The following is a 114,119-nucleotide window of genomic DNA, read 5'->3' as shown; positions in this document are numbered from 1 at the left end:
TTGCTGCCCTACTCGACCAACTGGGGCTCGGCCCATCCACCTGCGGTGGAGGCCGCCTCGCTCATCGCCGAACTCGCTCCCGGCGACCTCACCACGACGTTCTTCGTCAACTCCGGCTCCGAGGCCGTTGAAAGCGCCCTCAAGCTCGCCCGCCAGTACCACGGCAGCAACGGGCAGCCCCAGCGAACCAAGATCATCAGCCGGAACATGGCCTACCACGGCACCACCATGGGGGCGCTGTCGGTCACCGGTATCCCGAAGATCCGAGCACCGTTCGAGCCGCTGCTGGAGGGCGTCCGGCATGTGCCCAACACCCTGGGGCTGACCGGTGACTGCGGCCCGGCCGCGGATTTGGACTGCGTGCGCAGCATCGAGCGGGTCATCGCCGAAGAAGGCGCGGAGACCATCGCTGCGATCTTCGCCGAACCCGTCCAGAACGGGCGAGGCGCACTCGTCCCGCCGGAGGGCTACTGGCCCGAACTGCGCCGCATCTGCGACGAGCACGGCATCCTGTTGGTCTCCGACGAGGTCATCTGCTCCTTCGGACGCCTCGGCTCGTGGTTCGGCAGCGCCCGCTACGGAGTCACCCCGGACCTGATCACGTTCGCGAAGGGGTCGACCGCCGGCTACGCCCCCCTCGGCGGTGTCGTCGTCCGCGAGCCGGTGATCGAGCGGCTTTTCGACCAAGGCAACCGAGCGGGGTTCACCCACGGCGCCACGTGGGGTGGCCATCCGGTGGCCACCGCCGTCGCCGCCGCCACGATCAACGCGATGCGCGAGGAGTCGATCCTCCCCAACGTCGAGCAACGCGGACCCCAGCTCCGCTCCGGGCTCGAATCCCTTCAACGCGCGCACCGGTGCGTCAAGGACGTTCGCGGAACCGGGCTCTTCTACGCGGTCGAGCTGACGGCCGACAGCAGCACGGGCCGCGAACTCACCGACGAGCAGTCCACGCGAGTTCTTCGCGAAGTCCTGCCGAATGCCTTCGATCGCACCGGCGTGATCCTGCGCGGGGATGACCGCGGCGCCACCATGCTCATGGTCTCGCCGCCGCTGATCTCGGACGAGGAAGTCCTCGGCGAACTGCTGGCGGGCATCGACGGGATGCTCTCCGACGTCGAGGCCGCGGTGCCTGCCTGATCCCGGCCGGGGTGGGTACGTCCGGGCGGACGTACCCACCCCCGCCCGCCTCGATCGACTCCGTTGCATCTGGCCGAGAAGCGCGGTCCCGCCCGTGACCGGAAGAACGACCGCACGGGGCTGAGCACGCGAGATCACAAGTAGCCCCATCGACGGTGGCGCTGAGCGCGATCTACGCCACCCGAGCAGTGGAATCCCATTTCACCGATCGAACTGCCGCCGAAATTCGGGAGCTGCGATGCCTGCGTACGACCACCCCACCGAATCCGTGTTCACCTGGGCCGCGCCGCCGTTGAAGTTCGGGCCCGGCGCAATCACCGAGATCGGCGAGGACCTCCAATCGCTCGGCGTGGGCGAGGTGCTCGTCCTGACCGACCCAGGAGTGCTGGCGACCGGTGTTCCCGACCGGGTCGTGGACTCCGCCAAAGCGGCCGGGGTCTCGGCCGACCTGTTCGACGGCGTCACGATCGAACCCACCGACAGCAGCATCGCGGCGGCGGTGGAGTTCGCCCGCAGCGGGAACTGGGACGGCTACGTCGCGGTCGGCGGCGGGTCGGCCATCGACACCGCCAAGGCCGTCAACCTGCTGACCACGCAGCCCGGCACGCTCATGGACCACATCGCTCCCCCGTCGGAGCCGGCAAGGCTCCCGAGCTCCCGCTCAAGCCGTTGGTGGCGGTGCCTACCACCGCCGGGACCGGCTCCGAATCCACCACGATCTGCGTCGTCGACCTCCTCGAGCACAGCCTCAAGGCAGGGGTCAGCCATCCCCGACTGCGCCCCGATCTGGCGGTGGTCGACCCGATCACCACGGTGAGCATGCCGCCGCAGGTCACGGCTGCCTCCGGGATGGACGTGCTCACGCATGCGCTGGAGAGCTACACGGCGGTGTCCTTCGACGCCCGTCCGCCGTTCCCCGGAGCGAAAGCGCGGGCTGCCTTCTGCGGCGCCAACCCGATCAGCGACACGTGGTGCGAGAAGGCCATGGAATCGATTGGGAAGCACCTTCGCCACGCCGTCCACAACGGCCACGACCTCGACGCTCGTTATGCGATGGCGTTCGCCTCGGCCGTGACCGGAATGGGCTTCGGGAACGCGGGCACTCACATCCCGCACGCCAATTCCTACCCCATTTCCGGAAGCACGCGCGGGTATGAAGCCGACGGTTACCCCTCGATGCCGATGGTCCCGCACGGCCAGGCCGTGGCTTCGACCGCGATGGCGGCCTTCCGCTACACCTTCGCGGCCGACCCGCAACGGCACCTGCGCGCGGCCGCGCTCATCGCCGGACGGCCCGTCGATCCCTCCGAGGGGGCAGAAGCGCTGCCGCGCGTTCTGGCAGATCTGATGCGGGACATCGACATGCCGAACGGTATCGGCGCGTTCGGCTTCACCGAGTCCGATCTCGACGCGCTGGTCGACGGAACGATGAAGCAATCCCGCCAGCTGTCAGTGGCTCCCCGTCGGCTCACCCCCGATGCGGCCGAGGGGATCTTCCGGGAATCGCTTCGAAACTGGTAGCGAGCGCGCACGCTGCGGCCACGCAGATCGCCTGCCGTCCCCCGGCTTTCGACATGGCTCGATCTCCGTCGGCCAGCAGCCGAGCGAAGCGGGCCCCCGACCGCAGCTGCGCACCGGCCACACCACCACCGGCAACGGTGATCGCCATGCAGCGGTATCCACCTCAGCAGACACCTGATCACAGCGCGAGAACTGCGAAAATGCGCGTGCTCGAACGCGTCGGTCTCGTCGATGCGGCTTCGCGTCGGTCGACCACGGGACGCAATCGTGATCAGAGACGCCACCGGCGCCGTCTCAACGATCCCTCCTGCCGTCGCAGCTGGTGCCGCGTCGCGGATGACGCCGGGGCGCTGGTCTCCTCAGCGTGAGTTCTCGGGCAACACCGCGTCCGTCGCGGATCCGCGGGTGGGCTCGCCGGCGAGGTCCTCGTCCTGCAGCAGCGGGTCGCCCGCGGTTTCGCGCAGGGAGAAGGCCGCGATCAGGCCGATCACGGCGGCGACCATGAGGTAGGGGCCGGGGACGAGCGTGCTGCCGGTGAGCGAGATCAGCACCGTCATCAGGTACGGGACCGTCCCGGCGAACAGGGCGGCGGTGAGGTTGTAGGCGATGGACAGGCCGCCCTGGCGGGTGCGGGTCGGGAAGACCTCGGCCGACCACACCGCGTAGGTGCCCAGGATCGCGGCGAGGACGACGCCCAGCGCGAGCCCGCCGACCCAGGTGCCCACCACGCCCGTGCGCATCAGCGCGTAGGCGGGTGTTGCGAGGACGAACAGCGCGATGCCCGCGCCGATCAGGACCGGCCTCCTGCCGAGCCGGTCGGACAGGTGGCCGAACGCCGGGACGAGGGCCAGCCCGAGGAGGGAGATGACCGTGGACAGGGCTGCCGCGCTGCCGGAGGAGTGGCCGAGGTGGTCGGTCTCGTAGGTGACCAGGTAGGTGAGCACGGCGTAGAACGGCACGTGCATCATCGTCATCAGGCCGGCGGCCTGGAGCAGCTGCTTGCTGTTGTTGCGGAGGAGCTCGCGCACCGGGCTGCGGGGCACGTTGTCGGTCGCCTCGAGAGCGCGGTACTCCGGGGTGTCCTCGATCTTGTTGCGGATGACGAATCCGATGACGCCCAGCGGGGCTGCGATGAGGAAGGGAATCCGCCAGCCCCAGGTGGAGAGCTGCTCCTCCGAGAGGCCCACCGACAGCAGCAGGAAGACGAACGAGCCGGCGAGGAAGCCCAGCAGAGAACCGACTTCGAGCCAGCTGACGCCGAACCCGCGGCGCCGCCGCGGGGCGTACTCGGCGAGGAAGCTCGCGGCGCTGCCGAACTCACCACCAGCGGCGAAGCCCTGCAGCAGGCGCAGGAGGACCAGCAGGAGCGGAGCGGCGATCCCGATGCTCGAGTAGCCGGGCAGCAAGCCGATGGCGAGCGTGGCGCCGGACATCACGAAGATGACGACCGAAAGCGTGCGCTTGCGTCCGATCCGGTCGCCGAGCGGCCCGAAGACCAGTGCTCCGATGGGCCGGATGCCGAACGACACCGCGAAGACCCCGAACACGGCGAGGAGCCCGGCGGTCGCGTCACCGGCGGGGAAGAACACCGCGGCGATCGTGCTCGCGAGGTAGGCGTAGGCGGCCCAGTCGAACCAGTGCACGAACACGCCGACCGCGCCTGCTGCCACGCTCCGGCGCAGCATCGCGGGATCGGCCATCGCGTCGGTCAGCTCCCCGCCCGGGGCGGATTCGTGTGCGGTCATGGGTGGCCTCCTCGGACCGGCTTTCGGATGACGCTAGAAGCGAGCCTCGGCATCTAACAAGAAGAAATAATCAAAGCAATGCATCGATCAGACAGATGCAGAATGGTCGACCTGGGCCGACATGCGGGCCTGATGAGGCTGCAACAGCGACCTCACCGCGCAGCCCGGCATCACCCGGGGCCCCGGGTGAGGGCTTGCGGTGTGGTCAGCGCGCCGAGCTGCTCCTCGGTCAGCAGCTGTTGCTCCCTCACCAGCTCCAGCGCGGGCCGACCCGTTCGGTGGGCCTCCAGCGCGATGGCGCACGCCGCTTCGTGCCCGAGGGCGGGGCTCAGCGCCGTCACCAGGCCGACGGAGGTGGCCACGGCGTCCGCCGGGCTTTCCCGGCGGGCGGTGATGCCGCGAACGCAGTGCCGGGTGAGCACGCCGATCGCGGAGGTGAGGTGATCGAGCCCGGACGTCAGGGCTCGGACGATGATCGGTTCGAAGGCGTTGAGCTGCAACTGCCCGCCTTCCGCGGCGAGGGTGACCGTGACGTCGTTCCCCACGACCTCGAAGGCGACCTGGTTGACCGCCTCGGGGATGACGGGGTTGACCTTGCCGGGCATGATCGACGAACCGGCCTGTCGAGCTGGCAGGGTGATCTCGCCGAGCCCGGCCTGCGGTCCCGAGGACAGCAGCCTCAGGTCGTTGCAGATCTTGGACAGCTTGACCGCGACCCGTTTCAGCACGCCGGAGAGCTGGACGAAGACGCCGACGTCCTGGGTCGCTTCGACGAGATCGGGCGCGGAGACGAGCGTCGGGATGCCGGTCAGGTCGCGCAGGTGCGCGATCGCGCGCTCCCGGTAGCCCGGGCGCGCGTTGAGCTCGGTGCCGATCGCGGTGCCGCCGAGGTTGAGCTCGTGCAGCAACGACCGGGCCTCGGCGAGGCGCTGCTCGTCCTCGCCGAGCGTGGCCGCGAACGCGCCGAACTCCTGGCCCGAGGTCATCGGCACGGCGTCCTGCAGCTGGGTGCGGCCCATCTTGATCACGTCGGCGAACTCGGTCGCCTTGGCGGCCAGCGCCTCGCGCAGTTCGGCGAGAACCGCGAGCAGCTCGCCGAGGTGGCCGTCGAGGGCGATCTTGACCGCCGTGGGGTAGACGTCGTTGGTGCTCTGCCCGAGGTTGACGTGGTCGAGCGGGTGGAGCGCGCGGTGGTCTCCTCGCTCGTGCCCGAGCAGTTCCAGGGCGCGGTTGGCGATGACCTCGTTGGCGTTCATGTTCGTCGAGGTCCCGGCGCCGCCTTGGATCAGGTCGACGACGAACTGGTCGTGCAGCCTGCCGCTCCTGATCTCGGTGCACGCCTCCGCGATGGCTTCGGCCCTGGTGCGATCGAGCGCGCCGAGCTCCGCGTTGGCCGCCGCCGCGGCCTGCTTGACCGTCGCCAGCGCCACCACGAGGTGATGTCGGTCGGCGAGGGTTTCCCGCGTGATGGGGAAGTTGACGAGGGCGCGCGCGGTGTGGGCTCCGTAGTAGGCCTCAGCGGGCACGCTGATCTCGCCGAGCATGTCGTGCTCGGTGCGGGTCGAGGCGAGGGACATCGTCGTCCTCCCGGGAAGGTGGGAACAGGGTGCGGACCGGGCGGCGGATTCGGAGCGGTCAGGAGCCCGTCGCCCGATCCACTCCGGTCCACGCCAGCGCGATCGCGCCGTCCAGCAGTGCCCGTTCGGCGACGCCGCCGACGCAGTGCGCGGCGAACTCGCGCTGGTGGTTGATCGCGGGCAGCGAACCGACGCCGATGTAGGGGTGGATCGCCGGCACCACCTGGGAGACGTTGCCCATGTCAGTGGAGGCGCGATTCATGCGCGATGCCGTGCCGTCCGGGGCGAACTCGCGCCCCAGGCGCGAGGCGTTGGAGCGGTAGGCCGCCAGCGCCGCCTCGTCGGCGCGGAACTCGGCGTAGGGCTTGCTCTCCGGCTCGACGGTCAGCTCGCAACCGGTGGCCAGCGCACCGGCTTCGAAGGCGCGCAGCACTCGCGGTTCCAGCTCGGCGAGCTCCGCGAGGGTCTCGGCGCGCACGTACCAGCGGCCGGTGGCGTGCTCGGGAACCGCGTTCGGCGCCTCGCCCGCGTGCGTCACGATGCCGTGCACCCTCGCCGAGGCGGGGATGTGCTGGCGCAGCAGACCGATCGCGACCTGGGCGACGGTGAACGCGTCGGCGGCGTTGACGCCTGCTTCGGGGTAGGCCGCGGCGTGCGCGGACGTTCCGGTGTAGGAGATCTTCGAGTGGCTGACGGCGAACGGCCGCGCCTCGGCGACGTCCACGGGCGCCGGGTGCACCATCATCGCCAGGTCCACACCGGCGAAGGCCCCGCGGTCGAGCAGCTCGACCTTCCCGCCACCGCCTTCCTCGGCCGGCGTGCCGTAGACCTCCACGGTCGCCCCGATGTCGTCGGCGACGGCGGCCAGCCCTAGCGCAGCGCCCACCGAACCGGCCGCGATGAGGTTGTGGCCGCAGGCGTGGCCGAGGCCGGGCAGCGCGTCGTACTCGGCGCACAGCGCGATGCGCCTGGGCCCGGTGCCGAAGCTCGCGTGGAACGCCGTCTCCAAGCCGAGGTAGGCCGGTGTGACGGCAAATCCGGCGCGGTCGAGCAGCTCCGGGACCGCCGCAGCGGCGCGGTGCTCCTCCCACGCGGTTTCGGGATCGGCGTGCAAGCGCTCCGACAGCAGGACCAGCTCGTCGGCGTGCCGTTCGATCTCGGTGCGAGCTGCGGCTTTCAGCGCCGTCACGACTCGTCTCCCGGCACGCCGTAGGAAGGCGCGGAACCCGGGTGGAGGCCTCGGGTGACGTAGTCGTCGCGCTGCGGAAGCCACACGTCGAGCAGCTCGGCGAGCCGGCCGATCGGGTCCTCGTCCCAGTCCACCCGGAGGTCGGTCACCGGCCAGTCCACATCGGACACCGCGACGAGCCCCGCGGAGCGGACCGGCCCCTCCTCTCCCCCGGCGTCCAGACCCGCTCGCAGCGCGGCGACGAGCCGCTGCTCCAGCTCTCCGGACTCCGAGGTGAACGCCTCGACGATGGACCGCGGGACGTGCTCGCCCGCGAGCATGTTGCCCGCCGCCACGACACCGTCCGCGGTTGCGGAGCCGTGGGTGCCCAACGTGCGGGCACCGCTGTAGGCGACGCCCGGCCCGGTCCGGCCCAGCGCGGTCAGCTGCCGGTACTCGATGTCGTCCGCGGACGTCACCTCGGTGATGGCTCGCGCGGCGTCGCCGTGCTCGGCGAGCCGGTCGAGGAGGCGACCGCCGAGCCGCGGGTCGGTGATGTTCTGCGAAGCCGCGGCTCCGACGCCGGGCCTGAGGTGCGCGACGCGCGCGGCGACGGCGGGGCTCGAGGAGCTGGCCGCGATGCCGAAACGCACTGCGCCGCCGGAGGTATCGCGGGCCACGATCGAGAACGTCACTGCTCCTCCTCCGGGATCACCGCGATGGCGTCGATCTCGCACAGCCACTCCGGCCGCGCGAGCGCGGAGACCACCACGCCGGTCGAGATCGGGTGCACGCCCCTCGTCCAGCGACCGACGGTGCGGTAGACGTCCTCGCGGTATCGGGGGTCGATGAGGTAGATGGTGAGCTTGACCAGGTGCTCCATCCGACTGCCCGCTTCTTCGAGCAGCGTTTTGATGTTGGCCATGGCCTGCTCGGCCTGGGCGGCGGCGTCGCCGATGCCCACCGATTCGCTGGTGTCGAGGTCCTGCCCGATCTGACCGCGGACGTAGACCGTGCCGTTGGCGACGACGGCCTGGCAGAGGTCGTTGTCGAGGTTCTGCTCGGGGTAGGTGTCGCGCGTGTTGAACGGGCGTATGCGGCGATGAACAGTCACGTCGGACCTTTCCTGGCGGGAGTTCTCGGACGGATCGGCGACCTACCGGCCTCACCCTGTCCCCGCCGCCCGCCTTCTGTCCAGTAGATGTTTCAGTACCAATGCATCAAAAATTCTGATGCGACTCCACCCCCGGACCGCTCCGCCTCTGCCCGAGCGAGGATTGGATCGAAAAATCAGATGTCGAGCTCCAAAAACATCTGTTGGACACAGGATCTGACCCGCGGCAAGGATCCGGTGAGACGCAGAGAGGCGCGGCCGGCCCCAACGGTCCGCGCCCCGGAGTGGAGGTCTGGATGTCGATCCAAGAGGTGGAGGCCCTCGTCGTGGGCGGGGGCCAAGCCGGCCTGGCGATGAGCGAACACCTGAGCAACTGCGGCGTGCAGCACCTCGTGCTCGAACGCGACCGCATCGCCGAGCGCTGGCGTTCGGAGCGGTGGGACTCGCTGGTCGCGAACGGCCCCGCGTGGCACGACCGCTTCCCCGGCCTGGAGTTCGTCGACCTGGCTCCCGACGCCTTCGCCTCGAAGGACCAGATCGCGGCCTACTTCGAGGCCTACGCGGAGAAGATCGCCGCGCCGATCCGGACCGGTGTCGAGGTGACGTCCGTCCGGAGGCACGCGGGACGACGCGGCTTTCGCGTGGAAACCTCGGACGGCACCATCGACTCCCGGTTCGTCATCGCGGCGACCGGACCGTTCCAGCGCCCCGTGATCCCGCCGATCGTGCCGCGCGACGCCGGCCCCGCCCAGATCCACTCGAGCGACTACCGCAATCCGGAGCAGCTGCCCGAGGGAGCCGTGCTGGTGGTGGGCGCCGGCTCGTCAGGAGTTCAGATCGCCGAAGAGCTCCGCCGGTCGGGGCGATCGGTGTACCTGTCGGTGGGTCCCCACGACCGACCGCCCCGCCGGTACCGCGGGCACGACTTCTGCTGGTGGCTCGGGGTGCTCGGGAAGTGGAGCGCCGAGACGCCTCCCTCGGGCGCCGAGCACGTCACCATCGCGGTCAGCGGAGCGCGCGGCGGGCGCACCGTCGACTTCCGCGCGCTCGCCCAACTCGGCATCGAACTCGTCGGGATGACCAGCGAGTTCGACCGGGGAACCCTCCGCTTCGCCCCGGACCTCGGGACCAACATCGCGAACGGGGATGCGAACTACCTCGCGCTGCTCGACGAAGCCGACGCCTTCGTCGAGCGCAACGGCCTGGACCTCCCGGAAGAACCCGGCGCCCGCGCCTTGGGGGCGGATCCCGCTCGCGTGACCGACCCGATCCTGGAGCTCGATCTCGCCGCCGCGGGGGTCGGCTCGATCGTCTGGGCCACCGGCTACGCCGTGGACTACGACTGGCTGCAGGTCGACGCGTTCGACGAGAACGGCAAGCCCCAGCACCGCCGCGGCGTGTCCTCCGAGCCCGGCGTCTACTTCCTCGGACTGCCCTGGCTGGCGCACCGCGGATCGAGCTTCATCTGGGGGGTGTGGCACGACGCCAAGTTCGTGGCCGACCAGATCGCGATCCAGCGCGACTACCTCGGCCGCGTGCCCTGACCCGCCGACCGGCTCGCGGCCGGGCAGGCGATTCGCCCTTCCCGGCCGCGACGACGTTCAGCGGGCGTAGAGCCCGCGGCAGAGCTCCCGGAACTCCTGCGCCCGCCGGGTGAGGCGGACCCCGCGCATCGAGGCGACGACGATCTCCAGCGGCCGGACGTCGTCGGTCAGCGCGAGCGCCACGGCGCGCGCGCCCGAGTACGTGGATTCCGACTCCGGGCGCTGGTTGAGGAGCGCGAATCCGTGGCCGCGCGCGACGAACGCGCGGACGGTCTCGAACCCGGACGTCCGGTGCCGAACCCTCGGTTCCACACCCGCGTCGCTGAGGATCGACTGCAAGTACTCCCGGCTGTGCGGCAGGTCGAGCAGCACCATCGGCTCGTCGGCCAGGTCCTGCAGGGACACCTCGCGGCTCTTCCGCTGCGCGAGCCGGTGGTCCCCGCCGACGATGACGTACGGCGGCACCGTGCCCACGACCTCGCGGTCGATGTCGTCGTCCAGGTCGTAGCCGTACAGCAGGGCGAGCTCGGTTTCGCCGGAACGCAGCGCCGACTTGAGCGCGTGGTGCTCGCCTTCGCGCAGCGACAGGTGGACCTGCGGGTGCCGGGCCTCGAACTCCGCGAGCAGACCGGGCAGCCGGAACGGCGCGAGCGTGGCGAAGCAGCCGACCGTCAGCGTCCCCACCAGCTCGGTGCCCGACTGCCGGGCCGTCTCGACCAGCTCGGCACCGTGCGCGAGGAAGTCCAGAACTCGCTTGTAGAACGCCTCGCCCGCCGTGGTCAGGCTGAGCCCTCGGGCGTGGTGGCGCAGCAGGAACTGCACCCCCATCTCCTTCTCCAGCTGCGCGATCGCGGTGGACACGGCCGACTGCGACACCATGAGCTCGTTCGAAGCAGCGGTCATGCTGAGGTGCCGGGCGGCGGCCTCGAAGTAGCGCAGCTGCACGAGGGTGAAGGCTGGCTCGTTCATGGAGCCATCCTGCCTCGCGCGCCGGGGTTTCGGCACGCGGGTCGCCGCGGGCGCCCATCGGGCGCGCGTCGGCTCATGGGATGGTCGCGCAGCCGGTGGCCTGCCGGGCGCACTCGGCGAGCAGGTGCTTGGCGGTGCTGCGCTCGACGGAGGTGTTGTTGCTGATCAGGTGCAACCCGAGCCCGTCCTCCAGCGCGACCAGCGTCGCAGCGATCTCGCGCACCGGCCGGGACAGCGTGAACCGGCCCGTCGCGCGGCCGATCTCCAGCACCGCGGCGTAGAGCGCGACCTCGCGGTCGTACAGCCCGGTCATGAGCGCGGCGTGCTCGGAACTGCGGTCGGCGAGCCCGTGCATCTCGTAGAGCGCGCTGGCGACCTCGTCGTCCTGCCCGGACGGCAGACCGGTCTCGATCGCCGCGGCGAGCTTGAGCTCGGCGCTCTCGGCCGCGTCGACGGTGTCGACCCGGTGGTGGTAGAAGCGGTCGGCCACCGTGCGGTGCACGTCGAACATCAGCTCCGCCAGCTCCGGGTAGTGGTAGAGCACCGATCCCGGCGACACTCCCGCCGCCGCGGCGATGTCGCGGATGCGGACGTTGTCGCGCCCCCGTTCGTTGATCGCCCGCAGCGCGGCGTCGATGAACTGCTCCCGTCGTGCCTGCTGTGTCCTCGTGCGCGTCACGTCCACCATTATTGATCCGTTGTTTCAGATTTTTCAATCGCTATCCATCTATTGACATGCGTCTTCGCTGAATATTTGAATCAGCGTTCAAAGTTGCTCAGCTCAAAGGAGAGCCATGCCAACGTTCACCCACGAGCAGTGGCGCGAGGCGGCTGCGGGTATCACCCCGCGCGACTCCGCGTTCATCGGGGGCCGGTTCACCGCAGCGCTCGACGGCGGCACGTTCCCGACCGTCGACCCCGCTACCGGTCGCACCCTCGCCGAGGTCGCCGAGTGCGGTCCCGCCGACGTCGACGCCGCCGTGGCCGCGGCCCGCGAGCGCTTCGAGTCCGGGACCTGGTCGTGCGCCAGTCCCGCCGAGCGCAAGCGGGTGCTCCTGCGCCTGGCCGACCTGATCGAGCAGCACGGCGCGGAACTCGCGCTGCTCGACTCGCTGGACATGGGCAAGCTCGTCACCGATGCGCACGAGATCGACGTGCCCGGAGCAGCCGGTCTGTTCCGCTGGTACGCCGAGGCGATCGACAAGGACTACGGCGAGATCGCACCGACCGGCGCGGGAGATCTGGCCCTGGTCCGCCGCGTCCCGCTCGGCGTCGTCGGCGCGGTCGTGCCGTGGAACTTCCCGCTCGACATGGCCACCTGGAAGGTGGCGCCCGCCCTGGCCGCCGGTAACTCGGTGGTGCTCAAGCCGGCCGAGCAGTCCCCGCTGTCGGCGCTGCGGCTCGCCGAGCTGGCCGCCGAAGCCGGGCTGCCCGATGGCGCTCTCAACGTGATCCCGGGACGCGGCGAGACCGCGGGCCGCGCGCTCGGCCTGCACCCGGACGTCGACTGCATCGCCTTCACCGGCTCGACCGCGGTGGGCAAGCTGTTCCTGGGCTACGCGGCCGAATCGAACCTCAAGCAGGTGTGGCCGGAGTGCGGCGGCAAGAGCCCCAACCTCGTCTTCGCCGACTGCGCCGACCTGGACGCGGCCGCCGAAGCCGCCTGCGCGGGGATCTTCTTCAACCAGGGCGAGGTCTGCTCGGCCAACTCCCGCCTGCTCGTGGCCCGCGAGATCAAGGACGAGCTCGTGGCCAGGATCGCGAAGCGGGCCGCCGACTACGCGCCCGGCGACCCGCTCGACCCCGCGAGCCCGATGGGCCCGGTGGTCGATGCCGCGCACGCCGAGCGGGTCGCCAGCTTCATCGAGGACGGTGCGCGCGAAGCCGAGCTGGTCACCGGCGGAGGGCGCCGCGACTGCTTCGTGGAACCGACGGTCTTCGACGAGGTGGCGCCCGGCTCGCGCATCGAGCGCGAGGAGATCTTCGGGCCCGTGCTCTGCGTGACCGCCTTCGACGACGAGGCGCACGCGATCCGGTTGGCCAACGACAGCAGCTACGGCCTGGCCGCCTCGGTCTGGACCGCGGACCTCTCCCGCTCCATGCGCGTCTCCGATGCGCTGCGCGCGGGAACCGTCTCGGTCAACAACGTCGACGCGCTGAGCCCGCTGACCCCGTTCGGGGGCTTCGGCCAATCGGGCTTCGGGCGCGATCTGTCCGCGCACGCGATCGAGAAGTTCACCGGCCTGAAGACCACGTGGATCAAGTACTGACGAACGCGCCTTCGGGCCGCAGCGCACCTGACCAGCACCGAGGAGAATTGGGGAGCACCATGTCCGCGGAATCGAGCGCGACCGCCACCGTCGAAGAGCTGGCGAAGCGCCACCTCGTCATGAACTTCACCCCGGCGACGAGGTATCGCGACGAGACCTTGCCGATCTTCGCCCGAGGTGAGGGCTGCTACGTCTACGACGAATCGGGCAAGCGGTACTTCGACGGGCTCGCCGGGCTGTTCTGCACCCAGCTGGGCTACTCGCACGGGGCCGAGGTCGGCGAGGCCGTCGCCCGGCAGATGAGCGAACTGCCCTTCCAGACCACCTGGAGCGTCGCGCACCCGCCCGCGGCGAAGCTGGCCGCGGAGCTCGCCGAGCTCGCCCCCGGCGACCTGAACCGGGTCTTCCTGACCTCCAGCGGCTCGGAGTCCAACGAAGCCGCGATCAAGCTCGCCCGGCAGTACCACATCAGCCGGGGCGAGCACTCCCGGCGGAAGTTCGTCGCCCGCCGGGTCGCGTACCACGGCACCAGCTTCGGAGCCATGTCCCTCAACGGCATGGTGCAGGTCCGCAAGATGTTCGAGCCGCTCATGTCCGGCGTCCGGCACGTGTCGAACACCAAGCGGTACCGGCGGCCCGACCAGGAGACCGAGAAGGAGTTCACCGCGTTCCTCCTGGCCGAGCTCGACGCGCTGATCCAGCAGGAGGGCGCGGACACCATCGCCGCCATCGTCCTGGAGCCGCTGCAGAACGCCGGGGGGAGCCTCGCCCCGCCCGCGGGCTACTTCCAGGGCGTGCGCGAGCTCTGCGACCGGCACGGGATCCTGCTGATCGCCGACGAGGTGATCACCGGCTTCGGCAGGCTCGGCGAGTGGTTCGGTTCGATCCGCTACGGGTTCCAGCCCGACATCATCACCTTCGCCAAGGGGATCGCCTCGGCCTACGTCCCGCTGGGCGGGCTGATCGCCGACGACCGGATCATCGAGACCGTCCTCGATGGACCGGCCGGGATGTACAACCACGCGCTCACCTACGGCGGGCACCCGGTAGCCTGCGCCGCCGCGCTGGCCAACCTGGAGATCATGCGCCGATTGGACGTGCTGGGCAACGTCCGGGCCACCAGCGCGACGTTCGCCACCGAACTCGAACGGCTGCGCGCGAACCCGATCGTCGGCGACATCCGAGGCGACGGCTACCACCGCAGCCTGGAGCTGGTCACCGATCCCGCCGCGAAGTCCTGGGCGGCGGAACAGCTCGACGCGACCGAGTTCGTCAACGGGCACCTGGCCCCGGCCGCTGCCGAAGCGGGGGTGCTGTGCCGCCTCGCCGCGGATTCCGAGGGCAACCCGCTGCTGCAGCTCTCCCCGCCGCTGATCGCCGATGCCGCTGCGATCGGCGAGCTGGTCGGACTGGTCGAGCAGACCCTCACCCGCGCCACCGCATCGGCCGGGCTCCGGTGACCGGGCGCGATCCTCGCGGGTAACCGGACCGCCCCGCGGTCCGACGCGCTCGCGCACCGGACGTGGCGGGCTCGAACCGGTGGGTCCGGCAGCGAGCCCGCCCGAGCACCGCCTCCAGATGTCCTGAGATCCGGCCGCGCGGCCAGGCAGATCGAAAGGTTTCCCATGTCCCAACCACATCTGCAACGCGCCCTGGGCTTCTGGGGCGCCCTCGTCACCGGCATCGGCCTCGTGGTCGCGGCCACCACCCTGACCTCGCTGGGCAACGCCTTCGGGCTCGGCGGTCCGATGTTCGCCGTCGCCGGATTCGCGGCCCTGGTCATCACCACCTTGATCGCGTTCTCGTACTCGGAGCTGGCGACGCTGATCCCCGGTGCCGGGATGATCGGGGACTACACCGCGCCCGCACTCGGGCGCGGTCCGGCCGTCTTCGGGGTGCTCGCCGGCTACATCGTGCTGGTGGCCACGGTCGAACCGGCGGAGCTCGTGGTCTCCGGGCTCGCCGCCGAGCACCTCGTGCCCGGGCTCTCCCCCACCGCGTTCGCGGTCGGGCTCACCCTGGCGTTCACCGCCGTCAACCTGGTCGGCGTCAAATCGTTCGGCCGGGCCCAAGTCGTGGTGACGGGCTCGATGATCGTCGTCCTCATCGGGTTCGGCGCGCTGGGGTTGCTCGGTCTCGGAGGTGGCGACCCGCTGCCGAACCCGGCGCCCGCCAACCCCGCCGGGTGGGCGGGCGTGACGCAGCTCGTGGCGATCGGTGCGTACCTGTTCATCGGCATCGAGTTCATCTGCCCGATGAGCGAGGAGATCCGGAACCCGGGCCGGATCATCCCGCGAGCGATGATCACCGGGCTGGTGATCGTCTACCTGGTGGACATGGCCTTCGGATTCGCCGCGCTGCGCTACGTGGGTCTCGAGGAGCTCGCGAACTCCTCGACCCCGCACCTGCTGGCCGCCGAGGGCATCGCCGGACGCACGGGGCTGGTCGTGCTCACCGCCGCGACCGTCCTGGCGTCGGCGAGCTCGGTGTCGGCGATCCTGGCCGCCGTGCCCCGCATGCTCTACGGGCTGGCCCGCAAGGGGATGCTCCCGCGGGCGTTCGCCTGGGTGCACCCCCGGTTCCGCACGCCGTGGGTGTCGGTCCTGGCCGTCACGGCGATCATCGTCGGATCGCTGGTCACGATCGCCGACAGCGACGCGATCCTCGACCTCGTGCTGGTGGCGACCGTCATGTGGCTGGCCTCGTACATCCTCGCCCAGATCGACGTCATCGTGCTGCGCCGCCGCTACCCGTCGGCCGCGCGCCCGTTCCGGTCCCCGCTGTTCCCGCTCCCGCAGGTGCTCGGCATCGGGGCGTGCGTCTGGATGATCATCGGGATCCACCCCGATCCCGCCACGCGCGCGACGATCTGGGCCGGCGCCGGCATCTGCACGGCGCTGATCGTCGGCTACGCCGTCATCTGGCTCAAGCTGGTCAAGAAGGAGCCGTTCTTCTCCCCGACTCCGCTGGATTCGGGCGAGGACCGGCGGACCGGAGCGGCGCGTTGACCGCCGGGCGCGGGCTGGACGACCTCGCCGCGCGTTCCCTGCAGCAGCAGGCGTCCCCCTTCGACCGGGCCGGTTGCAGCGTCGAGGCCGGAGAACGCGCGCTCGAGGTCCGCGCGCCCGGTGTCACCCTCGCGCTTCAATACCGCACCCAGCGCTACTTCTTCGCGCGCATCCACCAGCTCCGCGCCGTCGCGGAGCTCGTGGCCGACGGACCGGACGAACCGTGCGAGCTCCAGCTGGAGGTGCGCAACCGCAGGCGCGGCTCGTTCCGATGGCGCGGCGCACCCGGTGCGGCGGGACTCGTCGACGCGCTGAACCACGGCTCCTGCGCGCAGGCGACGAGCGATCTCGTGAGCTCGGTCGACCTGGTCGAGTGCAGCCTCCGCTGGTTCCCGCGCGACCGCACCTGGCAGGTTCGCATCGAGCCCTACGCAGGCAGCCAGGTGCGGCTCCTGCTCCCGCCGCTCCGCGACATCAGCACCCTCACCGCAGCGGAGGCCGGGGTGGTCGTGCGCATGGCACGTGCGGTGTCCGCGGCACTGCGCGGCGCACCGGAGCCGGCTACCACCTGACCGAAGGGACGACTGATTTTCAGTCCAACCTGACGCGGTAGCGAGCGCCGAGCGGGCGAGCCCGGCGTCGAAGGGCACGCACCTCGCCGTCGCGGGCACGCGCAGTACCCTCGGCGTCGAAAGCGGCCTCGGGCTGCCGGTACCGATCTCGGCGGGGGCGACCTCGCCCTGGACGAACGGCCGACCACGAGGCGGTCTCCACGAAGGCGCCGCCCGGCTGGCGTGATCTAACCGGAATGGACGGACGCATGCGAGAGCTTCAACTGCCAGACGGTGACCGACTTCCCGTCCTGGGGCAGGGCACCTGGGGCATGGGAGAACGGCGAGCGCAGCGCGCAGCCGAGGTCGCAGCGCTGCGGCACGGGATGGACCGCGGCCTCCAGCTGATCGACACCGCCGAGATGTACGGCAGCGGCGGTGCCGAGGAGGTCGTCGGCGAGGCGATCCGCGGTCGGCGCGACGACGCGTTCCTGGTCAGCAAGGTGTTGCCCAGCAACGCCGGTCGGCGGGCGACGATCCGCGCGTGCGAGGAGAGCCTGCGGCGGCTGGACACCGACCGCCTCGACCTGTACCTGCTGCACTGGCGGGGCGGCACCCCCCTGGCCGAGACCCTCGACGCGTTCGCGGAGCTGCAGGACAGCGGCAAGGTTCGCCACTTCGGGGTCAGCAACTTCGCACCCGATGACATGGCGGAGCTGTTCGAGCACGAGCTCGGGCGGCGGAGCGCCACCGACCAGGTGCTCTACAACCTCACCAGGCGCGGCATCGAACTCGACCTGCTGCCGTGGTGCCAGCAGCGGGATCTCCCCGTCATGGCGTACTCGCCGATCGAGCAAGGTCGGCTGCTGGACCAGCCGGTGCTGCAGCAGATCGCGGAACGCCACGCGGCCACCTCGGCGCAGATCGCGCTCGCGTGGGTGCTCGCCCGCGAGGGCGTGTGCGCGATCCCCAAGGCGGCCACCACCGCGCACATCGACCAGAACCTGCAGGTCCTGGACCTGCAGCTGTCCGAGCACGACCTCGGCGAACTGGAACGGGCGTTCCCGGCGCCGAACCGCCCGGTTCCGCTGGAGATCCTCTGACGAGCGGAAAAGATCGGCCCAGTGCTGCCGATCCGCCGCCGCGCGGCTGGGTGCGCCCGGCCGCGCGGCGGTCCGGCCGCAGCCGCCGGAGCGGCGAACGCGAGCTGGTCGGTCTGGCGTCGTTCAGCGCTGGTCGAGGCGGCGGTAGCGGGTCGGGGTCGTGCCGGTGGTGGCGCGGAACTGCCGGTTGAAGTTCGACAGGTTGGTGAAGCCCACCCGGTAGCAGATGTCCGAGACGGGTAGGCCGGTGGTGCGCAGGAGGCGGGAGGCTTCCGTGACGCGCATGCGGCTGACGGTGCGGCTGAAGCCCACGCCGGTGGCCTTGGAGAACAGTCGGGAGAAGGCGTCGCGGCTCAGGCCGACCTCGGCTGCGACGTCGCGGAGCAGGATCCGGTCCGCGAGGTGGTCGGTGATGTAGTTCAGCGCCTGGTTGAAGCGCTCGGCCTCGTCGACGTCCAGGCGGTACGAGCCGCCGTGGCTGTCGAGGTAGCGGCGGTCGGACTCGGGGGATTCGGCCAGCACGCACAGCAGCTCGGCGACCGCGGCCAGGCGGCGCAGGCCGAAGGTGTCGCGCACCGCTTCCACGGCAGCCGCGCCCTCGACCGCCGTGCGGCCGCTGAACTCGATCCCGCGGGCCGCGTCGTCCAGCAGGGGGCGCAGCGACTCCAGTTCCGGCAGGTTCTCGGCCGCGGCGAAGAACCGGTCCCGGTCGAACTGCAGGACCGCGTCCCGCTGGCGCACGGTGTCGGCGCCGTCGAGGTGGGAGATCCAGTTGTGCGGCAGGAACGACCCGATGAGGCTCAGGTGACCGGGCTCGAACGGGCCGACGTAGTCGCCGACCATCACCGTCCCGGAGGACTCGCGGATGAGGTGGACCTCCACCTCGGGGTGGTAGTGCCAGCGGGCCAGCGGATGCGGCCAGTCGTGCTGGTGCCACCGCACGGAGCTCGACGGATCCGGGACCACGAGCTCCCGCACCGGGGAGGTGGACTCGTTCGCCGAAGCGCTCCGGGCGGTGGCACCCACGGTCAGGCTCCCGCCACCCGGATCTGGATCTTCGTGTCGGTCGGGCGGGACTCGGCGCCGCGCTCGAACGCGGCCACGGCCTCGTCGAGCGGATAGGTGGCGCTGATCAGCGCGCCCAGGTCCACGGCCGGGGAGGCCGCGAGCTCGATGGCTCGCGGGTAGGCGTTGGCGTAGCGGAACACCGTCTCGATGCGCAGCTCCCGAGCTTGCGCCGCGGCGACGTCCAGCGACACCGGGGCGACGGGGATGCCGACCAGCACGACCGCGCCGCCCGGTGCGGGGACCTCCCACAGCGAGCCGAAGGCCTGCGGGCTGCCGCTGGCCTCGAACACCACGTCCGCACCCCAGCCCTCGGTCGAGTCGCGCACCACCCGGGCCAGGTCGTCCCGGGTGGCGTCGACGGCGTGGATGGTCGGGTACGCCGCGAGCTGGGCGAACTTCTCGGGCGCCACGTCGGAGACGTACACGCGGGACGCGCCGCTGGCCGCGGCGGCGATGGCGGTGAGCACGCCGATCGTGCCCGCGCCGACGACGGCGACCACGTCGCCGGGGGTGATCCGCGCCTTGGTCACCGCGTGCACGGCCACGGCGAAGGGCTCGACGAGCGCGCCTTCCTCCAGGGACAGCTCGTCGGGCAGCTTGTAGGTGAAGTCGGCCGGGTGGACGATCTCCGGCTGCAGGCAGCCGTGCACCGGCGGGGTGGCCCAGAACCGCACCTCGGGGTCGACGTTGTACATGCCCAGGCGCGATGCACGGGAGCGGGGGTTGGGGATGCCCGGCTCCATGCACACCCGGTCGCCCACGGCCAGCTCGGTGACGTCGGCGCCGATCTCCAGGACGGTGCCGGAGGCCTCGTGCCCCAGCACCATCGGGTCTTCCACGACGTAGGGGCCGATCCGGCCGTGCGTGTAGTAGTGCACGTCGCTTCCGCAGATGCCGACGGTGTGCACGCCGATGCGCACGTCACCGCGCCCGACCGGTCGCGGCCGGGGGACGGGGCGGACCTGGATCTCGTGCTGGCGTTCGAGGACGACGGCGTCCATCGTCTTCTCCTGCGGGGTCGGAGCGGTCGTGCGGGTCGCGGGGTTCATGGTCGCAGCTCCTCTCAGACGGCGTTGGCGAGGCGTTCGCGGCGCGGGAGCATCCGACCGGTCGCCGTGGTGATGCCGGGTTGGGGCGGGTGGATGAAGAACGTGGTGACGGTGCCCAGCACCATCAGGCCGGCGAAGGCCCAGCAGACGCCGACCGGGCCGAGCACCGGCAGCAGGACCGTGGCGATGCCCGGCCCAGCGAACGTGGTGAGCCCGGACGCGAGGTTGTGGGCGGAGATCGCTGCCCCGCGGTGCGCGGGGGCCAGGGCCGGGAAGATCGCGCCCATCGGCACGAACGCGGTCACCGACAGGGCGAAGAGCGCGGCGGCCACCACCATCAGCGGGAAGCTCGCGCCGAACCACACCGGGACGTAGGCGAAGGCCAGGCTCGCGATCGCCATGCCGCCGAACCCGCACCAGCGCATCTGGCGCATCCAGCCGAATCGGTCGCCGAGGCGGCCCCAGAGGACGTTGGCGCCGATGGTGATGGCGTTCGTGATCGCCCACAGGGTCATCCACTCGGGCAGCGTGAACCAGGCTTCGCCGCCGATGCCCTCGGTGGTCAGGTAGAGCGGCATCATCATCGGGAAGGCGTAGAGGGTCAGGTTGCACAGCACGCGGATCACCACGGACAGGGCGATCTGCCGGTTCTCGACCAGGATGGTCATCCCGCGGAGCAGCTCGCGAGCCTTGCCCGCGCCGTCGAGGTCCCGGGAGCGATCTTCCCCGGGAGGAGCGCCGGGGACTAGGAAGGCGCACATCGCCGTGCCCGCCGCCACGAACAGCAGCGAGGCCCACAAGGTGGCGTACTCGCCGATGACCGGGACCAGCAGGCTGGGCACGTAGGCGCCCATGACACCGATTCCCAGCGAGAACGAGGCCCAGAACCAGCCCATGGCCGAGGCCAAGCGGCTCGGGTGGACCGATTGGGCGATGAGCACCACGAACGAGTACATGAACAGCGGGTAGGCGATCCCGCGCAGGCTGTAGATCAGGATCGTGCCGATCACGCTCTGCAGCCCGACGGTGAGGAACAGGGCGTGCAGGACCATCCACAGGACACCGCCGAGCAGCATCAGGCGCTGCGCACCGACGACCTCGGCCAGCACTCCGGTGGTCCACGCGGAGAAGGCGACCACCAGCCCGTAGACGGTGAAGACCAGACCGGCCTGGGTGGGCGAGAAGCCGTGCTCGACGAGGAAACGCGACAGGAACGTCAGCTCGAAACCATCACCGGTCATGAACACGGCGAGAGCGATGTAGCCGTAGAGCAGCCGGCTCGGCAGGCCGAACATGCGGGTTCACTCCTTTGTGGACACCAATGGGGACAGTCCCCGACGAGCGGCGGAGCGCAGGCCGGGGGTGACTGGTGAGCACAAAGGTAGGTCGGCGCGATGACGCGAACTAGGCACTTGAACCGGCTCCGGCTGATACTTTCGTGCACCGGCTCGATCAGCTGGCGCTCGGTGCTCGTTGGCCGGGCGGGAGGAATCGCGCCGGGGCGCTGTCGGCCGCGATGCGTTCCAGGGCCCAGGTGGGCACCGACCGCGGAAGCGGATAGCCCTCCCCTGGTTCGCCGATCGCGACCGGCTCGGGAGTCCGGAACCGCGTGCGGCCGAAGAGTCCTCGGACCGCGGCCGCCTCGGACTCCAGCCGTCGCCGGACCGGCGAGCAGCCACGAAGGTCCGATGCGCTGCGAATCCCGCCGAGCAGAGGGCTTCCGGCGGGGCCGTTCTCGTTACCCGCCGTTCCCGAGGGCTGCCTTCTCGGTGGCGGCCAGCATGTCGGTGAAGGTCGCCGTCAGCATCTTGTCGATCAACGGGCCGGTGATCCGGCCGAACGGGCCGCCCTTGGGCACGTACCGGTAGTCGAACGTGGCCAGCGTCCCGTCGCCGTCGGGCACGAGCGTGAGCGTCGACTCGGCCCGCTTGATCGGCACCGACGCGCTCGGCTGGTTCCGCGTGTCGATCCTGCGCCCCTCCTCCCAGGCGGTGACGGTTTCATCCATGCTGCCGACCGGCTTCAGGTGGACGCGGCGGCGAGCGCCCACACCGCTGGTCCGGTCGCCGATGGCTCTGGTCGCCCGAAGACCGCCCCAGTGGCTCGCGAGGTTCGGGAAGTCGGCGTACAGAGCCCACACCGACTCGGGGGACGCGGACATCCGCCGTCGCATCGTGATCTGCCGTTCGGGCATGAGGACCACTCCTAGAACCAACATCGACCGGCCGACCGCTCCCCCGATCCGCTTTCCTCGCGGGTACGTCCCAGGCCGACCGTCGCACAGATGCGGGCGAGGTGCTCCCCGACCGCTGGCTACGACCGGCTTCGACACGAGCTCACCCGCGCGCGATTACGATGGGTGAGCGCTTGGCCCGGAGTCGTGAGGAGCGAGCCATGAAGGCGTTGCAGTACCGCGAGATCGGTGCCGCCCCGGAGGTCGTCGCGGTTCCCGATCCGGTTCCGGGACCGGGTCAGGTGCTGCTGGAGGTCACCGCCGCCGGGGCGTGCCACTCCGACATCGCCGTGATGAGCTGGCCCGCCGACGGTTTCCCCTACCAGCTGCCGCTGACGCTGGGCCACGAGGGCATCGGCACGGTGGCCGCGCTGGGCGCCGGCGTCACCGGCGTGACCGAGGGCGACGCGGTCGCCGTCTACGGCCCGTGGGGCTGCGGCACCTGCCTCAACTGCGCCGCGGGCAAGGAGAACTACTGCCTGCGGGCCGCCGAGCTGGGCATCCGCCCTCCCGGGCTCGGCGCCCCCGGCTCGATGGCCGAGTACATGATCGTCGACGACCCGCGCCACCTCGCACCGCTGGCGGGCCTGGACCCGGTGGCCGCGGCTCCCCTGACCGATGCGGGACTGACGCCGTACCACGCGATCAAGCCCTCGCTGCCCAAGCTCGTTCCCGGGGCGACCGCGGTGGTCATCGGCGTCGGCGGGCTCGGGCACGTCGCCGTCCAAGTCCTCCGAGCGATGACCACCGCCCGCGTCGTCGCCCTAGACGTCAACGAGGAGAAGCTCTCGCTCGCCCGCGCCGTCGGCGCGCACGAGGCGGTGCTGTCCGACGAGCAGGCCATCTCGAAGGTCCGCGAGCTGACCGACGGCCGCGGCGCGCAGGCCGTCTTCGACTTCGTCGGGGCGCAACCCACCGTGGAGATCGCCGGTGCCGTCTCCTCGGTCGAAGCCGACATCTCGATCGTCGGTCTCGGAGGCGGCGGCCTCCCGGTCGGTTTCGGCCTGCTTCCGTTCGAGGCCTCGGTCAGCGCGCCCTACTGGGGCAGCCGCGGCGAGTTCCACGAAGTCCTCGAACTCGGCCGGGCGGGCGCCATCTCGGTGCACACCGAGACCTACTCCCTCGACGAAGCACCGCTGGCCTACCAGCGGCTCCACGACGGCCAGGTCAACGGCCGAGCCGTCATCCTCCCGAACGGTTGACACCGTCGGCACCGGGCTCGACGCCATCGAGTGGACGGCCCCGCGCGGAGTTGCCGGTCCGCGGGGCTCCGGACGGGGTCAGCCGTGCAGGGCGACGACGCGCCACGGCAGGCCCGCGCACTCCACCGCGCTGGCGAGCCGCACCGGGAAATCGGGCCACTGCGCGTCGAGTTCGCGCTCGGCCACCAGCGAACCTGCGATCTTGTGGGGCGTGTTCGAGGCGACGATCCGGCCGGTCGCGTTCAGCAGGGCGACCGGCTGCGCGACCCCTCCCAGCGAGTTGAGCAGCAGCGACTCGAAGGTCTTGGCGCGGATGTCCATCGCGGCGACGCCCAGGAACCGCGTGCCCGAGCGCACCGGGTCGGCGAGCGTGAGCATGTACTCGTCGGTGCCCGCGTAGTCGACGTACGGCCCGACGACGACCCGTTCGCCGGTCCGCTCGGGCCGCGCGAACCACGCAGCGGTCGCGTAGTCGTAGTACCCGACGCTGGTCGGGTCGTGATCGACCTCCAGGAACACCGGCGCGCCACCGGCGCTGTCGTTCTGCCACCACTCCAGCCAGTGCTCCCGATCGGCCAGCACGTCGGGAGCCAGGATGACGCCCGTTCCCGCGATCAGGCGGGGCTGCTCGCTCAGCCGCGCGAAGATCGCCTCCCGCAACGCCGCGAGGTCCTCCGATCGCAGCACCTCACCCGCCCGGGTCACGCCGGCGTGCAGCTGGTGCAGCTGGGTCGCGAGCTGGCCCAACCAACCGAACGCGTCGTCGAGCACCTCCACGACCTCGTCGGCCGCCGTGCTCAGGTATCTCTCTCGCACGTCTGTCACGGTCGCCTCGCTTCGTCGTCCAGCCGCCACGTCGTGCAGAGACCTTCTCATGCGCTCGCAAGCCGAAGATGGAACTCGATGAGGCGTTCGATCCCGCCGACCACGTGCCGCTCGGCGAGCGTGCGCGCGAGGACGGCGTCCCCGTCCTCGATCGCGCGCAGGATCTCCCGGTGCTGCGCGACGGCGTCCTGGTGCGGGATGGCCTCGCCCGAGGGCATCCAGAGCAGCTTGCCCACCTCGGCCTGCAGCTCGATCTCCTGCCTCGTCAGCCGCGAGGACTGAGCCGCTGCCGCGATCTCGATGTGGAAGCGCGCGTCGGCCCGCTGCCGGTCGCCGGGCGCGCTCGCCGCTTCCAGCTGCTCGACGAGGCCGCGCAGGGTCGAGAGGTCTCCCTCGTCGGCGCGTTCGACCGCCAGCATCGCCGCAGCTCCGCTCACGGCGAGGTGCTGGTCGGAGATCTCCCTCAGCTCGTGCACGCTCAGCTCCCGCAGCGTGGTGCGCAGGAGTTCGAGCGACGGGTCCGCGGGGGCGCGCGCGAAGCTCCCCCCTCCCCAGCCGCGACGGGTCTCCACGAGCCCTTCGTGCCGGAGGTTGGCGAGGGCCTCCCGCAACGTCACCGTGGCGACCTTGAGCTGCGCCGCGAGCTCGGACTCGCGCGGCAGCTGCTCGCCGTCGGCAAGCAAGCCCAGTGCGATGGCCTCGCCCAACCTGCGTGCGACGACTTCGGCGCGCCCCTCGTCGTCGAGCGGCGCGAATACCGCGTGCCGTGCCGCACCGGAAACCGCGTTGTCCACGCCCACCTCCGTCTCGATGCGGCCATGTTGCCGGTGTTGAGTTTGCGTCACGCACCCGCTCCGGCCACGCGAGGGGCTTGCACTTTGAAATATGGTCTCATACTTTAATCTGCAGAGGGTGATGCACGCCACGTCCGGCCGATCAGCACCCCGTTCCCACCTCCGGTCGTCCCAGGAGGGATCCCATGACCGACGTCTCCCACCACGACCCCGGAGCCCCGTCGTCCGACGGGGACGACAACACCGGCGAGTTCGTCAACCAATGGCGCAACGCGGCGTACAACTGCTTCTCCTCCGGCCACAAGTTCTGCCGCGAGGTCTGTCCGGTCATGCAGGTGACCCGCAACGAGTCGTGGACGCCGACCGCGTTCCACGCCAACGTCGTCGCGATGGAGAAGGGCGAGCTCGAGATCGCCGACATCGCCGAGGACTACGTCAACTGCACGCAGTGCGGCGCCTGCGAGCTGCGGTGCCCGAACACCTTGTTCACCGGGGACTTCTACCGCTTCCGCACCCGCACGGTCGACCTCGTCAAGGCGGTCCGCGCGCTCGCCGTCGACGAGGGCGTGCACCAATCCGGTTGGCAGCGCTGGAACCTGCTCACCGACGAGCGCACCCACGAACCCGTTCTCGGCGACACCCCCGTCAGCCAGGACCACGTCCGGGACTGGGCCGCGGGTCTGGACATCCCGATCGGTGGCGAGTCGATCCTGTTCGTCGACTGCGAAGCGGCCTTCTACCGGACGTCCGTTCCCCGTGCCGTCGCGCAGCTCCTGCAGCGCGGCGGGTACGAGTTCGGCCTGATGAACGAGCAGTGGTGCTGCGGCGGTCCCGCGGCCGAGATGGGCTACGTCGAGCAGTCCGAGCGCTTCGCGCGGCACAACCTGGAGGACTGGCGGGCCAACGGCGTCAAGCGGGTCCTGGTCCTCGACCCGCACGACTACATCACCTTCACCGAGGACTACCCCAAGTACTTCGGCGAGGACTACGACATCGAAGTCGCGCTCGTCATCGACGTGCTGGCCGAGATGATCGCCGACGGGAGGCTCGAACCCGCGGTTCCGATCGAGCGCACGATCACCTACCACGACCCCTGCCGGCTGAACAAGCGCAAGGGGATCTGGAAGGCACCGCGGGAGATCCTCTCCGCCATCCCGGGGCTGACGTTCCACGACGTCGACCGGGTGACGCAGTGGTCCTACTGCTCCGGCGGCGGTGGCGGGCTGCCCATCGAGAAGCCCGAGCTCACCGCCAAGATCAGCGAATCGCGCATCGACAAGGCCGCGCAGCTCGGCGTGGACACCCTGGTGTCGGCCTGCCCGTGGTCGGAGCGCCCGCTGTCCGAGGCCGGGGACGCCCGGAGCATCGACGTCATCGACATCCACGAGCTGCTGGCCGAGTCGGTCGGCATCGACGTCGGGGGGAGGCGAGGAGCATGACCGCGGCCCCCGCGCTCGCCGACGCCGTGCTCGACGAGCTCCGGCAGTTGGTCGGCGAGGAGCACGTGCTGACCGACAAGCCCGCCCGCTACAGCCGCGCGCGGGTCCCCGCGCCGTTCCCCGTGCACCGGTGGTCCGAGCGGGTCCCCGACCTCGCGGTGCTGCCCGGCTCCACCGAGGAGGTCGCCGAGGTCCTGCGCATCGCCGACGCGCACGGGATCCCGGTCGTGCCCAGGGACGGCGGCACGGGACTGACCGATGGCGCGGTGCCCTTCCGCAAGGGCATCGTCGTCGACGTCAAGCGGATGAACCAGATCAAGGAGATCGACGAGGTCAACCGCACCTGCACGGTCGGCGCGGGCATCAGCATGCTCAAGCTCAACGAGGTCCTCGCCGAGCACGGGCTGATCTACCCGGACGATCCCGCGTCCTACCCGTGCTCGCTGGTCGGCGGGCGGATCGGCACGAGCGGCTGGTCGTTGATCGGGAGCCGGTACGGGCATTCCCGCGACCTCGTGCTCAGCTTCGACTTCGTGCTGCCGAGCGGCGAGGTGATCCACATCGGCGACGGCGCGGGGCGCAAGCTGTCGAAGAGCTCGAGCGGGTACCAGCTCAAGCACCTGTTCATGGGCCACCAGGGCACGCTGGGCATCGCCACCGAGGCCACGCTCAAACTGTTCCCGAAGCCGGAGGCCGAGCTCTCGCCGTTCTTCGCCTTCCCCGACTACGACAGCGCGTACCGCACGGTCGGCGAACTCGCGCGCGCCGGGATCGCCACCTTCTCCGGTGCCGTGCTCTTCGACGAGTGGAAGGTCGACTACCTGCGCCGCGACGACGAGGCCTACATCCCGCAGCCCGCGGACGTGCGCGCCCTGGTGTGCGCGGTCGCGTACGGCTACGAGGACGAGGTGGTCGCCGGCGGACGGCGCCTGATGCGCATCGCCAAGGACAACGGCGCCCGCTACCTCGGTGACGAGGTCTCCGAGGGCGATTGGGCCGCCAGGCACGACCGCTACGCCACGCCGCTGCACGGTCGCACCCGGGACGGCCAGGTCGTGCCGATGAGCTGGCACTGCGAGGACGCGGCGATCAACTACAGCGAGCTGCCCAAGGTCCGGCTGGAGTGGCACGAGATCGTCCGGAAGCTCCGCGAGCGCTTCGACATGTTCGACGACTGGGGCATGTTCACCTACACCAGCGCGAGCACCGGGGTGGACTACCTGACCGAGATCGACGTCGGCATCTGGGAGCAGCGCCTGGACGACGAGTCCTGGGCGGCGTGGGTCCAGGCCAAGAAGGACATCGCGGCCGTGGCGCTGCGCTACGGCGGGTCGATCAGCGCCTGCCACGGCTCCTGCCGGGAGGGCGAGGTCGACCTGGTCCCCGAGGAGCTGGGCGGCGGGTACGACGTGATGCTCGCGGTCAAGCGCGCGATCGATCCGAACAACATCATGAACCCCGGCAAGTACGGGCTCGACCGCGCTTACCAGCGAGGGGAAGGCGATCTGGGATGAGCACCTACCGCTACTCCGAGCAGCACCGCCCTCCGGAGGCCAGGCAGGTCACCGAGGTGGCGGTCGAACGGTTCGAGGACGTCTTCGAAGTCGATCCGAGCCTGATGACCGCGCACGTCGTGCAGCAGGTGTTCCCGAACTGGGACACGCTGCGCATCGTGGCGAGCCGGCACGACCACCTGGAGTGGATGCACCGGCACTGGGCCGCGAAGGTCGTTTCCGGGCAACGGCTCCTCGACGAGCTGGACGACTGACCCCGCCGCGGGTCGCACGCGCCTGCGCGAACAGAGAGGACGGTTCATGGTTGACCGCGTCCCCACCCGCGGCGCCGCGGCCGGAGACCGCCACTCCGCCTCGGACGCCGCTCAGCTCGAATCTCTCGGTTACCGGTCGGACTTCCGCCGGGACATGAGCCTCTGGGCGAACTTCTCGCTCGGGTTCACCTACCTCTCCCCCGTGGTCGGCATCTACACGCTGTTCGGGTTCGCGCTGGCGACCGCGGGCCCGGCGATGGTGTGGTCGCTGCTGATCGTGGGGGTCGGCCAGCTCCTCGTCGCGCTGGTGTTCGGCGAGGTCGTCTCCCAGTACCCGCTGGCGGGCGGCGTGTACCCGTGGGCCCGCAGGCTGTGGGGCCGGCGGTGGGCCTGGCTCACCGGATGGGTGTACATGATCGCGCTGCTGGTCACGATCGCCAGCGTCGCCTACGGTTCGGGCCCCTACGTGTCGATGCTGTTCGGCCTGGAGCCGAGCACCGGCACCACGATCGCGTGCGCGCTGCTGGTGCTGCTGGTGGCCACGGCGATCAACCTCGGCGGCACCCGGGCGCTCGGGATCGCGGCGATCATCGGGTTCAGCACCGAGATCCTCGGGGCGCTCGCCGTCGGCGGGTGGCTGCTGCTCACCGAGCGCCACCACGGCCTGGGCGTCCTGCTCGACGGCGCGGGGACCGGGAGCGGAGGTTCTTACCTCGGGGCGTTCCTGGCCGCCGGGCTGATCGGGATCTTCCAGTACTACGGCTTCGAGGCCTGCGGCGACGTCGCCGAAGAAGTTCCGAACCCGGGCAAGCGGATCCCGAAGGCCATGCGGATGACCATCTACGTCGGCGGCTTCGCGGCCACCTTCGTGTGCCTGTCGCTGGTGCTCGCCGTGCCCGACTTCGGCGCCGTGATCTCCGGCGCCGACACCGATCCGGTCTCGACGGTGCTCAGCACCGCGTTCGGACCGCTCGGGTCGAAGGTCGTGCTGCTCGTGGTGCTCGTGTCGTTCCTGTCCTGCGCGTTGAGCTTGCAGGCCGCGGCCAGCCGGCTGATCTACTCGTACGCCCGCGACCGCATGCTCCCGGCGAGCCGGCTGTTCTCGCGGTTCTCCGCGCGGCTGCACGTCCCGCCGTACGCGCTGGTGGTCGCCACCGTCGTACCGGCGCTGGTGGTGCTGGCCTCCCGGATCTCCGAGGACGCCACCGAGCGGATCGTCTCGTTCGCCGTGCTCGGCATCTACCTCGGGTTCCAGATGGTCGTGCTCGCCGCGCTGCGGGCGAGGTTGAAGGGGTGGACGCCCGCCGGGCAGTTCACGCTCGGGCGTTGGGGGCTGCCGGTCAACGCGCTGGCCCTGGTCTACGGAGTCGCGGCGATCGTGAACATGGCGTGGCCCCGCTCTCCCGATGCCCCTTGGTACGACAACTACCTCACGCTGCTGTCGGGCTGCCTCGTGGTCGGGGCGGGGCTGATCGTGATGATCACCGCCCGGCCCTACGGCAGGAGCCAGGCACCTGCGGGAGACGCGGTGCCGGAAAGGACGAAGTGATCCCATGACGCTCACGGTGCGCAATTTCGTCAACGGCGAGCTGGTGGACTCCGCGGACGGGCGGACGTCGAAGGTGATCGACCCGACCACCGGTGAGCCCTACGCCGAGGCGGCGGTGTCCGGTCCCGAAGACGTGCGCAGGGCGACCGCGGCGGCGCGCGCCGCGTTCGAGAACTGGTCGGAGACGACGCCCGCGGAGCGGCAGCTCGCGCTGAACCGGATCGCCGACGCCTTCGAGGCCCGGGCCGACGAGCTGCTCGCGGCGGAGTGCCGCAACACGGGCAAACCGCCGGCGCTGGCGCGGTCCGAGGAGCTGCCGATGATCCTCGACCACGTCCGGTTCTTCGCAGGCGCCGCGCGTTGCCTGGAGGGCCGCGCCAGCGGCGAGTACATGGCCGGGCTCACCTCGTGGATTCGCCGCGAGCCGATCGGCGTGTGCGCCCAGATCACTCCGTGGAACTACCCGATCCTGATGGCGGTGTGGAAGTTCGCACCGGCGCTCGCCGCGGGGAACGCGGTCGTGCTGAAGCCGTCGGACACGACACCGGTGTCCACGGTGCTGCTCGCCGAGATCATGGCCGAGTTCCTGCCGCCGGGCGTGTTCAACGTGGTGTGCGGCGACCGCGACACCGGGCGCGCGCTGGTGTCCGACCCGGAACCGGACATGGTGTCCATCACCGGCAGCGTGCGCGCGGGCATGGAGGTCGCGCGGGGCGCGGCGTCCGACCTCAAGAAGGTCCACCTCGAACTCGGCGGCAAGGCCCCGGTGGTGGTCTTCGACGACGCCGATGTCGAAGCGGCGTCGGCGGCGATCGCCGAAGCCGGGTACTTCAACGCCGGGCAGGACTGCACCGCGGCCACGCGGGTGCTCGCGGGGCCGCGCGTGCACGACGACTTCCTGGCCGCGCTTTCCGAACGGGCGCGCGAGACCACGACGGGCACCGGCGACGACGCGCTCTACGGACCGGTGAACAACGCGAACCAGCTCGACCGCGTGGCCGGATTCGTCGATCACCTCCCCGACCACGCATCGGTGCACGCCGGCGGCTCCCAGGTCGGCGACCGGGGTTACTTCTACGCCCCGACCGTCGTCTCGGGCCTGCGGCAGGACGACGCCGCCGTGCAGCAGGAGATCTTCGGGCCGGTCATCACGGTTCAGCGCTTCACCGCCGAGGACGAGGCGGTGCGCTGGGCGAACGGGGTCGAGTACGGCCTCGCGTCCTCGGTGTGGACGCGGGACCACGGTCGGGCGATGCGCATGTCCAAGCGGCTGGACTTCGGGTGCGTGTGGATCAACACGCACATCCCGCTGGTCGCCGAGATGCCGCACGGCGGCTTCAAGCACTCGGGCTACGGCAAGGACCTGTCCATGTACGGTCTGGAGGACTACACCCGCGTCAAGCACGTGATGTCCAGTTTGGACGGATAGCAGCGCGGCCGGGGCGGACGGGTGGAGCTCGTCCGCCCCGGCCGGGCCGCGGGATCAGGAAGCGAAGGCGGGCATCACCTTGTCGTGCACCAACCGCAGCTGCTCCGAGGTGCTCGCGACCCCCGGCAGCTCCATCCCGGAGAACGCCTTCACCAGCGCCGAGTCGGTGATCGCGAGGATCATGTGGTTCACCCCGGTCGGCGCGATCTCCCGCTCGATCCTCTCGGCGCACTCCTGCGGGGTGCCCGCGATGGACAGCTTCTCGGCGAGCTCCGGCGGCGTCAGCTCGTAGGCGCGGGCCAGGTCCCCGGCGCCGACCGCAGCGATGATCTCGGTGAGCGATTCCGGCTCCACCCCGTTGCGCCGCAGCTGCTCGGCCGGCATGGACGAGGCGTACAGGCCGACCATCGCGCGCGCCGCCTGCTTGGCGGCCTCGCCGTCCTCGCCGGTCGCGAAGACCACCCAGGCGCCGATGTCCAGCGACCGCCAGTCGCGTCCCGCGCTCTCGGCACCGATCTTGACGTTCTCCACGAGGTAGTCGTAGGCCTGCCGGGTGTAGCTGAGCGCGTGGTGCACCCCGTCGGCCAGCTGGCCCGCGGCCTGGAACGACTTCGGCCCGCGCATCGCGCCGAGCTTGAGCGGCAGCCGCTCCTGCACCGGCCGGGCGAAGGTGAAGAGGCCCGTGTAGTTGTAGAACTCGCCCTCGAAGGTGATGGCGCCCTCGTCCAGGAAGGTGCGCATGACCTGGTGGGCCTCCTTGACCCGGGACAGCGGCTTGGTCTTCGTCCAGTCGATGCCGTACTGGGCGAGCAGGCCGAAGTTCCCGCTGGAGATCACGCACTCCGCGCGGCCACCGGTGAGCTCGTCGAGCGTCGCCGCGGCTTGGCAGATCAGCGTCGGCTCCCGCAGGCCGATCGGCGAGAGGCTCGGCCCGAACCGGATGTTCTCCGTCTTGTCGGCCGCTGCGGCGAACAGCAGCCACATGTCCTTGTGCCACGTCTCGTCCGCCGCGTAGGCCGCGTAGTAGCCGAGCTCGTCCGCCAGCTTGATGGAGTCGATCGTCTCCGCGAGCGGGTAGTCCGGAAGCATCACGTAGCTGAATCTCATCATGCCCACCTCACCATTGACTATCCGAATTGGACTTCGCGTGCTCGGCACCGGTGCGGCCCTCGAAATCCCCGCAGCGGCACGGCATCGTCGGCGAGCCCGGTATCGCCGTCACGCGGAGCGCGTTCGCGAATCCGAACACCTCCGCGGCGGACCCGGGCAGCACCACGTGGTCAGCACGTGTTCGCGGCGGAGGCCTCGCCGAGGGCCTCCGCCACCGGTCGATCGACGCGGCTTCGCCGACCTCGCTCAGCGGATGCTCCGACCGCGGGCGAGCCGGCACCGACATGTCGACGCCGGGCTGCAGGGGGTGTGTCGGTCATCTGTCAACGCGCTCCAATCGCGGCGCGCCGCCGCGGGGAGGGGTGCTCGGCAGTCCGTGCGATGGTGACCCGGATCACCCATAAACATATGGGACCATATTTCAGTTCGCAACCTCCGCCACGAACGGCGGCAGGCGACGTGGCCCGCGCCCCTCGCGACGCGCTCGCCGGCGGCGCCGCCCAGGTCAGGCCGTCGTGTCCTGGAGTTCGGTGGGCTCGGCGATCACGTCGACCAGCGCGCCGTTGCGGGTGACGGTGATCTGCAGGGGTTTGCCGATCGCTTCGGCGAACATCAGCCGCTGCAGGCCCCGCGCGTCGCGAACGGGCTGGCCCGCTGCGGTCAGCACCAGGTCGCCGGGGTGCAGACCGGCTTCGTAGGCCGGGCTCCGGCGCACGACGTCGACCACGCGCAGGCCGGTGCGCTGCCCCGTCCGCCGCGCCAGGTCCTCCGGCAGCGGCGCGGGCGTGGTGACCAGACCGAGGTACGCGCGACGAACCCTCCCGAAGCGCAGCAGCGAGTCGATGATGCGCCGGGTGGTCGAGTTGATCGGGATCGCCAACCCCACCCCCACCCCGGCGACCGCGGTGTTGATGCCGACGACCACGCCCCGCGAGTCGGCGAGCGCTCCCCCGGAGTTCCCGGGGTTGAGGGCCGCGTCGGTCTGGATGACGTCCTCGATCATCCGCGCGCCCTGACCGCTGCGCGACGGCAACGACCGCCCGAGCCCGCTGACCACACCAGCTGTGACCGTTCCGGTCAGCCCGAGCGGGTTTCCCACGGCCACGACGAGCTGACCCACGACCAGCCCGTCGCTGTCGCCGAGCTCCACGGGTTCCGGGGTCTGCCCGGAGACGGCGACCACCGCGAGGTCCGACAGCGGGTCGGCGCCCACCACGGAGAACGGGCCGCTGCTGCCGTCGGCGAAGTGCACCATTCCGCCGGACGTCGAACCGAGGACGTGGGCGTTGGTCAGCAGCAACCCGCCCGGCTCGAACACCACCGCCGACCCCGTGGCCTCGCCCCGCTCGCCGCGCGTGCGCAGGCTCGCCACGCTCGGCGTGATGGCAGCGGCGACCGAACTGACCGTGCGCGAGTAGGCGTCCATCGCGTCGTCGCCGAACGCCCCGGGAACTGCTCCTCCGGCCATCTCGACCTCCCCGCGAGAGAGCGCGTACTCCCGCAACGCCGCGCGACCTCCCGCGATTCCCGGATCCGGCGGGCTCCGGGAATCGCGGCCAGCGGTCGGCTGCGGCGGAGCCGCGCGACTGGAGCCGGCACCGCTGCAGGTTCTGAGCGGTTTCGCGGCGCGGAGCGGCGCCCGGCGTCCGCGGAACCGCTCGCTCCTAGCCCCGCGCGGACGCCTCGGGAACGCCTTCTCCGCGCAGGCGCGCCTGCCAGGACGCCAGCTGGGCCCGCTCGGTGGGCGGGGCGATCAGGCTGACCGCGACGAACACCGCGACGCTCGCTCCCAGACCGACGTAGATCGGCGCGTTGGCGTCCATGCCGTAGGCGACCATCAGCCCGATGACGGTCAGGCTGCCGACGGCCATCGAGGCGAGGGCGCCGGTGGCGCTGGCCCGCTGCCAGAACAACGCGCCGACGATGGGCACCAGGACGCCGCCCACCAGCAGGTTGTAGGCGATCGTCAGCGCTCCGACCACGTCCTGGACGAGCAGCGAGGCGATGATCACGACCAGGCCCCCGCCGACCACGAAGGCGCGGTTCGCCGCGACCCCGGCCGAACTGCGCTTCCTCGAGAAGCGGGCGTAGATGTCGTTGGCGGCGATGGTCGAGGAGGCCAGGATCGTCGCGCTCGCCGTCGACATGAGCGCGGCCAGCGCCGCGGCCAGCACCAGCCCCCGCACGCCGGCGGGCAGGACGTTCTGGGCCACCGTGGCGAAGGCGTTGTCGGCGTTCGGCAGGTCCGGGAAGAGCACCTTGGCCGCCATGCCGATCGCGGCGGCGGCCGTGCCGTAGAGCGCCACGTAGGCGCCCGCCGCGACCCCGGCGTAGCGGGCGACGCGCTGGGTGCGCGCGGTGAAGACCCGCTGCCAGACGTCCTGGCCGATGAGCATCCCGAAGAAGTAGATCAGGAAGTAGGAGAAGATCTTGTCGCCGCCGATGGCCGTGATGTCGACGTAGCTGCTCGGCAACGCCTGCTGGAGGTGGGCCCACCCACCGGCCTGGGCCACCGACACCGGGAGCAGGATCGCGAAGATGCCGACGGTCATGATCACGAACTGCATGAGGTCGGTGAGCGTGATCGACCACATCCCGCCGAGGACGGTGTAGAGGACGACGATGCCCCCGCCCACGAGGATCGCCGGCACCCGCGGGATTCCGAGCAGCACGTCGAAGAGCGTGCCCACCGCCAGCGTGGCGGTGACCGCCACCATCAGGTCGTAGGCGATCATGATGATCCCGCTGAGCAGCCGCCCGGCCGCGTTGTAGCGCAGCTCGAACACCTCCGCGACCGTGTACACGCCCAGCTGCGAGAGCTTGCGGGAGAACACCAGGCTCAGCACGAGGATCCCCAGGCCGAGCATGCCCGCCAGCCAGAGCCCCGAGATGCCGTACTCGTAACCGAGGCTGGTGCTGCCGATCGTGGACGCGCCGCCGAGCACGACCGCGGCGAGGGTGCCGGTGTAGAAGGCCGGGCCGAGCCGGCGCCCGGCGACCAGGAAGTCCTCCTTGCTGCGCGATCGCCGCATACCCCACCAGCCCACGCCGAGCATGCCGGCGAAGTACAACGCGATCACCGCGTAGTCGAAGAACATGGTTCCCCTCCGGAGCGGACGGCAGACCCCGCACCTGCAGCCCTCTTCGAGCCGATCAATGCGCGCTGCGGCGGGCGGACCGCCGCGGGCCGAGACTGCACCCAACGAATGTTCCGGGAAGTGTGCCCGGTCACCCGTCGACCAGGGCATGAGCAGATGCTCCAACGAGTGGAACGCCGCTTGGAGGAACGCACAACCACCACCGGACTTGAACGTTCCAGTCACCGGCGAGCCCACCCCCACCGCACCCCCGCTGAAGCCGCCCGCGAAATTCCCTGCAATTCGACCGGCCGAATTCGAGGGAATTTCGAGGTTCGACCGGGCGGGTGATCGGTGTAGGGCGTGTCGGGGTTGCGTGCTGGCGCTGGAGCGCTCGGCGGGGTGGAGGGCGCGATGGAGCCGGGGCAGGTTGTGGGGACGCTGGCGCTGGGGGTTTGCTTGGTGGGGTCCGGACCCCGGGGCGACCCGTTAGCGATTCCGATCCGCGGAACTTTGGTTCCTTCTTGCGGAACTCTGTTCCTCTGCATTAGCGTTCGGATCGCGCACCGGAGGCCGCCGCACCGGCGCTCCCGCTGAACTCGCACGATCCGGAAGGCCGCGATGTCATCTTCGTACGTCTACGACAGCACAGCTGAATACCCCCGAGACCTGGTCGGCTACGGGGAGGGCGGCTACGACCCCGAGTGGCCCGGGGGCGCGCGCATCGCGGTTCAGTTCGTCCTGAACTACGAAGAGGGCGGGGAGAACCACGTTCTCCACGGGGATCCGACCGCCGAGACCTTCCTCTCCGAGATGTTCAACCCCGCCCCCTACGCGGACCGCCACATGTCCATGGACGGGATCTACGAGTACGGATCCCGCCAGGGCGTCTGGCGCGTGCTGCGCGAGTTCGACCGATTCGGCCTGCCGCTGACCGTCTTCGGCGTGGCCACGGCGCTCAAGCGCAACCCGGCGGTCACCGAGGCGTTCCTGGAGCGCGGTCACGAGATCGCCTGCCACGGCCTGAAGTGGATCCACTACCAGGAGGTCGCGGAGAACGTCGAGCGCGCCCACATGGAGCAGGCGCTCGAGATCATGCAGGAGGTGACCGGCGGCCTGCCGCTCGGCTGGTACACCGGCCGGGACTCCCCGAACACCCGGCGGCTCGTCGTCGACGACGGACGCCTGCTCTACGACTCCGACTACTACGGGGACGACCTGCCGTTCTGGATGCGGGTCGAGGACTCCCGGGGGGAGGAGAAGCACCACCTCGTGGTGCCCTACACCCTGGACTGCAACGACATGCGCTTCGGCCTGCCCCAGGGCTACAGCGACGCCGAGCCGTTCTACCGCTACCTCCGGGACCAGTTCGACGTCCTCTACGACGAGGGCGACCCCGCTGGGTTGGCCCGACCGAAGATGATGAGCGTCGGGCTGCACTGCCGCATGGTCGGCCGCCCCGGGCGCCTGGTCGCGCTGCGCCGCTTCCTGGAGCACATCACCAGCAAGGACGACGTGTGGGTGACCACCCGCGGGGCCATCGCGCAGCACTGGGTGGACCACCACCCGAAGCCGAGCGCCTGAGCGAGGACTCGCCCGCGCGCCCGGCCCGCCGAGCGGCGACCGGGCGCGCGGGACTCAGCGGTCGCGGAGTTCGCCCCACCACCACCTGATGACCGGGACCGGCGGCGCGGCCGGGTCGGGATCGGACGGCGCAGCGCTGAAACCGGGGTGCCCGTCCACCGCGGGTTCGTGCTCGGTGCTGTAGCGCGGCACGCGCAGCGCCCAGTCGATGTTGCCGCGAACGCCCGCCTTGAGCCCGGCCAGGTAGGTGCGCAGCTCGGGGCTCGCCTCGGGCAGGAGCTGCTCGCTCAGGCGCAGGTGGACGTGCATGATCCGATCCCGCAGGCGGACCGCCTCGGCCAGCGCGTCGTCGATCGAGCGGTCCTCGTGGTGGGCGAGCACCGAGATGATGTTCTGGTCGGCGTGCCGGTCGTGCTGCTCCCTCCGGTAGGAGTGCAGGTCGTTGTCCAAACCGGCGGTGAGGATGGCGGATTCGCCCGCCGCGCGCACGGCCGGGTGGTCCATCTCGTGCGCGGGAACCTCCGCGGCGTTGGCGATTTCGAGCAGCGCCATGGTCGGGAAGCCCCCGCAGCTGCCGAGGCGCATGGCGAGGTAGTCGTTCAGCTGGGGCATGACGCCGCGGGCCTGGTTGCCCACCTGCCAGGCGACGCCGTGCAGCCAGGCCCGGTGCGCGTCGATGAACCGCCGCACCTGCGTGGGGGTGGCCTGGCGCCGCAGGGACAGCCCGATGTCGTGCAGCGCGCGCAGGTACGGGTCGTCGGGCGCGTCCAGGCTCTGCGGGGCCTCCAGCACCCGCTGCACCCGGCCGGCCATCTCCGCGAACGCGGCGGGGTGCTCGCTCAGCGGCCCCTCGTCGCAGCGCACGTCGTCGAAGGCGAATCCCCAGTAGACCCATTTCGCCGCCAGCAGAACGTTCTCCGCGCGACCTGCCGGCGAGAATCTCGAGAAGAATTCAGCGCTGTTGGTCTTCAGAACGTGTCGGCGACGACTGCTGTCCTCGTACATTTCCAGCTCGTCGATCCAGGCGATCGCGCGATTTTCGATCGCGTCCACCTCCGGGTGGATGGCCGGATCAACGGGGCAGAAGAACGGCGGCAGGGCGAATTTCGTCCTGGCTGTGGTCACGAAGTCTCCTCGTCTCGGGCGAGTGATATGCCGTGGTCGTCCGCGGTCGACGACTCGGGCACGAGGACGGCGCGTCGATCCTGATCAGTTCAACTGCGTATCAAACCGGAAGTTCGCGCGGCAAGCGATCCTCCTGAAATGCGGAGAAACGGTTCCTGTCAAGATCCGTCCTCGTGATCGTGCTTACGCGATCGTGCGAAACCGCGTGCCGTGAAAGCGTGTTGAACGACGATCACCAGTTGCTACGCTCGACGGGGTTGGCAGCGACGGGGGGCGATTTCTCGGCCATCCCGGCAATCCGCAACTTGGGCGCGCGAGTCGGAGGGAACATGCCCGGTGGGGGAGCACTTCGATCGGACGTCGGAACGGCGCCGTGGAGCACACCGGGAGCCTCGGTCGAACCCGCGCTCGACGAGCTGCGCGCGGAGATCGATGCCGCCCTCGACCGGTTCCTGACCGACCAGGCACGGAACGCGCCCGACGAGTGCATCCCACCGCTGGTCGAGGTCGTGCGGGACTTCTTGGCCGGGGGCAAGCGGTTGCGCCCGCTGTTCGCCGTGTGCGGTTGGGCGGCCGGCGGTGGCGAGCCCGACGACCCCGCCGCGGTCCGGATCGCGGCGTCCCTGGAGCTCTTCCACGCGTTCGCGCTCATCCACGACGACGTCATGGACTCCTCGGACACCAGGCGCGGCCAGCCCGCCGTCCACCGGGTGCTGGCTCGTCGCGCGTCGGAGGGCGATGCCGCGCACTTCGGGCTCAGCGCGGCGATCCTGCTGGGCGATCTGTGCCTGGTGTGGTCCGACGAACTCCTCCACGGGTCCGGGATCGAGCCCGATCGCCTGCACGCGGCGCGATCGGTGCTCAACGCGATGCGCACCGAGATCATGGCCGGCCAGTACCTGGACCTGGACCCCGCGGCGGCGGGCGACGAGTTCGAAGGCGCCTGGCGCGTGGTGCGGCAGAAGACCGCCGCCTACACCGTGACCCGACCGCTGCAGCTGGGGGCGCTGCTCGCCGGGGCGCAGCGCGACGTCGTGGCCGGGTGCGCGGATTTCGGCGACCCGCTCGGCGAGGCCTTCCAGCTGCGCGACGACCTGCTCGGCGTCTTCGGCAGCGAGGCCACCACCGGCAAGCCCGGCGACGACGACCTGCGCGCCGGCAAGCGGACGGTGCTGATGCGCCTGACCTGGCAACGAGCCGACGCCGACCAGCGCGCCGTGATCAGGAACCTGCACGGCTCCGCGGATCTCAGCTCCGACCAGGCCCAGCAGCTGCGCGAGATCATCCGGTCCACGGAGGCCGATTCCGAGGTCGAGTCGATGATCAGCCGGCGGCACGAGCGCGCCGTGCGCGCGCTGCAGGCGCTCGCACCCCCTGCGCGGGCGGCGGCGATGCTGACCGAGCTGGCCGGGCGGAGCGCGCACCGCACGCGGTGACCGGAACGTCCACTGCGGTGGATGAAGTGGAACGCACGAAGGGAAGGTTCGGTGCCATGAGTAGTGTGAAGGACACGTTGAAGGACTTCGTCGGGAACGTCGCCGACGACGCCAAGCAGGCCTTCGACGAGCTGCTCGACCGCGACGGCGCGGACGGCGACTCCAAGGAGTCCGGGCTCGCGGCCGCGGATTCGGTTGCCGGTGCCGCCACCGGTGCGGCCGAGAACGCCGCGGCCGTGGCGACGCTGCCCAAGCAGATCGCCGAGCTGACCGACACGGTCAACACGCTGGTGGAAGCGCTGCAGAACATCCCGGGAGCGGGAGCAGTCGGCGACACCGCCTCGCAGGCGGTCCAGACCGGCCAGAAGGTCAGCAGGGCCGCCGGGACGCGGAAGTCGTGACCACCACCGATCGGACGGAGAGACCTTGGGAGTGCAGCGGCTCAAGCTGGTGACCGAGGTCCTCTCCGGTCTGTTCGCCAAGGAGTTCACGCGCGCCTTCGAAGCGCGCGACTCCCCGAGCTCGCCGGGCGTGGAGCAACTCCGCGCTCGGGACGTGCGGCTCGGCTTGGAGCGGCTGGGCCCGTTCTACGTCAAGCTCGGCCAGATGCTCTCCACGCGTCCGGACATCGTCTCCCCCGCGGTGATGGCGGAGCTGGAGAAGCTCCACGACCGGGTCTCCCCGGCTCCGTTCAGCACCTTCGAACCCGTGCTCGAGGACGAGCTCGGACCGGACTGGAAGGAGCGGTTCCAGCACGTCGAGCTGCTGGAACCGCTCGGCGTCGCGTCCCTGGCGCAGGTCTACGGCGCGACGTTGCGCAACGGCCGACCGGCCGTGATCAAGATCCAGCGCCCGGGCATCAAGGGCATGGTCCTGGAGGACATGCGGATGATGCGCCGCGCCGCGCGCATGCTCGGCAGGTGCGCGCCGCGCTTCCACTCGGTGGTCGACGTCGAGGCGATGCTCGGGGTGCTCTTCGACGCCATGCGCCCGGAGCTCGACTTCAACGTCGAGGCCGCGCACATGGAGGAAGCTCGCCGAGCCGTGCGCGAGTTCGAGCACCTCTCGGTCCCCGAAGTCGTCTGGGCCGGTGAGCGGGTGCTCGTCCAGACCCTCGCGCCTGGACGGTCGATCCGGCACGTGGACCGGGCGACGATGCCGGTGCAGGAGCGCACCGCGATCGGCGAGGACCTGCTGGCGTTCACCTACCACGGCTTCTTCGTGAACCGCGTCTTCCACGCGGACCCGCACCCGGGCAACATCTTCGTGCAGCCCGGGGCCCCGGCGTCCCTGATCGACTGGGGAATGGTCGGCCGCCTCGACCGCAGCACGAGCCTGAAGATCATGCTGGTGCTGCTCAACCTCGCGGAGAACGACGGGCAAGCGCTGGCCAAGTCCTGGATCGAGCTCGGCCACGCCACCGAGTGGGCGGACGTGCCCGCGTTCATGTCGGACATGGCCGCGCTCACGCCGAAGATCGCATCGGCTTCGCTGGAGGAGCTGGACTTCGGCGTCACGCTGACCAGCGTGCTGGAGCGGTCGACCAGGCGCGGGATCAAGACCAACCCGGTGATCTCGGTTCTCGGCAAGGCGTTCGCCAACATCGAGGGGTCGGTGCGCTGCGTGGCGCCCGAACTGTCGATCACCGACGTGTTCCACGACCAGATGCGCGGCATCATGACCGCGCTCGCGCGCGAGCAGTGCTCGACCACCCGAGCGGCGCGGGTGGCGACCGAGCTGATGCTCGACCTCGACACCGTTCCCGGCCAGCTGCGCACGGTGGTGCGAGATCTGGCCAACCGCGAGCTGTCCGTGCACACCGGGGGTCGGAACGGCCCGCGGGGGAACCGGTTCCAGGTGCCGCGTTCCCTGGTCGCGCTGGGAGGTGCGGCGTTGTGGCTGCACCACCGCCGCCATCGGCCGCGCTGACCGCGCGGTGCGATCCGGCGGCGGGACCGCGCGCGTCGGGTTCCAGGTCGCGGGCTCACGCGCCGCTCGGCGCGCGGTCAGCGCGACGCGCGACCGCTACCGGATCACCGGAACCCGACGCGCGGCATCGGTTCTCAGCCCTCGTCCTCGGGCTTGGCGTGGTCGGGCTTGCCCGGGTTCGGGTCGCGGGAGAGATCGATGAGGGGGTCGACGCCAGCGCCCTCGGGCGCCGCATGATCGGGGACGCCGGGATTGGGATCCCGCGAGAGGTCGATCTCGGGCCGCTCGCCTTCGCTGCTCACGCTGTCCTCCTGGTGGTCGGCACGGCTGGTGCTCGCGCCTGGGCTCGTTCGACACCGCCAGGATGCACGTCGGGCGATCGACGACGGTCACCGGGACCTCCCGCACCGCCCCTCGAGCGCTGCTGGCGGCGCCCTGCGCACGGGCTCGGCGGCACGCTCACGCGCAGGTGGGGACGAATTGACCGGTTTGGCGATTTCGCAGTTCAACCCGCGACGCGCTGACCGATTCCTTCGCCACACGCGCTTCGCCGCGCGAATCCTGCATGCCAGCGGGGGTGCGTGTCGCGCGTCGCATCATGTGCCGACACCCGTTCCGCCGGAGGGAACCATGATCACCTCACGGGCGAGCGCAGTGCGCGAGACCACTGCCAACGGCTGCCGAGGCGACGACCTGGCCACCCGCAGCCGCCCCGTCCACGGCTCCCCAGCGGCCACCCCCGTCGCGACCTGCAACTACCGGCTCCACCCGACGAGGCCGTCCAGACCAGCGCTCCGGTGGGAGAGCACCCGCTAGCGGCGCCCCACCTCGTACTTCCCGGAGGTCATGATGAACACGACCGCGACCGACGTCAGCCGATCCGATGGGCGGAGACGCGCCTTCCGCGACCATCTCGTGCTGCTGGGCATCGCGGCCGCGCTGACGATCGTCGCCGAGCTCATCGGTGCCCACGAGTTCAGCGTCGGGATCGGCACCCTCAGCCTCTTCCCGCTGATCTGGGGCATCCTGCTGGGCGGCGCGGTCGGCCTGCAGAAGGTCAAGCCGCTGCCCGCCGCCGCTCAGCGGACGGCGAGCCTGGCGGTCCAGGTCGGCGTGCTGCTGCTGGCCAGCAGGCTGGCCTTCGTGGTCGGCGAGAACCTCTCGGTCCTGGCCGAGGTCGGCCCGGCCCTGCTGCTGCAGGAGCTCGGCAACCTCTTCACCATCTTCATCGGACTGCCGGTGGCGATCCTGTTCGGACTGCGCCGATCCGCGGTCGGCGCCACCTTCTCGATCTGCCGCGAGGGGGCGTTCGTGATCGTCGGCGAGCGCTTCGGCGCGGAATCCGACGAGCGCCGCGGCGTGCTGGCGATGTACGTCTTCGGCACCGTCCTCGGCGCGCTGTACGTCAGCCTGCTCGCGTCGATGCTGGCGGGCACCGGCTGGTTCAACCCGCTGGCGCTGGCGATGGGCGCGGGCGTGGGTTCCGGATCGGTGATGGCGGCCTCCTCGGCGAGCATCGCCGCTCAGTACCCGGAAGCGGCCGACCAGGTGCTCACGCTGGCCGCCGTCAGCAACCTGCTCAGCTCGGCGCTGGGCCTCTACGTCGGCGTCTACATCGCGCTGCCGCTGGCCGACAAGCTCTACCGGATGATCACCCGCGACAAGAGCACCGCGAAGCCCCGGACCGGCGGTCCGGTCGCCGACGACTCCGCCGAGGTCGCCGACAGCGGGTCGGGTGCCCCGGCGTCCTCGTGGACGATCCTGGTCCTGGTCGCGGTCGCGATGCTGGTCTCGGTGTGGACCTTCGACGGCGGCCCGTCCGCGCAGGTGCTGCCCGGCTTGCTGGTCATCGTCGCGCTCACCGCCGTCTCCCTGATCGCCAAGCAGAAGCTGGGCATCTCCTCGCTGGTCGTGGCGATGACCCTCGGCATGCTGCTGGCCACCCCGTGGTCCCCGGTCAGCGGCCCGCTGCTCGCGGTCGTGGAACCGGTCAACTTCCTGCCGCTGACCACGCCGATCCTGGTCTTCGCCGGGCTGGGCTTGGCCAAGGACGCCCACGTGCTGCGCAAGATCGGCCTGCGGATCGTGCCGATCGGTTTGCTGGTCTACGGCGCGACGTTCGTGGCCTCGGCGGTCATCGCCCACGTCGCGCTGAGCCTGGGGTGAACCTCTCCCCGCAGCACGGGCGGGCCTCGCCGAGCGCGCTGCTGCGCCCGGCGAGGCCCGCGCAGTGCGCACCGGGCAACGATGCCGCGGCCCCACCCACCGGAACCCGGGGCGGCGCACCGCACGTCGAAATTCCCTCGAATTGCGCGGGTGGAATTCGAGGGAATTTCGAGGTTCGTCCGGGTGGGTGATGCGATTGGGGTGTGTCGGGGTTGCGGTCGTCAGCACGCCACGACGTTGAGGGCGAGTCCGCCCAGCGCGGTCTCCTTGTGGCGGTTGCTCATGTCGGCGCCGGCCTCGCGCATCGTCTTGAGCACCGCGTCCAGCGACACGAGGTGCGCCCCCTCGCCGTTGAGCGCGATGCGCGCGGCGGTGATGGCGGTGTCGGCCGCGACCGCGTTCCGCTCGATGCACGGGATCTGCACGAGCCCGCCCACCGGGTCGCAGGTCAAGCCGAGGTGGTGCTCCATCCCGATCTCGGCGGCGTTCTCGACCTGCTCGGGCGTTCCGCCGAGCAGCTCGGCCAGCCCCGCCGCGGCCATAGAGCAGGCCGAACCGACCTCGCCCTGACAGCCGAGGCGGTCCTCCCGGCTCGGGCGTTCCCGGAGACGGGCGGCGCGGCGCGGCACGCGCAGCGCTCCCGCAGCTCGCCGTCCCGCTCGCACCCGCGCCGCACGCAGTCCCGCATGGCGGCCCAGACGTCCAGCAGCCCTCGCCGCACCTCGGGTTCCGGGCGGCGAGCCGCCTCGTTGGCGAGCACCACGTCGCTGATCGAGGTCCCGGTGCGACGACACCGGTCGATCAGCTCCTCCGCGGTGGCGAACGGGTGCGGCAGCACGTCGTCGTCCTCGTCGGGGAACTCCCCGTCGGCCACGACGAACCCACCGCCCACCGAGTAGAAGATCCGTTCGGTCGACCCGCGCTCGGTCCGCGCGGTGAGCAGCAGTCCGTTCGGGTGCGCCGGCAGGCTCCGGTCGCGGTGCAGGACGACGTCGGCGTCCGGATCGAAGTCGATCTCGTGCTCCCCGAGCAGCGCGATCCGGTTGCGCTCCCGGACCCGCCGGACCTCGCGAGCGGCCTCGTCGGGGTCCACCGTTCGCGGGTGCTCGCCGAGCAGGCCGAGCAGGACCGCCCGATCCGAGCCGTGCCGGCGCCCGGTCGTTCCGAGGGAGCCGAACAGCTCCACCCGCACCGCCAGCACCTCCCCGAGCAGCCCGGCCTCGTCGAGCTCCGCGGCGAAGCGCCGGGCCGCGACCATGGGACCGGTGGTGTGCGAGCTCGACGGACCGATCCGCGCGCTGAACAGGTCGAACGCGCTGATGCTCACGACTCGCCCGGCTTCCCGGCGCGGGTTCGCGCGGCGAGCTCGGCGGTGAACTTCTCCCGCAGCACGTCGTCGGCGGCCACGTCCGCGGCGGTGAGCGCCATGGCCGCCGCCCCGTCCATGACCGCTTCGTCGGCGGCCGCGGACGCGGCATCCGCGGCGAATCCCCGGGTGTGCGGCGGGTTCTCCGATCCGGCGATCGCGATGCACGGGTGGATGCTCGGGACGACCTGGGAGACGTTGCCCATGTCGGTCGATCCTCCCCGCATGGTTCCGTTGGCCTGCAGCTCCCGGCCGAGGGATTCGACGTGACCGGCGAACAGCTCGGCCATCGCCGGGTCCTGCCACAGCTCGGCGTAGTCCGGTTCGGTCGGCTCGACGGCCATCGAGGCGCCCGACGCCTCGGCACCGGCCCGGAAGCACCCCAGCACGCGCTCCTTCAAGCCCGACAACGACTCGATGTCGGCCGAGCGCACCTCGCAGTCCACCACGGCGGTCTCGGGGATGATGTTGGTGGCGGTGCCCCCTTCCCGCACGAACAGCCCGATCCGGCAATCGGCCGGGATCTGCTGGCGCAGCAGGCCGATCCCGACCTGGGCGACCACCGCCGCGTCCGCCGCGTTGATGCCGAGGTGCGGTGCGGCGGCGGCGTGCGAGGCGCGACCGGTGTAGGTCACCGCGAACCTGCTCACCGCCTGGCTGGAGAACTCGGCCGGGTGGAGGTCCTGCTGCGAGGGGTGCACCATCATCGCGACCGCGACGTCGTCGAACACGCCGCGCTCCAGCAGCAGCACCTTGCCGCCGCCGTGCTCCTCGGCGGGCGTGCCGATCAGCTTCACCCGGATCCCCAGCTCGTCGGCCACGGCGGCGAGCCCGACCGCGGCGCCGACGGCGGCGGCGGCGATGACGTTGTGCCCGCACGCGTGCCCGATGCCCGGCAGCGCGTCGTACTCGGCGCAGATCCCCACCGTGAGGTCGCCGGTGCCCCGCACCGCGGAGAACGCGGTCGGCACGTCCGCCGGCCCCGGCTCGATGGCGAACCCCGCGTCGCGGAGCAGCGAGGTGATCTTCTCCACCGACCTGCGCTCGGCGAACGCGAGCTCCGGTTCGTCGTGCAGGCTGCGGCTGAGCTGGAGGAGGCGGCCCCGCCACTCCCCCTGCTCGGCCCGCACCCGCTGCGCGCGCATGGCAACCCGATCAGTCAATTCCGCTCCTCCGGACGGTTTCCAACCTGGACAGGAATGGTCAGGGATGAGACGGTCAGCTCGCTCAGAATCGAGAAAAGCACCAGATTTCCAGATCGAATGCAGGATTCAGCCGAACTCGACGAGGTCGACCTCGCACTGGTCAACGCCTTGCAGATCCAGCCGCGCGCACCGTGGTCGCTGGTGGGCGGCGTGGTGGGCATCAACCCGGTGACCGCTGCCCGACGCTGGGCGCGGTTGGAGAGCAGCGGCCGGGCCTGGATCTCCGCCTACCCGCCGATCACGCCCCGGCAGGCGAGCGCGTTCGTCGAGATCGAGTGCGAGCCGGGGCGCGGCCTGCCCGTGGCCGAGGAGCTGGCCAACGACCCCCAGGCCATGACGGTCGACGTCACCGCCGGTGGGCGCGACGTGCTGGTCACGGTGAACGCGCCGACCCCGGAGGTGCTGTCTAGCTACCTGCTGGAGCGCATGAGCCGGGTGCAGCACCTGCGCCACGTGCGAAGCCACCTGATGATCCGCACCTACACCGAAGGCAGCCGCTGGCGGCTCCGCGCCCTCGACCACGAGCAGATCTCGAAGATGAGCCGCGGAACCGGCGACACGACCGAGCAACCGCCGCCGAGCCAGCTCGACGACGAGGACTGGGCCATCGCGGTCACGCTCGCCGCGGACGGGCGAGCACCGGTCAGCGCGCTGGCCGAGGCCGCTTCCACCAGCACCAGCACGGTCCGGCGTCGGCTCGGCCGCCTGATCGCCGGCCAGCAGCTCAAGCTGCGCTGCGAACTGGCCCGGACGCTGACCGGGTGGCCGGTCTACGCCTGGTTCTTCGCGCGGGTGGCGACCGAGCGGCTCGACGAAACGGGCCGCGCGCTGGCCCGGATCCCCGAGGTGCGCACCGTCACCTCCACCGCCGGGCCGTACAACCTCATCATCGCCGTCTGGGTGCGCTCGCTGGTCGACGTGCAGGAGCTGGAGACCCAGATGACCAGGAGCCTCCCGCACATGGACGTCATCGACCGCAGCATCGCGGTCCGCCCGGTCAAGCTCGTCGGCAGGCTCCTGGACGAGCGGGGGTGCGCCACCGGTTCCATCTCGCTGGACACCCGGCGCAGCCCGTGACGCTCGGCGGCGAGCTGGCGTCCGCCGGGCCGCTCAGGACGTCGAGCGGGCCAGCCACGGATAGCGGGCGGTGTCGGCGTCGGCGTAGTCGGGGTCGAGGTAGACGTGCAGGCGGTGGATCAGGCCTCCGCGGACTTCGAAGACGTTGCAGAACCGGCCGCCGAGCCCTTCGGTGGCGCGCCAGGGCGTCCCGTCGGCGAGCACCCCGTGGGTGGTTCCCTCGACGACGACGTGCTCGCCGCGTTCGACGTAGTTGAAGTACGGGATCTCGTGCACGATCTCGGAGAACATCGGGACGATGTCGGCGAAGAGCTGCTTGACCTCGTCGATGCCCCGAGCCGGTCGGTGCTTCGGGAAGTAGACGTAGGCGTCGTCGGCGAACAGGTGGAAGAAGTCCTGGCCCGCGTCCAGCAGCTTGAAGTACGAGGTGGCCACGGCCCTTCCGGTTTCCCGAGCGCTGCCGTCGTCGTGGTTCATCGCTTCGCTCCGGGGTGCTCGGTCGGCGATCGGTCCGGCACCGTCCCGGTGCTGACCAATTGGTTCGGGTACGCGTCTGCCCGGCCTGCGCGCTCGGTCGGCGCTTCCCCGCGGGACAGGACCTGGAGCAGCGCGGCGCGCAGGGCGTCTCGGGGCGACTCCGGCATGTCGAAGGACCGCCAGGCGATGTGCCGGTCCGGTCTGACCAGGAGCGCGCCGTCGTCGCCGACTTCCCGCAGCCGGCGCCACCGGCCGAGCACGTCGTGGTACTCGCCGCGGTAGTCGACGGTGCGGACCGGCAGGTCGATGCCGGTTTCCCGGGCGATCGCGCTCGCCGCGGCCACCCACGGGCCACCGCCGCTGCCGACGATCAGGGCGAACCGATCGCCACCGGCGAGGTCGAGAGTGGAGATCTGCTGCGCGCCGCGCTGGATCCAGGCGTGCGGCAGCGGAGCACCCGGGTGGGTCGTGGGTTGGTGGTACAGCTCCGGGTCCCGCAGCGGTTCCGGGAGCGGCGTCCCGTCGTCGACGACGGCGTCCGAGGAGTACTGCTGCCCGAGTTCGACGCCGTGCGCGTTGAACTGGTAGTTCTGCAACGCGATCGCCTCGTCGAGCGCCCTGCGCCGATCCGCCGCGCCCTCGGCGTCCGAGAACAGCTCGTGCAGCGCGGCCCATCCGTCCTCGCTGGTCTGACCGGGGTAGAAGCCCAGGGCGTCGGGTATCGGACGCATGTCGCGCACGCTGCGCATCGCCCGGTCGACGACGGCCCTGCCGACGGGCCTGCGCTCGGCGTCGTAGGTGTCGAGCAGTCCTTCGCCCGCTCGGCCGCGGAGAACCATCCCGAGCTTCCAGGCGAGGTTGAAGGAGTCCTGGATGGAGGTGTTCGTGCCCAGCCCGTTCGCTGGCGGGTGGCGGTGCGCGGCGTCACCGGCCAGGAAGATGCGCCCGCGCCGGTACTCGGTGGCCACCACGCGGTTGATCTGCCACTTGCTGACGTCCTTGACCCGCACGTCGACGTCCGGGTCGCCGATGCTGGCGCGCGCCCGCTCGACGACCGCCGGTTCGGACAGGTCGGGTTCGCCCTCGGTGGGGTCGTACATGCACAGCAGGACCCACTCCGTCCACGGGCGGACGCAGATCCACGTCCCGGAACCGACCCAGTAGTTGTTGCCGGGCTGGGCCGTCCAGTAGAGGACGCCGGGGCGGTGCGCGGTGTACCGGCTCAGGTCCACTTCGAGCCACATGTTCAGCGCGGCCCCGAGCCCCATCTCGCCGTCGAGGGCGAATCCCGCGCGGTCGGCCACCAGCGACCTCCCGCCGTCGGCACCGATCGCGTAGCGGGCGCGGATGGTGTACTCCGCGCCCGCGGTGCGCTCGCGCACCCGCGCGACGACCGCGTCCTCGGTCTGCGCGATGTCGATCAGCTCGGTGGAGAAGCGGACGTCGGCCCCGTTCTCCGCAGCTCCCTCCAGCAGCACCGGTTCGAGCAGGTGCTGCGGGGCGTTGCACATCGCGCAGGGGCTCGCGGCGGCGTAGTCGGCCGCCCGGTCGACGCCGGTCCCCCACGACTTCAGCCGGGCGATCTCCTCACCGGCCAGGCTCGTGGCCCAGACGTTGTTGCCCATCAGGTGGTTCGGGGTCGCGACCGCGCGCAACCGCGGTTCGAGACCGAGGTCGCGGAAGACCTCCGCGGTGCGCTGGTTGGTGATGTGCGCCCTGGGCGAGTGGGCGGTTCCCGGGTGGCGGCTGATGGTGATCGCGTCGACGCGCTGGCGGGCGAGCAGGGCCGATGCGGTCAGGCCCGCCGGGCCGGCGCCGACCACCAGGACGTCGGTGTCCACGGTGCGCATGTTCAGACTCCTCGTGGTGGGGGCGCCGTCATCCGGGTTGGTGGGCGCCGGTCATCAGCTCGGCGAGGTCCTCGGGCCGCAGGAAGGACGGCGGGGGCGGTGGTCCCCAGCTGAACAGCCCCTTGGCTCCTTCGAGGACCTCCGGTGTCCAGAGCTGGTCGTCGACGATGCAATCCATGTCGGAGTAGTACTCCGAGAAGTTGCCCGCCGGGTCCTTGAGGTACCAGAAGAAGTTGGAACCGGCGTAGTGGCGGCCCAGTCCCCACACGTGCCGCTCCGGGTTGCCCTCCAGCATGGCGGTCGCGCCGCGCCCGACCTCGTCGACGTCGTCGACCTGCCAGGAGCTGTGGTGCAGGAAGTTCACCGGCGCGGCCATCACGAGCACGTTGTGGTGATCGGTCGAGCACCGCAGGAAGGCCCCGTGGTCCTTGACCTCGTCGCTGACCTTGAAACCGATGCCCTCGGTGAAGAACCGGCGGGTCGCGAGGTGGTCGGTGGAGCCGATCACGACGTGCCCCAGCTTTCGCGGCCGGACCGGTCCCGCGGGCAGCACGCCGGGGGCGCGGCCGGCGCGCTCGATGCGCCCCGGACCGTTGTAGGGGGTGGCGGGTTGTTCGGCCTGGACCAGCCGGTCGGCGACGCGCACGGTCACCTGGAACCCGGCGATCGGCTCGACGGCGACGAGGTGGTCCTGCTCCAGGGAGACCGGCACGTCGAGCGCGCGCAGCCGGGTCGCGACCGCCGCCAGGTCGTCGTGGTCGTCGAGGCCGACGGCGAGGTCGAGGAGCCGCCGGGTCGGAGCGTGCACCAGGCGCAGCTGGCGGCCGCCGTCGCGCGTGCTCAACCAACCGTCGTCCTCGGCGCGCAACCCGAAATCGGCGTAGTAGGCCCGCGTCTCGGCGAGGTTGGGCACCCCCACCGTGATCGAGGACAAGCTGTGCAGCGACATCACTACCTCCAGAGGGACCTCGCGGCCGGTCAGCGACCGGCGATCATGCGGTGCCGCATCTCGCCGACACCGCGCACGTAGCTGACGAGCTCGTCCCCCGCGGCGAGGAACCGTTCCGGGCTGCGGCCGAGCCCCACGCCGGAGGGAGTGCCGGTGAAGATCACGTCGCCGGGCAGCAGCGGCGCCACCCGGGACAACCGGGCGATCAGCTCCGGCACCGGGAACACCATGTCCGAGGTCTTGCCCTTCTGCAGCTGCTCGCCGTTGACCAGGCAACCGAGCTCCAGGTCCTCGGGGTCGGCGAACTCGTCGGGGGTGACCAGCACCGGGCCGATCGGGCCGAAGCCCGGATGCGACTTCGCCAGGCTGAACTGCGGGACGGGCCCGACCAGTTGCAGGTCGCGCTCGGAGAGGTCCTGCCCGACGGACAGGCCCGCGACGTGCTCCCACGCCTTCTCGGCGGGCACCCGGTGGGCCCGCCGACCGATCACCACGACCAGCTCGACCTCCCAGTCCACCCGCCCCGGCGGCAGCGCGATCTCGCCCCGCGGGCCGGTCAGCGAGGTCACGTACTTGGTGAACACCGCGGGTTCGGCCGGTACCGCGAAGGCGGACTCCGCGGCGTGGTCGGCGTAGTTCAACCCGATGGCGAACACCTGCCGCGGTTCCGGCACCGGGTTCTCCAGCACCGACGGATCTTCGACCGCGGACGATCCGCCGACGTCGAGGCCCCGGGCGATCTCCAGCACCGCTTCCCAGTCCCGGTAGGCCGCCCGCACGTCGGCACCGATCCGCCCGCCGCTGGCTTCGGCGAGGTCCACCACGCCCCCGCCCTCGGTCATCAGGCTCAGCCGTCCCCGGACGTTGGCAAACCGCACGGCGCACTCCCTCGCTCGGTCCTTCCCGGCCGCAACCGGCCGTTGCCACCTGTGTACCCCCCCACTTTCGATGACGCAAGAGAGATTCGAAAGTTACGCGAACACTCGTAAGCTGGTAGGGTGCCGACCATGGCCAAGCACGAGGGGTCGACGCGGACCGAGGACACCTACCAGCGCCTGCGCGCGGACATCCTCGGCGGGAGGGTCGAGCCCGGGCAGCGCTTGAAGTTCCCGGAGCTCGCGCAGCGCTACCAGGCGAGCGTGGGCTCCTGCCGCGAAGCGCTCACCCGACTGAACTCCGAGGGGCTCGTGGTCACCCGGGCCCACCAGGGCTACGTGGTCACCCCGCTGTCCTACGAGGACCTGGCCGAGCTGAGCCGGGCGCGGGTGGAGATCGAATCGCTCGTGCTGCGCCTGTCGGTGCTGGAGGGGGACATGCACTGGGAATCGCAGGCCGTGGCCGCCCACCACGTGCTGGCGCGCACCCCGTTCCAGCGGCCGGACGACCCCGGCCACCCGTGCGACGAGTGGTCGGCGGCCCACGCGGCGTTCCACGCGGCCCTGCTGGCCGGCTGCGGCAACCGGCGATTGCTGGAAACCGCGCGCTCGCTGCGCCAGGAGGCCGAGCTGTACCTGCAGTGGTCGGTCTCGTTCGGCGACGAACCGGACCGCGACCTGGCCACCGAGCACCGCGACATCCTGGACGCCGCGGTCGCGCGGGACGCCGACCGCGCGCAGGAGCTGCTCCGCGATCACATCGCCCACACCGCGCAGCTGCTGCTCAGCTGCGCCACCGACCAACCCGGCGGGGCCGCGAGCGATCCCGCCGACCAGCGGACCGGTTGACGCCGGCCGCGACGACGCCTTCCGGACGACTCCGCGCCGATGGGAAACGAGATGAGCAACGTCGAGAACCGGCCCGCCGAGCAGGAGGTGTGCTCGGCGGGCAGCGCGATCGCCACCGAACCGGACGCGGAGCTGCTGCACCCGCGCGAGGTGCCGCTGGGCGGCCCGCGGGCGATGCGCGTCCGGCGCGCGCTGCCCAACCGGGACCGGCGGATGGTGGGGGCCTGGTGCTTCGCCGACTCCTACGGGCCCACCGACATCACCCGGCAACCCGGGATGCAGGTGCCGCCGCATCCGCACACCGGCCTGCAAACGGTGACCTGGCTGGTCGAGGGCGAGGTCTGGCACCAGGACAGCGTCGGCAGCCGCCAGCTCGTGCGCCCCGGCCAGCTCCCGCTGATGACCGCGGGGCACGGCATCGCGCACTCCGAGCAATCCCCGCCCGAGCACTCCGCGCGCCTGTACGGGGCCCAGTTGTGGGTGGCGCTGCCCGAGCGGTCGCGGCACGTCGCGCCCGCGTTCGAGTTCTACGACTCGCTGCCGCGGCACGAGCTCCGCGACGGCGCGATCACCGTGCTGGCCGGTGAGGTCGACGGCGCGGTCTCCCCGGCGAGGACGCACTCCCCGCTGGTCGGCGCCTGCCTGAGCCTGCCGGGGGGCGGCTCGCTGCCGGTGCCGCTGGAGCCGGACTTCGAGCACGCGGTCCTGGCGCTGTCCCCGGGGTTGATCGCCGAGGACGTCCCGGTGCCGGTGGGGGCCATGCTCTACCTCGGTCGCGGCAGGAACGAGACCAGGATCTCCGCGCAGCCCGGCGGGCAGGCGCTGCTGCTGGGCGGCGAGCCCTTCCGCGAAGACCTGGTGATGTGGTGGAACTTCGTCGGCCGCAGCCACGAGGACGTCGTCGCGGCGCGCGAGACCTGGGAGGCCGAGCACGACAGCGATGCGGCGGAGCGCCGGTTCGGCGCCGTGCACGGCTACGACGGGCCGGCCCTACCGGCGCCCTCGCTGCCCCACGCCCGGTTGAAGGCCAGGAGCCGCTACCACCCCCACCGCTGACCGCTGCCGCGAACAACTGCTCCGCAACACCACCGACCCGCGGGAGGCACCATGTCCGAGAGCGCCGCCGAAGCAACCGTCGCCCTGTCGAGCAGCCACGACCGGTACGAGATCACCACCGACGACGAGCTGGCGGGCTTCACCGAGTTCGTCGACCGCGACGGGCGGCGGATCTTCTACCACACCGAGATCGGCGAGGAGTTCGGCGGCCGCGGGCTCGGTCGACAGCTGATCGACCGAGCCCTGTCCGACACCCGCGCCGCGGAGCTGCGCATCGTGCCGGTGTGCCCGTTCGTCAAGAAGCACCTCCAACGGCACCACGAGTTCGACGACCTGGTCGACGCCGTCACCCAGGACGCCATCGCCGCGGTGCGCGAACGCACCCGCTGAGCCGATGTCCGATCGAGTCTTCCTCGACAAGCAAGCACCGGCCGCCTTCCAGGCGCTGCTCGCCACCGCGAAGGAGATACGCGACCAGGCTCGCGAGACCGGTCTGGACCGCGCACTGCTGGAGCTGGTCAACATCAGGGTCTCGCAGCTCAACGGTTGCGCGTACTGCCTGGACCGGCACACGCGTCTCGCGATCGAAGCCGGCGAGGAGATCCAGCGGCTCGGAGTGCTTCCCGGCTGGCGCGAGGCGGACCTGTTCACCCGTCGCGAGCGCGCGGCCCTCGACCTGGCCGAAGCGGTCACCCTCGTGGCCCACCAACGTCCCGATGACGCCACCTACGCGCGAGCGCGCGAGGTCCTGTCCGACGACGAAATCTCCCTGCTGATCTGGACGTCGGTGACCATCAACGCCTTCAACCGGATCTCCGTCCTGTCCGGTCACCCGGTCCGGCGCAGGAACAACGCAGACGTGCGAACTGGCACCGAGCAGCGCCGCCGCTCAACATGACCGCACGAGCGGCGGCAGAACAACGCACCGAGGAGAGGAACATGGCAGGCGAAACGCCCATCCGCAGCAACGACCACCTGCTGACCCCGGACGACTGCGCGCTGGTGCTCATCGACTACCAGCCCGAGCAGGTCGGCACGGTCGGTTCGATCAGTCAGGACGAGCTCATGCTCAACGTCACCGCGGTGGCCCGCGCGGCCCGCGCGTACCAGCTCCCGGTCGTGCTGACCACCGTCGGCGTGGAGCTCGGCGCCAACAGCGGCACCATCGGCGAACTCCGCGAAGCGCTCCCGCCCACCGAGGAGATCGACCGGACGACCCTGAACTCGTGGGAGGACCCCGACTTCCGGGCCGCGGTGGAGGCCACCGGCCGTCGGAAGATCATCATGACCGGGTTGTGGACCGAGGTCTGCGTCGCCTTCCCGACCCTGGACATGCTGCGCGAGAACTACGAGGTGTACCCGGTGGCCGACGCCATCGGCGGCATCAGCACCGCGGCGCACGACAGCGCGATGCAGCGGATGCTGTCCGCGGGCGCCCAGCCGGTCAACGCCATCTCGCTGGTCGCCGAGCTGCAACGCGACTGGGGACGCGCGGGCGCCGACAACCTCCGCAGCATCCTGCGCTGGTACTTCCCCCAGCTCCAGGACCTCCGGGGCAAGGCCTGAGGACCCGGGGAGGTGTCCGCTCGCACCGCGGCGCGGACCCAGCTCCGGGCAGTCCCTAGACCGGCAGCCCCGGTTCGTCGAGCACCTGCTGCAGCGTCGGGTAGGACGGTTGCGCGCCCGGGTGCTGCACGCTGCGGGCCCCGACGCGGGTGGCCCACCGGGCGGCTTCCGGCAGCGAGTCGCCTCGGCTGAGCCGCCAGGCGACCGCGGCGGCGAAGGCGTCACCCGCCCCGGTGGTGTCGACCGCCTCGGTCGGCACCCCGGGAACGCGTTCGGCGCGGCCGGGTTCGGCGACCGCCGAACCGCGGGCCCCGAAGGTGACCACGGCCGATCGCGCACCGATCGCGCGCAGCGCCTCGGCGTGCGCGACCTCACCGTCCGGGAGTTGGGAACCGTTGCGCTGCAGGATTTCCCGAGCCTCGTGCTCGTTGACGATCAGCGGGTCGGCGGCGGCGAGCACCTCGGCGGGCAGGTCGACCACCGGCGAGAGGTTCAGAGCCAACCGCGCTCCGCTCTCCAGCGCGGCGCGCGCGGCCGCGCACACGGTCTCCACCGGCACCTCCAGGACCACCGAGACGACGCGCGCGGAGGCGAGCAGCGGCCGGGCGCGGGCGATGTCGTCCGGGGACAACCGGGCGTTGGCCGCCGCCGAGACGATGATGCTGTTCTCCCCGGAGGAGGCCACGCTGATCAGCGCGGTTCCGGTGCTCTCCGACTCGTCCCGGAGGGTGTGCGCGGTCTCGACGCCGTCGGCGCGCAGCGCGGTCAGCAGGTCCTCGCCGTGCGCGTCGGCGCCGACCCGGCCGACCAGGGCCGTCCGGGCGCCCAGCCGCGCGGCGGCCACGGCCTGGTTCGCGCCCTTCCCGCCCGCGCTGGTGCTCAGCGCGGTCGCCGACACGGTCTCGCCCGGCTGCGGGTGGCGCCGCACCGCCGCGGTGAGGTCGACGTTCAGCGATCCGACCACGACGAGGTCCAGTTCGCGCGTCATCGCTCATCCTTCCTGGCTTCTCCGGCGGACCCGGCGGGTCCGCGACACCCGGCGTCGTGGGTTCAGGCGACTCGGCGCGTGGGCTCGGGCGCTCCGCAGAGCCGGTCGACCAGCAGGTCCGGGAACGTGCGGTCGGTCTCCAGGACCACGCGAACGTTGGCCTCCTGCTGCTCCGGGAATCCCCGGTACTGGCCGCGCACGTCGGCGACGGTCGCGCCGCGGCCCGGGCCGTCGCCGGTGTCCACATCGGTCGACACGACCGGTGCGAGCACCGGCGCGACGTCGCCGACCGCGATCGCAGCGGCCAACGGGTCGTGGCAGGCCGCTCGCCGTTCGCCGAAGATGTCGCGCTCGTAGAAGTCGAAGTACTGCTCCAGGACGGACGACGTGAAACGCGTTGTCGGTGAACCGCGTTCGGCGAGCCGCCGCTGGTGCTGCTCGGTGATCAGCTCGCCCATCGTCGCGTCCAGCGGGACCAGGGTCACCGGCCAGCCAGCCCGCAGCACGATCCGGGCGGCCTCGGGGTCGTTGTGGATGTTGGCCTCGGCCGCCGGGGTGGCGTTGCCGGGGTGGCGCACCGCGCCGCCCATGATCGTCACGTGCTCGACCAGCTCGGGCAGATCCGGTTCGAGCAGCAGGGCGGTGGCCAGGTTGGTCAGCGGACCGATGGCCAGCAGGCGCACGGCGCCGGGGTTCTGCCGCGCCAACCGCACGATCAGCTCGGCGGCGGGTTCGGCGCTCGGCGCCGTCGCCGGGGCGGGCAGGTCGGTGTCGCCCAGCCCGTCCGAGCCGTGCACGTGCGGCGCGAGATGCGCGTCCCCGCACCAGTTGCTGCGAGCGCCCACGGAGACCGGGATGTCCGCCCGGCCGGCCAGTTCGAGCACCCGCAGCGTGTTGAGCGCTGCCGTCTCGGCGTCGGTGTTGCCGAAAACCGTGGTCACCGCGCCGATTTCCACTCCGGGATCCCCGAGCAGGTAGAGCAGCGCGAGGGCGTCGTCGATGCCGGTGTCGCAGTCGACGATCAGGGTTTGCTTGGGCGCCATCGGTTGCGTGCCTTTCTGCTTCCGGGGTCGTACATCGCGCTCCGCGCGCGAACGGACCGCGGAACCGACCGGAACCGCGACCGGACCGCGCCGCGGAACCGGGTATCTCTCAACGGGATTGGCGCACCGGGATGCTCGGCGCACCGCTGGGCAACACGTACTTGGCCGCCATCAGCGGGGTGCGTTCGACCGAGACGACCTGGGTGATCAGCACGACCGGCGTGTCCGGCGAGCGGTCCAGGACCTCGCCCCGCCGGCGCCCGAGCACCGTCGCGCTCATCGCGCTCGAACCGCTCAACGGCAGGTAGGGGTCGAGCTCCGAGACCACCTGCAGCATCGTGCTCGGCTGCGCCTCGGCCTCGGCCAGCGCCGCGGGCAGCCCCGGGTCGACGGCGGCCAGCCCCTCGTCGTGCGCGCTCCACTCCTCCACCAGGCCGCTGGGCACGCCGTCGATGTCGACGACGCTCTCCCAGAACCAGATCTCGCAGCTGGCCGGGACCGGCAGGTGCTGCATGACCAGGTCGGTCGGTTCCTCCACGACCCGCGCCAGCGGTCGGATCTTGGCCGCGTCCGCGCTGAACAAGCCCTCGATCGACTGCAACCGCTCGAAACCGCGCCGGGCCGGGCGACCGTTGACGGTGCGCCCCACCCCGCGCCGAACGGTGATCACACCGTCCTCCTGCAGCAGCAGGAGCGCCTCGCGCAGCGCCGGTCGGCTCACCCCGAGGTCGGCGGCGAGGTCGGGCTCGGACGGCAGCGTCGAGCCCGGCGGGTAGTCCCCCTGCCGGATTGCCTCGACGACCCGCTCGTAGAGCTCCACGACCGGTCGCCGTTGCGGTCGTCTGGCCGCCACGTCGCACCCCCTGTTGGGTTGATGTCAGACAAGTTAGAAGAGCGAGCCGCGCTCGTCAAATCCCCGATTCCGGGCCAATTGCTGCGCAGAACACACTTGACGCGGCAGGCGCTGAGCCGGTAAACCCTTCCGCCAACACCCGGCACATGTCAGACAAGTTCATCGACAAGCCGGTCGCAGCTCCCGGACATCGACCACCACGCGCTGCCCACCTCTCGAATCGCCTCAACGCGGAGGTTCCCATGACCACGGTCGGCGACCCGTCGCCCGCCAGCGCACCGCCGGTGCGCTCCACCGCCCTGCTGACAGCCCTGGTGCTGGCGGTCGCCGGTTACCAGATCAACGCCACCATGCTCGCGCCCGCGCTGCCGAACGTGATCGACAGCCTGGAGACCACCAGCGGTGCCGGCGGGCTCTCCCAGACGCTGTTCTTCCTCTTCTCGGCGATCGGCCAGGTGACGCTGGCCAGGCTCAGCGACCACGTCGGCCGCCGGCGGATGCTCCAGGTGACGCTGGTGGTCGCGCTGGTCGGCGAGCTGATCTGCGTCCTCGCGCCGAACATCGAGCTGTTCATCATCGGCAGGAGCCTGCAGGGCATCTCCGCGGCGACGTTCACGCTGGCCTACCTGACGCTGCACGAATCCCTCTCGCCGCAGAAGTTCGGCCGCTCCCTGGGCATCATCACCGCGGTCAACGGCGGCATCGCCGGCGTCGACACGGTCATCGGCGGTTCGGTCGCCGACTCCGTGGGCTTCCGCGGGATCTTCCTGATCACGGCGCTGATCACGGTGATCGCCCTGGTCGCCGTGCACTTCTGGGTGCCGGCCGGCGGGACCTCCGCGGGGCGGATGGACTGGACCGGAGCGGCCCTGCTCGGCGTCGGGCTGACCGGCATCCTGCTGGCGCTGAACGAGGGAAGCAGCTGGGGCTGGACCTCGGTGCCCACGCTGGCGCTGCTCATCGGGGGCGCGCTCGCGCTCGCGCTGTTCGCCGCCGCGGAGCGCCGCGACCGGAACGCGATCATCGACACCTCGGTGCTGGCCTCGCGGGCGGGCTGGCCCCTGCTGCTGACCACGATCTTCACCCTGGCCGGGGTGTTCGGGATGCTGAACTTCACCATCCCGCTGCTGACCCAGACCTCGGGTGCCGGCTACGGGCTCTCGGCGACCATGTCGGCCCTGCTGTATCTCACCCCGGCCTCGGCCCTCGGCGTCATCGCGGCCCCGCTGGTCGGGCACTTCGGGCCCCGCATCGGATGGCGCCGCTCGGTGCTGATCGGTGCCGCGGGCACGGCCGCCGCGCTGGTCCCGCTGGTGCTCGCCCCGCAGTCACCGGTGGTCACCTTCGCCGCGCTGGCAGCGCTGGGCATCACCTACACCGGCTACATGCTCACCGCGCTCACCGGTCTCGCCGTGGCGCTCGCGCCGGAGGACAAGCCGGGGTCGCTGCCCGGGCTGAACGGCGCCTGCTTCGGCATCGGCGCCTCCCTGGGCATCGCCGTGGCCGCCAGCGCGGTCACCGCCGCGAGCGGAGACGGCCCGCCCACCGCCAGCGCCTTCCACGCCGCGCTGTGGACCGCGGGCGGCTTCGTCGCCCTCGCGCTGGTCACCGCACTGCTGATCAAAACCCCGCAATCGGAGAAGAACTAGGAGGAACACGTGGCCGACGCACCGACCGCCGACCAAATCCGCCGCGCCCCGAAGGTGCTGCTGCACGACCACCTCGACGGCGGGCTGCGCCCCGAGACGGTCGCGGAGCTGGCCGAGCAGCAGGGCTACGAGGCGCTTCCGGCCTCCGGTGTGCGCGACATCCGCAGGTGGTTCGCCGCGGCGACCGAAGCCGGCTCGCTGGAGGAGTACCTGGAGCGCTTCGCCCACACGGTCGGCGTCATGCAGACCGCGGACGCCATCAGCAGGGTGGCCGCCGAATGCGCCGAGGACCTGGCCGCCGACGGCGTGGTCTACGCCGAGGTCCGCTACGCCCCGGAGCTGAGCACCCAGCAGGGGCTCTCGCTGGACGCGGTCGTCGAGGCGATCCTCGACGGCTTCCGCCGCGGCGCGGCCCGGGCGCGCGAAGCGGGCGACCGCATCCGCATCGGGGTCCTGCTGTGCGCGATGCGCCAGGAGCACAGGGCCACCGAGATCGCCGAGCTCACCGTGAAGTACCGGGACGCCGGGGTGGTCGGCTTCGACATCGCGGGCCCCGAGGCCGGGTTCCCGCCCACCCGCTCGCTGGAGGCGTTCGAGTACCTGCGCCGGGAGAACTGCCACTTCACCATCCACGCGGGCGAGGGGTTCGGGCTGCCGTCGATCTGGGAGTCCATCCAGTGGTGCGGTGCGGCCCGGCTCGGCCACGGCGTGCGCATCGTCGACGACATCGACATCGCCGCCGACGGCACCGCGCGGCTGGGCCGGCTGGCCTCGTTCGTCCGCGACCGGCGCATCCCGCTGGAGATGTGCCCGCGCTCGAACGTCCACACCGGCACGGTGCCCTCGGTGGCCGAGCACCCGATCGCGCTGCTGCGGCGGCTGAACTTCCGGGTCACCGTGAACACCGACAACCGGCTGATGAGCCAGACCTCGATGACCGCGGAGCTCGGCGAGCTGGTGGACACCTTCGGCTACTCGCTCGACGACCTGCAGTGGTTCGCGGTCAACGCGATGAAGTCGGCGTTCATCCCGTTCGACGAGCGCCTGGCGCTGATCAACGAGGTCATCAAGCCCGGTTACGCGGCCCTGCGCTCGGAAGCCCTCTTCGGGCCGGTCGCCGACCACACGCCGGCCCTCGCCTGAGCGGCCGGCCAGCGGGTGCTCCCGGCCGCGCACCGGCCGGGAGCACCCCTCCCCCGCCCGCAGCGGGGACCAATTGCTCTGGCCGACCGCTCCTCCGGGGCGCACGCTCGGAGGAGCGGCACCCCCTCCCGCCTGCGCGACGAGGACTCCCGGTGTCGCACCGCCAAGCGAACAGGGGGAAACCATGAGCAACGTCGAACCGTTCCCGGAGGGCTACCAGCGGGTGACGCCGTACCTCATCGTCGACAACGGCACCGCCGCGATCGACTTCTACACCTCGGTGCTGGGAGCCGAGGAGCGGATGCGGATGCCCACGCAGGACGGCAAGATCGCGCACGCCGAGCTCAGCATCGGCGATTCGATCATCATGCTGTCCGACGCCGACGAGCACGACGCGAACTCGTTGGGCGGAACTCCGGTCCTGCTCTACGTCTACGTCGAGGACGTCGACCGCGTCCACGAGCGGGCGCTGCAGGCCGGGGCCACCAGCGTCAGCCCGGTCGAGGACCAGTTCTACGGGGACCGGTCCGGGCAGTTCGACGACCCGTTCGGGCACCGGTGGTCCGTCGCCACGCACGTCGAGGACGTCAGCGAGGAGGAGATGGAACGCCGCGTCGAGCAGGTGATGAGCGGCAGCGCTGCGACCGAGTGAGTTCGGCGCGGGCGCGCGTTCGGCGCGCCCGCGCAGTGCTGACCGACCACCCTCAACCCGGCAAGCGCTGCTCTAATCGGGACCGGGTGACCCCGAAGCGGGAGAGCACCCCTTCGCCGTCCTCGACCTCGAGCAGGGCGAGCAGGACGTGCTCGGTGCCGACCTCGTGGTGCCCCAGGCGCAGGCTCTGCCGGAAGGTCAGCTCCAGGGCCTTCTTCGCGCGGGAGTCGAAGGGGATCAGCTCCGGAGGAGCTTCCTCCGCGGCGCGCGGCAGCGCGTCCTCGGCGGCCGCGCGGAGGGTTTCCAGGTCCACGCCCTGCGCGGCGAGCGTCGTGGCGGCGGAGTTGTCGCGGTCGCGCAGCAGTCCGAGCAGGAGGTGCTCGGCGGTGATCTCTTGGTTGCCCGCACCGCGGGCTTGGGCTTGGGCGTCGATGACCGCCTGCCTGGCGCGGTCGGTGAAGCGGTCGAACCCCTCTCCGGAACCGCCCGCGGGTTCCTTGGGCACGAAGCGCTTCTGGGCGGCCTGCTTGCTCGTGCCGATGCTCTGCCCGATCGCGGTCCACGAGGCACCGGAGCGCCGGGCCTGGTCGACGAAGTGACCGACGAGGTGGTCGGCGATCTCGCCGAGGTGCGAAGCGGCGTCGACCGCACCGGAGAGCTGATCCAGCGGATCGGCGTGCTGCCGGCGGATGTCGTCGATCAGGTCGTCCAAGCGGAACGAGTTCGTCATGTCGTCAACTCAGGTTGACGCAACCGTCCCGTCAACCTCACGTTGACGTCGTTGGCGGTTGCGAACGGGAAACGCCACCCGGGCGGAAAATCGTTTGCGGGTCGTTCCCGCGGCGCCATAAGCTCGCCGCCTCTGCTGTCGTTCGTCCAGGTGGAACATTGATCTTCTGAGGTTCGGAGCTGCGCGCACGGGGGTGCCCACCCCCGGTTCCCGCGCGCCCGGCCTCAGGTGTTGGCGCCCGTCTCAGCTTCGCTCGACCGCCGTCGTCCCGGCGTCCGCCGATCCCGCGCCGTTCCCGAGAGGCCGTACCTCCACGCCGTGCCGTTGGCCGCACCACCGAGGAGTTGCGCCCATGTCAGCATCGATCATCTGCTCCGACCTCTGCTTCGCCTGGCCCGACGGCGAGGTCGTCTTCGACCGCTTCAACGCGGTGATCAACCCGGGCCGCACGGGTTTGGTCGGGCTCAACGGATCTGGGAAGTCCACCCTGCTCCGGCTGATCGCCGGTGAGCTCCGGCCCACCGCCGGTTCGATCGCCGTGACCGGCCAGCTGGGCCACCTGCCGCAGGACCTGGTCCTCGACGCGCACCGACGCGTCGACGACGTGCTCGGGCTGGGCGGTGTCCGGGCCGCGCTCGAGGCGATCGAGCGCGGGGACGCCGACGAGCGCCACTTCGCGACCGTCGGAGAGCGGTGGGACGCCGAGGAGCGCACCAGGGCCGGCCTCGATCAGCTCGGGCTCGCGCACGTCGCGCTGGACCAGCGGGTCGGCGAGCTCTCGGGCGGCGAGCTGGTGCTGCTCGGCCTCGCCGCGCAATTCCTGCGCAGGCCGGACGTGCTGCTGCTCGACGAGCCGACGAACAACCTCGACCTGCGCGCTCGGCGGCGGGTCCGCGAGTCGCTGCGCGCGTGGAAGGGCGTGCTGCTGATCGTCTCCCACGACCGCGAACTGCTCCAGCAGGTCGACCGGATCGGCGAGCTGCGGTCCGGCGCGGTGCGGTTCTACCCGGGCGATCTCGACGACTACGAGGCCGCGGTCGCCGCCGAGCAGCAGGTGGCCGAGCGCCTGGTCCGGGTCGCCGAGTCCGACCTCAAGCGGCAGCGGAGGGACCTCGTCGCGGCGCGGACCACTTTGGACCGTCGGCGCCGGTACAGGCAGAAGCGGTGGAACGACAAGCGCGAGCCCAAGGTCCGGATGCGCAAGCGCCAGGAGGACGCGGAGATCGCGGCCGGGAAGTACCGCATCATGCACGTCCAGAAGCTGGCGGAGGCCGCGGACCGGCTCGGCGAAGCCGAGGAGGCGGTCCGCGACGACGACGAGATCCGGATCGACCTGCCCGCGACCGCTGTCCCATCGGCCAGGAAGGTGCTCTCCCTGACCGGTGTGGTGCTCCGCAACGGCCCGGAGGTGGACCTGCGGCTGCGCGGGCCCGAGCGCGTCGCGCTCGTCGGGCCGAACGGCGCCGGGAAGACCACCTTGCTGCACGGGATCGTGGGATCGGTCCCGCCGCGGTCCGGTGCGGTCGACGTCCCGGTGCCGGTGTGCGCGCTGCCGCAACGGCTCGACCTGCTCGACGACGGGCTGTCCTCGGCCGAGAACGTCGCCGCGGCGGCGCCGTCGGCCTCGGAGAACGCGATTCGCGCCCAGCTCGCGAGGTTCTCGCTGCGCGGCGACCGGGCCGACCTCCCGGTGGGCAGCCTCTCCGGCGGCGAGCGGTTCCGCGCGACGTTGGCGGCGCTCCTCCTGGCCGAGCCGGCACCGCAGCTGCTGCTGCTCGACGAGCCGACCAACAACCTCGACCTGGCCAGCGTTCGGCAGCTGGCGCAGGCGCTGGGGTCCTACTCCGGCGCGCTGGTCGTGGCCGGCCACGACCTGCCGTTCCTGCGCACCATCGGCCTGACGAGGTGGCTCCGGCTCGAATCCCGGCTGGAGGAGGTCGATCCGCTGTGAGCGAGCGCCTTCCGGGAGGGGTAGGCACCTGCGCCACGGGTGCGGGCGCTTCCCCTCCCGGAAGCGCTAGTTCCCGGCCTTCGCCAGGGTCGCGAGTTCGGCGCCGACCGCGGAGACGAGCTCGTCGTCCGCGCCCGCGTCCGGGCCCAGCGCGCTCAGCGTGCGACGGACCGGATCCGCCGCCCTCGCCGAACCGACGAGTTCGGCAGCACGCGGGTCCCGCACCTCGCCCACCCGCAGGTGGGCGACCCAGGCCGCGAGCCCGCGCACCAGGGGTTCGGGCAATCGCCCCGCCGCTCGCTCAGCGCGAAGCACCGGGAGCCACCGCGCGGGGATCTTCTGCGAACCGCCCTCGGCGATCTGCGCCAGCTCGTGCCGGAGGCCCGGTGCGGCGAACCGCTCGATCAGCCGCCGACGGTATTCGGCGAGCTCCGCCGCGTCGATCGGGATGTGCCGGGAGGCCGTCTGCCACCACGCCTGCACCATCTCCACGAGGACGTCGTCGCCGACCGCTTCGCGGACGGTGCGGTGCCCCCTGGCGAGACCCGCGTAGGCGAGCAGGGTGTGCGCTCCGTTGAGGAACCACAGCTTGCGCTGCTGGTAGACCCCGACGTCGTCGACGAACCGCGCCCCGCGCAGTTCCCACGGCGGCCGACCGGCGGGGAAGTCCCCGGAGATCAGCCATTCGGAGAACGGTTCGGCCACCACCGGCGCTTCGTCGCGCAAACCGGTCGTGTCCAGGACCTCGCGCACGTCCCGCGGCGTCGGTGCCGGCGTGATCCGGTCGACGACCGTGCTGGCGATGCTCACCTGCTCCTCCAGCCATCCGCTGAACCGGAGGTCGTCGCGCGTCGCCGCCCGCAACACCGAGCGCAGCACCGCGCCGTTGTCCGGGACGTTGTCGCAGGGAACCAGCGCGATCGGCGCACCGCTGGTGCGGAAGCGCTCGCGCAACCCGGCCAGCAGTCGTCCCGTGGCCGAGTCCGCGTCCCGCTCCGGTGCCGCGTACGCCGCTTCGGTGACCGTCAGCGTGAGCACCGCGACGTCGGGGCAGGCCAGGTCGCGCGACCAGCTCGCCCGATCGGCACCGGGGTGGGCGCGGCTGATCGAGCCGATCGCTTCGGTGGCCTCCGGCGCGCCGGGCACCAGCAGGGTGTAGGCGCCTTCCTGCTGTTCCAGCGCGCGCGGCAGCTCGGTGTTGCGGAAGGTGTAGGCGGCGATGCCCCACTCCGGCGAGGCAGCCGTGTACCACGCCTGGTGCGAGCGGTGGAAACCGCCGAGTCCCAGGTGGACCGCCCGGACCGGAGCCGCGGGCGGGAGACCGGCCGATGCCCGGTCGATCCTCGTCGTCATAGCCGGAACGCCCTCCTCGGTGAGCCGTCGTTGAGATCGCGCAGCACCTCGGCCGCGTCGTCCTCGCCGAGCACGTGCTCGGCGACCAGGCCCGCCAGGTGGCCGGCGTCGACGCGACGAGCGGTGTCGTGCCGGGCGGGGATCGAGCAGAAGCCCCTGGTGTCGTCGATGAACCCCGAAGTGCGGTGGAAACCCGCGGTTTCGGTGACCGCGTCGCGGAACCGGCGCATGGCTCGGGGCGCGTCGAGGAACCACCACGGAGCGCCCAGGTACACCGTCGGGTAGAAACCGGCCAGCGGCGCCAGTTCCCGCGAGAAGACGGTCTCGTCGAGGGTGAACACGACCGTCTGGAAGCGCGGGTGCGTGCCGAACCGCTCCAGCATCGGTCGCAGCGCCCGGGTGAACTCGGTCCGCACGGGGATGTCGTGTCCCGTGTCGGCACCGTAGCGGGCGAAGGTGCGCGGGTGGTGGTTCCGGCAGCTGCCGGTGTGCAGCGCCATCACCATGCCGTCCTCGCTGGACATGCGCGCGTTCTCGCCCAGCAGCTGCCGGGACAGCAGCCTGGCTCCCTCCGGGCCCGCTCGACCGTCGCGGACCTCGTGGAACAGCCGCTCCGCCTCGGCCTCCGGGAGGAAGGCCATCTCCGGGTCCGGCGCGCTGTGGTCGGTCGCCGTCGCCCCGTTGGCGCGGAAGTGCTCGCGCCGCACCTCCAAGGCCCGGACCAGCCCGCGGTAGCTGTCGGTCTCGACGCCGCTGGCCTCCGCGAGGCGTTCGAGGGCCCGCGGCCACTCGCCGCTGGTGGCGTCGAGGTAGCGGTCCGGGCGGAAGGTGGGCACGACCCGGCCGGACCACTCGGGGTCGGCGGCGAGCTCGCGGTGGTGGCGCAGGTCGTCGGCCGGGTCGTCGGTGGTCGCCAGGACCGCGATGTTGAACGACTCGAACAGGGCGCGCGGACGCATCGCCGGCTTCGCGAGCTCGGCGACGAGCTGGTCGTAGAGCTCGTCGGCGTTGTCCGCGCACGGCTGCTCGCGCACGCCCAGCACGTCGAAGAGCTCCGACTCGATCCACTGCCGCGAAGCGGTGCCGAGGAAGTGGTGCCAGTGGGTGCAGAACGCCCGCCAGACCTCGCGGGGCTCGGCGACGGGAGCGCCCTCGCGATCGGGCAGGCCCAGCTCGTTGAGGGGCACCCCGTTGGCGTGCAGCAGCCTGGTCACGTAGTGATCCGGAGTCACCAGCAGGGACGCCGGGTCGGTGAAGGCCGGGTTCGCCGCGAGCAGCGCCGGGTCCACGTGCCCGTGCGGGCTGATCAGCGGCAGGTCCCGCACGCTGTCGTACAGCCGCCGAGCGATCGCTCGCACCGCCGGATCGCTCGGCAGCAGGCGATCGGGGTGCGGGTTCAGCGCGGAGCGGCCCGCAGGGGCCGGAGCCGGGTGCGCGGTTGATGTCGTGCCACCGTCCATGAGGGGCAGCCTCACGACCGGCGGCCGGATCTGGCAACTGGTTGCCAGCAGTTTCCAGCTAGCTCGGCCCGCCGGTGGCCCGCCGGGCCGGTGGCGCATCCGGAGCGGGCCCCGTCGACCCCCGGATGACCAGGTGCGAGTCGAAGGTGAGCGAACCGGCCCCGTCGCCCTGACCGCCGAGCCCGGCGTGCAGGACGTCGACGGCGCGGGAACCGACCTCGTCGGCGGGCCCCGCGATCGTCGTCAGTCCGGGAACGGTGAGATCGGCTCCGAAGATGTCGTCGCAGCCGATCAGGCTCAGGTCGTCCGGCACGCGCACGCCGATGTCCCGCAGCCGCTGCAGCGCCCCCATCGCGACGAGGTCGTTGTAGCCGATCGCCGCGGACGCCTCCCCGAGGACCAGCGCGTCCGCCGCTTCCTGCCCGCCCTGCCGGTTGGGCGCGAACGGGCCGATGAACGACACCTGCACGTCCAACGCGGCGGCCTCCTCGCGGATCGCCTGCCAGCGCTGCCCGTTGGCCCAGGAGTTGCGCGGGCCCGACAGGTAGGCGATGCGGCGGTGCCCGAGGACGGCCAGGTGCCTGACCGCCTTGCGCATCCCGGCGGCGGTGTCGATCACCAGGCTCGGCACGCCGTCGACCCTGCGGTTGACCATCACCAGCGGCCGGTACCCGGCGATCTGCCGGATGACCTCGTCGGAGAGCCGCGAGGTCGCCAGGATCCCTCCGCTGGTGGTGGCCAGCAGCTGCCTCAGGTTGCTGGCCTCCAGCCGCGCCGACTCGTCGCTGTCGGTCAGCGCCAGCGTGTAGTTGCGCTCGTTCGCGCGGGTCTGCGCCGCCTTGATCACGGTCACGAAGTACGGGTTGGAGATGTCGGTGACCACCAGGGTCAGCACCCGCACCCGTCCCGGCGCCTCCGCCCTGGCCAGCGGTCGCGGTTCGTAGCCGATCTCGCCCGCGGCGGCTCGAACCACCTCCCGAGTGCCCGCGCTGACCCGGGCGGGGTTGCTGAACGTCCGCGACACCGTGGAGGCGGCCACGCCGCAGTGCCGCGCCACGTCGTAGATCGTGGGCCGCCGCTCCTGGTCCACTCGCCCTCCCCGTCGATGACAACAACCGGCAACAAGTTGTCACCGTAATCGCCGCTTCCTAGCTTGAGAAGCACTTCGCGCACCGTCAGCGCCCGGGCACTGCAGCAGTGCCGGCGAGCGGTGCCAACCCGCCGCTCGGACGGCCCGTCTGACAAGAGGAGCGACCGCTGTGCGCATCGAACGCGCCGACGTCATCATCACCAGCCCGGGGCGCAACTTCGTGACCCTGAAGATCACCACCTCCGACGGCGTCGTCGGCTTCGGCGACGCCACGCTCAACGGCCGCGAGCTGGCGGTGGCCAGCTACCTGGAGGACCACGTCGCCCCGCTGCTGGTGGGTCGCGACGCGCACCGCATCGAGGACACCTGGCAGTACCTGTACCGCGGCGGCTACTGGCGCCGCGGACCCGTGACGATGGCCGCCATCGCCGCGGTCGACACGGCGTTGTGGGACATCAAGGCCAAGGTCGCGGGGCTGCCGCTGTACCAGCTCCTCGGGGGCGAGAGCCGCGAGCGCTGCCGCGTCTACGGGCACGCGAGCGGCCGGGATCTGCCCGAGCTGTTCGAGTCGATCCGCGCGCACCTCGACCTCGGTTTCGAGGCGATCAGGATCCAGACCGGCGTGCCCGGCATGGACTCGGTGTACGGCGTCGCATCGAGTTCCGTCGGGGAGCTGGGCGGCGACGAGCGGTACGACTACGAGCCGGCCCGCCGATCAGCGAGACCGGCCGAGGAGACCTGGGACACCCGCGCCTACCTGCGGCACGTGCCGACCGTGTTCGAAGCGGTGCGCAACGAGTTCGGACCCGAGCTGGCGCTGCTGCACGACGCCCACCACCGGTTGACCCCGATCCAGGCGGCGAAGCTTGCCAAGTCGCTGGAGCCCTACGACCTGTTCTGGCTGGAGGACGTCACCCCGGCCGAGAACCAGGAAGCGCTGCGCCTGGTCCGGCAGCACACCACCACACCGCTGGCGATCGGCGAGGTGTTCAACACCGTCTGGGACTACCAGACGCTGATCAGCGAGCAGCTCATCGACTACGTGCGCTCCCCCGTCACCCACGCCGGCGGGATCACCGGCGTTCGCCGGATCATGGACTACGCCGCCATGTACCAGGTCAAGTCCGGCATGCACGGGCCGACCGACGTCTCCCCCGTCGGCATGTCCGCCGCGGTCCACCTGGGGCTCGCGCTGCACAACTTCGGCATCCAGGAGTACATGCTGCACAGCGAGCGGACCAACGCCGTGTTCGGCCCCACGCTGGAGTTCGCCGACGGCGGTCTGCGGCCGAGCGAGGAACCGGGCCTCGGAATCCACTTCGACGAGCAGCTGGCCGCGCAGCACCCGTACGAACGCGCCTACCTGCCGACGAACCGGCTGCTCGACGGAACGGTGCACGACTGGTGAGCCCCGCGGCACCGCCCGCACCGGCGACCCGGCAGGAGCGCGTCGCGGCCCGCCGATGACAAGATCCGCGTCCGGATGGGCCGTTGACAGCGGCGTCGACGCCCGTTCCGGTGACGAGCAGAGCAAGATCCATCAAGCCAGACCGACAACGCAGCAATTTCGGTGAAGCGCGGCGCCGCGCGGCGTTCTTAGCATTGCCCAGGCCATTCGCGGGGACGACGCCGCCGCGGCGCCCGGCCGAGCAGCGTTTTTCCGATCGAGAGCGAGCCCACGTGCGCGTGACATCACGAGTCGAGAAGGTGGAGCTGGTCGACGGCTGGGTCCGCGTCCACACCGACGGGGTCGAGATCCGCCTCCTCCTGCTGACCGACAGCATCCTGCGCATCCGCGCCGGCTTCGACGGCGACTTCGCCGAGGAGTCCTACACGCTGACCACCACGGCGTGGCCGGACCGGCTCGACGAGTTCATGGGCCCCGAGCGCACCCGCGTCGAGCCGCACCCGGTCGACGTCGACGATCGGCAAGACCGCGCGGTCCTGACCGGCGGGCGGCTCCGCGTGGAGATCGAGAAGGACCCCTTCCGGATCTGCGTCTACCGCGACGGCGTCCTGATCCACGCGGACATCGTGGGCCTCGGGTACCTGGAGGACTCGAACCACCGCCGGATCCACTCCAGCGAGATCTCGCGCGACGACGCCTTCTACGGCTTCGGCGAGACCACCGGGTCGCTCGACAAGGCGCAGAAGCTCATCACGATGAGCCCGAAGGACGCCCTCGGCTACGACCCGCGCGAGACCGACCCGCTGTACAAGCACATCCCGTTCTACCTCAAGATGAACCGGGCGACCCGCGAGGCGGTCGGGTACTTCTACCACAACACCTACGAGTGCGATTTCGACCTCGGCCGCGAGCGGAGCAACTACTGGGCCCCGCACAGCCGCTACCGCGCCGACGGCGGCGACGTCGACCTCTTCCTGATCGCCGGGCCGGGCATCCGCGACGTCGTCCAGCGCTACACCTCGCTGACCGGCAGGCCACCGCTGCTGCCCAAGCACGCGCTGGGCTACCTGGCCTCGTCGATGTACTACTCCGAGCTCGACGCCGACAGCGATCGCGCGATCACCGAGTTCATCGACATCGCTCGCGCCGAGGACGTTCCCGTCGACGGCTTCCAGCTCTCCTCCGGCTACACCACGCAGCAGACCGAGGCCGGCCCGAAGCGCTGCGTGCTCACCTGGAACGAGCGCCGCTTCCCCGACCCGGAGGGCTTCTTCGCCGCGATGGCGAAGCGCGGCATCGCGGTCTCCCCCAACGTCAAACCCGGCGTCCTCGAAGTGCATCCGCGGCTCGCGGAGTTCGCCGAGGATGGGATCTTCGTCACCCGCAGCGCCGACGCGGCCGCCACCGCCGGGGACGGCGCCGCCGTCGGCGCCTGGTGGGGCGGTCGCGGCCGGTTCGTCGACTTCACCAAGCCCGCCGCCCGGGAGGCGTGGCAGCGCTGGCTCACCGAAGCGGTCCTGGACAAGGGAACCACCTCGGTCTGGAACGACAACTGCGAGTACGACAGCATCATCGACGAGGACTCCGGGTGCGACTTCGACGGCCGCGGCGCCACGATCGCTCGCCTGCGCACCGTGATGGCCAACCTGATGTGCCGGGTGACCCGCGACAGCATCACCGCGAAGGACCCCTCCGCGCGCCCCTACATCGTGTGCCGCTCCGGCCACGCGGGCATCCAGCGCTACGCGCAGAGCTGGGCGGGCGACAACTCGACTTCGTGGGAGTCCCTGCGGCACAACATCGCCACGATCCTCGGCATGGCCCTGTCGGGCTTCCCGAACCACGGGTGCGACATCGGCGGCTTCCACGGCCCCGCCCCCGAGCCCGAGCTCCTCGTCCGGTGGGTGCAGCACGGGATCTTCCAGCCCCGCTTCTCGATCCACTCGGTCAATTCGGACAACACGGTCACCGAGCCGTGGATGTACCCCGGTTGCACCGCCCACGTCCGGGACGCCATCAAGTTGCGCTACCGGCTCTTCCCGTACCTGTACTCGCTGATGGCGCGCGCGGCCCGAACCGGCCTGCCGATCATGGAGCCACTGGTCAGCGCCTTCCAGGACGACCCCGCGTGCGACGAGAACTCCGAGGAGTTCATGCTCGGGGACTCGCTGCTCGTCGCGAACGTCCTCACCCCGGGAGCGAACGCGCGCGCGGTCCGCTTCCCCGCCGGGGAGGTCTTCTACGACTTCTGGACCCGGCAGCGGTACGCGGGCGAGCAGACCGTCGAGCTGCCGGTGGACCTCGGATCGATCCCGCTCTTCGTCCGCGGCGGCGGCATCGTCGCGCTCGCGGACAACCAGCTGGACAACCTCGCCCGCGACGAGGTCACCGACCTGAGGCTGATCTGCGCGCCCGACCGCGACGGCCGCTTCGCGCTCTACGAGGACGACGGGCTCACCCGCGACCACGAGGACGGCGCGTTCCGCGAGACCGAGATCGAGATGACCGCCGGTGAGCGGGTGACGCTGGACATCACGCGCCGCGGCCACCACCGCAGCACCGTCGAGAACCTCCTGCTCGACGTGATCCGGCCCGGGCAGTGCCCGCGCTGGGTGACCCTCGACGGCGAGCGGATCCCGCAGATCCTGCACCGCGGCCGCTTCGAGGCCGCCGAGGTCGGCTGGCACTACGCCCCCGAGCTCGGCTCCGTGCTGATCAAGACCCCGGACCCCGGCGGTGACCTCGCCGTCGCGATCTCGTTCGAGCCCGTCGAAATGCTCGACGTGTAGGAAAGGCAAGCACAATGAAACGACTGGTCAGCAGCGTCGCTGTCCTGATCCTCACCGCCGCGCTCGCCGCGTGCGCACCGGCGTCCGGTGCGCGGACGAGCACCGAGGCCACACCGGAGAACCCCCTCGTCCTGACCCTGGCGAGCAACCTGAGCGAAGACCACGTCACCTCCCAGGCCCTCGCCTCGTTCGCCGCGGACGTCGAGGAGCGCAGCGGCGGGCGCATCGTGGTCAAGACCTACGGCAGCGGCCAGCTCGGCTCGGAAACGGACGTGCTCGGCCAGCTCAACCAGGGAATCGTGGACATGGCCCGGGTCAGCGCACCGGGCCTGGCCACCTACGACCCCGGCTACCACGCGTTCGGCCTGCCCTACGTCTTCGACTCCGAGGAGGAGTACTACCGGGTCATGGACTCGCCGGAGATGGCCGAGCACTTCCGCTCGACCGCCGACGAGGGCTTCCTGGGCCTGACGTACTACAGCTCCGGCGCGCGGTCCTTCTACACGCGCAACACGCCCGTCCGCACGCCCGGGGACCTGCGCGGCCTGAAGATCCGCGTGCAGGACATGCGCTCGCAGACCGACTTCGTCGACGAGCTGGGTCCCGCGCCGATCGTCATGTCGTTCGGCGACACCTACACCTCGCTGCAGACCGGCCTGATCGACGGTGCCGAGAGCAACGAGACGGTGCTCACCGAGAGCGCCCACGGCGAGGTCGCGCACGTGTTCTCCACGACCGAGCACACGCGGATCCCCGACATGCTCGTGATCGGCACCGAGACCTGGGAGAAGCTCCGCCCGTCCGATCAGGAACTCCTCTCCTCCGCGGCCCGGGCCTCGACCGAGCGGCAGAAGGTCGCGTGGGAGAAGACCGTCGAGCAGTCGATCGCCGAGGCGAAGGCGATGGGCGTCGAGTTCGTCACCGACGTCGACACCAACGCCTTCCGGGAGGCCACCCGGCCGGTCGTGGAGCGCTACGCCGAGCAGTACCCCGAGGTCGCGAACGTCCTCTCCATCATCGAGTCGGCCAGGAACTGAGGATCAGCATGCCAACGCACGACCGCCTGACCCGGGTGAGAGGCGCGCTCGGCGGCCTCCTCGCGGGAGTCGCCGGAACCCTCCTCGTCATCATGACCCTCCTGGTGCTCTACCAGGTCTTCACCCGCTACGTGCTGGGCACGCCGGCGGCGTTCACCGAAGAGCTGGTTCGGTACGCGCTCATCTGGACCGCGCTGCTCAGCGCCGCGTACGCGTTCCTGCACCGCAAGCACATGGCGCTCGTCGTCCTGCGGGAGAAGTTCCCGCCCGCGGTGCGGCGCGGCCTGATCATCGGCGCCGACGTCCTCGTGCTGGCCTTCGCCGTCGTCGTGCTGGTGATCGGCGGCGCGGCGCTCGCGTTCAGCGCGCGCGACAACTTCTCGGCGCTGCTGGGGATCTCGCACGGCCTGTACTACGCGATCGGGCCCATCGCCGGGCTCGCGATCACGTTCGCGCAGGTGCTGAACATCTGGGAAGACCTCACCGCGGAGGTCTCGTTCGAGGCGGAGGGGACCGACTGATGGATGCTCTCACCGCGACCGCCGTCCTCTTCGGGGCCTTCTTCGTCCTGCTCTTCACCGGCGTCCCGATCTCGGTCTCGCTCGGCGTCGCCTCGTTCGCCACCGCGCTGGTGTTCCTGCCCTGGGACGACGCCACCTACGTCATCGGTCAGCAGATGAACGTCGGCGTCGAGAGCTTCTCGCTGCTCGCAGTCCCGCTGTTCATCTTCGCGGGCAACATCATGAACAACGGCGGCATCGCCCGCCGCCTCGTCGACCTCGCGCTCGTGCTGGCGGGACGGGTGCCCGGCGCGCTCGCGCACACCAACGTGCTGGGCAACATGCTGTTCGGCTCGCTGTCCGGCTCGGCGGTCGCGTCGGCCGCCGCGATCGGCAGCACGCTGCACGATCGGCAGAAGGAGGAGGGGTACGACCCCGCGTTCGGCGCGTCGGTCAACATCGCGTCGGCCTCGACCGGCCTGCTCATCCCGCCGACGACCGCTGCGATCGTCTACTCCGCCGCCGCGGGCGACGTGTCCGTCTCGGCGCTGTTCATGGCCGGCTACGTGCCGGGCATCCTGATGGGCGTCGTCGTCATGGCGATCGCGTACGCGTTCACCCGGAAGCACCGGTACCCGAAGCTGGGTGGTGCGACCCCCGCCGAGGGCGTCCGGGCGTTCCTCAGGGCGATCCCCGGCCTGCTGCTGATCGTCATCGTGGTCGGGGGCATCGTCTTCGGCGTCTTCACCGCGACCGAGGGCGCCGGGGTGGCGGTGCTGTACACGCTGGTGCTGTCGCTGGTGTACCGGAGCATGTCCTGGACGGTCTTCAAGGAGGTGGTCACCCGCACGGTCATCGCGACGGGCATCGTCATGTTCCTCATCGCGGCGTCCTCGGGCATGTCGTGGGTGATGGCCTACACCGGAGTCCCGGCCGCGATCACCGAAGCGCTGCTCTCGGTGGCGGACGCTAAGGCCGTCATCCTGCTGCTGATGGTGCTCGTGCTGCTGGTCGTGGGCACGTTCATGGACATCACTCCGGCGATCCTCATCTTCACGCCGATCTTCCTGCCGATCGCCACCGAGATCGGGATGGACCCGGTCCACTTCGGCATGGTGCTCATCCTCGCGATGTGCCTGGGCACGATGACGCCGCCGGTCGGTTCGGTGCTGTTCGTCGCCACCGGCGTGAGCGAAGTGCCGGTCGAGCGGGTCGTGCCCAGGTTGATGCCCTACTTCGTCGGGCTGATCCTGCTGCTGCTCGCCGTGACCTTCATCCCCGCGCTCTCCCTCGGGCTGCCGGGCATGATGGGGCTGCTGGAGTAGCCGGCCGCCTCCCCTCGCCGCTGCGCGGACGACGCGCGGCGGCGAGGGGCGCGGCCTCGCCGCGGGCCGCCCTCCGAGCTCGGTCATCGGCGGCGCCCGGCCGGGGCGGACGACGGAGGTGGAGATGCTGGACTTCGCAGGCGATCTCATGGCGCGCGGCCGCGAGGTCGCCGCGGCGCGCATCCACGGGGTCGACGAGAACATGGTGCGGCCGCACCTGCACGACTACTTCGAGATCTACTTCCTCGAGGCGGGCAGCCGCTATCACGGCACGGACGACGACCTGTACCGGACCGAGCCGTCCGAGCTGATCATCTTCCCACCCGGGGTCGAGCACTTCTCCTACAGCGACGACGGCGTGCCCTTCCGCCGGGTCGTGCTCTACTTCCGCCCCGACGCCGTGCTGTACCCGCACGTGCTGGAGGCGGTCTCCTCGGAGGTCTCGGTCGTGCGACCCGGCGGGGCGAACCTGCGCGCGGTCGAGAACGTCGTCGAGGAGCTGCTGACCGCCCAGGACGTGCTCGGCGACGGCGCCCAGGACGAGATGAAGCTGCTCATCACCCAACTGCTGCTCAAGATCATGCGCGCGGAGCGCCGCGACGCCCGGTTGGCCCGCCGCGCGGGACGCATCGCGGACGTCATCCACCACCTCCACGAGCACTACGCGGAGCCGATCGACCTGACCACGCTCGCCGAGACGTTCTTCAGCAGCCCGTTCTACCTGTCGCGCGAGTTCAAGAAGCACACCGGCTCGACGATCATCGGCTATCTCAACGGGCTGCGCGTCGGACGCGCCGAGCGGCTGCTGCAGGAGACCGACCGCCGGATCGGTCAGATCAGCGCCGAGGTCGGCTTCGCCAACGCCTCGCACTTCAACCGCGTCTTCCGCGCCCGGACGGGCATGTCCCCGTCGCAGTGCCGGGCGCGGGAGAGGGTCGACGACGTCGGCCCCTCGCGGTGAGGTGCCTCTGCGCGCGAAAGGCTCTACCGACAGCGCCATCTCGGACGTTCCGGAGGCCCAGGGCGGGCCGACGCCTAGCGTCGGGACCGGGCTTTGCGGATGTACATGTCCCGATCTGCGGCGTCCAGCAACTCCACGCCGGAGATCGTCGAGGAGGTGGTGGCGGCGAGTCCGACGCTCGCCTGCAGGGAAACCCGGCGGCCCGACAAGACGACGTCGGCCCGGAGGCATCCCTCCACGCGGTCGCGAAGCGCTTCCGACGCCGCGAGATCGGTCACGCGGCTGACCACGACGAACTCGTCTCCCCCGAAGCGTGCCACGGTGTCGCTGGTCCGCGCGACGTGCAGCAGCGCGTCCGCCACCGAGATCAGGAGCTGATCGCCGACGGCGTGCCCGTGGCGGTCGTTCGTCTCCTTCAGCTTGTCCAGATCCACCAGCATCACGGCCAGCGCTCCCCCGTCGCGCGCTAGCTCCGCGATGGCGTGATCCAGCCGGTCGGCCAGCAGGGCGCGGTTGGCCAGTCCGGTCAACGGATCGTGCAGTGCCAGGTGAGCGAGGTGCTCGTCCGACATGCGCCGATCACCGATCTCCTCGTACTGGCCGACCACGTACAACGGCTCGCCCTCCGGCCCTGGGACCGCGCTGACCCGGACGAGCAGCCAGACCGGATGCCCGGCCTTGTGCCGGTAGCGGGTCTCCAAGCTCGCGCGGTCTATGCGCCCCGCGAAGACGTCGCTGAGCACCGGACTCGCCTCTTCGTCGGGGTACGTGAGATCGGCGGGACGCAGGTCCACCAGTTCGTCGTGGCTGTAACCGAGCAACTCGCACAAGGCAGCGTTGACCTCTGTCCAAACCCCGCGCGTGTCCAGCAGCGCCATCCCGATGGGGGCGTGGGCGAAGGTCCGCTGCCAGCGGATCGTGAACTCGTGCCGGGCTGTGACGTCCTGCGCGTGGGTGACGATGTAGAGCGGGCGGTCTTCGTCGTCCCGGATGACCGAGGCGGACAGCAGCAGCCAGATGACTCGTCCGTCGGAGCGCACGCATCGGAACTCGCGGGAGACCTCGCCCGAGGGCTCCGCGAGCACGTCGCCGATCATGTCGAGACCGGGCCTGTCGTCGGGGTGGACGAAGTCATGGCGGTGGTGCTGGACGATCTCGTCTCGCTCGTAGCCGAGGAGTCGGCACAGGGCCCGGTTGACGTAGAGGAAGCGCCCCTCGAGATCGAGCACCGTCATCGCGGACGCCGCCTGGTCGCACACGACCTGCCACGGAATCCGGTCCTTGCCACCCGACGAGGGCATAGCGCCGACGGTAGGCGGCCTCGCCCGAATGTCGACCGCGTTCATCCTTGTGAGTGAGTCGGCCCTCCGGCTGAGGGCGGCGAAGCCAGCGAGGACCCCGCGGTGCTCGCTCGAAGCCCGCGAGATCTTCCGGTCGGACGGGCCAACCGCGACGCGAAGTCGTTCGGCCCGCTCGTGCGCTCGCCCCGGGACCTGCAGGTCTGCAGCTCGCGCTGCTGCACCGCGGCCACCGAGACCGTCGCGGGCTCCGACCGTCTTCGTGACGCAGCAGCACGGGGTGCCGGTCGTCGGTCCGGTGCGTGGATTGGTCTTGGTGACGCACGTGCACCGATGATCTCGTTCGAGGGTTGTTGCAGCGCTGGGAGGGCGCAGCGATCGGCGCAGGCCGCCATCTCTATCCACTTCGGACGCCATGTCATCGATCGGCGAGCACTTCGCGGCGACCGGTCCCGCACCCGGCGCTGGTGGGGTCAGTCCGGCAGCGGCGTCTCGCGCAGCTTGTCCTTCTGGATCTTGCCCGAGCCGGTCCGCGGCAGGCGGTCGACGACGTCGACGTGCTGCGGGATCTTGTACTTGGCGAGGCGCGGGCGCAGGAAGTCGCGGAGCTCCTCGCGGGTCGGGGCCGCGCCGGGGCCGCAGACCACGAACGCCCGGCCGACCTCGCCCCACCGCGCGTCCGGGACGCCCACGACCGCGACCTCGGCGACCGCCGGGTGCTCGAAGATCGCGTTCTCCACCTCCGCCGGGTACACGTTCTCGCCGCCGGAGATGAACATGTCCTTGGCCCGGTCGACGACGTGGAGGTGGCCCTCCTCGTCGAGCTTGGCGATGTCGCCGGTGCGGAACCAGCCGTCCTCGGTGCGCGAGGCCGCGGTGGCCTCGGGGTTGCGCCAGTAGCCGGGGCTGACGTTGGGCCCCTCGACGAGCACCTCGCCCGGTTCGCCGGCCTCGGCGTCGGTCCCGTCGGGGCGGACCACGCGCACCCCGGCGAAGAACACCGGCACCCCCGCCGAGCCCACCTTGCGGCGGCTCTCGCCGGCTTCGAGGAAGGTCGCTCCGGGTGCGGTCTCGGTCATCCCGTAGCCCTGGCAGAACTCCAGACCGCGCGCCTGGTAGGTGCGGATCAGCGACTCGGGCACGGACGCTCCCCCGCTCATCACGATCCGCAACGAGGACAGGTCGGCGCCGGCCCAGCGCGGTGAGGCCGCCAGCTCGGCGAACATCGTGGTCACGCCGAACATCCAGGTGATCCCGCACTGCTCGATGTGGTCGTAGCAGGCGTCGACGTCGAATCCCGGCAGGATGACCGAGCGGGCGCCCTTGATGAAGGTGGGCAGCAGCGTCTGGTTCAGCGCCGCGACGTGGAACAGCGGCGCGGTGATCAGGGTGACCTCGTCGCTGGCCACGTCGCAGCCGACCAGCAGGTTGTAGGTGTTCCACACCAGGTTGCCGTGGGTGAGCATCGCGCCCTTCGGGCGCCCCGTGGTGCCCGAGGTGTAGAGGACGAGCGCGGTGTCGTCCAACCCGACCGCGACGTCGATCGGGCTGTCCGCGCCGCGGGCCAGCCACGGCTCGTACTCCAGCTCCCCCGGCGCCGGCTCGGCCAGCGCCACGACCTGGCGCGGCCGCTCGCCCAGCTCCCGCACCACCCGGGCGCACTCGGGAGCGTAGATCAGCACCTCGGCCCCCGAATCGGTCAGCACGTGCTCGACTTCCGGCGCGGCCAGGCGGAAGTTCGCCGGGACGAAGATCCCGCCCAGCAGGTGGGTGGCGAACATGGTCTCCACGAACGCCGGGTGGTTCGGACCGAGGTAGGAGACCCGCGCGCCCGGTCGCACCCCCGCCCGGCGCAGCTGGTGGGCGAGCTTGGTCGCGCGAGCGGCGAACTGGGCGTAGGTCGTGGACGCGCCGTCGAAGGTGAAGGCGGTGCGGTCCGGGGTCATCTGCGCACGTCGGGCGGGCCAGCCGCCCAGGCCGAGGTTGCGCATCAGAGCTTGCCCTCCTTCTCCGCTGCCGTGCCGGTTCGGGATGCGGCGGCCAGGTCGGATCGGCTGGTCTCCTGCAACGCCACGACGCACACGGCGGTCAGCGCGCAGAACGCGGTGATCGTGCCGGAGATCGCGGCGGTTCCGGCGCCCGCGCTCCGCAGCTGGGCGAACAGCACCGGGGCCAGGCCGCCGCCGAGCCCGGCGAGCTGGTACCCGAGCGAGGCGCCGGTGTAGCGGCTCCGGGTGCTGAACAGCTCGGTGTACAGCGCCGCCAGCGGCCCGTACATCATCGGGTGCAGCACGCCCTGGCCGAGCACCAGCGCGAGCACCAGCAGCGCACCGGACCCGCTGTCGACCATGGGGAACAGCGCGAAGCTGTAGGCGGCCATCGCCACCGCGCCCGCCAGCACGACCGGTCGCCTGCCGACCCGGTCGGACAGCGCCGACCACGCGATGATGCCGACCACCGCGCACGCCGAGGACAGCGTGATGGCGTTGAGCACGGTCTGCCTGCCGAACCCGGCCTGCACGCCGTAGGCCAGCACGAAGGTCGTCAGGGTGGACTGGGCGACGAAGGCCGACAGCCCGACGCCGACGCCCAGGGCGAGCTGCCGGGGGCGGTCGCGCAGCACCTCGATCACCGGCGTGCGGCGCGGCGCACCGCTCTCGCGCACCTCCTCGAAGAGCCGGGGCTCGGCGACCTTGAGCCGCACGAACAGCCCGAGCACCAGCAGCGCGACGCTGAGCAGGAACGGGACGCGCCAACCCCAGTCCAGGAACGCGTCCTCGCCGAACACCGCGGCCGACCCGGTGAGCACGGCGGTGGACAGCAGCATCCCGCAGGGCGCGCCGGCGTTGGTGAAGCTGGCCCACAGGCCGCGCCGGGTCGTGGCGTGCTCGGCGGACATCAGCACCGCGCCGCCCCACTCCCCGCCGACCGCGATGCCCTGCACGATCCGCAGCGCCACCAGGCCGACCGGGGCCCACGCGCCGATCTGCTGGTAGGTGGGCAGCAGGCCGATCAGCGAGCTGGCCACCCCCATGAGCACCATGGTCAGCACCAGCATGCGCTTGCGGCCGACCCGGTCGCCGAAGTGGCCGAAGACCAGCCCGCCCAGCGGTCGCGCCAGGTAGCCGGTGGCGAAGGTGCCGAAGCTGGCCACGGTGGCCACCAGCGGGTCGAGGTTGGTGAAGAACACCCGGTCGAACACGACCGCGGAGGCCGTGGCGTAGAGCAGGAAGTCGTAGTACTCGATCACGCTGCCCAGGAAGCTGGACGCGACCGCGCGTCTCAGCTGCACCGGGCTGCTCCTCGGATCTGGCATGCCGTAACCCTCGTCGTCGGGGCGCCACCGGCACCACGGATGGTTTGTCCACAGCGGACAGTGCGATTCGCTCGGTCAGCCGGCGAGGTCGTAGGGACGCGGATAGGGGGCGGGTTCGCGGTCGACGTAGGAGTGCTCGGCGCCGGGTTCGGCCGCCCGGGCGCGCGCGTTCATCGCTGCGGCCGCGGTGCTGCCCCAGCGCCCGCTGCCGATGCGGGATTCCAGCGCGCGCAGGGCCGCCATCTGCTCGCCGGTGGTGAAGGTGCAGTGGCCGGGGCGGTCGACGTGCGCCTGCCGCAGCAGCCGGGCGACGCCGGCCCGGTTCACCGCGTCGCGGTGGGCGCTGGTGACCTGCACCGGGACCAGGCCGTCGCCGGTGGTGTGGATGTCCAGCTGCGGCTTGGTCAGCTGCCCGGTGAAGGCCACGTTGCGGGTCATGTAGTCGACGGCTTCGGGATCGGCGCTGATGCGCGGGGCGTCCTCCAGCGCCGCCAGGTCGTCCTCGAGCGAGAGCCCGGCGGCTCCGTAGAGCGCGCGAACCTCGGTCGCGTGCGGCGACTTCGCGAGCATCGCGCGGTAGTCGACGCCGGTGTTCCAGGACATGTTGCCGCCCGCGCGGGATTCGGCCTCCTGACGCCACTCCACGGCCGTCGTCGGGAACCGGCGCAGGGCCTCGTACTGGTTGCGCTGCTGGGCGGCCCAATCGCGGTCGCCGGGTTCGGGCTGGCCGGGGTCGTTGTGCCCGGGGATGTTGTGCAGCGCGGCGGCGAGCGCGAGCCGCGCCCGACCCCGGGGGTCGGCCTGCGCGGCCTCGACCGCACCGGTCAGCGTTTCGGCCGCGCGGGCGGCCGCCTCCGGGCCCGGGAAGCCGGTCAGCGGCAGGTCGGCGTCCGGGCTCAGCAGGGTCTTGAGCGCGTGGGCCGCGTCGAGCGTGCTGTTCCAGTTGGCCACCCCGCCCTGCACCAGCCCGCACATCGACAGCGAACCGTCGATGCGCTCGGGCCGGCGCTCGGCGATGGTGGTGGTGACCAGCCCGCCGTAGGACCTGCCCCAGGCGATGGTGCGCCGGGCGGGCCCGAAGCGCTCGGCGAACTCGTCCAAGGTGGCCAGCTGGTCGGGAACCGCCTGCTCGACGGCCCATCCCGTGGTGGCGTAGGAGGAGCCGACGAGCGCGTAGCCCTCGCGCAGGGCGGCGGCCGCGACCTCGTCGGTCGGGGCGTTCTCGGCCGGGTTGGGCTCGCCGGAGGCCCGGTAGCCCAAGGCTGAACAGCAGCACGGTGCCGTTCCAGTCCTGCGGCACGTCCATGACCCAGCTCGCGCCGCTGGCCAGCTCGCCCTCGACGTGGGTGGGCGCGGCGACCGCGGCAGCGCTCGGAGCGCTCGCCAGCGCCACGGCCGCGACGACCGCGCAGGCCAGGATCGAGGGGCGTCGTCTCATGCGGACCTCCGCGGATCGCTCGGGCGTGGTGGCGGTGGGCGGATCGTGGTGCGGGCCGGTCTTCCGAACTCCTGCTGCGCGGCGGCGGGCTTCAGGCGAGGCCGAGCAGCTTCGCCGCGTTGTCCTTGAGGATCTTGGGCCGCACGTGCGGCTTCATCTCCAGCTGGTCGAAGTCCGCCATCCACCGGTCCGGGGTGATCACCGGGTAGTCGGAGCCGAACAGCACCTTGTCCTGCAGCAGCGAGTTGGCGTAGTGCACCAGCTGCGGCGGGAAGTACTTCGGCGACCACCCCGACAGGTCGATGTGCACGTGGGGCTTGTGCGTGGCCACCGCCAAGGCCTCGTCCTGCCAGGGGAACGACGGGTGGGCCAGGATGATGTGCAGCTCGGGGAAGTCCACGGCGACGTCGTCGACGAGCATCGGGTCGGCGTGCTTCATCCGGATCCCCCCGCCCCCGGGCACGCCCGCGCCGATGCCGGTCTGCCCGGTGTGGAACAGGGCGGGCACCCCGGCCTCCTCGATGGCCTCGTAGAGCGGGTAGGCCATCGGGTCGTTCGGCGAGAACGCCTGGATGCTGGGGTGGAACTTGAACCCGCGCACGCCGTGCTCGGCCACCAGCCTCCGGGCCTCGCGCACCCCGGACCTCCCCTTCCAGGGGTCGACGCTGGCGAACGGGATGAGCACGTCGGCGTGCTCGGCGCAGCTCTCGGCCACCTCCTCGTTGGAGATCCGCGGGTGCCCCGTGGCGTGCTCGGCGTCGACGGTGAACACCACCGCGGCCATCCGGCGCTCGCGGTAGTAGTCGGCCATCTCGTCGATGCTGGGCCGCCGGTGCCCGTGGGACCTGAAGTACTCCTCGGATGCGCCGAACAGCTCGGGCGAGAGCGACCCGTGGCCGCTCCTGGAGATCTCGGCGTGGGTGTGCACGTCGATCGCGACCAGGTCGTCGACATCCATGGTGCTCACGTCAGGCCTCCGGGGTCTGCGGTACGGGAATGCCGTAGGTCTCCGGCTCGGCGGTGCGCTCGGGATGCGAGCTGTCGAACGCGAAGCCAACATATGGCAGCTGAATGACGGGCGTCAATATTTTGCCCAACGTAGGACGGGACTACCCTGACCGGCGTGCCCCCCACCGCCGACGACGCGCTGACCTACTCAGCCCGACCGCAGTCGCTGATGCTCAGCTTCCTGGGCATTCACGCGCTGGGGCGCGACTCGGCCATCTCCTCCGGCAGCATCATCGAGGTCTTCGACCGCGTGGACGTCTCCGAGGAGGCGGTCCGCTCGACCCTCAGCCGGATGACCAGCCGCGGCCTGCTGACCCGGCACCGCAGGGGGCGTCGCGTCTACTTCGCCCTGACCGATCACGCCACCGGCGTGCTGGCCGACGGCGAGCGGCGCGTGTGGGAGACCGGCGCGGTGAACCGGACGTGGGACGGCAACTGGACCCTGGTCGGCTTCTCGCTGCCCGACAGCAGGCGCAGCGACCGGCACGACCTGCGCTCGAAGCTGATCTGGGCCGGGTTCGGGATGCTGCAGAACGGGCTGTGGGTCGCCCCCGGGATCAAGGAGGTCGCGCCGATCGTCGACGAGCTCGGGCTCGGCGACCACGTCACGGTCTTCACCGCCCAGCACGCCAAGCCCACCGAGTCCGCCGACCTCGCGCGGCGGGCCTTCGACGTCGAGGCCATCGCCGACCGCTACCGCGCCTTCCTCGCCCGCTGGGACGATGACGATCCGCTGCCCTCGGCCCCGGACGACCTCGCCCGCCAACTGGTCCTGCACACGGACTGGCTGCAGCTGGTCCGCCAGGACCCCCACCTGCCCGCCGAGCACCTCGACGCCGACTGGCCGGCGATCCGCGCCGAAACCGTCTTCCGCCAGCTGGCCAACCACTACGACCCCGCAGCTGCCCGCATCGCGGAATCCCTGCTCGACGAGATCCCGGTGTCTGGCGGCGTGGCCTAGAACCGCCAGACACCGGGGCGAGCCCGCGGCGGTTGCGCATCTCCTCCCGGCTCAGCGTTGATCCACGGCGACGACTCCGTCGTCGAGCAAGCGCTGGACGTGTTCCTCAGCGATTCCCACTTCGGTCAGGACCTCGCGGGTGTGCTGGCCGAGCAGCGGTGCCGGCTCGGGAGCGCGCGGGGCCGTTCCGAGGTCAACGGGACAGCGGGCCAGGCGGACCCGCCCCACACCGGGTTGCTCGACGGTGTGGAAGAAATCGGTGGCGGTCAGCTGCGGGTCGGTGAAGAGGTCCTCGATCGCGTTGACGGGACCGTGCGGAATGTCGGCCCGTTCGAAGGCCTCGCTCCACTCCGCCGATGTTCGCATGAGCATCGCCTCGGCGAGCAGGCCGTAGAGCTCGTCGATGTGCCGCGTCCGGCCGCCGATGTCCCGGAAGCGGGGATCCGCGGCGAGATCGGGACGGTCGATCATCTCGAAGAACGCGGTCCAGTGCTTGTCGGCGTACATCATGACCGCGAGGTGGCCGTCCTTGGTGGCGTAGGGCCTGCGGTGCGGCGAGTCCGTCCTGGGGTACCCCGTGGGGCCGGTGGGAGGATCTCCGAGCCACCCGCCCTGCCTCTCGAGCAGCATGAACGAGGCCATGCCCTCGAACATCGGGATCTCCACCGGGCGCCCGGCGCCGTCGACCTCGCGGGCGCGAAGCGCCGCGCACGCCGCTGCCGCGCCGTAGATGCCCATCACCTTGTCCGACGCCGCCGAGCGCCAGTAATCCGGCTCACCACCGGCGGCCGCCTGGGCGTCGGCGACACCGCTGGCCGCTTGGATCACGTCGTCGTAGGCCGGTCGGTCGGCGTAGGGACCGCCCGCACCATAACCGCGGAAGGCGCACACGATCAGCTCCGGGTTGACCTCGCGCAGCGATTCCCAAGTGATCCCGAGCCGTTCCGCTGCGGGTGGGCGGATGTTGTGTACCAGCACGTCCGACGCGCGCACCAGGACGTGGAGCACATCGCGAGCGGCTGGCGCCTTGAGGTCGACCGCGAGCGAACGCTTGCCGCGGTTCGCGTTGATGAAGATCGGGCCAGCACCGCTGCCCGCCGAATCGCCCACCCCGCGCACCTGGTCCCCGCTGAGAGCTTCCACCTTGATGACGTCGGCTCCCCACTCGGCGAGGATCTGGGCGGCGTAGGGGCCCATGAACACCGTGGAGAGGTCGAGCACCCGGATTCCGGCAAGCGGTGCGCCGATCATCGCCGCACCGCCGGGGTCGCGTCCGCGGCCGGTGCACCGATCACCACGTCCCACAGGGCGCGCGGGCGCGAGCGCGCGGTCTCTCCCAGGAAGCGGTCCCAGTCGCGCGTGGTGCCGAACTCGCCGCGCCAGTCGAGCGCGGGCAGCGTGAACAGCTGCAGCGGATGCTCCTGAGTGGTGCCGATCGCACCGTGCGCCTGGTGCGCGTTGCGCACGACCACCGAAGTCGCGTGCCCGACGCAAGAGCGGGCCGCGGCGACCTTGGTCGCCGAAGCAGACCCGGCGAGGCCGGTTTCGGCGGCGTCGAGAACCGCAGCCTCCACCGAGGCGCGCGCGAGCGCGGCTTCGGCCGCCGCGTCGGCCACCAGGTGTTGCACCGCTTGGAACTTCGCGAGCGGCCGTCCGAATTGGACCCGTGCGGTGGTGTGCTCCACGCACATGTCGACCGCCTTGTCCAGCGCCGCGGCAGCTTGCACCGCTCGTGCCAGCGCCCCGCGTAGGACCAGCTCGTCCAGCAACGCACCGGCGGTGGTGGCTTCCAGGACGGCGGCATTCGGCAGGTCGGCCTCGAGTTGCAAGTCGGCGCGCGGCTGACCGGAGTTGGTCGGCACGGGCTTGACGGTCGCGCGTTCGGCGAGCGCTCCGGGCGCGAGCTCGGTCACCGCGAGCGCGCCGTCCGCGCGGCGGGCGGCGACGACCACCGGAATCGAACCGAGCCAGGGCACGGCACGCGCGGTGCCTGCTGGGTCGACGACCGCGATCGTGCGGGGCGTCCTCGGGTCGTCGGGCAGTCGTCCGGCCACCCGCAGCACCCACTGGGCAAGCAGGTCGCTCTCAGCCAGGGGGAGGTGCCTCGCCGCCGCGGCGCTCTCGCCCAGCAGGACGGCTGCTTCCAGCCAGCCCGCGCCGGATCCGCCGCGTTCCTCCGGGGTGGTGAGCGCGGTGAACCCGAGCCGGCTCAGCTCCTCCCACAGCTCGGTGTCGAAGCCGATTCCGGCGGCGGCCTGGTCGTGGCGAGCCGTGACATCGCCGCCGAGCACGTCGCGCAGAACCTCGCGCAGATCCTCGTTCGCGGTGGTCGGTTTCATCAGCGCATCCCCAATCCGCGTGCGATGACGCCTCGGAGGATCTCGTTGGTACCGCCCCGCAGGGTGAAACCCGGCCGTTGCTGCACGGCGAGCCTGGTCAGCGCAGCGGTCTCGCCGGGAGCTCCGGTCGGGGTGGCGAGGTCGGCCAGGTCGGCGATGTCGCCCTCCAAAGTCGTGCCGAGCACCTTGACCAGCGCCGCGGGAACGTCCGCGCGCTCGCCGCGCTGCAGCGCCGCGGCGATGGACAACGACATCTGGTGCAATCCGGCGAGACGGCCCGCGATGCGACCGGTTTCGGCCACATCACTGCGATCTCGGGCCACCGCTTCGGCGAGCCGGTAGGTGGACAGGAAGCGCTCCGGACCGGAGCGCTCGAAGGCGAGCTCGGAGGTGACCTGGTGCCATCCTTCCCCCAGCGCGCCGACCAGGTGCTCGTCGGGGACGAAGACCCCGTCGAGGAACACCTCGTTGAAGTGGTGCGCGCCGTTGGCGGATACGACCGGACGAACTTCCACGCCGGGCGCGGTCAACTCGATCAGCAGCTGACTCAGGCCGGCGTGCCGGTCGATCCGCCCGCCGGATTCCTCCGGCGGCGCGGTGCGCACGAGCGCGATGAAGGCGTCTGCGACGTGGCCGCCGGAGGTCCACAACTTGGTGCCTCGCACCCGCCAGCCACCGTCGGCCCGCTCAGCGCGGGTTCGCACGCTCGCCAGGTCGGAGCCGGAATCGGGCTCGCTCATCCCGATGCCGAAGAAGACCTCGCCCGCGGTGATCCGCGGCAGGTACTCCTGCTTGAGCCGTTCGCTGCCGTAGCGCAGCAGCGTCGGCGCGACCTGGCGGTCGGCGATCCAGTGCGCTGCGACCGGAGCGCCGGCGGCGAGGAGTTCCTCGGTGACCACGAACCGCTCCAGGAAGGTCCGGCCATGACCGCCGTACTCGGCCGGGATGGTCATGCCGAGCCAGCCGCGGCGGGCGAGCGCGGCGGTGAACGCCGGATCCCACCCGCCCAGCCAGCCGTCCACGGTCGGGTCGTAGGCACCGGCCGCCAGCTGCTCGTCGAGGAAGGCGCGGACTTCGCGGCGCAGCCCGCTCAAGTCGTCGTCCTCGCGGATCGGTGGTGACATCAGGGACGGCATGGCCCTCCTGCACGAAACCCGGGACAAAGGTACGTAAATACGTAACCGGTACGTTAGGTGGTGGCACCACCGAGGTCAACGGGCCTTCCTGCCGACCGGAGCGGCGGGCTGGTGCGGGAAGATGTCGGGCGCGCGCAGCGGAAGGAGTGACATGGAGGAGTCCGAGCGGCCGACGCACGTCCGGCCGCGACACCGGATGATCGACCGCGTCGCGGCGATCCTGGAGGCCGTCGCGCGCTCCGACGGCCTTTCGCTCACCGAGATCGCGCGCAAGGTCGAAGCGCCGGTGTCCTCGGTCCAGGGCCTGGTCAACGGGCTGGTGGCCAGCGGCTACCTCGACGAGAGGGCGCGCACCTACCGGCTCGGCGTCGCGCCGTACTTCCTCAACCTGCTCGCCGGGCGCGGCGCGGTCAACCGGATCGTCCACGACGACCTGGTCGAGCTGCACGCCGAGACCGACAGCACCACGGTGGTCCTCGGCGTGGCCGTGGGCCCGGACGTCGTCTACATCGACCACCGCTCGACCGATCCTCGCACCGAGTACCTGGCCAAGCGCTTCTTCCGCCGGTCGCTGATCCGCACCTCCACCGGCTGGGTGCTTCTGGCGGACTGGGAACAACGCGACCTGTGGGCGTACCTGGAAACCCTCGCCCCGGACGACGAGGAGCGGATCCACCAGTTCCTGGCCAGGCTGGAGGAGATTCGCGAGACGGGCGTCGCGATGCTGCCGGGCGCGGCCGAGGACGCGGAGATCGACGGCATCTCGGTACCCGTGTGGGAGCGCGGTCGGGTCGTCGCCGCGGTCGGCGTCGTGGGCCCGCGCGAAGTGCTGCTGCCGCGCCAGGACGAGATCGTCGCCGCCCTGCACGAGCACTCGGCGCGCTGGCACGCCCGCGACTGATCACCACGCGCACGACCGTTGACATGTAGCCCGAATCACACGTAGCTTACCTGAACTTCTTCTCTTACTTATTTACGTATTTTGCGACGTAAATAGGGGGTTCGATGGTGTTCAGGTGTTCCACTCGAAGACGGCGGTGGACCGCGGCCGCGCTGGCCGCGGGAGTCCTGCTCGGCGGGACGCTCACCGGTTGCGGACCGGCCCGGCCACCCGCCGACCAGGGCTCCGTGGTCCTGCGCATCGGTGACAGCTTCCCCGCCAGCCACCCGATCGACGAGGGAGGCGTGATCCCGTTCCGGGAGTACCTCGAACGCCACGGGCCCGCAGTGGGCCTCGACGTGGAGTACTTCGCCAACGGGCAGATGGGCGAGCAGCGCGACATGCCGACCCTGCTGCGCAAGGGCGTCCTCGACCTGGCGCCCGTCTCGCCCGGCTACGTCGGCTCAGAGCTGCCGATGTCGAACGTCGGGGACCTCCCCGGGCTGGCCTCCGACCCGTGCACGGGCGCGGATGCGGTGCTCGACGCGATGAGTCCGGGCAAGACGCTGTTCGAGGAGGAGCTGCGGCCGCACGGCGTCCGCCCGCTGTGGGTAGCCCTCATCACCGACTACGAGGTGCTGGGGACCAAACACCCGATCGAGCGTCCGGAGCAAGCCGCGGGTCGGCTGCTGCGCAGCACCGGCGGCGTCGCCGACCGAGTGGTCGACCACGTCGGCGCCTCCGGGGTGTCGATGCCGCTCGGCGAGCTCTTCGAAGCCCTCTCGCGCGACACCGTCGACGGCACGGTGGCAAGCCCGGTCAGCATCGCTTCCTACAAGCTCGGCGAGGTGCTCGACTTCGCGACCTCGGGTGCCCAGCTGGGGTCCTTCACCGTCACCTTCTCGGTCGGCGAGGGCGTCTGGCAGCGCCTGACCCCCGACCAGCAGCGGGTGCTGCGCGAGGCGGCCGCGGTGGCCCAGGACGGCGTGTGCCGCAAGCTGACCGAGGAAGGCGAGACGGCGGTCGCCGAGATGCGCGGCCAGGGCGTCGAGCTCGTGGAGATCGGCCCCCGGCAGCGATCGGCTTGGAACGCCGTGGCCGAACCCGTTCAGCAGAGCTGGGCGTCGGACCTCGAGTCCATCGGGATGCCCGGGCACCGGGTGCTCGCCGAATTCCGGCGGTCGCTGGCCGAAGCCGAGCAGGCGAGCCGAGGTGAGAACTGATGAACGCCCACCGCGAAGAGGAGCTCCTCGATGCGGTCGTCCCCACCACCGCGATCCGCGTCGGCCCACGGCCTGGGACCGCGGTGCCGACCACCGCCGGATTCCGCTCCGCCGACCACCCCCACCTGGACCGGGTGCAGAACTCGATCTCGGGGATCTGCGCCGCCCTCGCCGGTATGTCCCTGGTGGCCATCACCGCGCTGACGGTCACCGAGGTCGTCATGCGCGGGCTGCTCGACCGGCCGTTGGGCTGGAACGTCGGTTTCGTGGAGCAGTACCTGATGATGGCGATGGCCTTCTTCGGCATCGTCACCGCCTACCGCACCGGCGCGCACATCGCGGTATCCACGCTGCACGGCCGCCTTCCCGGTCCGGCCCAGAAGCTCACGATCCTGTTGGGGCAGCTCGTCATCGCGGTCGCCCTCGGCTGGCTGCTGGTGGCGGGCGTCGACTCCGTGGCGTTCTCGTCGAGCACCGGCGAGCAACCGGTGCCCGGCTCCGCGGACCTGCCCTGGCCGTCCTGGTTGTGGAAGTCGATCATGCCGCTGGCCGCCGTGCTCGGGCTCGTCGTCGTGCTCATCGACCTCTACCGCGAGCTCAGCTCGCCCTGGAGCGCGCCGAGCACCGACCACGCACCCGGCGACGTGGAGCGCGAAGCCGCCGTCTCCGGAGGGGATGACGGCCGATGACCGCCCTGCTGTTCACCGCACTGCTGCTCGTGCTCATCATGCTGCGTGTGCCGGTCTCGTTCGCCGTGCTGCTCACCGGGATCCTCGGGCTCCTGCACCTCGGAACAGGTCAGCAGACCATCGGGGTGCTCGAGACCGCGGCGCCGAGCTCGGTGATGAGCTACACGCTGTCGGCCGCACCGCTGTTCGTGTTCATGGCTCACCTGATCCTGATGTCTGGCCTGGTCGACGCGCTGTTCAGCGCGGCCAGGGTCTTGGTCGGGAGAGTTCGCGGCGGCACCGCGGTGGCCTCGGTCGCCGCCGGCACCGCCTTCGCCGCGGTGTCCGGTTCCAGCACGGCATCGGCCGCGACCCTCGCGTCGACGTCCTCGGACCAGCTCGTCCGGGACGGCTACGCACCGCGCACCGCGACCGGTCTGATCGCGGTGGTGGGCACGCTGGCAGCGATGATCCCGCCCAGCGTGATCCTCGTCTTCTACGCGATCACAGCCGAGGAGAGCGTCGGCGACACGATCGTCGCGGCGGTGACGCCCGGTCTGCTGGTCGCGCTGGCGCTCGTCGGTGCTCTCTACCTGCTGGTCGCGTTGCGCCCTCACGACGTCCCGCGCGGCGAGGCCTCCACGCTGGCCGCCAAGTCCAGGGCGCTGCTGCCCGCGCTGCCGATCCTGGTCCTCTTCGGAGCTGTCGTCGGCGCGATCTACACCGGGGTTGCCACGCCGACGGAGGCAGCCGCCATCGGGTGCCTCGCGGCCTTCGTGCTCGCCGCGCTGCGCGGACGGGTCAACGGTCCCGCACTGACCAAGGCCGTGGTGGACACGGTCAAGACCAGCGCGATGATCTTCGCGGTGATCATCGGTGCGGAGGTCTTCGGCCACTTCCTCACCGAAACCCGGGTCGCCGACTCGCTGGTCGCAGCGATCAGCGGACTCGCCTTGCCCGCTGCCGTGATCATGCTGATGATCGGAGCGGTCTACGTCGTGCTCGGGTTCTTCATGGACCAGATCGCGATCATCGCCCTGACCGTTCCGGTGGTGCTGCCCATCGTCACCGAGCTCGGGTACGACCCGATCTGGTTCGGCATCTTCGTGGTGCTGCTCGCCGAGGTCGGCATGGTCAGCCCGCCGATGGGCCTCAACGTCTTCGTGGTCTCCCGGGTCACCGGGCGGGCGCCCGGCGAGGTGTTCCGCGGCGCATTGCCCTTCGCGGGCGCGATCCTGATGATCGGAATCCTGCTCGTCCTCTTCCCCGAGCTCGTGCTCTGGGTGCTCGAATGATCGCTTTGTTGGAGGAACCCGTCCCATGACCGACCCGCTGCTCGTCGAGCGCACCGACCACGTCGAGACCTGGACGATCGACCTGCCCGACCAGCGCAACCCGATCTCCGGATCGGAGATGATCGAGGCGTTCGAGTCCAACGCCCGGCGGATCCGGCAAGACCTCGCCGTGCGCTGCGTCGTGCTCACCGGTGCGGGCAAGGCCTTCTCCGCGGGCGGCAACGTCACCGACATGCGCGAGAAGCACGGCATGTTCAGCGGCAACCCCTGGCAGCTGCGCAACGGCTACCGCGATGGCATCCAGCGCATCCCGATGGCTCTCGCCGAGTGCGAAGTTCCCCTGGTGGCCGCGATCAACGGGCCCGCGGTCGGCGCGGGATGCGATCTGGCGATGATGTGCGACCTGCGGGTGGCCTCGGCCAACGCCTGGTTCGCTGAATCCTTCGTGCAGCTGGGCATCATCCCCGGCGACGGAGGTGCCTGGTTCCTCACCCACGCCGTCGGGCCGCAGCGCGCCGCGGAGATGGCGCTCACCGGGGACCGCGTCGATGCCGCGACGGCCTTGGAGTGGGGCATGGTCGCGCGGGTCGTGGAGCCGGAGCACCTGCTCGACGAGGCGCGCGCGCTGGCCGCCCGGATCGCCAAGAACCCTCCGCACGCCACCCGCATGGCCAAGCGGCTGCTGCGGGAGTCCCGCACGGCGGGCCTGCGCGAGGTGCTGGAGCTCTCCGCGACCATGCAGGCCGTTGCGCACCACACCGACGACCACGCCGAGGCGATGGACGCGATCCGGGAGAAGCGCTCCGGCAACTTCGAAGGCCGCTGAGCGGCCGAGCCCGCACCCGACGCGCACCGCGCCCAGGGGCCTCCTCTCGCCGGAAGTCCCGCAGCGCGGTGCGCTGCGGGACTTCCGGCGAGAAGGGAACTCAAGCCCCGTCGCGGACCGCTCCGGATTCGGCGAGGGCCGTGATCTCGTCGTCCGGGTAGCCCAGTCGCGCGAGGACGCGCCGGGTGTCGGCACCGAGTTCGCGGGGTGCCACGCGCACTTCGCCCGGAGTCCGGGTCAACTTGATCGGGATGCCGATGCCCCGGTAGTCGTCGCGCTCCACCACCATCTCGCGATGCAGCACCTGGGGATCGGTCAGCGCCTCGCCGACCTCGTGCACCGGCGTGGCCGGCACACCCCGCACCCGCAGGGATTCACCGAGTTCGCGACGGTCGCTCTCGGCGATGCGGGCGGCGAGCAGCTCACGCAGGCGTGCCACGTTGCGGACGCGGTCTGCGTTGGTGGCGAAGCGCGGATCCCCGGCCAGCTCGGGCATCCCGAGGACCTCGACGAGGGCGCGGAACTGCCGGTCGTTGCCACCGCTGATGAAGATCAGCCCATCGCGAGCCGCGAAGCTGTCGTAGGGTGCGATGGAGGGGTGCGCGGACCCGCTGCGCTGGGGCGCCGCACCGGATGCCAGCCAGGCCGCCGAATGGGGGTGCAGCAGCGAGACCGCGGTATCCAGCAGCGCGCAGTCGACCACCTGCCCGCGCCCGGTGTCGCGCCGCTCGTGCAGGGCGAGCAGCACCCCGGCGAAGGCGTGCAGCCCGGTTACCATGTCCACCAACGGAACGCCGACCCGCAGCGGTGGCCCTTCGGCTTCGCCGTTGGTGCTCATCAACCCGCCGTACGCCTGCAGGATCGCGTCGTATCCGGGCGTCCCGCCCATCGGGCCGTCGGTGCCGAAACCGGTGATGCGGCAGTGCACGAGAGCCGGGAAGCGCTCGGCGATCACCTCGTCCGGGTAACCCCACTTCGCCAGGGTGCCCGCGTTGAAGTTCTCCACCACCACGTCGGCCCCGGCCATCAGCTCGCCGAGCACGCGCTGCCCCTGCGCGGTGGCGAGGTTCAGGCAGATGTTGTCCTTGTTCCGGTTGATCCCGGTGTAGTAGGCGGCCGTGCCGCCTGCGAAAGGCGGCCCCCAGCCCCGGGTGTCGTCGCCCGACGGGGCTTCGATCTTGATCACCTCGGCGCCGTGGTCGGCGAGCATCTGCGCGCACAGCGGCCCGGCCAGGACGCGCGAGAGGTCCAGAACCCGTACCCCGCGCAGGCTTCCGGTGGATTCGGCTGCGTTCACCGTTCCTCCTAGTAGGACTTCGGCAGGCCGAGAACGTGCGAGGCGACGTAGTTGAGCACCATCTCCTGGCTGACCGGCGCCAGACGCAGGATGCGCGCCTCTCGGAAGTAGCGCTCCACGTGGTACTCGCGGGCGTAGCCCATCCCGCCATGGGTCTGGATCGCCTGGTCGGCGGCCTGGAAACCGGCCTCGGCGCACAACCACTTGGCCATGTTGGCTTCCCGCCCGCAGGAGAGGCCCTCGTCGTAGCGCCGGGCTGCGTTTCGAGCCATCAGCTCGGCGGCATCCAGCCGGGTCGCGGCCTCGGCGAGCGGGAAGGCGACGCCCTGGTTCTGCCCGATGGGCCGATCGAACACGACGCGCTCCTTCGCGTAGCGCACCGCGCGATCCAGCGCCGCGCGCCCGATGCCGAGCGCTTCGTGGGCCAGCAGGATCCTCTCGGGATTGAGCCCGTCGAGCAGGTAGGTGAAACCCTCCCCCTCGGCACCGATGCGAGCGCTCTCCGGAACGAACAGGTCGTCGATGACCACCTCGCAGGAGGCGACCGCGTTGCGGCCGAGCTTCGGTATCGGGGTCAGGTGAACGTGCTCGGGGTCGATGTCGATCAGGAAGAGCGACATCCCGCCCGTCGGCTTGGACACCTCGTCGCGGCTCGTGGTCCGCGCGATGAGCACCATCTTCTGCGAGTCGGCGGCCTTGGTGATCCACACCTTGCGGCCGTTGACGCGGTAGCCGCCGTCGATGCGCTCGGCGAAGGTCGAGATGCGCGTGGTGTCGGTACCCGCATCCGGCTCGGTGACGCCGAAGCAGACGTGCAGCGAACCGTCGGCGGCCGCGGGAAGGACCTCCTCCCGCAGCTGTTCGCCGCCGTGCTTCACGATGGTGTTCAGACCGAAGATCGTCAGGTGCATCGTGCTGCAGCCGTTCATTCCGGCCCCGGAGGCGGCGACCTCCTCCAGCAGCAGCGCGGCTTCCAGGACGCCCAGGCCTCCTCCGCCGTAGTGCTCGGGGATGGCGATGCCCAACCAGCCGCCTTCGGCGAAGGCCCGGTAGAACTCCCGCGGAAACCGGTTCTGCTCATCGCACTCGGACCAGTACTCGTCGGGGAAGGACCTGGCGAGCTCACGCGCACCGGCCCGCAGCGCCCGCTGATCGGTGGACAGTTCGAAGTGCACCTGACCCCCCGGTTATGTTCTTATATGTGAACATGGCGTCGGATATGCAGACACGATCCTCGGTGCGAACCAGCGCTGTCAACCCGCGGTCGCCGGCGGATCGAACCGATCAACGTCCTCGAGAGGGGAAGCGCACCATGCCAACAGCAGACCTGGGGCCTCCCAAGGCGCACCGCACGGTCTCGCGCGTCACGACGATCCTGGAGCTCGCGGCGGCCGACCGCTCCGGCGTCCGCCTCGCCGAACTCGCCGCAGCCCTCGACGCACCCCGGTCATCGATCCACGGTCTGGTCAAAGGACTGGTGGCCACCGGCTACTTGCGCGAGGAAGCCGGGACGTACCGCATCGGCCCCGCGATCAACGCGCTGCTGGGCGCCGCCGCGCCCACCGTGGCCGAGGCCGCGCGCCCGGCAATGCGGGAGCTGCACCGCCGCTTCGACGAAACGGTCATGCTGGCTACCCCCGTCGGGGATTCGGTCGTCTACACCGAGACGATCGAATCCACCCACCCGCTCCGCTACTCGGCCCCGCTGCGCACCAGACGTCCGCTGCACCCGACCAGCTCGGGCAAGTGCTTCCTGGCCTTCGGCACCGAAGCCTTCCGGGAACTCCACCTCGCTTCCCACGTCCCCGAGCCCGCCCAGCAGGAACGTCTGCGGGCACAGCTCGACGAGGTCGGGCGGGCCGGCGTGGCGGTCAACCGCGGCGAAACCCTTCCCGACCAGAGCGGGGTCGGAGCGCCGATCCACGAGAACGGCGCGGTGGTGGCCGCGATCGCGGTAGCGGGACCCACGAACCGCCTCACCGAGGTCATCGCAGACGTGGCTGCAGCAACCAAGGAGGCGGCCGACCAGGTCACGGCCGCCCTAGCCGGGCACCGCTGACGGCACTACTGCAACGGGACCGGCAGCCGGGCGGTGGACCACGACGCGGGTGGGCGCGATCGACGCGGGAATCGCGCGGTCGCGCGCGTCACCCGGGAACTCGGGAACGAAGCGCCGCGCCCGCGCGCGAGCAGGCCGGCCACCGAGGAGCGTCCTTGCAGCACTCGGGCCACCGGGTCGGCTCCCCGAGAAGTCACCGCAACACGCATCGTCCCTCCGGCACGCCGCCGGACCGTTCGAACCGTGATATCAGTTGACCTCGCACTGCCGGGGGCTGGCGGGATCGATCGAGGCGCGAGTCCCGCGCGGTCGGGCTGGACCGGCCGTCGCACCACCTCATTGAGACGATTGATCGGCGGGCGAGGCCGTCCGTGAACGACGAGGCAGCACGACCGGTTCAGACTGCCGGGAAGGAACGCATGAGCAGCAACCCCGATCCGCACGAGCCCCAGGCGCCGCGACGACCCCGCCTGCTGCGGGCCGAAGGACCTCGCCGCTCCGAGGTCGCGCCGGTCGAGCTGTTCTTCGACCTGGTCTACGTCTTCGCGATCGTCCAGATCTCGCACACGCTGCTGGACCACCTCACCTGGCTCGGCTTCCTGCAGGTCGCCGTCCTCTTCGGAGCCGTGTGGTGGGCCTGGAACTACTCGGCGTGGGCGATGAACTGGCTGGATCCGCACAGCGGTGCGGTCCGGGTCCTCAACGGACTGCTGATGCTGGCGGCGCTGGGCATGTCGCTCGCGCTGCCGCACGCCTTCGCCGAGGACGGACTGCTGTTCGCCGCCTGCTACGTGGCCGCGCAGGTCGGTCGCCCGGCGTTCATGGCGATCGCCATGCGCGGGCACGTGCTGTCCAAGAACTACACGAACCTGCTGGCCTGGAGCGCCTCGGCGGGAGCGCTCTTCCTCGTCGGCGCGTTCCTCGAACCCGGACCGCGGCTGGTCGTGTGGCTGGTCGCCCTGATCGTCGACGTGGCGGCACCGCGGTTCCAGTTCCGCTTCCCCGGCCTGGGCTCGGCGCCGATGCACACCTGGCCCACCGACCCGGAGCACCTCGCCGAGCGCAACCGCGGCGTGTTCATCATCGCGCTCGGCGAATCCATCCTGATCATGGGCTTCACCCTCGCCGAGCTCGACCCGATCCCGGCGCGCGCGGTCGTGGCCGCGCTGCTCGGCTTCGTCGGCCTGTTCGTGCTGTGGTGGGCCTACTTCGCGCTGGCCGGTCAGGACACGCAGGCCAGCCGCGGGGACGCGAGCACTCGTTCGCTGCGCTCGGCCTTCGCCTACGCGCACGCGCTGATGGTGGCGGGCGCGATCGTCGTGGCCGTCTCGATCGAGCTGCGCATCAGCCACGCCGAGAGCTCCCCCGCCGTGGTCCTTACCACCGTGGGCGGTCCGCTGATCTACCTGGTGGGCAACATCCTGTTCCTGCGCTCGCGGACCGGGTCGGTCGCCCGAGCCCGCTACGTCGCGGCGGCGGCGCTGATCGTGGTCGGTGTCGTCGGCCTCGCCGCCGGCCACGCCGCGCCGTCGCTGGTCATCGGACTGGCCACGGTGGCGGTCATGGGCACGCTCGCCGTGGTCACCCAGGTCACGGCCAAGCAGACCGCGGACTGACCGGGCGGCCGCTGCCGGTGCCGCCGGTGCCGGCCACCCGGCTCACGCGGTGCCCGGCTCCTGGAGTTCGAACGCGGCCGCGTAGGTGGTGCCGAACAGCTCCCCAGCCCGCTCGGCGTTGCCGAGGACGTGGTCGACCGACCACTTCTCGCCGCCGAGGGCGTCGAGGTAGGCGCGGTGCTCGCGGAGGGCGGCCAGGCCGGCGTCGATCGTGGCGGTCACGTCGACCGCGTGGTCGATCTCCGGCGAGTCGGCGATGGCGATCCAGCGCAACCGCGGGAAGTCGTGCTCGCGCGCGCACTGCAGCACCGCGTGGCCGGTGTTGCGGTGGTCGTCGGAGTTGCCGCCGCCGAAGGCCCAGCGGGCGTGGTGGTTGAGCAGCACGATCAGCTCGGGATCGCGGCGCGCGACGGCCTCGGCGATCGCGCGCCGCAGCTCGGGGGTGTTGCGGATCGCCGAGTCGGGGAAGCCGAGGAACTCCAGGTCCTCCACCCCGACGTGGGCTGCGGCGGCCCGCTCCTCCCGCTCCCGCAGCGGGCCCGCTCGCTCGGGCGGGGTGCCTTCGATCCCGGCCTCGCCGCTGGTGACGAAGAGGTAGGAGACCTCCCGACCGAGCCCGGTCCAGCGCGCGACGGCGGCCGCCGGACCGTATTCCAGATCGTCGGGGTGGGCCATCACGCACACGGCCCGGGACCACTCCTCCGGGAAGGGCTGCAGCGAGCTCATGGACCCATGGTGCGCGCGGTGCCCGCGCGAGCGCAGCAGCGCCGCGCGGGCACCGGGGCGATCAGGTGAACAGGCCCACCAGCTGGTCGTAGGCGACGTAGACGAACAGCATCACGCACAGGCCGAGGAAGAAGTTCGACAACCACCCCGAACGCCCCTGCGCGGGAACCCGGCTGGAGTTGAGCAGGAACAGCAGCGTGCCCGCCAGGAACGGCATGAACAGCGCGCCGAGCACCCCGTAGGTCACCGTCAGCAGGAACGGCTTGTCCAGGAACAGCAGCGCCATGGGCGGGAAGGTCAGCCACAGCACGTAGCCGCGGTAGGCCGGGCTGCTGGTCAGGCCGGCGTGCGACTCGGCCGAGGACTCCGCGTCCTTGGGCAGCCGGATCGTGCGCCACCAGTCGCCGAAGAGCAGGCTCACGCCGTTCCACACGCCGATCAGCGACGAGAACGACACCGCGAAGAACCCGATCAGGAACGGGATCCTGGCCCACTGGCCGTAGTCGGCGGCGAGCGTGTCGCCGAGGATGAGCAGGCCCTCGTCGTCGTCGACGACGCGGTGCCCGGCCAGCAGCTCGGCGCCGACGACGAGCATCGCGACCACGAAGATGCCGGTGGTGACGTAGCCGACCGCGTTGTCGGTGCGCATCATCGGCAGCCAGCGCGGGCCTCGCCAGCCCTTGGCGAAGGTCCAGTAGCCGTAGGCGGCCATCGTGATGGTGCCGCCGACGCCGCCGACCAGGCCGAGCATGTAGGCCAGCGAGCCCTCGGGCAGCTTCGGCACGAACCCGGAGAACACGTCGCCGATGTTGGGCGCCACCAGGACGGCGGTGCCCACCACCGTCACGAACATGACCCCGACGAGCACGGTCATGACCTTCTCCAGCACGGCGTAGCGGCCGAACCACACCAGCAGGAAGCCGGCCAGCCCGCACAGCATCGCCCAGTACCGCACCGACAGCCCGGGGAACAGCGCGTTCAGCGGCAGCCCCGAGGCCGACATCGCGGTGGCGCCGTAGGAGAAGCCCCAGACGACGGCGTAGGCGCCGAAGTACCACAGCACCCACTTGCCCAGCGTGCGCCATCCGGTGAGCAGGGTCTGCCCGGACGCGAGGTGCCAGCGGCCGACCGCTTCGCCGAGCGCGAGCTTGAACGCCGCGCCGAGAACCACCGCCCACATCAGCGCGTAGCCGAACCTCGAACCGGCCACCATGGTCGCGACGAGGTCGCCGGCGCCAACGCCGGTGGCAGCGGCCATGATCCCCGGTCCGATCTGGCGGACGCGCTGCCTCCAGTTCTCCGGCGGCGCTCCGATGTTCGGGTCCTGTTCGGTCGACATGAGCGGACGATAACGGCGCGAAGGCCTGCGGGAAACACTCGCGACGGTCACGACCTGGACAAGTCGCGATGGCGGCCGTCGATCGGAACCGCCGTTCCCGTCACCACGACGCGCGGGTCGTCGGGATCGACCGCGACCTCCAGCTCGCTGCGCCGTCCCATGTCCTCGCCCTGCACGATCAGGAAGCGGTCGACCCCGGCCCCCAGCGCGCGCAGGTATCCGCCGAAGGCAGCGGCCGCCGCGCCGGTGGCCGGGTCCTCGACGACGCCGCCGACCGGGAACGGGTTGCGCGAGTGGAACACCTCGTCGCTCTCCCGCCAGATCAGCTGGACGGTGGTCCAGCCCCGCTCGGTCATCACGCCCTCGAGCGCGTCGAAGTCGTAGTCGAGGTCGGCCAGGCGCTGCCTGGTGCGCGCCACCAGGACCAGGTGGTCGTTGCCGGCGAAGGCGACGTGCGGCGGGTAGGCCTCGTCGAGGTCGTCGAGGTCCCACCGCAGCGCGCGGAGCGCTTCGCCCAGCTCGGCGCTGCCTGCCGGGCGGCTGCTGCTGGGCACGCTGCGGAGCCCGGCGCGCACAGAGCCGTCCGCCCGCGCGGTGCTGACCGCGATCTCCCCGGCCCGCGTGTCGAACACCAGCTCGCCGGGGCCGGTGCGCTCGGCGAGGGCGACCGCGGTGGCGATGGTCGCGTGCCCGCAGAAGGCCACCTCGGCCAGCGGGCTGAAGAACCGGACCGCGTACCGCCGCGGTCCGACGGCTCGGGCGAAGGCCGTCTCCGAGTACCCGATCTCCGCGGCGATGTCCTGCATGCGGGCGTCGTCGAGATCGTCTGCGTCCAGCACCACTCCGGCCGGGTTGCCGCCCGCGGGGTCGCGGGTGAAGGCGGTGTAGCGATGAGTTCGAGGCATGCGTCCACTCTCGCCCCCGCGCGCCGATTCGCGCCAACGATCGTTCTCGATGGTCGCCATCGAGAACTCCGATAGCCTGGTGGGCGTGGACACCGACCTGCTGCGCACGTTCCTCGCGGTGGCCCGTCGCGGGAGCTTCACGGCCGCCGCGGCGGACCTGCACCTCGTCCAGTCCACTGTGACCAGCCGGATCCAAGCGCTGGAGCGGCAGCTCGGCGTCCGGCTGCTGGACCGGCTCCCCGACGGCACCCGCCTCACCACTGCCGGCGACCAGGCGCTGCTGCGCGCCCGCGCGCTGCTCGACGCCGAGCGACGCCTGCTGGAGGACGTCGCGACCACCGCGGAGCCCGCGGGCGAGGTCGTCGTCGGGGCGCCCGAATCCGTGTGCGCCTACCGGCTCCCGCGCGCGATCGCGGCGCTGCGCCACCGCAACCCGCGGGTTCGGGTCCACCTGGCGCCGGCGGGCACGCGCGAGACCTTCCGCGGCCTCCTGGAGGGCCGGTTCGACATCGGCCTGGTCCTCGACGAGGCGCCCGTCCCCGGGCCGCTGACGCCGCGGACCATCGGCAGCGAACCCGTCGTGCTGGTCGCCGCGCCCGACCACCCCGCGCTGCGGGCGGAACCGGGCTGGGACGAGTTGGCGGGTTACCCCTACTTCCTGCTCGAAGAGGGCTGCAGCTACAGCGATTCGTTCCTCCGCGAGCTCGAGCGCAACGCCGCGTCCGAGCCGCAGGTCACCCGGTTCGGCAGCATCGAGGCCGCGCGTTCGTGCGTCGAGGCGGGGTTGGGGCTGTCGGTGCTGCCGCGAACGGCGTGCGCCCGCGCGCTGGACGACGTCGAGCTGCGGGAGCTGCCGGGCCCGCGCCGACCGGACGCTCCCCTGGTCCTCGTGCTCGACGAGCGGCGGTGGCGGTCGCCGGTGGTCCGGGAGGTGATCGAGACCGTCACCGACGCCGCCGCCCGGCGGAGCGAGCCGGGAGGGCCGAGCTGATCACGCGGTGCTGGGACGCGTCCGCCCCGCCACCGCGCGTCCGGCCCGGGCGGGGTGCGCGGTGGCGGGTGGCACGCCTTCGGTCAGCCGCGCGCCTGCGCGGGAGCCGATTCGAGGTTGTCGCGGAACCGGCCTTCGCTCTGCAGGGCGCGTTCGATCTCCTCCAGCCCGCGCCCCTTGGTCTCCGGCACCAGGTGGTAGACGAACAGCCAGCACAGCACGTTCATCACCGCGTAGGTCGCGAACAGGCCGGTGCGGCCGATCGCCTCGATGGTGCTCAGCGCGGTCAGGGCGATGAGCAGGTCGAAGGCCCACACCGCCACCGAAGCCAGGCTCATCGCCAGCCCGCGCACCGACAGCGGGAACACCTCCGGCCCGATCAGCCAGACGACCACCTGGATGCTGCCGCCGTTGAAGGCGATGTAGGAGATCAACCCGACCACGACCAACCACTGGGTGGTGGGCGAGAGCTGCGCGGGCAGGAAGGCCAGCGCCAGCACGGCCATGCTCGCCGCGGAACCGGGGAGCAGCCACAGCAGGATCTTGCGCCTGCCCACCCGGTCGACCAGCAGGGTGCCCAAACCGGCCGAGACGACCAGAGCGACGCCCACGCCGATGCCGGTGAGCATGGCCGAGGAGTCGCCGAACCCGGCGTCGGAGAGCATCGTCGGCGCGTAGTAGACCATCGCGTTGATCCCGGTGATCTGCGAGAACATCGCGATGCCGAGGCCCACCAGCAGCGCCGGGCGCACCCAGGGACGGCGCAGCTCGCCCCAGCCGCCGCCGCCCTCCGCGGTCTCGACCTCCCGGATCTCGGCGAGCTCGCCCTCGATCTCCTCGTGCTCGCCGCGCACCCTGCGCAGCACGCCGCGCGCGTCGTCGGGCCTGCCGCGCTTGATCAGCCAGCGCGGGCTCTCCGGCAGGAACAGCATGCCCAGGTAGAGCACGACCGCCGGGATCGCGGCCAGGGCGAACATCCAGCGCCAGCCGCCGTGGTCGGCCAGGCCGTAGCCGACCAGGTAGGAGATCAGCTGCCCGACGGCGACCATGAGCTGGAAGAACACCATCAACCCGCCGCGGATGCGGGCCGGGGCGAGCTCGGCGATGTAGACCGGCACCATGCCCGAGGCGCCGCCGACCGACAGGCCGAGCACGAAGCGGGCCAGGATCAGCGACCCGACGTCGGGTGCGATCGCCGCGGCGATGGCGCCGAGGGCGAACACGACCGCCACGGCGAACAGCACGCGGCGGCGGCCGAAGCGATCGGCCAGCGCGCCCGCGGCCAGCGCGCCGACGATCGCCCCGACCAGGATCATGCTGGTGACCAGCTCCTTCATCTGCGCGCTGAGCTCGAACTCGTCGCTGATCAGCAGCAGGGCGCTGGAGATGATGCCGGTGTCGTAGCCGAAGAGCAGGCCGCCGAGGGCCGAGATGGCCGCGATCGCGTAGATGATCGGGTTGCGGGCCGTCGGGGGTGTTTTCTGCGGGGATGACATGCGGTCAGTCCTTTCTGGCTGCTTCGTCGAAGCCAGCGCCGCGCGTTGGGGACGGTGGGACGGGCGCCCCGCACCGACGGGCGCCCACCCACCACCACGGCCGCCCGCGCGGGACGCGTTCGGGTTCGGCGCGTCTCAGTGGCCGAGGTAGACGGTCTTGTGCCGCAGGTAGCGCTGGTAGCCGTGCTCCCCGTCGTCGCCGCCCATGCCGGACATGTTCCAGCCGCCGTGGAAGGCGTGGAGCTGCTCGGGCCCGACCCGGTTGACGTAGACCTCGCCGAAGGCGAGGTCGTCGACCGCGCGCATGGCCGTGCTCAGCGCACCCGTGTAGACGTAGGCGGTCAGGCCGTAGTCGGTGTCGTTGGCCAGCTCGACCGCTTGCTCGTAGGAGTCCACGGCGATCACCGGCAGCACCGGCCCGAAGACCTCCTCGCGCACGATCTCGGCGTCGTTGGACAGCCCGGTCAGCACCGTGGGCTCGAACCAGTGGCCGCGCTGGAACTCCTCGCCTTCGGGACGTCCTCCCCCGCAGGCGATCTCGGCGCCCGATGCCACCGCGCGGTCCACGTAGGACTTGACCTTGTCCCACTCGGCCTGGTTGACCTTGGGCCCCAGCCTGCTGGTCTCGGCCATCGGGTCGCCCGGCCGCACGCCGCGCATCTCCTCGACCAGCCGGGCGACGAACTCGTCGTGGACGTCGCGGTGCACGTAGGTGCGCTCGTTGCAGGTGCAGACCTGCCCGCAGTTCCACAGCCGGGCGGCCGCGGCGTCGGCCACCGCCTGGTCCAGGTCGGCGTCGTCGAGGACGATGAACGGCGCCTTGCCGCCGAGCTCCAGGGACACCGGCGTGACGGTCTCGGCCGCGGCGGCGAGGATCTCCTTGCCCGCCCGCGTCGATCCGGTCACCGTGACCAGGTCGCTGCGCGGGCTGCGCACCAGCGCGTCGCCGAGCGCGCGACCGGCGCCGGTGACCACGTTGACCACGCCGTCCGGAACGCCCGCCCCGGCGCAGAGCTCGGCCAGCGCCAATGCCGAGAGCGGGGTGTCCTCGTGCGGTTTGAGCACCACCGCGTTGCCCGCCATGATCGCCGGGGCGACCTTGCGCGCGAACAGCGCGGCCGGGAAGTTCCACGGGATGATCGCGGCGACCACCCCGTGCGGCTCGTCGCGGATCATCAGCTGCTCGTCGGGTCGTTCGGAGGGCAGCACGGTCCCGGTCGCGCGCCGGTCGTACCCGGCGTAGTACTCGAACCACGTAGCAGCGCCGCCGATCTCGCCGCGCGCCTCGCCGATCGTCTTGCCCTGCTCGGTGACCACGATGCGCGCGAGCTCCTCGTGGTTCGCCCGGATGGCCGCGGCCACCGAGCGCAGCACCTCGCCCCGCTCGACGCCGCTGCGGCGCGCCCAGTCGCGCTGCGCGCCGCGCGCGGCCAGCAGGGCCTGCTCGCCCAGCTCGGGGCCGGCCTCGGCCACCTCGGCGACGGTCTCGGTGGTGGCCGGGTTGAGCACGGGACGGGTCCGGGAGACCGGCTGCCACCGCCCCGCGACGAAGATCGCGGGTTCGCCGGGCAGGAGTGGGAAGTCCATGGGGTTCCTTTCGGGTCGCCTGCGCCGGCTCAGGAGGTGACGATGCCGCCGTCGACGTTGTAGGTCTGGCCGGTGATGTAGTCGGATCCGGAGCCGGCCAGGAAGACCGCCAGCGGCACGACGTCCTCGGGCTGCTCAGCGCGTCCCATCGGGATGGTTTCCGAGACGTCCTGGAAGTGGCGCCCGGGTTCCTTGCCGAGCAGCGCGCCGAACTGGCGGTCGACCTCCTTCCAGTACGGGGTGTCGACCACGCCGGGGGCCATCGCGTTGACGTTCACCCCGTGGGGCGCGGCGGCCAGCGCGACCGACTGGGTGATCGACACGACGGCGGCCTTGGACGCGCAGTAGGCGGCGACGAGCGCTTCGCCGCGGCGCCCGGCGATGCTGGCCAGGTTGATGATCTTGCCGCTGCGCTGCTCGCGCATCGGTTCCAGCGCGGCTTGGCTGGCGAAGAACAGGCCGGCGACGTTGACCGAGAAGATGCGCTCCCACTCCTGCGGGGTGGTCTCCCACACCGGCTTGATCAGGCCGATGCCGGCGTTGTTGACCAGCACGTCCAAGTGCCCGTGCGCGCCGACCACCCGGTTCACCACGGCCCGGCTCGACTCCGGGTCGGCGACGTCGAGGTGCTCGGCCTGCGCCGAGCCACCGGCCTTCTCGATCTCCGCGACGACCGAGGCCGCGCCCTCGTCGTCGAGGTCGGCGACCACGACGTGGGCGCCTTCCGCGCCGTAGCCGAGCGCCATGGCGCGGCCCATTCCCGAGGCGGCTCCGGTGATGATGGCGACCTTGTCCTGCAGCTGCATGGGTTCTCCTCTGGTGACCACGAGCGTTGTCGAGCGGAAGTCGGAGACGTGCTTCGGCCCGCGGGGCGGCGGACCGGGATGCGTTGCCGTTGCCGGTGTTCCGGGCACCCCGGCGAGCTGCCGGGTTTCGCGACCGGCCCCGTTGGCATGGCAGTAAACGATGGAAAACGGCGACCGCGCAAGAGCTGCGGGCGAAGAATTTTCCATCGATTACCGATCCGGGTCGCCGGACCGCCCCGCACTCGACCGCTCAGGAACGCGGCGCGCCCGCCGCTCCCGGTGCCGGACTCGGAGGTCGCACCGCGGCAGCGCGTCCGGCGAGCGCGCGAACGGTGCCCAGGACCGGAGCAGCAGTTCTCAGCGCGGCGGCGCGGTCGAGCCCCGCTCCACGACCTCGGGCTCGCCGGGCACCACGACGTCGCTGGGCTCCTCGCCGCCGAGCTGGGCCAGCAGCGCGTCGACCGCCGTCGCGCCGAGCTCCTGCAGCGGCATCGCGATCGTGGTCAGCGGCGGGTCCTGGTACTCGGCGAAGGGCAGGTCGTCGTAGGTGATCACCGAGACGTCGGCGGGAACCCGGCGACCACCCGCCCGCAGCGCGTGCAGCACGCCGACGGCCTGCGGCAGGGTGCTCGCGTAGAGCGCGGTGAGCTCCGCGGACTCGTCCAGCAGCCGCCGGGTCGCCTCGGCACCACCAGCTTCGCTGAACTCGGCGCGCACCACTGCGGGTTCGGGCAGGCCGAGCTCGCGAGCGGTGGCGATGAAGGCCTCCTCCCGGTCCCGCCCCGAGGAGGTCTCGACCGGACCGGCGACGTGGCCGACGCGCCGGTGCCCGAGCGCGGCCAGGTGGCGCGCGGCGGTCGCGCTGGCCGCGCCGACGTCGACGGTGATGTTGCGCCCCGATCCGGGCACGGCGCGGTTGACGAACACGTGCGGCACCCCGGCCAGCCCCGCGGTCTCCAGCAGCCGGTGGCCGGGACGCGCCGAGGCGATCAGCAACCCGTCGACGCGCCCCGCGCCGACCAGGTCGGTGAAGGCCTCGTCGGCCTCGGTCTCGGGGGTGTCCTCGGCCAGCAGCACCACGTAGCCCAGCTGCCGCGCGCGCCGGTAGGCGCCGCGGATGACCCGCGAGTACACCGGGTTGGTCAGGTCCGGGATGAGCAGGGCGAGCGCCTTGGCCCGGGACTGCGCGAGCGCGACCGCTCCGGCGTGCGGGCGGTACCCCAGCTGCTGCGCGGCGTCCACGACTCGGCGGCGGGTCTCCGCGCGGGCCGACAGCGTCGGGTCGTCGTTGAGCACCCGCGAGGCCACCGATTTCGTGACGCCCGCCAGCTCCGCGACATCGCTGAGGCGCACGCGCCCGCGCGCCGCCTCGGGGGTCCGCCGGTCCACCACGACCTCCGCTCACCTCGGGGAGCCCACATTCTCGCACGCGGGAAACCGGTTTTCTGTAGCGATGCAGCACGCCGCGCGGCTTGACTCCGCGACCCCCGGGGGAGCTATCTTCGCCGAGATCGAAGAAAACCGGTTTTCTCTAGAGGATTCCGCACCGGGCAGGAGGCTTCCCCGATGGCCGCGATCGAATCCGTGAAGGCGGACCTGTACCGGGTGCCGCTCGCTTCCGCGCTCACCGACAGCACCCACGGCCAGATGGTCGACTTCGAGCTGATCACCGTGCGGGTTCGCGACAGCGACGGCGCCGAAGGGCTCGGCTACACCTACACCGTCCACGCCGGTGGGGCCGCGGTGCACGCGATGGTGCAGCGCTACTTCGCCGAGCTGCTGCGCGGGCGCGAGGCCGACGAGATCGAGCACCGCTGGCAGGACATGTGGTGGGCGCTGCACTACGCCGGCCGCGGCGGACACGTGACCTCGGCGATCTCGGCGGTGGACATCGCGCTGTGGGACCTGCGGGGCCGGCGGGCCGAGCTGCCGCTGTGGCGGATCTTCGGCGGCTACGACCCGCAGGTCCCGGTCTACGCGGGCGGCATCGACCTGGAGCTCCCGCTGCCCGACCTGCTCGCCCAGGCCGACTCCTTCCAGGAGCACGGCTTCCGCGCGATCAAGATGAAGGTCGGCAGGCCCGACCTGCGCGAGGACGTCGAGCGGGTGGCGGCCATGCGCGAGCACCTGGGGGCGACGTTCCCGCTGATGGCCGACGCGAACATGAAGTGGACCGCCGATCAGGCGGTGCGCGCCGCCCGCGCGCTGTCCGAATCGGACCTGTTCTGGCTGGAGGAACCCACCGTCCCCGAGGACTTCGCCGGGCACGCCAGGGTGCGGCACGAGGGCGGCGTCCCGGTCGCCTCCGGCGAGAACCTGCACACCCTGGAGGAGTTCCAGCGGGCGATGTCGGCCTCCGCGGTCTCCTTCCCGGAACCCGACGTCAGCAACTGCGGCGGGTACACCGTCTTCCGCAAGATCTGCGCGCTGGCCGAGGCCCACCACCTGCCGGTCACCTCGCACGGCGTGCACGACTTGACCGTGCACGCGCTGGCCGCCGCGCCGAACCGCACCTACATGGAGGCCCACGGCTTCGGCCTGGACGCCTACCTGGCCCGGCCGCTGCACGTGGAGAACGGGTTCGCCCGCGCGCCCGAGCTGCCCGGCCACGGGGTCGACCTCGACTTCGACCGCCTCGAATCCCTCCGCCCCTGAAACGCCGGGAGAACCGCGATGACCAGGTCAAGACCCGCCGAGACCACCACGAGACCGGACCGGCGCGGCATCCCGGGGATGCGCTGGGCTGTGCTGAGCACCAACGTCGGCGTCCTGCTGCTCAACTACGGCGACCGCGCCGCGCTCGGCGTCGCCGCACCGCTGATCATGGCCGAGTTCGGCTTCAGCCAGACCACCATGGGCCTGATCATGAGCGCCTTCGCGCTGACCTACGCCCCGGCGTGCTTCCTCGGCGGTGCCCTCTCCGACCGGTTCGGGCCGCGCGCGGTCATGGCCGGTGCCGTGGCCTGGTGGTCGTTGTGGACGGCCGCCACCGCGGTGTGCTTCAACGCGCTGACCTTCGTGGTGCAGCGCTTGATGTTCGGGCTCGGCGAGGGGCCGCAGGGCTCGGTGACCGCGCGCACCATGGCCAACTGGTTCCCCAAGCGCGAGTACGCGACCGCGGTGGGGTTGTCGTTCGCGGCCAACCCGCTCGGGGCCGCGGTGGGAACTCCGGTGGTCACGGTGCTGCTGGTGTGGTCGGGGCACGTCTGGCAGGTGCCCTTCCTGGTCCTGGGCGGGATCGGTCTGCTCGTCGCGGTGTGGTGGTACGCGGTGCTGCGCGACCGCCCCGAGCAGCACCCGCGGGCCACCGATGCCGAGCTGGAGCACATCACCTCGGGCGCCCTGGCGCGAACCGCGGTTTCCGAGGACGAGGCGCCGCCGGTGCGCAGCTACCTGCGCCAGCCCGCCGTGCTGGCCAACGCCTTCGCGTTCTTCGGCTTCAGCTGGATCCTGTTCATGTTCCTGTCCTGGTACCCGGTCTTCCTCACCCAGGAGCACGGCATCGAGCTGGAGAGCTTGGCCTGGGCGGGCGCGCTGCCGTGGATCGCCGGGGCGGTGGGCACGGCGCTCGGCGGCATCATGTCCGACCGCGTCGCCCGCCGCACCCAGGCACCGTTCGCGGTGCGGCGGTGGTCGGCGGTGCTGTGCCTGGGCGCGGGCGCGCTGCTGTGCCTGCCGGTCGCGGCGGTCGGCGGAACCGCCTCGGCCGTGGGCCTGCTGGCCGGTGCGCTGCTGCTGCTCTACCTGAGCAACGCGCAGTTCTTCGCCCTGGTCGAGGACAGCGTGCACCCGGCCCGGCTGGGTGCGGTGACCGGTTTCGTGCACTTCTGCGCCAACCTCGCGGCGATCGTCGCTCCGGCGGCCACCGGATTCCTCGTCGACGAGCTCGGCTCCTGGCCCGCGGCCTTCGGGCTCGCCGGCGGCCTGGCCATGGCGGGCGCGCTGGCCCTGGCGCTGGTGCGCCGCCCCAGCCCCGCCGCGGCATGACACCTGATTCAGGAGGGAACGAGATGTCCACTGGCAAGACCGCCGTAGTCACCGGAGCGGGCTCGGGGATCGGGCGCGCCTCGGCGAAAGCCCTCGCCGCGCAGGGCTATCGGGTGCTGGCGATCGATGTCGACTCCGCCGGCGCGGACGAGGCGGTGCGCGCCGTGCACGAGGCGGGCGGGCAGGCCGCGGCCGCCGCGTGCGACGTGCGCGACCCCGAGGCGTTCGGCGCCGCGCTGGACGACGCCCGCCGGCGGTGGTCGGCACCACCGGCGCTGCTGGCCAACGTGGCGGGGATCGGCGTGGCCGCGTCGCTGACCGAGACCTCGCCCGACGACTGGGACCGGGTGCTCGCGGTCAACCTGACCGCGCTGTTCCACACCTGCCGCGCCGTGCTGCCGCCGATGGTCGAGGCCGGGTCCGGGGTGATCGTCAACGTGGCGTCGGTGTCCGGGCTGGTCGGGGTCCGCGACCGCGCGGCCTACTGCGCCTCGAAGGCGGGCGTGATCGGCCTGACGCGCTCGATCGCGGTGGACTACGCGCACCTGGGCATCCGCGCCAACGCGATCTGCCCGGGAACCGTGGCCAGCGAGTGGATCGGCAAGATCCTCGCCGACTCGCCCGATCCCGCGGCGACGCGCGCGCGGATGGAAGCCCGCCAGCTCGACGGGCGGATGGGCACTCCCGAGGAGGTCGCCTCCGGGATCGCCTTCCTGGCCGGTGACGGTGCGCGCTTCGTCAACGGCAGCGCCTTCGTCATGGACGGCGGGATGACCGCGATCTGAACCCCCGCAGAACTGCCAACCCACGCGAACAGAGGAACCCACCCGTGCAACTGGTCAGCTACCTCCGCAACGGAACCGAAGCGCTCGGCGTCCTGGTCGACGACCGCGTGATCGCCGCGCGCGACTGCGCACCGGACGCCCCCGCGACGATGCGGGAGCTGCTCGAAGCCCCGCCACCCGCGCTCGCGAGCCTGCGAGCCGCGAACCCGGTCGGCGGCACGCCGATCGGCGAGGTCGACCTGCTCGCACCGCTGCCCCGACCCATCAACGTGATCTGCGTCGGCCGCAACTACCGCGAGCACGCCGCCGAGGAGGGCAAGGACGCTCCCGAAGCCCCGGCGCTGTTCCTCAAGACCACCACCTCGGTCGTCGGCCACGGCGCCGAGGTGGTGTGGGACCCGACCTACGCCGAGCAGGTCGACTACGAAGCCGAGCTCGCGGTGATCATCGGCAGCACCGCCCGCCACGTCAGCCCGGAGCGCGCGCTGGAGCACGTGCTGGGCTACACCTGCCTCAACGACGTCAGCGCCCGCGACCTGCAGTTCGCCGACCTGCAGTGGTCGCGCGGCAAGTCGCTGGACACCTTCTGCCCGATGGGCCCCGCGCTGGTCACCCCGGACGAGGTGGGCGACCCGCAGCGGCTGGAGGTCCGCTGCCTGCTCAACGGCGAAGTGGTCCAGCAGGCCAGCACCGCGGTGATGTACCACTCGATCGCCCAGGTCATCGCGTACTGCTCGCGCGCGATGACGCTGCACCCGGGCGACGTCATCGCCACCGGCACCCCCGGCGGCGTGGGCATCTTCCGCGAACCACCGCTGCTGCTCGGCGACGGCGACGTGGTCGAGGTCGACATCGAGCGCGTCGGCCGCCTCACCAACCCCTGCCGCGCGCGCCACCAGCAGGCGTAGTCGCTTCCGGCCGGAAGCCGCAGCCCGGCGCGAGCGGCTTCCGGCCCTCGCTGCTCCCGGGACGGGCCGGTGGCCCCGTCCGGGTCTCTCCGCAGGTCCGCCGTCCGTCGCACGCAGGTCGTGTGCCGTCGTGCACACTGTTGCGGGTAGTTCCGGTGAGGGGGGCTTGTTGCTGTGAGTGAAGAGGCCGAGGCAGAGGTGCGGGTTCCGCTGCGCGACCAGATCCACGACGCGTTGCAGGCCCGCATCAGCGGCGGTCAGCTCCAGCCGGGAGATCGGATCTTCGAGCAGGAGATCGCGATCGAGTTCGGCGTGTCCCGGGTCCCCGTCCGGGAGGCCATCCGGATGCTGCAGAGCGCCGGGCTGGTCGAGGTCCGGTCGCGGCGTCGCGGCGTCTTCGTGCGCAGCCTGGACCGGCAGGAGCTCGAAGAGCTCTTCGACGTCCGCGAAGCGCTGGAGGCGCTGGCCGCGAAGCTCGCCGCCGAGCGCAGCGACGCCGCCGACGTCGAGGACCTCGGCGAGCTGACCGCGCGCGCCCGCCGAGCCCTGCAGTCCTCGGACACCGACGCCATGTCGCAGGCCAACACCGAGTTCCACGACAAGCTCGTGGCGATGTCCCGCAACGAGCTGCTGGCCTCGATGCTGGAGCCGCTGCACGGCCGGTTGGCCTCGCTGTTCCGGCTCAACCTCGAACCCGAGCGGGTGTGCGGCGAGCACGAGGAGATCTACTCGGCCGTGGCGGCCGGCGACCCCGATCTCGCTTCCGAGGTCGCCAAGCGCCACGTGCACTCGAGCCGCGTGATGGTGCTGGAGCGGATGGTGCTCTGAGCTCGGGCTCCAGCGGGCGAGCTCGGGTCGATCAGGAGATCGGGGGCGGCCAGTTCGTCATGGCCTTCGGACGCGGAGGAGCGTAGGTGCGCACCTTCGAGGTCGTCAGGCCGAGCCGGACCAGGGACTCGGCGATGGTCACCGCGGAGGTCACGCCGTCGATCACCGGCACGCCGGTCCGCTGGATCACCCGTTCGGCGAGCCCGGCCATGCCGCCGCAGCCCAGGCAGATCGCCTCCGCCCGATCGTCCTCGACCGCGCGGGCGGCCTGCTCGGCGATCGCGTCGACGGCGGCCTGCGGGTCGCGCTCCAGCTCCAGCACCGGCATGCCGCTCGCGCGCACCGACGCGCAGCGGGCGCTGAGCCCGGCGGCGTGCAGGCGGTCCTCGATCAGCGGGACCGTGCGGTCCAGGCTGGTCACCACCGAGTAGCGGCGGCCCACGAACTGCGCGGTGCTCGCCGCGGCCTCGGTGATGTCCACGACCGGGACGTCGAAGAGCTCCTGGAGCCCCTCCCTGCCGTGCTCGCCGTACCCGGCCTGGACGATGGCGTCGAAGGGGTCCGGGTAGGCGCGCACCGCTTCCATCACCGCGATCGCGGCGAGGTAGCTCTCGTAGTTGCCCTCCACCGACTCCGCCCCGAAGGGCGGCGTCAGCGGCACGATCTCGGTGCCCGGAGCGGCGGCCGTGGCCGCCTGCTTGCCGATGGCCTCGGTGATGGACTCGGTCGTGTTCACGTTCACGACGAGAATGCGCATGGAATTCAACCCTCTTCGAAAAACCCTGAGCCGGAGAACTATTCGGCGGCCACGGCGATGGACTCCCCGTCCACGTCCTGCGCGTCCGGCTTGCGGTCGCCGATGACAGCGTAGATAACCGCGCCCAGGATCGCCCCGATGAACCAGGAGAACCCGGCGACCGCGCTGAAGGCCGGGACCAGCGCCATCACGACCGCGAGCGCGGCCGACGGGATGAACGCCCACACCGCCTTCGGGTTGTAGCCACGCCGGTAGTGGTACTCGCCGTTGGCGTCCTCGGTGTAGAGCTCCGGGACGTTCACGCGAGTCCGGCGGATCAACCAGTAGTCGGCCATGATCACGCCGAACAGCGGTCCGAGCAGCGCGCCGAGCCCGCCGAGGAAGTAGTTCACCACCACCGGGTTGTCGTAGAGGTTCCACGGCAGGATCACCAGGCCGATGATGGCGCTGACCAGGCCCGCGCGGCGGAAGTTCAAGTACCGCGGGAAGAGGTTGACCAGCACGTAGATGGGCGCCACGAAGTTCGCGAGCAGGTTCACCGCGATCGTCAGCACGATGAGCGCGAGCGAGGCGGCCGCCAGCAGGTACGTGTTGGGGATCGTCTGCACGATGTCGGTGGGGCTGGTGATCACCCGCCCGTTGAGCTTGAACTGCGCCCCGCTGAGCAGCACCACGATGCCGGCGAAGAACAGCATGTTCACCGGGATGCCGACCAGGTTGCCGCGCACGATGGACTGACGGCTCTTGGCCGAGCGGGTGAAGTCGCAGAAGTTCAGCACGAACGTCCCGTAGATCACCACCCACAGCGCCGCGCCCTGCAGGATCTGCAGCCACATCGCCCAACCGGTGAGCGGCTCCGATGTGGACATCGAGATCGACCAGTCGGCGCGGGCGAACATCCAGATCGCCAGCCCGCACATGGTGATCAGGGTGGTCGGCGCGGCGATCGCCATGTACTTGCGGATCACGTGCATGCCGTAGCTGACGATGAGCACCTGCACCGCCCACAGCGCCACGAAGGTCATCCAGCCCAGCACCGACAACCCGAGCACCGATTGGCCCTGCAACGAGCGCAGTCCGGGGAACATCGCCACCAGCAGCGCGTTGAGCACCGACGAGGCGAGGTAGGTCTGGATGCCGAACCAGGCGATGGCCACGACCCCGCGCACCGCGGCCGGGATCTGCGCGCCCTTGGTGCCGAAGGCGATCCGGCTCATCACCGGGAACGGCACGCCCGCCTTGTGCCCCATGTAGCCCGAGAGGTTCAGCAGCAGGAACAGCAGCACCGAGGCCAGCACGAAGGCGGTCAGGATGCCCCACACGTTGAGCCCCAGCGCGAAGAGCCCGATGGCGAAGGCGTAGTTGCCGAGGCTGTGCACGTCGTTGGCCCACAGGGTGAAGACGTTGTAGGCGCCCCAGCGGCGCCCCTCCTTCTTCGTCGGAGCCAGGTCGTAGCTGTACAAGCGGGCGCTCGAAGCGGCTGGTACGTCCACACCGGGCTGATCGTTCGTGGCAGTCATTGCCCCGCCTCCAAGCCAACGCTCCGCACTTCCGCAGGGGTCCCCGAAATCGCCCATTGATTCCGCCATACGAAAGTATACGTTTAGGATGGGGAAACGGTAGGCGGTGTTCCAGCGCCCGTCAACACGGCCGGGCGAGACGATCGACGCGGCGGAGGTGTGAACCCGGCCGCGGAGGCGAGGGGGCTTCCGCGACGGCCCGGCGTTGCCTATCCTCGGCCTCGACCCAGGTGTTTGTATACATGGATTTCGCTGGTCCGGGCTCCACCATCGCACACGAGCCCGCTGAGGAGGAACTCGCTTGAACGTGCCGTCGTACTACGCGCCGACCGGTGGCCTGCCGCCGCAGACCGACCTGCTCACCGACCGCGCGATCGTGACCGAGGCCTACACGGTGATCCCGCGCGGGGTGCTGCGCGACATCGTCAC

At 71.2% G+C, this 114,119-nt stretch carries 97 protein-coding genes and 2 pseudogenes (1 of these 99 running past the window's edge); 49 read left to right on the top strand and 50 right to left on the bottom strand.

The annotated features are described in order from the left end of the window. Both ACFQRI_RS22835 and ACFQRI_RS22830 read left to right on the top strand, forming a co-directional pair. Positions 1–1,140: the 3' portion of an aspartate aminotransferase family protein gene (locus ACFQRI_RS22835; protein WP_380671870.1), read on the top strand. The gene continues 228 nt to the left of window position 1, outside the view; the window shows 1,140 of its 1,368 coding nt (coding positions 229–1,368); its start codon lies beyond the left edge, outside the window; it ends in the stop codon at positions 1,138–1,140. A 238-nt stretch (positions 1,141–1,378) separates the two neighbouring features. Beyond that, positions 1,379–2,661: pseudogene (locus tag ACFQRI_RS22830) on the top strand (hydroxyacid-oxoacid transhydrogenase). Positions 2,662–3,020: 359 nt separating this feature from the next. Here ACFQRI_RS22830 and ACFQRI_RS22825 read toward each other — a convergent pair. The 5 genes from ACFQRI_RS22825 to ACFQRI_RS22805 all read right to left on the bottom strand — a co-directional run bounded on the left by ACFQRI_RS22825 (position 3,021) and on the right by ACFQRI_RS22805 (position 8,265). Next, on the bottom strand, positions 3,021–4,406 hold the full coding sequence (locus ACFQRI_RS22825; RefSeq protein WP_380671868.1) for an MFS transporter: 1,386 nt from the start codon (positions 4,404–4,406) through the stop codon (positions 3,021–3,023). Between the two features lie 170 nt (positions 4,407–4,576). Continuing rightward, complete coding sequence (locus tag ACFQRI_RS22820) at positions 4,577–5,983, bottom strand: aspartate ammonia-lyase (protein WP_380671866.1); 1,407 nt, start codon at positions 5,981–5,983, stop codon at positions 4,577–4,579. 58 nt (positions 5,984–6,041) lie between these two features. After that, positions 6,042–7,172 carry a M20 family metallopeptidase gene (locus ACFQRI_RS22815; protein WP_380671864.1) on the bottom strand — a complete coding sequence of 377 codons (1,131 nt, stop codon included), beginning with the start codon at positions 7,170–7,172 and terminating at the stop codon, positions 6,042–6,044. Next, on the bottom strand, positions 7,169–7,846 hold the full coding sequence (locus ACFQRI_RS22810; protein WP_380671862.1) for a DUF1028 domain-containing protein: 678 nt from the start codon (positions 7,844–7,846) through the stop codon (positions 7,169–7,171). The genes ACFQRI_RS22815 and ACFQRI_RS22810 overlap by 4 nt, the downstream gene beginning before the upstream one ends. After that, positions 7,843–8,265 carry a RidA family protein gene (locus tag ACFQRI_RS22805; protein ID WP_380671860.1) on the bottom strand — a complete coding sequence of 141 codons (423 nt, stop codon included), beginning with the start codon at positions 8,263–8,265 and terminating at the stop codon, positions 7,843–7,845. Before ACFQRI_RS22805 ends, ACFQRI_RS22810 begins: the two co-directional genes overlap by 4 nt. Before the next feature lie 296 nt (positions 8,266–8,561). Between ACFQRI_RS22805 and ACFQRI_RS22800 the strand changes: the two genes are divergently transcribed. Then, positions 8,562–9,809 (top strand): flavin-containing monooxygenase, encoded by a 1,248-nt coding sequence (locus ACFQRI_RS22800; protein WP_380671858.1) that lies wholly within the window; start codon positions 8,562–8,564, stop codon positions 9,807–9,809. 57 nt (positions 9,810–9,866) lie between these two features. On the opposite strand, the gene ACFQRI_RS22795 is transcribed toward ACFQRI_RS22800, so the two are convergent. Then, positions 9,867–10,778 carry a LysR substrate-binding domain-containing protein gene (locus tag ACFQRI_RS22795; RefSeq protein WP_380671856.1) on the bottom strand — a complete coding sequence of 304 codons (912 nt, stop codon included), beginning with the start codon at positions 10,776–10,778 and terminating at the stop codon, positions 9,867–9,869. A gap of 73 nt (positions 10,779–10,851) precedes the next feature. Next, the gene (locus tag ACFQRI_RS22790) at positions 10,852–11,457 is read right to left on the bottom strand and encodes a TetR/AcrR family transcriptional regulator (RefSeq protein ID WP_380671854.1); all 606 of its coding nucleotides are present in this window, start codon (positions 11,455–11,457) and stop codon (positions 10,852–10,854) included. A gap of 115 nt (positions 11,458–11,572) precedes the next feature. Between ACFQRI_RS22790 and ACFQRI_RS22785 the strand changes: the two genes are divergently transcribed. The 5 genes from ACFQRI_RS22785 to ACFQRI_RS22765 all read left to right on the top strand — a co-directional run bounded on the left by ACFQRI_RS22785 (position 11,573) and on the right by ACFQRI_RS22765 (position 17,710). Further along, complete coding sequence (locus ACFQRI_RS22785; RefSeq protein ID WP_380671852.1) at positions 11,573–13,048, top strand: aldehyde dehydrogenase; 1,476 nt, start codon at positions 11,573–11,575, stop codon at positions 13,046–13,048. Positions 13,049–13,107: 59 nt separating this feature from the next. Continuing rightward, positions 13,108–14,508, top strand: coding sequence for an aspartate aminotransferase family protein (locus ACFQRI_RS22780; RefSeq protein ID WP_380671850.1), 1,401 nt, complete (start codon positions 13,108–13,110; stop codon positions 14,506–14,508). Positions 14,509–14,673: 165 nt separating this feature from the next. Next, positions 14,674–16,056, top strand: a complete 1,383-nt coding sequence (locus ACFQRI_RS22775) for an APC family permease (protein WP_380671848.1) — start codon at positions 14,674–14,676, stop codon at positions 16,054–16,056. After that, complete coding sequence (locus ACFQRI_RS22770; protein WP_380671846.1) at positions 16,053–16,628, top strand: DUF3156 family protein; 576 nt, start codon at positions 16,053–16,055, stop codon at positions 16,626–16,628. Before ACFQRI_RS22775 ends, ACFQRI_RS22770 begins: the two co-directional genes overlap by 4 nt. A gap of 248 nt (positions 16,629–16,876) precedes the next feature. After that, a complete protein-coding gene (locus ACFQRI_RS22765; protein WP_380671844.1) occupies positions 16,877–17,710 on the top strand; it encodes an aldo/keto reductase in 834 nt (277 codons plus the stop codon). Positions 17,711–17,833: 123 nt separating this feature from the next. Here the strand turns inward: ACFQRI_RS22765 and ACFQRI_RS22760 are convergent, their stop codons facing one another. The 4 genes from ACFQRI_RS22760 to ACFQRI_RS22745 all read right to left on the bottom strand — a co-directional run bounded on the left by ACFQRI_RS22760 (position 17,834) and on the right by ACFQRI_RS22745 (position 22,021). Next, a complete protein-coding gene (locus tag ACFQRI_RS22760; RefSeq protein ID WP_380671842.1) occupies positions 17,834–18,736 on the bottom strand; it encodes a helix-turn-helix domain-containing protein in 903 nt (300 codons plus the stop codon). A 2-nt stretch (positions 18,737–18,738) separates the two neighbouring features. After that, the gene (locus ACFQRI_RS22755; protein ID WP_380671840.1) at positions 18,739–19,827 is read right to left on the bottom strand and encodes an NAD(P)-dependent alcohol dehydrogenase; all 1,089 of its coding nucleotides are present in this window, start codon (positions 19,825–19,827) and stop codon (positions 18,739–18,741) included. Between the two features lie 14 nt (positions 19,828–19,841). Beyond that, positions 19,842–21,122, bottom strand: a complete 1,281-nt coding sequence (locus ACFQRI_RS22750) for an MFS transporter (protein ID WP_380671838.1) — start codon at positions 21,120–21,122, stop codon at positions 19,842–19,844. Positions 21,123–21,565: 443 nt separating this feature from the next. Next, positions 21,566–22,021, bottom strand: a complete 456-nt coding sequence (locus tag ACFQRI_RS22745) for an SRPBCC family protein (protein WP_380671836.1) — start codon at positions 22,019–22,021, stop codon at positions 21,566–21,568. Positions 22,022–22,221: 200 nt separating this feature from the next. Here ACFQRI_RS22745 and ACFQRI_RS22740 point away from each other — a divergent pair, with 200 nt between their 5' ends. Beyond that, the gene (locus ACFQRI_RS22740; RefSeq protein WP_380671834.1) at positions 22,222–23,262 is read left to right on the top strand and encodes an NAD(P)-dependent alcohol dehydrogenase; all 1,041 of its coding nucleotides are present in this window, start codon (positions 22,222–22,224) and stop codon (positions 23,260–23,262) included. 78 nt (positions 23,263–23,340) lie between these two features. Here the strand turns inward: ACFQRI_RS22740 and ACFQRI_RS22735 are convergent, their stop codons facing one another. Further along, positions 23,341–24,078 carry a PDC sensor domain-containing protein gene (locus tag ACFQRI_RS22735; protein WP_380671832.1) on the bottom strand — a complete coding sequence of 246 codons (738 nt, stop codon included), beginning with the start codon at positions 24,076–24,078 and terminating at the stop codon, positions 23,341–23,343. Between the two features lie 56 nt (positions 24,079–24,134). After that, positions 24,135–24,881 (bottom strand): FadR/GntR family transcriptional regulator, encoded by a 747-nt coding sequence (locus tag ACFQRI_RS22730; protein WP_380671830.1) that lies wholly within the window; start codon positions 24,879–24,881, stop codon positions 24,135–24,137. Between the two features lie 185 nt (positions 24,882–25,066). Here ACFQRI_RS22730 and ACFQRI_RS22725 point away from each other — a divergent pair, with 185 nt between their 5' ends. The 5 genes from ACFQRI_RS22725 to ACFQRI_RS22705 are packed head-to-tail and all read left to right on the top strand — an operon-like array spanning position 25,067 to position 31,066. Then, positions 25,067–26,320 carry a (Fe-S)-binding protein gene (locus ACFQRI_RS22725; protein ID WP_380671828.1) on the top strand — a complete coding sequence of 418 codons (1,254 nt, stop codon included), beginning with the start codon at positions 25,067–25,069 and terminating at the stop codon, positions 26,318–26,320. After that, a complete protein-coding gene (locus tag ACFQRI_RS22720) occupies positions 26,317–27,834 on the top strand; it encodes an FAD-binding oxidoreductase (protein ID WP_380671826.1) in 1,518 nt (505 codons plus the stop codon). The genes ACFQRI_RS22725 and ACFQRI_RS22720 overlap by 4 nt, the downstream gene beginning before the upstream one ends. After that, positions 27,831–28,088 (top strand): hypothetical protein, encoded by a 258-nt coding sequence (locus ACFQRI_RS22715; protein ID WP_380671824.1) that lies wholly within the window; start codon positions 27,831–27,833, stop codon positions 28,086–28,088. Before ACFQRI_RS22720 ends, ACFQRI_RS22715 begins: the two co-directional genes overlap by 4 nt. A gap of 46 nt (positions 28,089–28,134) precedes the next feature. Beyond that, positions 28,135–29,637, top strand: coding sequence for an APC family permease (locus tag ACFQRI_RS22710; RefSeq protein ID WP_380671822.1), 1,503 nt, complete (start codon positions 28,135–28,137; stop codon positions 29,635–29,637). A gap of 4 nt (positions 29,638–29,641) precedes the next feature. Beyond that, complete coding sequence (locus tag ACFQRI_RS22705) at positions 29,642–31,066, top strand: gamma-aminobutyraldehyde dehydrogenase (protein ID WP_380671820.1); 1,425 nt, start codon at positions 29,642–29,644, stop codon at positions 31,064–31,066. A 54-nt stretch (positions 31,067–31,120) separates the two neighbouring features. On the opposite strand, the gene ACFQRI_RS22700 is transcribed toward ACFQRI_RS22705, so the two are convergent. The 3 genes from ACFQRI_RS22700 to ACFQRI_RS22690 all read right to left on the bottom strand — a co-directional run bounded on the left by ACFQRI_RS22700 (position 31,121) and on the right by ACFQRI_RS22690 (position 35,274). Then, positions 31,121–32,173: an LLM class flavin-dependent oxidoreductase gene (locus ACFQRI_RS22700; RefSeq protein WP_380671818.1), complete on the bottom strand. Its 1,053-nt coding sequence runs from the start codon at positions 32,171–32,173 to the stop codon at positions 31,121–31,123. Between the two features lie 508 nt (positions 32,174–32,681). Next, a complete protein-coding gene (locus ACFQRI_RS22695; protein ID WP_380671816.1) occupies positions 32,682–33,644 on the bottom strand; it encodes a S1C family serine protease in 963 nt (320 codons plus the stop codon). A 196-nt stretch (positions 33,645–33,840) separates the two neighbouring features. Then, positions 33,841–35,274, bottom strand: a complete 1,434-nt coding sequence (locus tag ACFQRI_RS22690; RefSeq protein WP_380671814.1) for a sodium:solute symporter family protein — start codon at positions 35,272–35,274, stop codon at positions 33,841–33,843. 600 nt (positions 35,275–35,874) lie between these two features. Here ACFQRI_RS22690 and puuE point away from each other — a divergent pair. Next, positions 35,875–36,837, top strand: a complete 963-nt coding sequence (puuE, locus tag ACFQRI_RS22685) for an allantoinase PuuE (RefSeq protein WP_380671813.1) — start codon at positions 35,875–35,877, stop codon at positions 36,835–36,837. 54 nt (positions 36,838–36,891) lie between these two features. Here the strand turns inward: puuE and ACFQRI_RS22680 are convergent, their stop codons facing one another. Then, positions 36,892–37,962: a terpene synthase family protein gene (locus ACFQRI_RS22680; protein WP_380671811.1), complete on the bottom strand. Its 1,071-nt coding sequence runs from the start codon at positions 37,960–37,962 to the stop codon at positions 36,892–36,894. Positions 37,963–38,291: 329 nt separating this feature from the next. Between ACFQRI_RS22680 and ACFQRI_RS22675 the strand changes: the two genes are divergently transcribed. Genes ACFQRI_RS22675 through ACFQRI_RS22665 form a run of 3 tightly spaced genes read left to right on the top strand, consistent with a single transcriptional unit; the run spans position 38,292 to position 41,327 of the window. Beyond that, a complete protein-coding gene (locus tag ACFQRI_RS22675) occupies positions 38,292–39,398 on the top strand; it encodes a polyprenyl synthetase family protein (RefSeq protein WP_380671809.1) in 1,107 nt (368 codons plus the stop codon). 56 nt (positions 39,399–39,454) lie between these two features. Continuing rightward, positions 39,455–39,799, top strand: coding sequence for a hypothetical protein (locus ACFQRI_RS22670; RefSeq protein ID WP_380671807.1), 345 nt, complete (start codon positions 39,455–39,457; stop codon positions 39,797–39,799). Positions 39,800–39,830: 31 nt separating this feature from the next. Continuing rightward, positions 39,831–41,327, top strand: a complete 1,497-nt coding sequence (locus ACFQRI_RS22665; RefSeq protein WP_380671898.1) for an ABC1 kinase family protein — start codon at positions 39,831–39,833, stop codon at positions 41,325–41,327. A 134-nt stretch (positions 41,328–41,461) separates the two neighbouring features. On the opposite strand, the gene ACFQRI_RS22660 is transcribed toward ACFQRI_RS22665, so the two are convergent. Beyond that, positions 41,462–41,629 (bottom strand): hypothetical protein, encoded by a 168-nt coding sequence (locus ACFQRI_RS22660; RefSeq protein ID WP_380671902.1) that lies wholly within the window; start codon positions 41,627–41,629, stop codon positions 41,462–41,464. Positions 41,630–42,176: 547 nt separating this feature from the next. On the opposite strand from ACFQRI_RS22660, the gene ACFQRI_RS22655 reads away from it, so the two are divergent. Next, positions 42,177–43,493: a DUF3100 domain-containing protein gene (locus ACFQRI_RS22655; RefSeq protein WP_380671805.1), complete on the top strand. Its 1,317-nt coding sequence runs from the start codon at positions 42,177–42,179 to the stop codon at positions 43,491–43,493. A gap of 221 nt (positions 43,494–43,714) precedes the next feature. On the opposite strand, the pseudogene ACFQRI_RS22645 reads toward ACFQRI_RS22655, so the two are convergent. Together ACFQRI_RS22645 and ACFQRI_RS22640 are read right to left on the bottom strand one after the other, a co-directional pair. Beyond that, a pseudogene (locus ACFQRI_RS22645) lies at positions 43,715–44,820 on the bottom strand (L-serine ammonia-lyase, iron-sulfur-dependent, subunit alpha). Continuing rightward, positions 44,817–46,022: an amidohydrolase gene (locus ACFQRI_RS22640; RefSeq protein ID WP_380671799.1), complete on the bottom strand. Its 1,206-nt coding sequence runs from the start codon at positions 46,020–46,022 to the stop codon at positions 44,817–44,819. Before ACFQRI_RS22640 ends, ACFQRI_RS22645 begins: the two are co-directional and overlap by 4 nt. Before the next feature lie 99 nt (positions 46,023–46,121). Here ACFQRI_RS22640 and ACFQRI_RS22635 point away from each other — a divergent pair, with 99 nt between their 5' ends. Continuing rightward, positions 46,122–47,141 (top strand): Lrp/AsnC family transcriptional regulator, encoded by a 1,020-nt coding sequence (locus ACFQRI_RS22635; RefSeq protein WP_380671797.1) that lies wholly within the window; start codon positions 46,122–46,124, stop codon positions 47,139–47,141. A 33-nt stretch (positions 47,142–47,174) separates the two neighbouring features. Here ACFQRI_RS22635 and ACFQRI_RS22630 read toward each other — a convergent pair whose 3' ends face one another. From ACFQRI_RS22630 to ACFQRI_RS22615, 4 genes are read right to left on the bottom strand one after another with little or no spacing between them, the layout of a single operon-like run. After that, entirely contained in the window at positions 47,175–47,618 is a 444-nt protein-coding gene (locus ACFQRI_RS22630) for a nuclear transport factor 2 family protein (protein ID WP_380671795.1), read from the bottom strand. After that, positions 47,615–49,468 (bottom strand): FAD-dependent oxidoreductase, encoded by a 1,854-nt coding sequence (locus ACFQRI_RS22625; RefSeq protein ID WP_380671793.1) that lies wholly within the window; start codon positions 49,466–49,468, stop codon positions 47,615–47,617. The genes ACFQRI_RS22630 and ACFQRI_RS22625 overlap by 4 nt, the downstream gene beginning before the upstream one ends. A gap of 28 nt (positions 49,469–49,496) precedes the next feature. Beyond that, complete coding sequence (locus tag ACFQRI_RS22620; RefSeq protein ID WP_380671791.1) at positions 49,497–50,417, bottom strand: VOC family protein; 921 nt, start codon at positions 50,415–50,417, stop codon at positions 49,497–49,499. 29 nt (positions 50,418–50,446) lie between these two features. Continuing rightward, the gene (locus ACFQRI_RS22615; RefSeq protein WP_380671789.1) at positions 50,447–51,295 is read right to left on the bottom strand and encodes a fumarylacetoacetate hydrolase family protein; all 849 of its coding nucleotides are present in this window, start codon (positions 51,293–51,295) and stop codon (positions 50,447–50,449) included. A 129-nt stretch (positions 51,296–51,424) separates the two neighbouring features. Here ACFQRI_RS22615 and ACFQRI_RS22610 point away from each other — a divergent pair, with 129 nt between their 5' ends. Genes ACFQRI_RS22610 through ACFQRI_RS22590 form a run of 5 tightly spaced genes read left to right on the top strand, consistent with a single transcriptional unit; the run spans position 51,425 to position 54,763 of the window. Then, a complete protein-coding gene (locus tag ACFQRI_RS22610) occupies positions 51,425–52,141 on the top strand; it encodes a GntR family transcriptional regulator (RefSeq protein WP_380671787.1) in 717 nt (238 codons plus the stop codon). Between the two features lie 51 nt (positions 52,142–52,192). Then, positions 52,193–53,197 carry a pirin family protein gene (locus ACFQRI_RS22605; RefSeq protein ID WP_380671785.1) on the top strand — a complete coding sequence of 335 codons (1,005 nt, stop codon included), beginning with the start codon at positions 52,193–52,195 and terminating at the stop codon, positions 53,195–53,197. A gap of 51 nt (positions 53,198–53,248) precedes the next feature. Continuing rightward, a complete protein-coding gene (locus tag ACFQRI_RS22600; protein WP_380671783.1) occupies positions 53,249–53,587 on the top strand; it encodes a GNAT family N-acetyltransferase in 339 nt (112 codons plus the stop codon). Positions 53,588–53,591: 4 nt separating this feature from the next. Further along, positions 53,592–54,095 (top strand): carboxymuconolactone decarboxylase family protein, encoded by a 504-nt coding sequence (locus ACFQRI_RS22595; RefSeq protein ID WP_380671781.1) that lies wholly within the window; start codon positions 53,592–53,594, stop codon positions 54,093–54,095. Positions 54,096–54,136: 41 nt separating this feature from the next. After that, complete coding sequence (locus ACFQRI_RS22590; protein WP_380671779.1) at positions 54,137–54,763, top strand: isochorismatase family protein; 627 nt, start codon at positions 54,137–54,139, stop codon at positions 54,761–54,763. A 55-nt stretch (positions 54,764–54,818) separates the two neighbouring features. Here ACFQRI_RS22590 and ACFQRI_RS22585 read toward each other — a convergent pair whose 3' ends face one another. From ACFQRI_RS22585 to ACFQRI_RS22575, 3 genes are all read right to left on the bottom strand, one after another. Further along, positions 54,819–55,751 (bottom strand): ribokinase, encoded by a 933-nt coding sequence (locus tag ACFQRI_RS22585; RefSeq protein ID WP_380671777.1) that lies wholly within the window; start codon positions 55,749–55,751, stop codon positions 54,819–54,821. 62 nt (positions 55,752–55,813) lie between these two features. Further along, positions 55,814–56,794: a nucleoside hydrolase gene (locus ACFQRI_RS22580; protein WP_380671775.1), complete on the bottom strand. Its 981-nt coding sequence runs from the start codon at positions 56,792–56,794 to the stop codon at positions 55,814–55,816. A 109-nt stretch (positions 56,795–56,903) separates the two neighbouring features. Then, positions 56,904–57,647, bottom strand: coding sequence for a GntR family transcriptional regulator (locus tag ACFQRI_RS22575; protein ID WP_380671773.1), 744 nt, complete (start codon positions 57,645–57,647; stop codon positions 56,904–56,906). 242 nt (positions 57,648–57,889) lie between these two features. Here ACFQRI_RS22575 and ACFQRI_RS22570 point away from each other — a divergent pair, with 242 nt between their 5' ends. The 3 genes from ACFQRI_RS22570 (at position 57,890) to ACFQRI_RS22560 (ending at position 61,091) form a co-directional block, all read left to right on the top strand. Beyond that, positions 57,890–59,296 carry an MFS transporter gene (locus ACFQRI_RS22570; protein ID WP_380671771.1) on the top strand — a complete coding sequence of 469 codons (1,407 nt, stop codon included), beginning with the start codon at positions 57,890–57,892 and terminating at the stop codon, positions 59,294–59,296. Positions 59,297–59,305: 9 nt separating this feature from the next. Further along, positions 59,306–60,439, top strand: a complete 1,134-nt coding sequence (locus ACFQRI_RS22565) for an adenosine deaminase (protein ID WP_380671769.1) — start codon at positions 59,306–59,308, stop codon at positions 60,437–60,439. A 184-nt stretch (positions 60,440–60,623) separates the two neighbouring features. Continuing rightward, positions 60,624–61,091, top strand: a complete 468-nt coding sequence (locus ACFQRI_RS22560; RefSeq protein WP_380671767.1) for a VOC family protein — start codon at positions 60,624–60,626, stop codon at positions 61,089–61,091. A gap of 52 nt (positions 61,092–61,143) precedes the next feature. Here the strand turns inward: ACFQRI_RS22560 and ACFQRI_RS22555 are convergent, their stop codons facing one another. Next, positions 61,144–61,821 carry a Clp protease N-terminal domain-containing protein gene (locus ACFQRI_RS22555; protein ID WP_380671765.1) on the bottom strand — a complete coding sequence of 226 codons (678 nt, stop codon included), beginning with the start codon at positions 61,819–61,821 and terminating at the stop codon, positions 61,144–61,146. Positions 61,822–62,173: 352 nt separating this feature from the next. Here ACFQRI_RS22555 and ACFQRI_RS22550 point away from each other — a divergent pair, with 352 nt between their 5' ends. Further along, positions 62,174–63,772 (top strand): ABC-F family ATP-binding cassette domain-containing protein, encoded by a 1,599-nt coding sequence (locus ACFQRI_RS22550; RefSeq protein ID WP_380671763.1) that lies wholly within the window; start codon positions 62,174–62,176, stop codon positions 63,770–63,772. 66 nt (positions 63,773–63,838) lie between these two features. Here the strand turns inward: ACFQRI_RS22550 and ACFQRI_RS22545 are convergent, their stop codons facing one another. From ACFQRI_RS22545 to ACFQRI_RS22535, 3 genes are read right to left on the bottom strand one after another with little or no spacing between them, the layout of a single operon-like run. Then, positions 63,839–65,125, bottom strand: coding sequence for a mannitol dehydrogenase family protein (locus ACFQRI_RS22545; protein ID WP_380671761.1), 1,287 nt, complete (start codon positions 65,123–65,125; stop codon positions 63,839–63,841). Then, complete coding sequence (uxaC, locus tag ACFQRI_RS22540; RefSeq protein ID WP_380671759.1) at positions 65,122–66,585, bottom strand: glucuronate isomerase; 1,464 nt, start codon at positions 66,583–66,585, stop codon at positions 65,122–65,124. Before uxaC ends, ACFQRI_RS22545 begins: the two co-directional genes overlap by 4 nt. A 58-nt stretch (positions 66,586–66,643) precedes the next feature. Continuing rightward, positions 66,644–67,675 (bottom strand): LacI family DNA-binding transcriptional regulator, encoded by a 1,032-nt coding sequence (locus tag ACFQRI_RS22535; protein ID WP_380671757.1) that lies wholly within the window; start codon positions 67,673–67,675, stop codon positions 66,644–66,646. Between the two features lie 169 nt (positions 67,676–67,844). On the opposite strand from ACFQRI_RS22535, the gene manD reads away from it, so the two are divergent. The 6 genes from manD (at position 67,845) to ACFQRI_RS22505 (ending at position 75,695) form a co-directional block, all read left to right on the top strand. Continuing rightward, the gene (manD, locus tag ACFQRI_RS22530; RefSeq protein ID WP_380671755.1) at positions 67,845–69,083 is read left to right on the top strand and encodes a D-mannonate dehydratase ManD; all 1,239 of its coding nucleotides are present in this window, start codon (positions 67,845–67,847) and stop codon (positions 69,081–69,083) included. 278 nt (positions 69,084–69,361) lie between these two features. Then, complete coding sequence (locus tag ACFQRI_RS22525) at positions 69,362–71,872, top strand: glycoside hydrolase family 31 protein (RefSeq protein WP_380671753.1); 2,511 nt, start codon at positions 69,362–69,364, stop codon at positions 71,870–71,872. Between the two features lie 14 nt (positions 71,873–71,886). After that, positions 71,887–72,909 (top strand): TRAP transporter substrate-binding protein, encoded by a 1,023-nt coding sequence (locus ACFQRI_RS22520; protein WP_380671751.1) that lies wholly within the window; start codon positions 71,887–71,889, stop codon positions 72,907–72,909. A gap of 8 nt (positions 72,910–72,917) precedes the next feature. Then, positions 72,918–73,430, top strand: a complete 513-nt coding sequence (locus ACFQRI_RS22515; RefSeq protein ID WP_380671749.1) for a TRAP transporter small permease — start codon at positions 72,918–72,920, stop codon at positions 73,428–73,430. Further along, a complete protein-coding gene (locus tag ACFQRI_RS22510) occupies positions 73,430–74,734 on the top strand; it encodes a TRAP transporter large permease (protein ID WP_380671747.1) in 1,305 nt (434 codons plus the stop codon). Before ACFQRI_RS22515 ends, ACFQRI_RS22510 begins: the two co-directional genes overlap by 1 nt. Before the next feature lie 124 nt (positions 74,735–74,858). Next, entirely contained in the window at positions 74,859–75,695 is an 837-nt protein-coding gene (locus ACFQRI_RS22505) for an AraC family transcriptional regulator (RefSeq protein ID WP_380671746.1), read from the top strand. A 74-nt stretch (positions 75,696–75,769) separates the two neighbouring features. Here ACFQRI_RS22505 and ACFQRI_RS22500 read toward each other — a convergent pair whose 3' ends face one another. From ACFQRI_RS22500 to ACFQRI_RS22480, 5 genes are all read right to left on the bottom strand, one after another. After that, complete coding sequence (locus ACFQRI_RS22500) at positions 75,770–77,041, bottom strand: PAS domain S-box protein (protein WP_380671744.1); 1,272 nt, start codon at positions 77,039–77,041, stop codon at positions 75,770–75,772. A 425-nt stretch (positions 77,042–77,466) separates the two neighbouring features. Next, on the bottom strand, positions 77,467–78,984 hold the full coding sequence (locus ACFQRI_RS22495) for an acyl-CoA synthetase (RefSeq protein ID WP_380671742.1): 1,518 nt from the start codon (positions 78,982–78,984) through the stop codon (positions 77,467–77,469). Further along, the gene (locus tag ACFQRI_RS22490) at positions 78,984–80,309 is read right to left on the bottom strand and encodes an MFS transporter (RefSeq protein WP_380671740.1); all 1,326 of its coding nucleotides are present in this window, start codon (positions 80,307–80,309) and stop codon (positions 78,984–78,986) included. Before ACFQRI_RS22490 ends, ACFQRI_RS22495 begins: the two co-directional genes overlap by 1 nt. Before the next feature lie 75 nt (positions 80,310–80,384). Beyond that, complete coding sequence (locus tag ACFQRI_RS22485; RefSeq protein ID WP_380671896.1) at positions 80,385–81,677, bottom strand: DUF6351 family protein; 1,293 nt, start codon at positions 81,675–81,677, stop codon at positions 80,385–80,387. 161 nt (positions 81,678–81,838) lie between these two features. Continuing rightward, on the bottom strand, positions 81,839–82,705 hold the full coding sequence (locus ACFQRI_RS22480) for an amidohydrolase family protein (protein ID WP_380671894.1): 867 nt from the start codon (positions 82,703–82,705) through the stop codon (positions 81,839–81,841). 165 nt (positions 82,706–82,870) lie between these two features. Between ACFQRI_RS22480 and ACFQRI_RS22475 the strand changes: the two genes are divergently transcribed. After that, complete coding sequence (locus tag ACFQRI_RS22475) at positions 82,871–83,716, top strand: PaaX family transcriptional regulator (protein ID WP_380671739.1); 846 nt, start codon at positions 82,871–82,873, stop codon at positions 83,714–83,716. Positions 83,717–83,767: 51 nt separating this feature from the next. Here the strand turns inward: ACFQRI_RS22475 and ACFQRI_RS22470 are convergent, their stop codons facing one another. Genes ACFQRI_RS22470 through ACFQRI_RS22460 form a run of 3 tightly spaced genes read right to left on the bottom strand, consistent with a single transcriptional unit; the run spans position 83,768 to position 87,191 of the window. Further along, positions 83,768–84,967: a CaiB/BaiF CoA transferase family protein gene (locus ACFQRI_RS22470; RefSeq protein WP_380671737.1), complete on the bottom strand. Its 1,200-nt coding sequence runs from the start codon at positions 84,965–84,967 to the stop codon at positions 83,768–83,770. After that, positions 84,964–86,055 (bottom strand): acyl-CoA dehydrogenase family protein, encoded by a 1,092-nt coding sequence (locus ACFQRI_RS22465; RefSeq protein WP_380671735.1) that lies wholly within the window; start codon positions 86,053–86,055, stop codon positions 84,964–84,966. Before ACFQRI_RS22465 ends, ACFQRI_RS22470 begins: the two co-directional genes overlap by 4 nt. Next, on the bottom strand, positions 86,055–87,191 hold the full coding sequence (locus ACFQRI_RS22460) for an acyl-CoA dehydrogenase family protein (RefSeq protein ID WP_380671733.1): 1,137 nt from the start codon (positions 87,189–87,191) through the stop codon (positions 86,055–86,057). The genes ACFQRI_RS22465 and ACFQRI_RS22460 overlap by 1 nt, the downstream gene beginning before the upstream one ends. Before the next feature lie 151 nt (positions 87,192–87,342). Between ACFQRI_RS22460 and ACFQRI_RS22455 the strand changes: the two genes are divergently transcribed. The 5 genes from ACFQRI_RS22455 (at position 87,343) to ACFQRI_RS22435 (ending at position 92,083) form a co-directional block, all read left to right on the top strand. Further along, positions 87,343–88,092 (top strand): IclR family transcriptional regulator domain-containing protein, encoded by a 750-nt coding sequence (locus tag ACFQRI_RS22455; protein WP_380671731.1) that lies wholly within the window; start codon positions 87,343–87,345, stop codon positions 88,090–88,092. Between the two features lie 104 nt (positions 88,093–88,196). Further along, positions 88,197–89,294, top strand: a complete 1,098-nt coding sequence (gene dctP / locus ACFQRI_RS22450) for a TRAP transporter substrate-binding protein DctP (RefSeq protein WP_380671729.1) — start codon at positions 88,197–88,199, stop codon at positions 89,292–89,294. Next, positions 89,294–89,983: a TRAP transporter small permease gene (locus ACFQRI_RS22445; protein WP_380671727.1), complete on the top strand. Its 690-nt coding sequence runs from the start codon at positions 89,294–89,296 to the stop codon at positions 89,981–89,983. Before dctP ends, ACFQRI_RS22445 begins: the two co-directional genes overlap by 1 nt. Beyond that, positions 89,980–91,257, top strand: a complete 1,278-nt coding sequence (locus ACFQRI_RS22440; protein WP_380671725.1) for a TRAP transporter large permease — start codon at positions 89,980–89,982, stop codon at positions 91,255–91,257. Before ACFQRI_RS22445 ends, ACFQRI_RS22440 begins: the two co-directional genes overlap by 4 nt. Positions 91,258–91,282: 25 nt before the next feature. Beyond that, positions 91,283–92,083 carry a crotonase/enoyl-CoA hydratase family protein gene (locus ACFQRI_RS22435; protein ID WP_380671723.1) on the top strand — a complete coding sequence of 267 codons (801 nt, stop codon included), beginning with the start codon at positions 91,283–91,285 and terminating at the stop codon, positions 92,081–92,083. A gap of 100 nt (positions 92,084–92,183) precedes the next feature. On the opposite strand, the gene ACFQRI_RS22430 is transcribed toward ACFQRI_RS22435, so the two are convergent. Together ACFQRI_RS22430 and ACFQRI_RS22425 are read right to left on the bottom strand one after the other, a co-directional pair. After that, positions 92,184–93,380 (bottom strand): CaiB/BaiF CoA transferase family protein, encoded by a 1,197-nt coding sequence (locus ACFQRI_RS22430; RefSeq protein ID WP_380671721.1) that lies wholly within the window; start codon positions 93,378–93,380, stop codon positions 92,184–92,186. Between the two features lie 8 nt (positions 93,381–93,388). After that, the gene (locus ACFQRI_RS22425) at positions 93,389–94,555 is read right to left on the bottom strand and encodes an acyl-CoA dehydrogenase family protein (protein WP_380671719.1); all 1,167 of its coding nucleotides are present in this window, start codon (positions 94,553–94,555) and stop codon (positions 93,389–93,391) included. A 137-nt stretch (positions 94,556–94,692) separates the two neighbouring features. On the opposite strand from ACFQRI_RS22425, the gene ACFQRI_RS22420 reads away from it, so the two are divergent. After that, the gene (locus ACFQRI_RS22420; RefSeq protein WP_380671717.1) at positions 94,693–95,439 is read left to right on the top strand and encodes an IclR family transcriptional regulator; all 747 of its coding nucleotides are present in this window, start codon (positions 94,693–94,695) and stop codon (positions 95,437–95,439) included. A gap of 419 nt (positions 95,440–95,858) precedes the next feature. Next, positions 95,859–97,055 carry a low temperature requirement protein A gene (locus ACFQRI_RS22415; protein ID WP_380671715.1) on the top strand — a complete coding sequence of 399 codons (1,197 nt, stop codon included), beginning with the start codon at positions 95,859–95,861 and terminating at the stop codon, positions 97,053–97,055. Between the two features lie 42 nt (positions 97,056–97,097). On the opposite strand, the gene ACFQRI_RS22410 is transcribed toward ACFQRI_RS22415, so the two are convergent. The 3 genes from ACFQRI_RS22410 to ACFQRI_RS22400 form a co-directional block, all read right to left on the bottom strand. After that, positions 97,098–97,781 carry a PIG-L deacetylase family protein gene (locus tag ACFQRI_RS22410; RefSeq protein ID WP_380671714.1) on the bottom strand — a complete coding sequence of 228 codons (684 nt, stop codon included), beginning with the start codon at positions 97,779–97,781 and terminating at the stop codon, positions 97,098–97,100. 61 nt (positions 97,782–97,842) lie between these two features. Further along, positions 97,843–99,120, bottom strand: a complete 1,278-nt coding sequence (locus ACFQRI_RS22405; RefSeq protein WP_380671713.1) for an Nramp family divalent metal transporter — start codon at positions 99,118–99,120, stop codon at positions 97,843–97,845. 47 nt (positions 99,121–99,167) lie between these two features. Further along, positions 99,168–100,025 carry a PhzF family phenazine biosynthesis isomerase gene (locus ACFQRI_RS22400; protein ID WP_380671712.1) on the bottom strand — a complete coding sequence of 286 codons (858 nt, stop codon included), beginning with the start codon at positions 100,023–100,025 and terminating at the stop codon, positions 99,168–99,170. A gap of 49 nt (positions 100,026–100,074) precedes the next feature. On the opposite strand from ACFQRI_RS22400, the gene ACFQRI_RS22395 reads away from it, so the two are divergent. Further along, positions 100,075–101,016 carry a LysR family transcriptional regulator gene (locus ACFQRI_RS22395; RefSeq protein WP_380671711.1) on the top strand — a complete coding sequence of 314 codons (942 nt, stop codon included), beginning with the start codon at positions 100,075–100,077 and terminating at the stop codon, positions 101,014–101,016. 83 nt (positions 101,017–101,099) lie between these two features. Here the strand turns inward: ACFQRI_RS22395 and ACFQRI_RS22390 are convergent, their stop codons facing one another. The 4 genes from ACFQRI_RS22390 to ACFQRI_RS22375 all read right to left on the bottom strand — a co-directional run bounded on the left by ACFQRI_RS22390 (position 101,100) and on the right by ACFQRI_RS22375 (position 106,294). Next, a complete protein-coding gene (locus ACFQRI_RS22390) occupies positions 101,100–102,548 on the bottom strand; it encodes a sugar porter family MFS transporter (RefSeq protein WP_380671892.1) in 1,449 nt (482 codons plus the stop codon). Between the two features lie 99 nt (positions 102,549–102,647). After that, positions 102,648–104,099, bottom strand: coding sequence for an aldehyde dehydrogenase (aldA, locus tag ACFQRI_RS22385; RefSeq protein ID WP_380671710.1), 1,452 nt, complete (start codon positions 104,097–104,099; stop codon positions 102,648–102,650). A 29-nt stretch (positions 104,100–104,128) separates the two neighbouring features. Further along, positions 104,129–104,905, bottom strand: a complete 777-nt coding sequence (locus ACFQRI_RS22380) for a glucose 1-dehydrogenase (RefSeq protein WP_380671709.1) — start codon at positions 104,903–104,905, stop codon at positions 104,129–104,131. Positions 104,906–105,262: 357 nt separating this feature from the next. Next, positions 105,263–106,294, bottom strand: coding sequence for a LacI family DNA-binding transcriptional regulator (locus ACFQRI_RS22375; RefSeq protein ID WP_380671708.1), 1,032 nt, complete (start codon positions 106,292–106,294; stop codon positions 105,263–105,265). A gap of 177 nt (positions 106,295–106,471) precedes the next feature. On the opposite strand from ACFQRI_RS22375, the gene ACFQRI_RS22370 reads away from it, so the two are divergent. The 5 genes from ACFQRI_RS22370 (at position 106,472) to ACFQRI_RS22350 (ending at position 111,413) form a co-directional block, all read left to right on the top strand. After that, entirely contained in the window at positions 106,472–107,560 is a 1,089-nt protein-coding gene (locus tag ACFQRI_RS22370; RefSeq protein WP_380671707.1) for a mandelate racemase/muconate lactonizing enzyme family protein, read from the top strand. An 18-nt stretch (positions 107,561–107,578) separates the two neighbouring features. After that, positions 107,579–108,892, top strand: coding sequence for an MFS transporter (locus tag ACFQRI_RS22365; protein WP_380671706.1), 1,314 nt, complete (start codon positions 107,579–107,581; stop codon positions 108,890–108,892). Positions 108,893–108,915: 23 nt separating this feature from the next. Continuing rightward, on the top strand, positions 108,916–109,677 hold the full coding sequence (locus ACFQRI_RS22360; protein WP_380671705.1) for an SDR family NAD(P)-dependent oxidoreductase: 762 nt from the start codon (positions 108,916–108,918) through the stop codon (positions 109,675–109,677). Positions 109,678–109,721: 44 nt separating this feature from the next. After that, on the top strand, positions 109,722–110,585 hold the full coding sequence (locus tag ACFQRI_RS22355) for a fumarylacetoacetate hydrolase family protein (protein ID WP_380671704.1): 864 nt from the start codon (positions 109,722–109,724) through the stop codon (positions 110,583–110,585). A gap of 174 nt (positions 110,586–110,759) precedes the next feature. Continuing rightward, on the top strand, positions 110,760–111,413 hold the full coding sequence (locus tag ACFQRI_RS22350; protein ID WP_380671703.1) for a GntR family transcriptional regulator: 654 nt from the start codon (positions 110,760–110,762) through the stop codon (positions 111,411–111,413). A 31-nt stretch (positions 111,414–111,444) separates the two neighbouring features. Here the strand turns inward: ACFQRI_RS22350 and ACFQRI_RS22345 are convergent, their stop codons facing one another. After that, positions 111,445–112,170 carry an aspartate/glutamate racemase family protein gene (locus tag ACFQRI_RS22345; protein ID WP_380671702.1) on the bottom strand — a complete coding sequence of 242 codons (726 nt, stop codon included), beginning with the start codon at positions 112,168–112,170 and terminating at the stop codon, positions 111,445–111,447. A 38-nt stretch (positions 112,171–112,208) separates the two neighbouring features. Continuing rightward, complete coding sequence (locus ACFQRI_RS22340; protein ID WP_380671701.1) at positions 112,209–113,690, bottom strand: NCS1 family nucleobase:cation symporter-1; 1,482 nt, start codon at positions 113,688–113,690, stop codon at positions 112,209–112,211. Positions 113,691–114,119: the final 429 nt, after the last annotated feature.

Source organism: Saccharopolyspora griseoalba (assembly GCF_042665275.1).
In the GTDB taxonomy this organism is placed as follows: Bacteria; Actinomycetota; Actinomycetes; order Mycobacteriales; family Pseudonocardiaceae; genus Saccharopolyspora; species Saccharopolyspora griseoalba.
Note: the sequence above shows the minus strand (reverse complement) of the source record. Positions and strands in the feature narration are given on the sequence as shown.

Bases quoted from the DNA above. Each gene is read 5' to 3' on its own strand.
- ACFQRI_RS22470 (WP_380671737.1), bottom strand. From the start codon at position 84,967: ATGATCGGCGCACCGCTTGCCGGAATCCGGGTGCTCGACCTCTCCACG.
- ACFQRI_RS22765 (WP_380671844.1), top strand. From the start codon at position 16,877: ATGCGAGAGCTTCAACTGCCAGACGGTGACCGACTTCCCGTCCTGGGG.
- ACFQRI_RS22695 (WP_380671816.1), bottom strand. From the start codon at position 33,644: ATGGCCGGAGGAGCAGTTCCCGGGGCGTTCGGCGACGACGCGATGGAC.
- ACFQRI_RS22510 (WP_380671747.1), top strand. From the start codon at position 73,430: ATGGATGCTCTCACCGCGACCGCCGTCCTCTTCGGGGCCTTCTTCGTC.
- ACFQRI_RS22360 (WP_380671705.1), top strand. From the start codon at position 108,916: ATGTCCACTGGCAAGACCGCCGTAGTCACCGGAGCGGGCTCGGGGATC.
- ACFQRI_RS22410 (WP_380671714.1), bottom strand. From the start codon at position 97,781: ATGAGCTCGCTGCAGCCCTTCCCGGAGGAGTGGTCCCGGGCCGTGTGC.
- ACFQRI_RS22365 (WP_380671706.1), top strand. From the start codon at position 107,579: ATGACCAGGTCAAGACCCGCCGAGACCACCACGAGACCGGACCGGCGC.
- ACFQRI_RS22555 (WP_380671765.1), bottom strand. From the start codon at position 61,821: ATGACGAACTCGTTCCGCTTGGACGACCTGATCGACGACATCCGCCGG.
- ACFQRI_RS22590 (WP_380671779.1), top strand. From the start codon at position 54,137: ATGGCAGGCGAAACGCCCATCCGCAGCAACGACCACCTGCTGACCCCG.
- ACFQRI_RS22520 (WP_380671751.1), top strand. From the start codon at position 71,887: ATGAAACGACTGGTCAGCAGCGTCGCTGTCCTGATCCTCACCGCCGCG.
- ACFQRI_RS22440 (WP_380671725.1), top strand. From the start codon at position 89,980: ATGACCGCCCTGCTGTTCACCGCACTGCTGCTCGTGCTCATCATGCTG.
- ACFQRI_RS22690 (WP_380671814.1), bottom strand. From the start codon at position 35,274: ATGTTCTTCGACTACGCGGTGATCGCGTTGTACTTCGCCGGCATGCTC.
- dctP (WP_380671729.1), top strand. From the start codon at position 88,197: ATGGTGTTCAGGTGTTCCACTCGAAGACGGCGGTGGACCGCGGCCGCG.
- ACFQRI_RS22560 (WP_380671767.1), top strand. From the start codon at position 60,624: ATGAGCAACGTCGAACCGTTCCCGGAGGGCTACCAGCGGGTGACGCCG.
- ACFQRI_RS22780 (WP_380671850.1), top strand. From the start codon at position 13,108: ATGTCCGCGGAATCGAGCGCGACCGCCACCGTCGAAGAGCTGGCGAAG.
- ACFQRI_RS22500 (WP_380671744.1), bottom strand. From the start codon at position 77,041: ATGAACGCGGTCGACATTCGGGCGAGGCCGCCTACCGTCGGCGCTATG.
- ACFQRI_RS22465 (WP_380671735.1), bottom strand. From the start codon at position 86,055: ATGAAACCGACCACCGCGAACGAGGATCTGCGCGAGGTTCTGCGCGAC.
- ACFQRI_RS22460 (WP_380671733.1), bottom strand. From the start codon at position 87,191: ATGCCGTCCCTGATGTCACCACCGATCCGCGAGGACGACGACTTGAGC.
- ACFQRI_RS22340 (WP_380671701.1), bottom strand. From the start codon at position 113,690: ATGACTGCCACGAACGATCAGCCCGGTGTGGACGTACCAGCCGCTTCG.
- ACFQRI_RS22725 (WP_380671828.1), top strand. From the start codon at position 25,067: ATGACCGACGTCTCCCACCACGACCCCGGAGCCCCGTCGTCCGACGGG.
- aldA (WP_380671710.1), bottom strand. From the start codon at position 104,099: ATGGACTTCCCACTCCTGCCCGGCGAACCCGCGATCTTCGTCGCGGGG.
- ACFQRI_RS22570 (WP_380671771.1), top strand. From the start codon at position 57,890: ATGACCACGGTCGGCGACCCGTCGCCCGCCAGCGCACCGCCGGTGCGC.
- ACFQRI_RS22545 (WP_380671761.1), bottom strand. From the start codon at position 65,125: ATGACGACGAGGATCGACCGGGCATCGGCCGGTCTCCCGCCCGCGGCT.
- ACFQRI_RS22600 (WP_380671783.1), top strand. From the start codon at position 53,249: ATGTCCGAGAGCGCCGCCGAAGCAACCGTCGCCCTGTCGAGCAGCCAC.
- ACFQRI_RS22720 (WP_380671826.1), top strand. From the start codon at position 26,317: ATGACCGCGGCCCCCGCGCTCGCCGACGCCGTGCTCGACGAGCTCCGG.
- ACFQRI_RS22400 (WP_380671712.1), bottom strand. From the start codon at position 100,025: ATGCCTCGAACTCATCGCTACACCGCCTTCACCCGCGACCCCGCGGGC.
- ACFQRI_RS22550 (WP_380671763.1), top strand. From the start codon at position 62,174: ATGTCAGCATCGATCATCTGCTCCGACCTCTGCTTCGCCTGGCCCGAC.
- ACFQRI_RS22505 (WP_380671746.1), top strand. From the start codon at position 74,859: ATGCTGGACTTCGCAGGCGATCTCATGGCGCGCGGCCGCGAGGTCGCC.
- ACFQRI_RS22380 (WP_380671709.1), bottom strand. From the start codon at position 104,905: ATGCAGCTGCAGGACAAGGTCGCCATCATCACCGGAGCCGCCTCGGGA.
- ACFQRI_RS22705 (WP_380671820.1), top strand. From the start codon at position 29,642: ATGACGCTCACGGTGCGCAATTTCGTCAACGGCGAGCTGGTGGACTCC.
- ACFQRI_RS22610 (WP_380671787.1), top strand. From the start codon at position 51,425: ATGGCCAAGCACGAGGGGTCGACGCGGACCGAGGACACCTACCAGCGC.
- ACFQRI_RS22405 (WP_380671713.1), bottom strand. From the start codon at position 99,120: ATGTCGACCGAACAGGACCCGAACATCGGAGCGCCGCCGGAGAACTGG.
- ACFQRI_RS22820 (WP_380671866.1), bottom strand. From the start codon at position 5,983: ATGTCCCTCGCCTCGACCCGCACCGAGCACGACATGCTCGGCGAGATC.
- ACFQRI_RS22455 (WP_380671731.1), top strand. From the start codon at position 87,343: ATGGAGGAGTCCGAGCGGCCGACGCACGTCCGGCCGCGACACCGGATG.
- ACFQRI_RS22605 (WP_380671785.1), top strand. From the start codon at position 52,193: ATGAGCAACGTCGAGAACCGGCCCGCCGAGCAGGAGGTGTGCTCGGCG.
- ACFQRI_RS22420 (WP_380671717.1), top strand. From the start codon at position 94,693: ATGCCAACAGCAGACCTGGGGCCTCCCAAGGCGCACCGCACGGTCTCG.
- ACFQRI_RS22620 (WP_380671791.1), bottom strand. From the start codon at position 50,417: ATGTCGCTGCACAGCTTGTCCTCGATCACGGTGGGGGTGCCCAACCTC.
- ACFQRI_RS22345 (WP_380671702.1), bottom strand. From the start codon at position 112,170: ATGCGCATTCTCGTCGTGAACGTGAACACGACCGAGTCCATCACCGAG.
- ACFQRI_RS22515 (WP_380671749.1), top strand. From the start codon at position 72,918: ATGCCAACGCACGACCGCCTGACCCGGGTGAGAGGCGCGCTCGGCGGC.
- ACFQRI_RS22755 (WP_380671840.1), bottom strand. From the start codon at position 19,827: ATGAACCCCGCGACCCGCACGACCGCTCCGACCCCGCAGGAGAAGACG.
- ACFQRI_RS22480 (WP_380671894.1), bottom strand. From the start codon at position 82,705: ATGGATGTCGACGACCTGGTCGCGATCGACGTGCACACCCACGCCGAG.
- ACFQRI_RS22785 (WP_380671852.1), top strand. From the start codon at position 11,573: ATGCCAACGTTCACCCACGAGCAGTGGCGCGAGGCGGCTGCGGGTATC.
- ACFQRI_RS22580 (WP_380671775.1), bottom strand. From the start codon at position 56,794: ATGGCGCCCAAGCAAACCCTGATCGTCGACTGCGACACCGGCATCGAC.
- uxaC (WP_380671759.1), bottom strand. From the start codon at position 66,585: ATGGACGGTGGCACGACATCAACCGCGCACCCGGCTCCGGCCCCTGCG.
- ACFQRI_RS22585 (WP_380671777.1), bottom strand. From the start codon at position 55,751: ATGACGCGCGAACTGGACCTCGTCGTGGTCGGATCGCTGAACGTCGAC.
- ACFQRI_RS22445 (WP_380671727.1), top strand. From the start codon at position 89,294: ATGAACGCCCACCGCGAAGAGGAGCTCCTCGATGCGGTCGTCCCCACC.
- ACFQRI_RS22490 (WP_380671740.1), bottom strand. From the start codon at position 80,309: ATGCCAGATCCGAGGAGCAGCCCGGTGCAGCTGAGACGCGCGGTCGCG.
- ACFQRI_RS22800 (WP_380671858.1), top strand. From the start codon at position 8,562: ATGTCGATCCAAGAGGTGGAGGCCCTCGTCGTGGGCGGGGGCCAAGCC.
- ACFQRI_RS22775 (WP_380671848.1), top strand. From the start codon at position 14,674: ATGTCCCAACCACATCTGCAACGCGCCCTGGGCTTCTGGGGCGCCCTC.
- ACFQRI_RS22630 (WP_380671795.1), bottom strand. From the start codon at position 47,618: ATGAACCACGACGACGGCAGCGCTCGGGAAACCGGAAGGGCCGTGGCC.
- ACFQRI_RS22370 (WP_380671707.1), top strand. From the start codon at position 106,472: ATGGCCGCGATCGAATCCGTGAAGGCGGACCTGTACCGGGTGCCGCTC.
- ACFQRI_RS22595 (WP_380671781.1), top strand. From the start codon at position 53,592: ATGTCCGATCGAGTCTTCCTCGACAAGCAAGCACCGGCCGCCTTCCAG.
- ACFQRI_RS22740 (WP_380671834.1), top strand. From the start codon at position 22,222: ATGAAGGCGTTGCAGTACCGCGAGATCGGTGCCGCCCCGGAGGTCGTC.
- ACFQRI_RS22675 (WP_380671809.1), top strand. From the start codon at position 38,292: ATGCCCGGTGGGGGAGCACTTCGATCGGACGTCGGAACGGCGCCGTGG.
- ACFQRI_RS22825 (WP_380671868.1), bottom strand. From the start codon at position 4,406: ATGACCGCACACGAATCCGCCCCGGGCGGGGAGCTGACCGACGCGATG.
- ACFQRI_RS22635 (WP_380671797.1), top strand. From the start codon at position 46,122: ATGCAGGATTCAGCCGAACTCGACGAGGTCGACCTCGCACTGGTCAAC.
- ACFQRI_RS22745 (WP_380671836.1), bottom strand. From the start codon at position 22,021: ATGCCCGAACGGCAGATCACGATGCGACGGCGGATGTCCGCGTCCCCC.
- ACFQRI_RS22795 (WP_380671856.1), bottom strand. From the start codon at position 10,778: ATGAACGAGCCAGCCTTCACCCTCGTGCAGCTGCGCTACTTCGAGGCC.
- ACFQRI_RS22495 (WP_380671742.1), bottom strand. From the start codon at position 78,984: ATGCGCAACCTCGGCCTGGGCGGCTGGCCCGCCCGACGTGCGCAGATG.
- ACFQRI_RS22655 (WP_380671805.1), top strand. From the start codon at position 42,177: ATGAACACGACCGCGACCGACGTCAGCCGATCCGATGGGCGGAGACGC.
- ACFQRI_RS22750 (WP_380671838.1), bottom strand. From the start codon at position 21,122: ATGTTCGGCCTGCCGAGCCGGCTGCTCTACGGCTACATCGCTCTCGCC.
- puuE (WP_380671813.1), top strand. From the start codon at position 35,875: ATGTCATCTTCGTACGTCTACGACAGCACAGCTGAATACCCCCGAGAC.
- ACFQRI_RS22700 (WP_380671818.1), bottom strand. From the start codon at position 32,173: ATGAGATTCAGCTACGTGATGCTTCCGGACTACCCGCTCGCGGAGACG.
- ACFQRI_RS22625 (WP_380671793.1), bottom strand. From the start codon at position 49,468: ATGCGCACCGTGGACACCGACGTCCTGGTGGTCGGCGCCGGCCCGGCG.
- ACFQRI_RS22395 (WP_380671711.1), top strand. From the start codon at position 100,075: ATGGTCGCCATCGAGAACTCCGATAGCCTGGTGGGCGTGGACACCGAC.
- ACFQRI_RS22435 (WP_380671723.1), top strand. From the start codon at position 91,283: ATGACCGACCCGCTGCTCGTCGAGCGCACCGACCACGTCGAGACCTGG.
- ACFQRI_RS22715 (WP_380671824.1), top strand. From the start codon at position 27,831: ATGAGCACCTACCGCTACTCCGAGCAGCACCGCCCTCCGGAGGCCAGG.
- ACFQRI_RS22415 (WP_380671715.1), top strand. From the start codon at position 95,859: ATGAGCAGCAACCCCGATCCGCACGAGCCCCAGGCGCCGCGACGACCC.
- ACFQRI_RS22670 (WP_380671807.1), top strand. From the start codon at position 39,455: ATGAGTAGTGTGAAGGACACGTTGAAGGACTTCGTCGGGAACGTCGCC.
- ACFQRI_RS22710 (WP_380671822.1), top strand. From the start codon at position 28,135: ATGGTTGACCGCGTCCCCACCCGCGGCGCCGCGGCCGGAGACCGCCAC.